At 71.8% G+C, this 113,032-nt stretch carries 108 protein-coding genes and 7 tRNA genes (2 of these 115 cut by a window edge); 30 read left to right on the top strand and 85 right to left on the bottom strand.

Annotation, left to right across the window (positions count from 1 at the left end; translation table 11 throughout):
• The 11 genes from glgX to OG904_RS26275 all read right to left on the bottom strand — a co-directional run.
• Nucleotides 1–1,570: the 5' portion of a glycogen debranching protein GlgX gene (glgX, locus tag OG904_RS26325; protein WP_405495011.1), read on the bottom strand. Its footprint begins 566 nt before the window's first position; 1,570 of the gene's 2,136 nt are visible here — the first part of the coding sequence; its start codon is at nt 1,568–1,570; the stop codon falls past the left edge of the window.
• Complete coding sequence (locus tag OG904_RS26320) at nt 1,567–1,971, bottom strand: STAS domain-containing protein (protein WP_405495009.1); 405 nt, start codon at nt 1,969–1,971, stop codon at nt 1,567–1,569. Before OG904_RS26320 ends, glgX begins: the two co-directional genes overlap by 4 nt.
• Before the next feature lie 35 nt (nt 1,972–2,006).
• The gene (locus OG904_RS26315) at nt 2,007–3,827 is read right to left on the bottom strand and encodes an AGE family epimerase/isomerase (protein WP_405495007.1); all 1,821 of its coding nucleotides are present in this window, start codon (nt 3,825–3,827) and stop codon (nt 2,007–2,009) included.
• Between the two features lies 1 nt (nt 3,828).
• The gene (locus tag OG904_RS26310) at nt 3,829–4,287 is read right to left on the bottom strand and encodes a VOC family protein (protein WP_405495005.1); all 459 of its coding nucleotides are present in this window, start codon (nt 4,285–4,287) and stop codon (nt 3,829–3,831) included.
• 8 nt (nt 4,288–4,295) lie between these two features.
• Nucleotides 4,296–4,919: a DJ-1/PfpI family protein gene (locus tag OG904_RS26305; RefSeq protein WP_405495003.1), complete on the bottom strand. Its 624-nt coding sequence runs from the start codon at nt 4,917–4,919 to the stop codon at nt 4,296–4,298.
• Nucleotides 4,912–6,516 (bottom strand): GMC family oxidoreductase, encoded by a 1,605-nt coding sequence (locus OG904_RS26300; protein WP_405495001.1) that lies wholly within the window; start codon nt 6,514–6,516, stop codon nt 4,912–4,914. The genes OG904_RS26305 and OG904_RS26300 overlap by 8 nt, the downstream gene beginning before the upstream one ends.
• Nucleotides 6,517–6,527: 11 nt before the next feature.
• A complete protein-coding gene (locus OG904_RS26295) occupies nt 6,528–6,908 on the bottom strand; it encodes a nuclear transport factor 2 family protein (RefSeq protein ID WP_405494999.1) in 381 nt (126 codons plus the stop codon).
• Nucleotides 6,909–6,913: 5 nt separating this feature from the next.
• Nucleotides 6,914–7,369 carry a nuclear transport factor 2 family protein gene (locus OG904_RS26290; protein WP_328297609.1) on the bottom strand — a complete coding sequence of 152 codons (456 nt, stop codon included), beginning with the start codon at nt 7,367–7,369 and terminating at the stop codon, nt 6,914–6,916.
• Nucleotides 7,370–7,389: 20 nt separating this feature from the next.
• Nucleotides 7,390–7,821 (bottom strand): nuclear transport factor 2 family protein, encoded by a 432-nt coding sequence (locus OG904_RS26285; RefSeq protein ID WP_405494997.1) that lies wholly within the window; start codon nt 7,819–7,821, stop codon nt 7,390–7,392.
• Nucleotides 7,822–7,906: 85 nt separating this feature from the next.
• Nucleotides 7,907–9,562, bottom strand: a complete 1,656-nt coding sequence (locus OG904_RS26280; protein ID WP_405494995.1) for a thiamine pyrophosphate-binding protein — start codon at nt 9,560–9,562, stop codon at nt 7,907–7,909.
• 34 nt (nt 9,563–9,596) lie between these two features.
• Nucleotides 9,597–10,421: a type 1 glutamine amidotransferase domain-containing protein gene (locus OG904_RS26275; RefSeq protein WP_254387199.1), complete on the bottom strand. Its 825-nt coding sequence runs from the start codon at nt 10,419–10,421 to the stop codon at nt 9,597–9,599.
• Nucleotides 10,422–10,685: 264 nt separating this feature from the next.
• Between OG904_RS26275 and OG904_RS26270 the strand changes: the two genes are divergently transcribed.
• The 5 genes from OG904_RS26270 (at nt 10,686) to OG904_RS26250 (ending at nt 14,221) form a co-directional block, all read left to right on the top strand.
• A complete protein-coding gene (locus tag OG904_RS26270; RefSeq protein ID WP_328297613.1) occupies nt 10,686–10,958 on the top strand; it encodes a UBP-type zinc finger domain-containing protein in 273 nt (90 codons plus the stop codon).
• A 134-nt stretch (nt 10,959–11,092) separates the two neighbouring features.
• The gene (locus OG904_RS26265) at nt 11,093–12,736 is read left to right on the top strand and encodes an FAD-dependent oxidoreductase (RefSeq protein ID WP_405498280.1); all 1,644 of its coding nucleotides are present in this window, start codon (nt 11,093–11,095) and stop codon (nt 12,734–12,736) included.
• Between the two features lie 90 nt (nt 12,737–12,826).
• The gene (locus tag OG904_RS26260) at nt 12,827–13,324 is read left to right on the top strand and encodes a hypothetical protein (protein ID WP_405494994.1); all 498 of its coding nucleotides are present in this window, start codon (nt 12,827–12,829) and stop codon (nt 13,322–13,324) included.
• 91 nt (nt 13,325–13,415) lie between these two features.
• The gene (locus tag OG904_RS26255) at nt 13,416–13,745 is read left to right on the top strand and encodes a putative quinol monooxygenase (protein ID WP_405494993.1); all 330 of its coding nucleotides are present in this window, start codon (nt 13,416–13,418) and stop codon (nt 13,743–13,745) included.
• Nucleotides 13,742–14,221: a group II truncated hemoglobin gene (locus tag OG904_RS26250; RefSeq protein ID WP_405494991.1), complete on the top strand. Its 480-nt coding sequence runs from the start codon at nt 13,742–13,744 to the stop codon at nt 14,219–14,221. Before OG904_RS26255 ends, OG904_RS26250 begins: the two co-directional genes overlap by 4 nt.
• 5 nt (nt 14,222–14,226) lie before the next feature.
• On the opposite strand, the gene OG904_RS26245 is transcribed toward OG904_RS26250, so the two are convergent.
• From OG904_RS26245 to fmt, 7 genes are all read right to left on the bottom strand, one after another.
• On the bottom strand, nt 14,227–14,700 hold the full coding sequence (locus tag OG904_RS26245) for a barstar family protein (protein ID WP_405494989.1): 474 nt from the start codon (nt 14,698–14,700) through the stop codon (nt 14,227–14,229).
• A complete protein-coding gene (locus OG904_RS26240; RefSeq protein WP_405498278.1) occupies nt 14,697–14,972 on the bottom strand; it encodes a ribonuclease domain-containing protein in 276 nt (91 codons plus the stop codon). Before OG904_RS26240 ends, OG904_RS26245 begins: the two co-directional genes overlap by 4 nt.
• Before the next feature lie 259 nt (nt 14,973–15,231).
• Nucleotides 15,232–15,456 (bottom strand): hypothetical protein, encoded by a 225-nt coding sequence (locus tag OG904_RS26235; RefSeq protein WP_112452447.1) that lies wholly within the window; start codon nt 15,454–15,456, stop codon nt 15,232–15,234.
• Nucleotides 15,457–15,592: 136 nt separating this feature from the next.
• The gene (locus tag OG904_RS26230) at nt 15,593–16,606 is read right to left on the bottom strand and encodes a sugar-binding domain-containing protein (RefSeq protein WP_328303578.1); all 1,014 of its coding nucleotides are present in this window, start codon (nt 16,604–16,606) and stop codon (nt 15,593–15,595) included.
• 124 nt (nt 16,607–16,730) lie between these two features.
• On the bottom strand, nt 16,731–17,417 hold the full coding sequence (gene rpe / locus OG904_RS26225; protein ID WP_405494986.1) for a ribulose-phosphate 3-epimerase: 687 nt from the start codon (nt 17,415–17,417) through the stop codon (nt 16,731–16,733).
• A 108-nt stretch (nt 17,418–17,525) separates the two neighbouring features.
• Nucleotides 17,526–18,983, bottom strand: coding sequence for an RsmB/NOP family class I SAM-dependent RNA methyltransferase (locus tag OG904_RS26220; protein ID WP_405494984.1), 1,458 nt, complete (start codon nt 18,981–18,983; stop codon nt 17,526–17,528).
• Between the two features lie 99 nt (nt 18,984–19,082).
• Nucleotides 19,083–20,030, bottom strand: a complete 948-nt coding sequence (gene fmt, locus OG904_RS26215; RefSeq protein ID WP_405494982.1) for a methionyl-tRNA formyltransferase — start codon at nt 20,028–20,030, stop codon at nt 19,083–19,085.
• A 261-nt stretch (nt 20,031–20,291) separates the two neighbouring features.
• Between fmt and OG904_RS26210 the strand changes: the two genes are divergently transcribed.
• Complete coding sequence (locus OG904_RS26210) at nt 20,292–20,807, top strand: hypothetical protein (RefSeq protein WP_388503655.1); 516 nt, start codon at nt 20,292–20,294, stop codon at nt 20,805–20,807.
• A 219-nt stretch (nt 20,808–21,026) separates the two neighbouring features.
• Here OG904_RS26210 and OG904_RS26205 read toward each other — a convergent pair whose 3' ends face one another.
• The 16 genes from OG904_RS26205 to pyrR form a co-directional block, all read right to left on the bottom strand.
• Entirely contained in the window at nt 21,027–23,159 is a 2,133-nt protein-coding gene (locus OG904_RS26205) for a primosomal protein N' (protein ID WP_405494980.1), read from the bottom strand.
• Between the two features lie 308 nt (nt 23,160–23,467).
• The gene (gene metK / locus OG904_RS26200; protein WP_405494978.1) at nt 23,468–24,676 is read right to left on the bottom strand and encodes a methionine adenosyltransferase; all 1,209 of its coding nucleotides are present in this window, start codon (nt 24,674–24,676) and stop codon (nt 23,468–23,470) included.
• Nucleotides 24,677–24,871: 195 nt separating this feature from the next.
• Complete coding sequence (coaBC, locus tag OG904_RS26195) at nt 24,872–26,086, bottom strand: bifunctional phosphopantothenoylcysteine decarboxylase/phosphopantothenate--cysteine ligase CoaBC (RefSeq protein ID WP_405494976.1); 1,215 nt, start codon at nt 26,084–26,086, stop codon at nt 24,872–24,874.
• Nucleotides 26,087–26,212: 126 nt separating this feature from the next.
• The gene (gene rpoZ, locus OG904_RS26190) at nt 26,213–26,485 is read right to left on the bottom strand and encodes a DNA-directed RNA polymerase subunit omega (protein ID WP_004948662.1); all 273 of its coding nucleotides are present in this window, start codon (nt 26,483–26,485) and stop codon (nt 26,213–26,215) included.
• Nucleotides 26,486–26,566: 81 nt separating this feature from the next.
• The gene (gene gmk, locus OG904_RS26185) at nt 26,567–27,130 is read right to left on the bottom strand and encodes a guanylate kinase (protein ID WP_405494973.1); all 564 of its coding nucleotides are present in this window, start codon (nt 27,128–27,130) and stop codon (nt 26,567–26,569) included.
• A 61-nt stretch (nt 27,131–27,191) separates the two neighbouring features.
• Nucleotides 27,192–27,515: an integration host factor, actinobacterial type gene (gene mihF, locus OG904_RS26180; protein ID WP_243334344.1), complete on the bottom strand. Its 324-nt coding sequence runs from the start codon at nt 27,513–27,515 to the stop codon at nt 27,192–27,194.
• Nucleotides 27,516–27,760: 245 nt separating this feature from the next.
• Entirely contained in the window at nt 27,761–28,765 is a 1,005-nt protein-coding gene (locus tag OG904_RS26175) for a dihydroorotate dehydrogenase (RefSeq protein WP_405494969.1), read from the bottom strand.
• Nucleotides 28,762–29,619, bottom strand: a complete 858-nt coding sequence (locus OG904_RS26170) for a dihydroorotate dehydrogenase electron transfer subunit (protein ID WP_405494967.1) — start codon at nt 29,617–29,619, stop codon at nt 28,762–28,764. Before OG904_RS26170 ends, OG904_RS26175 begins: the two co-directional genes overlap by 4 nt.
• Nucleotides 29,620–30,056: 437 nt before the next feature.
• Nucleotides 30,057–30,899 carry an orotidine-5'-phosphate decarboxylase gene (gene pyrF / locus OG904_RS26165; RefSeq protein WP_405494965.1) on the bottom strand — a complete coding sequence of 281 codons (843 nt, stop codon included), beginning with the start codon at nt 30,897–30,899 and terminating at the stop codon, nt 30,057–30,059.
• Nucleotides 30,896–32,005 (bottom strand): quinone-dependent dihydroorotate dehydrogenase, encoded by a 1,110-nt coding sequence (locus OG904_RS26160; RefSeq protein ID WP_405498276.1) that lies wholly within the window; start codon nt 32,003–32,005, stop codon nt 30,896–30,898. The genes pyrF and OG904_RS26160 overlap by 4 nt, the downstream gene beginning before the upstream one ends.
• A gap of 115 nt (nt 32,006–32,120) precedes the next feature.
• Nucleotides 32,121–35,429 carry a carbamoyl-phosphate synthase large subunit gene (gene carB, locus OG904_RS26155; RefSeq protein WP_405494963.1) on the bottom strand — a complete coding sequence of 1,103 codons (3,309 nt, stop codon included), beginning with the start codon at nt 35,427–35,429 and terminating at the stop codon, nt 32,121–32,123.
• Nucleotides 35,422–36,630, bottom strand: a complete 1,209-nt coding sequence (carA, locus tag OG904_RS26150; protein WP_405494961.1) for a glutamine-hydrolyzing carbamoyl-phosphate synthase small subunit — start codon at nt 36,628–36,630, stop codon at nt 35,422–35,424. Before carA ends, carB begins: the two co-directional genes overlap by 8 nt.
• Nucleotides 36,627–37,208 carry a hypothetical protein gene (locus OG904_RS26145; protein ID WP_405494959.1) on the bottom strand — a complete coding sequence of 194 codons (582 nt, stop codon included), beginning with the start codon at nt 37,206–37,208 and terminating at the stop codon, nt 36,627–36,629. Before OG904_RS26145 ends, carA begins: the two co-directional genes overlap by 4 nt.
• The gene (locus OG904_RS26140; RefSeq protein WP_405494957.1) at nt 37,205–38,491 is read right to left on the bottom strand and encodes a dihydroorotase; all 1,287 of its coding nucleotides are present in this window, start codon (nt 38,489–38,491) and stop codon (nt 37,205–37,207) included. The genes OG904_RS26145 and OG904_RS26140 overlap by 4 nt, the downstream gene beginning before the upstream one ends.
• Before the next feature lie 2 nt (nt 38,492–38,493).
• Nucleotides 38,494–39,483: an aspartate carbamoyltransferase catalytic subunit gene (locus OG904_RS26135; RefSeq protein ID WP_328297634.1), complete on the bottom strand. Its 990-nt coding sequence runs from the start codon at nt 39,481–39,483 to the stop codon at nt 38,494–38,496.
• Between the two features lie 100 nt (nt 39,484–39,583).
• Complete coding sequence (pyrR, locus tag OG904_RS26130) at nt 39,584–40,180, bottom strand: bifunctional pyr operon transcriptional regulator/uracil phosphoribosyltransferase PyrR (protein ID WP_405494955.1); 597 nt, start codon at nt 40,178–40,180, stop codon at nt 39,584–39,586.
• A gap of 249 nt (nt 40,181–40,429) precedes the next feature.
• Here pyrR and bldD point away from each other — a divergent pair, with 249 nt between their 5' ends.
• On the top strand, nt 40,430–40,930 hold the full coding sequence (gene bldD / locus OG904_RS26125; protein WP_069929708.1) for a transcriptional regulator BldD: 501 nt from the start codon (nt 40,430–40,432) through the stop codon (nt 40,928–40,930).
• A 163-nt stretch (nt 40,931–41,093) separates the two neighbouring features.
• On the opposite strand, the gene nusB is transcribed toward bldD, so the two are convergent.
• The 13 genes from nusB to OG904_RS26060 all read right to left on the bottom strand — a co-directional run bounded on the left by nusB (nt 41,094) and on the right by OG904_RS26060 (nt 54,019).
• The gene (gene nusB / locus OG904_RS26120; protein WP_405494953.1) at nt 41,094–41,531 is read right to left on the bottom strand and encodes a transcription antitermination factor NusB; all 438 of its coding nucleotides are present in this window, start codon (nt 41,529–41,531) and stop codon (nt 41,094–41,096) included.
• A 2-nt stretch (nt 41,532–41,533) separates the two neighbouring features.
• A complete protein-coding gene (efp, locus tag OG904_RS26115; RefSeq protein WP_328297637.1) occupies nt 41,534–42,100 on the bottom strand; it encodes an elongation factor P in 567 nt (188 codons plus the stop codon).
• Between the two features lie 59 nt (nt 42,101–42,159).
• Nucleotides 42,160–43,269, bottom strand: a complete 1,110-nt coding sequence (locus OG904_RS26110) for a M24 family metallopeptidase (RefSeq protein ID WP_405494950.1) — start codon at nt 43,267–43,269, stop codon at nt 42,160–42,162.
• Nucleotides 43,270–43,377: 108 nt separating this feature from the next.
• Complete coding sequence (locus OG904_RS26105) at nt 43,378–44,241, bottom strand: AAA family ATPase (protein WP_405494948.1); 864 nt, start codon at nt 44,239–44,241, stop codon at nt 43,378–43,380.
• Between the two features lie 96 nt (nt 44,242–44,337).
• Complete coding sequence (gene aroB, locus OG904_RS26100) at nt 44,338–45,429, bottom strand: 3-dehydroquinate synthase (RefSeq protein WP_405494946.1); 1,092 nt, start codon at nt 45,427–45,429, stop codon at nt 44,338–44,340.
• Entirely contained in the window at nt 45,426–45,908 is a 483-nt protein-coding gene (locus OG904_RS26095) for a shikimate kinase (protein ID WP_405498274.1), read from the bottom strand. Before OG904_RS26095 ends, aroB begins: the two co-directional genes overlap by 4 nt.
• Before the next feature lie 44 nt (nt 45,909–45,952).
• Nucleotides 45,953–47,137 (bottom strand): chorismate synthase, encoded by a 1,185-nt coding sequence (gene aroC / locus OG904_RS26090; RefSeq protein ID WP_405494944.1) that lies wholly within the window; start codon nt 47,135–47,137, stop codon nt 45,953–45,955.
• 181 nt (nt 47,138–47,318) lie between these two features.
• Entirely contained in the window at nt 47,319–48,146 is an 828-nt protein-coding gene (locus OG904_RS26085; RefSeq protein ID WP_405494942.1) for a shikimate dehydrogenase, read from the bottom strand.
• Between the two features lie 6 nt (nt 48,147–48,152).
• A complete protein-coding gene (gene mltG / locus OG904_RS26080; protein WP_405494940.1) occupies nt 48,153–49,907 on the bottom strand; it encodes an endolytic transglycosylase MltG in 1,755 nt (584 codons plus the stop codon).
• 128 nt (nt 49,908–50,035) lie between these two features.
• Nucleotides 50,036–50,506, bottom strand: coding sequence for a Holliday junction resolvase RuvX (gene ruvX, locus OG904_RS26075; protein WP_215032993.1), 471 nt, complete (start codon nt 50,504–50,506; stop codon nt 50,036–50,038).
• A gap of 2 nt (nt 50,507–50,508) precedes the next feature.
• Nucleotides 50,509–53,178, bottom strand: coding sequence for an alanine--tRNA ligase (alaS, locus tag OG904_RS26070; RefSeq protein WP_405494938.1), 2,670 nt, complete (start codon nt 53,176–53,178; stop codon nt 50,509–50,511).
• Nucleotides 53,178–53,570: a DUF6167 family protein gene (locus OG904_RS26065; RefSeq protein ID WP_405494936.1), complete on the bottom strand. Its 393-nt coding sequence runs from the start codon at nt 53,568–53,570 to the stop codon at nt 53,178–53,180. Before OG904_RS26065 ends, alaS begins: the two co-directional genes overlap by 1 nt.
• A gap of 8 nt (nt 53,571–53,578) precedes the next feature.
• Nucleotides 53,579–54,019: a DUF948 domain-containing protein gene (locus OG904_RS26060; protein WP_405494934.1), complete on the bottom strand. Its 441-nt coding sequence runs from the start codon at nt 54,017–54,019 to the stop codon at nt 53,579–53,581.
• Between the two features lie 168 nt (nt 54,020–54,187).
• On the opposite strand from OG904_RS26060, the gene OG904_RS26055 reads away from it, so the two are divergent.
• Nucleotides 54,188–56,470: an ATP-binding protein gene (locus OG904_RS26055; RefSeq protein WP_405494932.1), complete on the top strand. Its 2,283-nt coding sequence runs from the start codon at nt 54,188–54,190 to the stop codon at nt 56,468–56,470.
• Nucleotides 56,471–56,505: 35 nt separating this feature from the next.
• Here the strand turns inward: OG904_RS26055 and rpsD are convergent, their stop codons facing one another.
• The gene (gene rpsD, locus OG904_RS26050) at nt 56,506–57,117 is read right to left on the bottom strand and encodes a 30S ribosomal protein S4 (protein ID WP_008740451.1); all 612 of its coding nucleotides are present in this window, start codon (nt 57,115–57,117) and stop codon (nt 56,506–56,508) included.
• A 55-nt stretch (nt 57,118–57,172) separates the two neighbouring features.
• Here rpsD and OG904_RS26045 point away from each other — a divergent pair, with 55 nt between their 5' ends.
• On the top strand, nt 57,173–58,066 hold the full coding sequence (locus tag OG904_RS26045) for a DUF2470 domain-containing protein (protein ID WP_405494930.1): 894 nt from the start codon (nt 57,173–57,175) through the stop codon (nt 58,064–58,066).
• A gap of 14 nt (nt 58,067–58,080) precedes the next feature.
• Here the strand turns inward: OG904_RS26045 and OG904_RS26040 are convergent, their stop codons facing one another.
• From OG904_RS26040 to OG904_RS26030, 3 genes are all read right to left on the bottom strand, one after another.
• The gene (locus OG904_RS26040; protein ID WP_405494928.1) at nt 58,081–58,788 is read right to left on the bottom strand and encodes an HNH endonuclease family protein; all 708 of its coding nucleotides are present in this window, start codon (nt 58,786–58,788) and stop codon (nt 58,081–58,083) included.
• Nucleotides 58,789–58,879: 91 nt separating this feature from the next.
• Nucleotides 58,880–60,235, bottom strand: a complete 1,356-nt coding sequence (locus OG904_RS26035; protein ID WP_405494926.1) for a replication-associated recombination protein A — start codon at nt 60,233–60,235, stop codon at nt 58,880–58,882.
• 53 nt (nt 60,236–60,288) lie between these two features.
• Nucleotides 60,289–60,909: a vitamin K epoxide reductase family protein gene (locus OG904_RS26030; RefSeq protein ID WP_405494924.1), complete on the bottom strand. Its 621-nt coding sequence runs from the start codon at nt 60,907–60,909 to the stop codon at nt 60,289–60,291.
• Nucleotides 60,910–61,046: 137 nt separating this feature from the next.
• Between OG904_RS26030 and OG904_RS26025 the strand changes: the two genes are divergently transcribed.
• From OG904_RS26025 to OG904_RS26010, 4 genes are read left to right on the top strand one after another with little or no spacing between them, the layout of a single operon-like run.
• Nucleotides 61,047–61,964 carry an ABC transporter ATP-binding protein gene (locus OG904_RS26025; RefSeq protein ID WP_405494922.1) on the top strand — a complete coding sequence of 306 codons (918 nt, stop codon included), beginning with the start codon at nt 61,047–61,049 and terminating at the stop codon, nt 61,962–61,964.
• Nucleotides 61,961–62,791, top strand: coding sequence for an ABC transporter permease (locus OG904_RS26020; protein ID WP_405494920.1), 831 nt, complete (start codon nt 61,961–61,963; stop codon nt 62,789–62,791). The genes OG904_RS26025 and OG904_RS26020 overlap by 4 nt, the downstream gene beginning before the upstream one ends.
• The gene (locus OG904_RS26015; RefSeq protein WP_405494918.1) at nt 62,749–63,987 is read left to right on the top strand and encodes a sensor histidine kinase; all 1,239 of its coding nucleotides are present in this window, start codon (nt 62,749–62,751) and stop codon (nt 63,985–63,987) included. Before OG904_RS26020 ends, OG904_RS26015 begins: the two co-directional genes overlap by 43 nt.
• A 13-nt stretch (nt 63,988–64,000) precedes the next feature.
• Nucleotides 64,001–64,627: a response regulator gene (locus OG904_RS26010; RefSeq protein WP_405494916.1), complete on the top strand. Its 627-nt coding sequence runs from the start codon at nt 64,001–64,003 to the stop codon at nt 64,625–64,627.
• A 61-nt stretch (nt 64,628–64,688) separates the two neighbouring features.
• Here OG904_RS26010 and hisS read toward each other — a convergent pair whose 3' ends face one another.
• Nucleotides 64,689–65,948 (bottom strand): histidine--tRNA ligase, encoded by a 1,260-nt coding sequence (gene hisS / locus OG904_RS26005; protein WP_405494914.1) that lies wholly within the window; start codon nt 65,946–65,948, stop codon nt 64,689–64,691.
• A gap of 10 nt (nt 65,949–65,958) precedes the next feature.
• Entirely contained in the window at nt 65,959–66,669 is a 711-nt protein-coding gene (locus OG904_RS26000; protein WP_405494912.1) for an MBL fold metallo-hydrolase, read from the bottom strand.
• Between the two features lie 153 nt (nt 66,670–66,822).
• On the opposite strand from OG904_RS26000, the gene OG904_RS25995 reads away from it, so the two are divergent.
• Nucleotides 66,823–67,605, top strand: a complete 783-nt coding sequence (locus OG904_RS25995; protein ID WP_405494910.1) for a peptidylprolyl isomerase — start codon at nt 66,823–66,825, stop codon at nt 67,603–67,605.
• Between the two features lie 201 nt (nt 67,606–67,806).
• Complete coding sequence (locus tag OG904_RS25990) at nt 67,807–69,036, top strand: DUF349 domain-containing protein (RefSeq protein WP_405494908.1); 1,230 nt, start codon at nt 67,807–67,809, stop codon at nt 69,034–69,036.
• Between the two features lie 100 nt (nt 69,037–69,136).
• Here OG904_RS25990 and OG904_RS25985 read toward each other — a convergent pair whose 3' ends face one another.
• The 15 genes from OG904_RS25985 to pgsA form a co-directional block, all read right to left on the bottom strand.
• Complete coding sequence (locus tag OG904_RS25985; RefSeq protein ID WP_405494906.1) at nt 69,137–71,572, bottom strand: RelA/SpoT family protein; 2,436 nt, start codon at nt 71,570–71,572, stop codon at nt 69,137–69,139.
• Nucleotides 71,573–71,816: 244 nt separating this feature from the next.
• Nucleotides 71,817–72,371, bottom strand: a complete 555-nt coding sequence (locus tag OG904_RS25980) for an adenine phosphoribosyltransferase (RefSeq protein WP_405494904.1) — start codon at nt 72,369–72,371, stop codon at nt 71,817–71,819.
• Nucleotides 72,368–73,423: a protein translocase subunit SecF gene (gene secF / locus OG904_RS25975; RefSeq protein ID WP_405494902.1), complete on the bottom strand. Its 1,056-nt coding sequence runs from the start codon at nt 73,421–73,423 to the stop codon at nt 72,368–72,370. The genes OG904_RS25980 and secF overlap by 4 nt, the downstream gene beginning before the upstream one ends.
• 3 nt (nt 73,424–73,426) lie before the next feature.
• A complete protein-coding gene (gene secD, locus OG904_RS25970; RefSeq protein ID WP_405494900.1) occupies nt 73,427–75,214 on the bottom strand; it encodes a protein translocase subunit SecD in 1,788 nt (595 codons plus the stop codon).
• Between the two features lie 153 nt (nt 75,215–75,367).
• Nucleotides 75,368–75,820: a preprotein translocase subunit YajC gene (gene yajC / locus OG904_RS25965; RefSeq protein ID WP_405494898.1), complete on the bottom strand. Its 453-nt coding sequence runs from the start codon at nt 75,818–75,820 to the stop codon at nt 75,368–75,370.
• Nucleotides 75,821–75,985: 165 nt separating this feature from the next.
• Nucleotides 75,986–77,047: a Holliday junction branch migration DNA helicase RuvB gene (gene ruvB / locus OG904_RS25960; RefSeq protein ID WP_405494896.1), complete on the bottom strand. Its 1,062-nt coding sequence runs from the start codon at nt 77,045–77,047 to the stop codon at nt 75,986–75,988.
• Nucleotides 77,048–77,319: 272 nt separating this feature from the next.
• Complete coding sequence (gene ruvA / locus OG904_RS25955) at nt 77,320–77,952, bottom strand: Holliday junction branch migration protein RuvA (protein ID WP_405494894.1); 633 nt, start codon at nt 77,950–77,952, stop codon at nt 77,320–77,322.
• Nucleotides 77,949–78,485, bottom strand: coding sequence for a crossover junction endodeoxyribonuclease RuvC (gene ruvC / locus OG904_RS25950; RefSeq protein WP_405494892.1), 537 nt, complete (start codon nt 78,483–78,485; stop codon nt 77,949–77,951). The genes ruvA and ruvC overlap by 4 nt, the downstream gene beginning before the upstream one ends.
• Before the next feature lie 125 nt (nt 78,486–78,610).
• Entirely contained in the window at nt 78,611–79,363 is a 753-nt protein-coding gene (locus OG904_RS25945; protein ID WP_328297664.1) for a YebC/PmpR family DNA-binding transcriptional regulator, read from the bottom strand.
• Nucleotides 79,364–79,420: 57 nt separating this feature from the next.
• On the bottom strand, nt 79,421–80,011 hold the full coding sequence (gene pdxT / locus OG904_RS25940; RefSeq protein ID WP_405494890.1) for a pyridoxal 5'-phosphate synthase glutaminase subunit PdxT: 591 nt from the start codon (nt 80,009–80,011) through the stop codon (nt 79,421–79,423).
• 8 nt (nt 80,012–80,019) lie between these two features.
• Nucleotides 80,020–80,937, bottom strand: a complete 918-nt coding sequence (gene pdxS, locus OG904_RS25935) for a pyridoxal 5'-phosphate synthase lyase subunit PdxS (RefSeq protein WP_030294529.1) — start codon at nt 80,935–80,937, stop codon at nt 80,020–80,022.
• Between the two features lie 140 nt (nt 80,938–81,077).
• Entirely contained in the window at nt 81,078–81,617 is a 540-nt protein-coding gene (locus OG904_RS25930; RefSeq protein ID WP_328297666.1) for a hypothetical protein, read from the bottom strand.
• A gap of 221 nt (nt 81,618–81,838) precedes the next feature.
• Nucleotides 81,839–83,011 carry a glycosyltransferase family 4 protein gene (locus OG904_RS25925; protein WP_405494887.1) on the bottom strand — a complete coding sequence of 391 codons (1,173 nt, stop codon included), beginning with the start codon at nt 83,009–83,011 and terminating at the stop codon, nt 81,839–81,841.
• A complete protein-coding gene (locus tag OG904_RS25920) occupies nt 83,008–83,943 on the bottom strand; it encodes a phosphatidylinositol mannoside acyltransferase (RefSeq protein ID WP_405494885.1) in 936 nt (311 codons plus the stop codon). Before OG904_RS25920 ends, OG904_RS25925 begins: the two co-directional genes overlap by 4 nt.
• A complete protein-coding gene (gene pgsA, locus OG904_RS25915) occupies nt 83,943–84,674 on the bottom strand; it encodes a phosphatidylinositol phosphate synthase (RefSeq protein ID WP_405494883.1) in 732 nt (243 codons plus the stop codon). Before pgsA ends, OG904_RS25920 begins: the two co-directional genes overlap by 1 nt.
• Before the next feature lie 244 nt (nt 84,675–84,918).
• Between pgsA and OG904_RS25910 the strand changes: the two genes are divergently transcribed.
• Together OG904_RS25910 and OG904_RS25905 are read left to right on the top strand one after the other, a co-directional pair.
• Nucleotides 84,919–87,141 carry an elongation factor G-like protein EF-G2 gene (locus OG904_RS25910; protein ID WP_405494881.1) on the top strand — a complete coding sequence of 741 codons (2,223 nt, stop codon included), beginning with the start codon at nt 84,919–84,921 and terminating at the stop codon, nt 87,139–87,141.
• A 169-nt stretch (nt 87,142–87,310) separates the two neighbouring features.
• On the top strand, nt 87,311–88,981 hold the full coding sequence (locus tag OG904_RS25905; protein ID WP_405494879.1) for a hypothetical protein: 1,671 nt from the start codon (nt 87,311–87,313) through the stop codon (nt 88,979–88,981).
• 91 nt (nt 88,982–89,072) lie between these two features.
• On the opposite strand, the gene OG904_RS25900 is transcribed toward OG904_RS25905, so the two are convergent.
• Nucleotides 89,073–89,633, bottom strand: coding sequence for an HIT family protein (locus tag OG904_RS25900; protein WP_405494877.1), 561 nt, complete (start codon nt 89,631–89,633; stop codon nt 89,073–89,075).
• A gap of 67 nt (nt 89,634–89,700) precedes the next feature.
• On the opposite strand from OG904_RS25900, the gene OG904_RS25895 reads away from it, so the two are divergent.
• The gene (locus OG904_RS25895) at nt 89,701–90,366 is read left to right on the top strand and encodes a potassium channel family protein (RefSeq protein WP_405494875.1); all 666 of its coding nucleotides are present in this window, start codon (nt 89,701–89,703) and stop codon (nt 90,364–90,366) included.
• Between the two features lie 49 nt (nt 90,367–90,415).
• On the opposite strand, the gene thrS is transcribed toward OG904_RS25895, so the two are convergent.
• From thrS to OG904_RS25880, 3 genes are all read right to left on the bottom strand, one after another.
• Nucleotides 90,416–92,392, bottom strand: coding sequence for a threonine--tRNA ligase (thrS, locus tag OG904_RS25890; protein ID WP_405494873.1), 1,977 nt, complete (start codon nt 92,390–92,392; stop codon nt 90,416–90,418).
• Nucleotides 92,393–92,830: 438 nt separating this feature from the next.
• Nucleotides 92,831–94,060: a hypothetical protein gene (locus OG904_RS25885; RefSeq protein ID WP_405494871.1), complete on the bottom strand. Its 1,230-nt coding sequence runs from the start codon at nt 94,058–94,060 to the stop codon at nt 92,831–92,833.
• Nucleotides 94,060–94,653, bottom strand: a complete 594-nt coding sequence (locus tag OG904_RS25880; protein ID WP_405494869.1) for a DUF4365 domain-containing protein — start codon at nt 94,651–94,653, stop codon at nt 94,060–94,062. Before OG904_RS25880 ends, OG904_RS25885 begins: the two co-directional genes overlap by 1 nt.
• A gap of 243 nt (nt 94,654–94,896) precedes the next feature.
• Between OG904_RS25880 and OG904_RS25875 the strand changes: the two genes are divergently transcribed.
• Nucleotides 94,897–95,622: a 3'-5' exonuclease gene (locus tag OG904_RS25875; protein WP_405494867.1), complete on the top strand. Its 726-nt coding sequence runs from the start codon at nt 94,897–94,899 to the stop codon at nt 95,620–95,622.
• 71 nt (nt 95,623–95,693) lie between these two features.
• On the opposite strand, the gene OG904_RS25870 is transcribed toward OG904_RS25875, so the two are convergent.
• Together OG904_RS25870 and OG904_RS25865 are read right to left on the bottom strand one after the other, a co-directional pair.
• Nucleotides 95,694–95,765, bottom strand: a tRNA-Val gene (locus OG904_RS25870).
• 38 nt (nt 95,766–95,803) lie between these two features.
• Complete coding sequence (locus OG904_RS25865; protein WP_405494865.1) at nt 95,804–96,349, bottom strand: SRPBCC family protein; 546 nt, start codon at nt 96,347–96,349, stop codon at nt 95,804–95,806.
• Nucleotides 96,350–96,463: 114 nt separating this feature from the next.
• Here OG904_RS25865 and OG904_RS25860 point away from each other — a divergent pair, with 114 nt between their 5' ends.
• Nucleotides 96,464–99,139 (top strand): SCO7613 C-terminal domain-containing membrane protein, encoded by a 2,676-nt coding sequence (locus OG904_RS25860; RefSeq protein WP_405494863.1) that lies wholly within the window; start codon nt 96,464–96,466, stop codon nt 99,137–99,139.
• Nucleotides 99,140–99,226: 87 nt separating this feature from the next.
• On the opposite strand, the gene OG904_RS25855 is transcribed toward OG904_RS25860, so the two are convergent.
• Nucleotides 99,227–99,298: transfer RNA gene (locus tag OG904_RS25855), tRNA-Val, on the bottom strand.
• A gap of 106 nt (nt 99,299–99,404) precedes the next feature.
• On the bottom strand, nt 99,405–99,872 hold the full coding sequence (locus OG904_RS25850; RefSeq protein ID WP_405494861.1) for a TIGR02611 family protein: 468 nt from the start codon (nt 99,870–99,872) through the stop codon (nt 99,405–99,407).
• 177 nt (nt 99,873–100,049) lie between these two features.
• On the opposite strand from OG904_RS25850, the gene OG904_RS25845 reads away from it, so the two are divergent.
• Together OG904_RS25845 and OG904_RS25840 are read left to right on the top strand one after the other, a co-directional pair.
• Entirely contained in the window at nt 100,050–100,463 is a 414-nt protein-coding gene (locus OG904_RS25845; protein ID WP_030011909.1) for an SsgA family sporulation/cell division regulator, read from the top strand.
• Nucleotides 100,464–100,691: 228 nt separating this feature from the next.
• Entirely contained in the window at nt 100,692–101,306 is a 615-nt protein-coding gene (locus OG904_RS25840) for a CGNR zinc finger domain-containing protein (RefSeq protein ID WP_405494859.1), read from the top strand.
• A gap of 243 nt (nt 101,307–101,549) precedes the next feature.
• On the opposite strand, the gene OG904_RS25835 is transcribed toward OG904_RS25840, so the two are convergent.
• Nucleotides 101,550–101,993 carry a hypothetical protein gene (locus tag OG904_RS25835; RefSeq protein ID WP_405498272.1) on the bottom strand — a complete coding sequence of 148 codons (444 nt, stop codon included), beginning with the start codon at nt 101,991–101,993 and terminating at the stop codon, nt 101,550–101,552.
• 200 nt (nt 101,994–102,193) lie between these two features.
• Between OG904_RS25835 and OG904_RS25830 the strand changes: the two genes are divergently transcribed.
• On the top strand, nt 102,194–102,688 hold the full coding sequence (locus OG904_RS25830; RefSeq protein WP_405494857.1) for a DsbA family protein: 495 nt from the start codon (nt 102,194–102,196) through the stop codon (nt 102,686–102,688).
• An 11-nt stretch (nt 102,689–102,699) separates the two neighbouring features.
• Here OG904_RS25830 and OG904_RS25825 read toward each other — a convergent pair whose 3' ends face one another.
• From OG904_RS25825 to OG904_RS25815, 3 genes are all read right to left on the bottom strand, one after another.
• Nucleotides 102,700–103,524: a GNAT family N-acetyltransferase gene (locus OG904_RS25825; protein WP_405494855.1), complete on the bottom strand. Its 825-nt coding sequence runs from the start codon at nt 103,522–103,524 to the stop codon at nt 102,700–102,702.
• Nucleotides 103,525–103,645: 121 nt separating this feature from the next.
• The gene (locus OG904_RS25820) at nt 103,646–104,473 is read right to left on the bottom strand and encodes an aminotransferase class IV (RefSeq protein WP_405494853.1); all 828 of its coding nucleotides are present in this window, start codon (nt 104,471–104,473) and stop codon (nt 103,646–103,648) included.
• Nucleotides 104,470–105,570: a chorismate-binding protein gene (locus OG904_RS25815; protein WP_405494851.1), complete on the bottom strand. Its 1,101-nt coding sequence runs from the start codon at nt 105,568–105,570 to the stop codon at nt 104,470–104,472. Before OG904_RS25815 ends, OG904_RS25820 begins: the two co-directional genes overlap by 4 nt.
• A 180-nt stretch (nt 105,571–105,750) precedes the next feature.
• Between OG904_RS25815 and OG904_RS25810 the strand changes: the two genes are divergently transcribed.
• The 5 genes from OG904_RS25810 to OG904_RS25790 all read left to right on the top strand — a co-directional run bounded on the left by OG904_RS25810 (nt 105,751) and on the right by OG904_RS25790 (nt 106,237).
• Nucleotides 105,751–105,823 (top strand) — tRNA-Gly (locus tag OG904_RS25810).
• A gap of 47 nt (nt 105,824–105,870) precedes the next feature.
• Nucleotides 105,871–105,944 (top strand) — tRNA-Cys (locus tag OG904_RS25805).
• Between the two features lies 1 nt (nt 105,945).
• A tRNA-Val gene (locus tag OG904_RS25800) sits at nt 105,946–106,017 on the top strand.
• A 19-nt stretch (nt 106,018–106,036) separates the two neighbouring features.
• Nucleotides 106,037–106,108: transfer RNA gene (locus OG904_RS25795), tRNA-Val, on the top strand.
• 54 nt (nt 106,109–106,162) lie between these two features.
• Nucleotides 106,163–106,237, top strand: a tRNA-Val gene (locus tag OG904_RS25790).
• A 144-nt stretch (nt 106,238–106,381) separates the two neighbouring features.
• On the opposite strand, the gene OG904_RS25785 is transcribed toward OG904_RS25790, so the two are convergent.
• The 4 genes from OG904_RS25785 to OG904_RS25770 all read right to left on the bottom strand — a co-directional run bounded on the left by OG904_RS25785 (nt 106,382) and on the right by OG904_RS25770 (nt 109,536).
• On the bottom strand, nt 106,382–106,696 hold the full coding sequence (locus tag OG904_RS25785) for a zf-TFIIB domain-containing protein (protein WP_328297688.1): 315 nt from the start codon (nt 106,694–106,696) through the stop codon (nt 106,382–106,384).
• Nucleotides 106,697–106,761: 65 nt separating this feature from the next.
• On the bottom strand, nt 106,762–107,655 hold the full coding sequence (locus OG904_RS25780; RefSeq protein ID WP_405494849.1) for a phosphotransferase family protein: 894 nt from the start codon (nt 107,653–107,655) through the stop codon (nt 106,762–106,764).
• Nucleotides 107,656–108,743: 1,088 nt separating this feature from the next.
• Nucleotides 108,744–109,073, bottom strand: a complete 330-nt coding sequence (locus tag OG904_RS25775; RefSeq protein WP_405494847.1) for a hypothetical protein — start codon at nt 109,071–109,073, stop codon at nt 108,744–108,746.
• Between the two features lie 277 nt (nt 109,074–109,350).
• A complete protein-coding gene (locus OG904_RS25770; protein WP_266876567.1) occupies nt 109,351–109,536 on the bottom strand; it encodes a hypothetical protein in 186 nt (61 codons plus the stop codon).
• 552 nt (nt 109,537–110,088) lie between these two features.
• Here OG904_RS25770 and OG904_RS25765 point away from each other — a divergent pair.
• A complete protein-coding gene (locus tag OG904_RS25765; protein WP_405494845.1) occupies nt 110,089–111,354 on the top strand; it encodes a protein kinase domain-containing protein in 1,266 nt (421 codons plus the stop codon).
• Nucleotides 111,355–111,540: 186 nt separating this feature from the next.
• On the top strand, nt 111,541–112,977 hold the full coding sequence (locus OG904_RS25760; RefSeq protein ID WP_405494843.1) for a carotenoid oxygenase family protein: 1,437 nt from the start codon (nt 111,541–111,543) through the stop codon (nt 112,975–112,977).
• Nucleotides 112,978–113,012: 35 nt separating this feature from the next.
• Here OG904_RS25760 and OG904_RS25755 read toward each other — a convergent pair whose 3' ends face one another.
• Nucleotides 113,013–113,032, bottom strand: the end of a protein-coding gene (locus OG904_RS25755) for a TrmH family RNA methyltransferase (protein ID WP_399382086.1). The gene runs 793 nt beyond the window's last position; the window shows 20 of its 813 coding nt (coding positions 794–813); its start codon lies beyond the right edge, outside the window — the gene reads right to left on this strand; it ends in the stop codon at nt 113,013–113,015.

The raw sequence follows: 113,032 nt of genomic DNA, 5'->3' as shown, positions 1-113,032 counted from the left end.
TGGCCAGGGCGTTCTTCATCTGCCGCAGCCGCAGCGCGTTGACCTCGGCGTCGTCGGTCGGCCCTTCCGCCCCGCAGTTCCAGCTGGCGTTGTCGTTGCCGCCGTCGTTGTTGCCCTCGCCGTTGGCCTCGTTGTGCTTCTCGTTGTACGAGACCAGGTCGGCCAGGCTGAAACCGTCGTGCGCGGTCAGGAAGTTGACCGAGGCCGAGGTCCCGCGGGTGGAGTAGAGGTCGGGTGAACCGGCGACCCGGGTGGCGAGCTCCCCGGTGATCCCGGGATCGCCCTTGAGGAAGCTGCGCACGGTGTCGCGGTACTTGCCGTTCCACTCCGCCCAGCGGCCGTACGCCGGGAAGTTGCCGACCTCGTAGAGGCCGCCGGCGTCCCAGGCCTCGGCGATGAGCTTGGTGTGGCGCAGGACCGGGTCGAAGGCGAGCAGTTCCAGCAGCGGCGGATTGGGCAGCGGGGTGCCGTCGGCGGAGCGGCCGAGGATGGCCGCCAGGTCGAAGCGGAAGCCGTCGATGTGGTAGTCGGCGACCCAGTGGCGCAGGCAGTCGAGCACGTAGTTGCGCACGACGGGGTGGTTGCAGTTGACGGTGTTGCCGGTGCCGCTGAAGTTGAAGTAGTACCCCTCGGGCGTGAGCATGTAGTACGTGGCGTTGTCGAGCCCCTTGAAGGAGATGGTGGGGCCCTGCTCGTTGCCCTCGGCGGTGTGGTTGAAGACGACGTCGAGGATGACCTCGATGCCGGCCGCGTGCAGGTCCTTGATCAGGGTGCGGAACTCGTCGCCCTGCATGCCGTAGCGGCCGGTGGCCGCGTAGCCGGCCTTGGGGGCGAAGAAGGAGACGGTGTTGTAGCCCCAGTAGTCGAAGAGCTGCTCGCCCGTCTCCGGGTTGGTGCGCGGGTTGTCGCTCTCGTCGAACTCGAACACCGGGAGCAGTTCTATGCAGTTGATCCCGAGCTCCTTCAGGTACGGGATCTTCTCGCGCAGCCCCGCGAAGGTGCCGGGGGCGGTGACCCCCGAGGAGGGGTGCCGGGTGAACCCGCGCACGTGGGTCTCGTACACGACGAGGTCCTCGGCGGGGATGCCCAGCGGGGTGTCGTCGCCCCAGTCGAAGTCCTGGAGGCAGACGCGGGAGCGGTACTGGTAGCCGCGGCTGCGGTCCGGTTCCACGCCCCACACGTCCCGGCCGGCGATCAGCCGGGCGTAGGGGTCGGAGAGCACCTGCCGGGCGTCGAAGCGGTGGCCGGTGACGGGATCGTAGGGGCCGTCGGCCCGGTACCCGTACTCGATGTTCTCGTGGTCGAGGCCGAAGACCGTCATCGCGAAGACGCTTCCGGTGCGGAATTCCTGGGGGAACTCCAGCTCGGCCATCGGCTCGGGCTCGCCGCGCTTGTAGAGGACCAGGGTCATGGTGGTGGCCTGGTCGGAGAAGACGGAGAAGCTGACCCCGCCGGGGACCACGTTGGCCCCGAAGGGGAACGGCTTGCCGGCCCGCACGCGGTACCCGCCCACCTCGTGGGTCGGGTACGCGTCGACGCGCAGGGTCTGTTCGGGCGCCGGCTCGCTCATCGCGCGGCCCGTGCCGTGGCGGCGGCCTTGGTGGCGGCCGTGGCGGCGGCCCGGGTGGCGGCCGAGGCGGTGGCCTTGGCGGCTGCCGCCTCGGCCTCTCCGGCGGAGAAGAAGTCGAGGAAGCCGGTGGCCGACATGACGAACCGGACTTCCTCGCTCACCCCGTAGAGGGTGACGGCGACCCCGGCGTGCTGGGCCTCGCGGTAGACGACGAGCAGCGTGCGCAGCCCGGCGCTGGAGACGTAGGTGACGGCCGTCAGGTCGATGCGCAGCGGCCTGCCCTCGCGGACCAGCGGCAGCAGCGTCTGCAGCAGCGATCCGGAGGTCTCGCTGTTGATCTCGCCGGTGGCGACGAGCACGGTACCCGTCTTGTTTCGGCGTTCCTTCACGTTCAGGGTCATTGCATTCCCCTCTGAGTGGGGCGCCCCCGTTGGCGCTATTTACCGGTCGGGCGCAGCCGGACCTTGACCTTGACCCGGCCCTGTACGTCGGGCAGGTGGACGGTCAGCTCCTCCGCGTCGAACTCCTCGTACGGCTTCTCGTCGATCTCGACGGACGCGATGCGCACCGAGCCGGCGGGCAGCAGGTCGGGCGAGACGCGCAGCACGCGGTCGGGCAGGTTCGTCGGGTCGGGCTGGAAGTGGAAGTCCATCTCCCGGCCGTTGACGAGCAGGTTGTTGTAGACGGCGGAGAGGTAGCAGAGCTCCGCCGAGTGGTACATGGACATCGAGTGGCTGCCCTTGAGCCGCTCGGTGCCGAGCAGGTACGGAGTACCGCTGGCGAGCACGTTGAAGTAGACGGCGCCCTCGTCGTGGTCGAGGAAGAAGGTGTTGTAGAAGGACTGCGCCTGCCGCGCCTCGCGCAGGAACTCGTCGCCGCCGACGGTGCCGTTCAGGATGAGGTAGGCGAGGATCGCCTGCTCCTGCTGCCACCAGGCCTTGCGGTCGTGCCAGGCGAAACGATACGCCTCCTCGTCCCCGGACTTGACCCGCTCGACCACGTCGTACCAGCCGCCGCGCTGGACGTCGCTGCCGACGGCCGGCATGGTCTCGCCGATCTTGCGGGCGAGCTCCTCGTAGGCCGGCTTGGCCTTCAGCGAGTTCATCCGCATCAGGTTCCAGGCGATCTTGAGGTTGTGGCCGACGACCGCGCGGTTCTGCTGCCAGCTGTGCGCGGTGTCGTGGGACCAGTCGCGGAAGAAGCGTTCCTGGACGAAGGGGCTGTTCTTGTAGTCCGGGAACTTGTCCGCGATGGTGTCGAAGGTGTACTCGAGGAAGTCGGCGTACTTCTGCTCGCCGGTCGCCAGGTACAGGTTGATCAGGTACGCGGGCGCGTGGTCCCCGACCGAGTTCCAGTTCTTGCGCTCCGCGTTCTCCCCGAGGGACTCGTGGTCGGCGCTGAAGAGGATCGGGTCGATGTGGGAGTAGTAGCCGCCCTGCTCCGGGTCCTTGAAGAACTTGTCGAACAGCCGGATGGTGGCGTCCGCGTCGTTCTTGATCCGGACGTCACCGGTGACCCGGTAGGTCTGGATCGGGCCGGCCAGCGCGTAGATCTGCTCGTACATCGGGATCGCGTCGTAGTCGTCGGAGAACTCCGAGGTGAACAGCTTGCGCTCGCTGTCCCCGTCGACGCTGATGCCGTGGTACCAGAAGACCACGTCCTCCTCGCTGTCCACGACGCGCATGTGCTTGCGCAGGTACTCGGTGCCGCGCTCGGCGACCTCCAGGTACTCGTCCTTGCCGGTCAGCAGGTAGGCCGAGGCCATGCCGTAGACCAGCCGGGAGATCGTGTCGGTCTCCTGGACATGACTGGCGGTCTTGTCCCCGCCGAGCCGGATCTCGGTGCGGTACTCGGTGAAGTCCACCGGCCCGTCGCCGAACTGCGCCCGCTTGTAGAAGTCGGCCAGCGATTCGATCTGCTTGACCCACCAGCTGGGCTCCTCGAAGCGGTAGTCCTCGGCCCCGCGGCCCAGGAACACCAGGCGCTTGGCCTCGAAGCGGCCGCCGTGCTCGGGGTAGTGGACCCCGTAGACGTAGAGGAACCGGCCCGGCGAGAGCATCTCGTCAATGTGCCCGGAGGCGTCGATGTACGGCTCGTCGAGGTTGCGGACCAGCTCGGCGCTGGGGTCTCCGGCCAGCGAGACCTCGAACTCGCGGCCGTCCGAGGTCTTCAGCCGCAGCAGCCTGGACCCGGAGTCGAAGCGGCCGACGTAGCCGGCGATCGTGTCGGAGAAGGAGAAGTTCACGGCATCCGCCATGTCATACACCGTCCTTGTCGTCGTGAGAGCCCATCGGCGCGTGGTCGTCCCCGTGCGCCCGCTCGTCCTCGAATCCCTGGCTGACCTCGACGATCACCCCGTCGGGATCGCGGACCCACACGGTCCGCCACCCGCAGATGAAGTCGTCGAAGTCCAGTGGTCCCAGGGTCACTTCGGCCCCGTCCCCGAGCGTGGCGAGGAACGCGTCCACGTCGTCGGTCTGGAAGGCCAGGTGGCGCATCCGGCCCGGCGCCGCCGGACCGTCGTGGAGGGCCGGCCCGGCGGCCGGCTCGGTGCCCGCCGCGAAGAGCTCCAGGTACACGTCCCCCTGGCGGAGGAAGATGATCCGGGCCTCTCCCAGGTCGACCACCCGGGCCCGGGTGAAGCCGAAGTACCGGGTGTAGAACTCCTCGGTGGTCTTCTGGTCGGCGCAGTTCAGGCCCACGTGCGACCAGACCATCGGCCCCATCAGCCGGTGCCCCGCGCGCCCCTGGCGCCCCGCCCGGCGGCGATCAGCTCGATGATCCGGCGGGCGAACAGGTGGTGGTGGGCCCCGGTGCGGCCGGTGACCAGGTCGCCGTCGACCACCACGTCCTCGTCCACGTACTCGCCGCCCATGTTGCGGACGTCGCCGATGAGGTTGTTGTGGCAGACGACCTTGCGGCCGCGGATCTTGCCCGGGATCGAGGCCGCCAGCCACATGCCGTGGCAGATGATCCCCTTGAGGACGGTCGGCTCCTCGAAGGCCCGGCGCAGCAGCTCCGTCGCCGGGGCCAGTACGTCCACGTCCTCCGTGTACCGCAGCCGGTCGGCCACCATCCCCGAGGGGACGATGATCGCCGCGTAGCCGCGCAGGTCCTCGTCGCTCAGCCCCTCCAGCGACTTCTCGGCGGTGAACGGCGCCCGGTACTCGTGCCCGGAGAAGGTGATGGAGTCGTTGCCCCACAGCCGGGTCAGGAAGTCGACCTCGGCGCCCTCCTCCGCGAAGCGGTGCTGGTAGTAGAAGATCTCCGGCTCGTAGAAGTCGCTCTCGACCAGGACCGCGATCCGGGTTCCGGTCAGGGCGCCCTCGCGCAGGACCACGTCAGACACGGGAAGCCCCCTTCAGGAAGTCCGCCGCGCGCTCGGCGATCATCGCGATGGCGGTGTGGCAGTTGCCCGACGGAACGGCGGGCATCACGCTGGCGTCGACGACGCGCAGGTTCCGTACGCCGTGCACGCGCAGTTCGGGGTCGACGACCGAGAGGTCGTCGATGCCCATGCGGCAGGAGCCGGCCTGGTGGTGGTAGCTCTCCGACTTCTGCTTCACGAAGGTGCGCAGGTCCTCGTCGGACGCGTAGCCGGGGCCGGGCTGGAGCTCCTGCTTGTACCAGGGCGAGAAGGCCGAGGTCGCGAAGATCTCCCGGGCGGTCTTCACCCCCTGCACCATCCGCTCCAGGTCCCACCGGTCGCCCAGGTAGTTCGGGTTGATCAGCGGGTGGGCCAGCGGATCGGCGCTCGCGAGCCTGATCCAGCCGCGCGAGACGGGGCGTACGACACCGGGCAGGATGGACACCGTGTTCGGGTGGTCCTGGCCGACGATCACGTCGAACGGCACGTGCACGAAGGCGATCTGCAGGTCCGGCGCGGGCAGTCCGGGCCGGGAGGAGAGGAACAGCGCGCTCTCCGACAGGTTCTGCGCGGGCGGCGGGAGCTCCTGGGTGACCTCGGCCATCAGCCCGGTCAGCACGTGGTTGTGGAAGTTCTCGCCGACCCCGGGCAGGGCCGCGACCGTGGCGATGCCGTGCTCGCGCAGCTGCCCGGGGTGCCCGATCCCGGAGAGCAGCAGCAGCTTGGGCGACTCGATCGCCCCGGCGGCCACGATCACCTCCCGGCGGGCCCGTACGGTGTGCAGCCCCGGCTCCGGCTGGGCGCTGTGGCCGTCCCGCACGGTCCGGCCCGGGATCTGCGCGGGCGGCGCGAGCTGGACGTACTCCACTCCCGTGCAGGTGTCCCCGTCGAAGAGCAGCCGGGTGCTCTGCGCGCTGGTGCGCAGGGTCAGGTTCGAGCGGTCGAGGGCCGGCTCCAGATAGGCGGCGAGAACGCCCTGGCGGCGGCCCTCCGCCACGTCGATGTGGTGCCAGCCGGTGCCGAAGAGCCCGCGCCGCGGGCCGTCGGTGTTGAAGTCGGCGATCTCCTCGTGCCCGAGCTCGACGGCGGCGTCGATGAAGGCGCGGGAGACCGGATTGGGGTTGTGCCGCCCGGCGTTGGTGATCCGCTGCGGGCCGCGGGTGCCGGTGGTCTCCGAGGTGGCGTCCTCCTGGCCCTCCAGCAGGGCGAAGTAGGGCAGTACGTCCTCGTGGGCCCAGCCGGCCGCGCCCTGGTAGGCCCAGTTGTCGAAGTCCGAGGCGTGGCCCCGGATGTGCATCATGATGTAGAGGTTGCTGCTGCCGCCGGGGGCCTTGCCGCGCGGTTCGTAGGTGCGGCGGCCGTCGAGGCCGGGCTGCGGGACGCTGGTGTAACCCCAGTCGACGGGCCCGCCCAGCAGCTTGTACCAGGAGGACGGATCGTCCACCTCGGGAGGGATGCGGCCCGCGCCGGCCTCCAGGACGAGGACGGTGACGTCCGGGTCCTCGGAGAGGCGGTTCGCGAGGACGCTCCCCGCGGTGCCGGATCCCACGACGATGTAGTCGTACTCATCTACGGCCATCACGCGTCCCCTCAGCCCTGGCCGAGCACCTGGAAGGGGACGGTGTCGTGGTAGTTCGCCATGTAGGCGATCTTTCCGTCCACGATCCGGAAGAAGTTCATGACCTCGGCCTCGATGTCCTCCCCGCCGGGAGTGACCGCGGTGAGGTGGGAGACGGCCGCGGCCTTGTCACCGTCGACGAGGAAGTGCACGGGTTCGTTGCGGAACACCCGGTACATCGTCCCCATCCCCTTCATCATCGACCGCAGCAGCTCCAGGCCCTCGATGTGGCCGGCGAGCTGCTCGTCCATGACCTGGTCCTCGGCGAACAGGTCGCACCAGCTGTCCCAGTCACCGGCGTTGGCGTACTCGTAGTACTTCTGCAAGATCTGCCGCGCGTCCATGGCGCTCATCCCCCCTATCGGTCCCTGCGGGTTCCGTCGGGCGCGAAGGGCGCCCAGAACTGGCTGAAGGCCGTGGCCGAGTCGCCGAACAGGCCGTCGTGGCCCTCGACGATCCGGCCGTCCCGCCAGCGCATGAAGTGGAAGACCGGGTAGTCCATCCGCTCGTACGGGGACCGGCTCGACTCGTCGGCCCCGCCGCGCACGGCGACGTTGCGGCAGACGTCCGCGCTGCAGTCCTCGCCGACGAGGACCGCTTCGATGTCCATGCGGAAGGTGCCGCCCGTGAGCTTGTGGGTCTGGCCCATCAGCTCCAGGAAGGCGTCCAGGCTCTCGTACCAGCCGGCCAGCGGGTGGTTGCCGGGGACCTGCCAGCGCAGGTCCTCCGCGTAGTACTCCAGGATCCTGGCCCGGTCGCCGGAACCGAGGGCGCGGTACGCCGCCTCGACCCGCTCCCGTGTCACTTCGGTCATCGTCGCTTCTCCTTCGGCGCTCAGAGGGAGGCGGAACCGGGCATGGGCGCCAGTTCGTTGACGGTGTACTGCCGGATCAGCGGCCCGTCGGGGCCGGCGACCACGGTCCAGGTCTGGTCGGCGTCGAAGCCCAGCCACACGCTGCGGGCGTCCGGCGCGTCCCAGATCTTGGCCTGCCAGTTGACGAGGACCCGGACGATCGCCCGGTCCCCCTCGATGACGGGCTCCACCTTCGTGACCGTGTGCACCTCGTCGAAGAAGCGGTGGGTGACCGCCTCGTACCAGCGGCCGAAGCCCTGGTGGCCGAGGAAGGTGTCCTCGGGGACCTTGAACTCCAGGTCCTCGGTGATCAGGGCCAGCACCTGCTCCGGTGCGACGTGCTGGTCCAGGGCCACGTACCACTTCTCGGCGAAGGCGCGGATCGCGTTCTCGGTCAGCCGCTCGGCGGGCATGCGGTCTCCTCCTGTCTGTCCGTACTGTCCGTGCGGGCGTGGTGCGCGGTGTCTGAGGTGCGCGGTGTCTGAGGTGCGCGGTGCGTCAGATCTGTACGTCGACGAGGAAGGGTCCGGGGTGGGCGAGCATCCGGCCCACGGCGGCGACCGCCTCGTCGGGCTTCTCCACCCGCATCCCGCCGGCTCCGAGCGACCGGGCCAGCGCGGCGAAGTCGATCTCGGGGTGCGAGAGGTCGAAGGAGCCCGGGAAGCCGTGCTCGGGGATCTCCCGCTCCCGCCAGTACTGGGCGATGTTGTCGTCCAGCAGCCGGTACTTGCGGTTGTTGCAGACCACGAACTTGGCCTCGATGCCGTGCCGGGCCGCGGTCCACAGCGCCTGGTAGGTGTACATCGAGCCGCCGTCGCCCGCGAAGCCGACGACGAGCCGGTCCGGGCGGGCGAGCTTGACGCCGACCGCGCCCGGGAAGCCCACCCCGAGCGAACCGCCCCGGGTGAGGTGGTAGTCGCCCGGCCGCTCGGGCGGCAGGTACTTCGTGACCAGCGGGGAGGTGGTCAGCGCCTCGTCGAAGACGATCAGGTCCCCGCCGGTGCGCTCGACCAGGGTCCGCAGGAAGACCGCCATGGGCGAGCCGTCCGCATCCCTGGCGTCCCGCTCCGCCTGCCCCGCCCGCACCCGCTCCCGGGTCCGCGCGTCCAGCCGCCCGGCGGCCGCCGCCCGCTGAGCGGGGGTGAGCACCCGCTCCAGTACGCCGGCCAGTGCGCGCAGCGTCTGCCGGGGATCGGCGGCGAGCCCGAGGTCCACCGGGTGGTTCTTGGCGATCTCGTAGGCGTTCAGGTCGATGTGCACGACCTTCGCGCCCGCCCGGAAGGGGCTCTCCAGCTCCGGGAACACCTCGGGGAAGACGTAGGTGCCGACGATGAGCACCCCGTCGGCGCCCCCGATCAGCTCCTTGCTGTGCGGGCCGAACATGTGGCCCGTCTGGCCGCGGCGCAGCGGGTGCGAGGCCGCGATGTTCACCTCGGAGGAGTCGACCTCGTACACGTCGGCGCCCAGCAGCTCGGCGACGGCGGCGAGTTCGGCCTGCGCCCCGGAGAGGGCGACCCCGTCCCCGACGAGGACGACCGGCCGCTCGGCGGAGGCGAGCAGGGCGGCCGCCCGCCCCACCGAGGCCGGGGAGGGCGCCACGTCGGTGAGCACCGTCGTGGCGGGCAGCACGGGCTCGGAGTTGAGTTCGTCCAGCACGTCCATCGGCAGCGCCACGAACACCGGGCCGCGCGGCGGGGTCAGGGCGATCTTCACCGCCCGGCGGATGGTGCGCAGGACGGAGTGCCGGTCGGTGACCCGGGTCGCGTACTTGGTCACCGGCTTCGCCATCGCCACCAGATCGGAGGCCATCTGCGCGTCCATGGCGTCGTAGCGGACCCCCGCGTCACCGGCGATCACGACGAGCGGGGTGTGGCCGCGCAGCGACTGGTAGAGCATGCCGATGCCGTTGCCCAGCCCCACCCCGGAGTGCAGCTGGAGCAGGGCCGCACCGCCGGTGGCGCGGGCGTAGCCGTCGGCGATGCCGGCGGCCACCGTCTCCTGGAGGGCGAGGACGTAGTGGAAGTCCTCCGCCGCGTCGACGGCGTCGAGGAATCCCTGTTCCACCGTCCCCGGATTTCCGAACATGACGTTCAGGCCGTCGGCCTTGAACTGGTCGATCAGCCTTTCCCGTCCGGGAGTGGCTTCAGAACTCATCGAATTCCCCCTCCTGTTCCCGCAGGTATCGGAATTACCAGCCGTACCTGGTGAGACCGTTCTCCAGCACTTCCACGATCTTCTGCCCCGTGAGATAGGAATCGGGGGTGGAACGGCCGGTCACGAACGGGAAGTCGACGATCACCGAAAGGGGGTGGCCGAAGTTCCCGATGTACGCCCCGCGCGGCCCGGTCGCATCGCGCAGGATGTACTCCAGCGGGTACGGCGGCGGCCCCATGTTGAAATCGGTACCGAGGAATCCGGTGCCGTCCTTGTAGTCGTACTCCTTGCAGTGGCCGGTCACGTGCTTGCCCCAGATGATGCTGCGGCGGTCTCCCCAGTCCCGGGCGAAGGCCAGGCAGGCGACCCCGTAGCACTCGGCCGCCACGACCTTGCCGGCGTTCTTGAAGGCCAGGATCAGGGCGTGCACGCGCTCGTTGTTGGCGAGGTCGACGATCGGACCGCTGCCGCCGACGACGAGCACCGCGTCGAAGCCGGCGATGTCGGCCTGGAGCTTGTCCAGATCACGGTGGTACTGCTCCAGCTTGGGCAGGTAGGCCGGGTCACTCGTGTACGGGCGCTCGGGTGCCCACGCCTCGATGTCGAGGGGGGAGTCGAGCCGGCTCGACTGCTCGAACTCCCGGCCCAGCCGGGCGTTCTCCTCGGTGGTGACGGAGCGTCCCAGCGGAGGATCGATGTAGTTCGCGTCGAGGCTCGGCGGGAGAGCGTGGGCACGCTTCCCGGTCGGCGTGGCGAATACGACTTCATAGCCCTGCTCGTCGAACTGGGATACGGGGCCGATCAGTTCCTCGGCCCAGTAACCGTGTTCCGAGACAATGACCAGAATCTTTCTGCTCACGGATTCCTCCAGGCGCCGCCTGTTGTCGTTGGCGTCCCCCACACTGGCCGTACGGGGGGTTCCCGTCAAAGCGCCCGTATGCGACTTCGTGAGGTAGTCGCCCAGGTCATGGGGGCACCTCAGGAAGTCGTCCGGCGAGGTCATGAAGTAGCTTCCGGACTACCTGACTTCGGCCGAATCACTGAACCGTCGCCAAGGCCCCGCCTTATGGTCTGGACGCCCGTGAATCACGGGTGCGAGCCGCGCGAGAGAGGGACGGGGACGATGACGATGGACCTGTTGTGCACCCACATCGATCGGATACGTCCGGTGAAACCCGGCACCGAGGGCTGCGAGGAATGCCTCGCTTCCGGGGACTCGTGGGTGCACCTGCGGATGTGCCTGAGCTGTGGGCACGTCGGCTGCTGCGACTCCTCGAAGAACCGTCACGCCACCAGGCACTACGGGGTCACCGAGCACCCCATCGCCGCCTCCCACGAGCCCGGCGAGGACTGGGCCTGGTGCTACGCCGACAAGCTGATGCTGGACCCGGCGTGAACGCGGCCCCGGAGCGCGCCGGCGCGCCCACGAGCACCGCCGCCTCGACGGGCACCGCCACGCCGACTGGCGCCACCGCGTCGACGGGCGCCACCGCGGCCGCCGAGCGCGCGGAGAACCGCAAGCCCGTCATCCTGGCCGTGGACGACGACCCCCAGGTGCTGCGCGCCGTCCGCCGCGACCTGCGCAGCGCGTACGGCGACCGCTACCGGGTGCTCGGCGCCTCCTCCGCCGCCGACGCCCTCAAGATCCTGGACTCCCTCGACGAACGCGGCCACGACCCGGCGCTCTTCCTCGTCGACCAGCGGATGCCCGACGTCACGGGAGTGGAGTTCCTCCTCGAGGCCGTCTCCCGGTTCCCGGACGCCCGGCGCGTCCTGCTGACGGCGTACGCCGAGACCGACGCGGCGATCACCGCCATCAACCGGGTGCGCCTGGACTACTACCTGCTCAAGCCGTGGGACCCGCCGCACGAGCGGCTCTTCCCCGTCCTGGACGACCTGCTGTCGGACTGGCTCGCCACCTACCGGCCGGCGTACGACGGGATCATCGTCGCGGGTCACCTGGTCTCCCCCGGCACCCACGCCGTCCGGGACTTCTTCACCCGCAACGGCCAGCCGTTCCGCTTCCTCAACGTCGAGCGGGACCCCGAGGCGCTGACCGTGATCGCCGCCGCCCAGGCCGGCGCCGCGCTCCCCCTGGTCCGTTTCCCGGACGGCTCGGTGCTCTCGGCCCCGACCGACATCCAGCTCGCCCAGCGGCTGGGGCTGGCCACCACCGCCTCGCGCCCGCACTACGAGTGCGTCATCGTCGGCGCGGGCCCGGCGGGCCTCGCGGCCGGCGTCTACTCCGCTTCGGAGGGCCTGTCCACGCTCATGCTGGACTCCCGCGCCCCGGGCGGCCAGGCCGGCACCTCCAGCCTGATCGAGAACTACCTCGGCTTCCCCTCGGGCCTCTCCGGCGGCGACCTGACCCGCCGCGCCACCATCCAGGCCGCCCGCTTCGGTGCCGAGATCCTGCACCCGGTGGAGGTGACCTCCCTGACCCGCGACGACCCGGCGAAGATCCTGACCCTGGCCGACGGTACGGAGATCAGCGCCGAGACCGTGCTCCTGGCGACCGGGGTCTCGTACAACCGCCTGGAGGCCCCCGGCGCGGACCGCTTCGAGGGCGCCGGGCTCTACTACGGCGCGGCGACCACGGAGAGCTCGGCCTGCATCTCGCAGCACGTGTTCATCGTGGGCGGGGCCAACTCGGCCGGCCAGGCCGCGGTGCACTTCGCCAAGTACGCGGCCCGGGTCACGATCCTGGTCCGCGCGGCCTCGCTGGACGACAGCATGTCCCGCTACCTGATCGACGAGATCGAGCGCACCCCCAACGTCGAGGTGCGGGTCCGCACGACGGTCGTCCGCCTGCACGGGGAGGACCACCTCGAACGCCTGACCCTGCACAACGCCGACACCGGCGAGGACAAGGAGGTCCCGGCCAGGTTCATGTTCACCTTCATCGGCGCCCGCCCGCACACGGACTGGCTGGCCGGGGTGGTCGACCGGGACGAGTACGGCTTCGTCCTCACCGGCTCGGACCTGATCTCCAACGGCGGCGAACTCCCGGCGGAGTGGAGCCTGGAGCGCGCCCCGTACCCGCTGGAGACCAGCGTCCCCGGGGTCTTCGCGGCGGGGGACGTACGGGCCCACTCGGTCAAACGGGTCGCCTCGGGCGTGGGCGAGGGAGCCATGGCGGTCTCCCTGATCCACCGCTACCGCTCGATGGGCTGAGCCTTGGCGGGCTGAGCTCCGGTGGGCTGAGAGCGAACACGGCCCCCGGCCACTTGCGATCAAGCCGGGACCGGACGCACCGTTGATTACATGATTACAACCGAGCAGAACGAACAGCTCCGCTCCTGGTTCGCCGAGCGCCTGCCGGTGGACATCTACGAGTCGCTCCTCTCGGTCACGGTGGACCGGGAGGAGATCACGGTCGTCGGCGCGGTCCCGGCGGCCGAGTCGGTCGCGGCCTTCCGCGAGCGCACCCGCGAGCAGCGGATGGAGGTCGCCCGGGAGGCGGAGGAGCTCTACCGCCGCAAGGTCTCCTGGGCAGCCCGCTCGGGCGAGGAGACGACCCTCTTCACCCACCTCGCGGTCCCCGTGATGACCCGCCTGCGCCAGCCCGAGCGGCAGGTCCTGGACACCCTGGTCGCGGGCGGCGTCGCCCGCAGCCGGGCCGACGCCCTGGCCTGGTGCGTCCGCCTGGTCGGACGCAACACCGACACCTGGCTCACGGATCTGCGCGAGTCCCTGGACCGGGTCCAGCAGGTCCGGGCGGAGGGCCCGGACCTCACCGACTCCCAGAAGTCTGAGTCATAACGGGGAAAGATCCCCCAGCGCCCGCAAGATCGCGCAAGCCTGGCACGGACCAGCGGCGATCAACGCCCGACCCCAGGGAGAGGCCCGCACCATGACCACCACCGTCGAATACATCCGCTACCGGATCGCATTGGACGACCAGCCCGCCTTCGAGGACGCCTATGTCAGGGCCGCCGAGGCCCTGGCCGCCTCGCCGGAGTGCGTCGACTACGAACTGGCGCGCTGCGAGGAGGAGTCCGAGCGCTACATCCTCCGCATCCGCTGGACCTCGATCGACGCCCACCTGAACGGATTCCGCAAGGGCGAGCACTTCCCGGCGTTCTTCAGCGCGATCCGCCCGTACGTCACGGCCATCGAGGAAATGCAGCACTACCTCGTCACCAAGGTGGCCGGCCCCGGAAAGGCTTCCACCGCGTCATGAGCAGCACACCCGGTACCACGCCGACCATCTACGAGTGGCTGGGCGGGGCGGAGGCGATGAGCCGCCTCACGGACGCCTTCTACGCCCACGCCCTGCGGGACGAGATCCTGGCCCCGGTCTTCGCCGGCATGGACTCGGAGCACCCCCAGCACGTCGCGGTCTGGCTGTCGGAGGTCTTCGGCGGCCCGAAGGAGTACACCGCGGCCCACGGCGGCCACCAGCACATGGCCACCAAGCACCTGGGCCGCGCCATCACGGAAGGACAGCGCCGCCGCTGGGTGGACCTGCTGATGGACACGGCCGACGAGGTGGGCCTGCCCACCGACCCGGAGTTCCGCGCCGTCTTCGCGTACTACATCGAGTGGGGCACCCGCATGGCCCTGATCTACTCGGGCCCCAACCCGCCCCCGGTCGACGCGGCGGAGATCCCCGTCTGGTCCTGGGGCCATACCCCGCCCTGGATCCCGAAGGGCTGACCGGCTCAGCCCGGCCGGCGTTTGAGGCCCGGGGTCCGGTGCGCGGCTCCGGGCCCCGGCTTCGGCTTCGGCCCGGGCTTCGGCCCGGGCCCGGGCTTCGGCGCGCCCTCGGGCTCCGGATCGGCCAGCAGCACCGTCAGCGGCGTCCCGTCGTCGCCCTCGCGCCAGAAGTCCACGGCCTCCTCCAGCACCTCCCGCAGGATCTCCCAGTCGCCCGGCCGCGCAGCGGCATAACCACGCCACGAGGTCACGGCCACCAGCCGCCCCACCGCGTCCGGCAGCCACGACAGGTCCCGCAGCGCATCGGCCAGCGCGTCCCAGTTCTCCCCGAAGTGCTCCGGCAGCCGCAGCGCGTCCCGGCAGCGCCGCATCAGCTCCGCCTTGCTCCGTACGCCGTCCAGATCGAGCCGTACGGTCGTCCAGCCCGCGGCTTCGGCGGCGGCGACGGCAGGGGCCAGGGGCTGCGGGTCCAGGGTCATCGGAGAACCGCCTTGAAGGTCTTGTAGTGGTCGTCCGTGTAGAAGAACTCCCCGCCCCCACCGGTCACGATCCGCCGGGCCCCGCGGTCCCGCTCACCGGGCGTCTTCACGGTGAACTCGTGGTAGTAACCACGCTTCTGCTGGGGCAGGACCTTCTCGAAATTGCCGAAGACGGTCCCGTCCTGCCGGTACTGGTACGGCCCGCCCTTGTCGATCAGCGCGAGCACTTCCCGGGCCTGCTGCGGCAACGCCACAGCCCGTACGGTCGCCATCCCCTTGGCCCATCCGGGCGTCGGCACGGCGGAACTCGCCGCCCCGCTCGGGGCAACGTCAATGCCGGAGCCGGCGCTCGCGCTCCTGCTGGTGGTCGCGGCAGGCGCGGGATTCTTCCCGCTGCAGCCCGCCGCACCGACCAGCGCCGCGCAGAGGAACACGGCCCCCAGCAAACGCAGCAACGATCGGGGCACGTTCCGAAAGATCATGCACCGATCGTGCCAAATATCCGATTCTCCCGCGAATCGCGAGTTGGCTTCAGAGAGCAGCCATCTTGGTGTACGGACTCAGGATTCGTTTCCGGACCTCCGGCCCGAATTCGACGAGGACAGCGATCCCCTCCTCTACTGCGACGACACGGCCGAGACCGTGCTCGTCGTGAGTAACCCGGTCGCCGACGCTGAAGTGCCTGAGCGGCGCTTCCACGGGGGCCTTGAACGGGCTGGACGGCAAATGGCGGCGAGGTACTGCTGACTTTGTCATTGCACCCAGTATGCGCCCAGCGGGCCCTCGAACGGTCCGCCGTTCGGATCTCAATTACGGCACCATCCGCATCAGCGAACATCCCGCGCCCGTGTTTGACCGCCGTTCGTCCGGCCAATCGGACCAATCCGAACAATCACTCGTCGGGGTCGGCCCGCTCCAGTGCCGGCCGCAGTCCGGGCTGCGATTCGGTCAGCAGATAGTCCGCGACGGCCGTGTCCGTGACCAGGCTCGTCACGAGTCCCGAACGCAGTACCGCGCCGATCGCGGAGGCCTTGCGCAGCCCGCCCGCGATGGCCACGACCTCGGGGATCCGGCGCAGCCGGTCCGCCTCCACGGTGATGCAGCGCTCGCCGAGGTCCCGCCCGACCCGGCGGCCCTCCGCGTCGAAGAGGTGGGCCGACATCTCGGCGGCGACGCCCAGCGAGGCGTAGTGCGCCCGCTCCTCGTCGCTCAGCATGTCGTGGACGGTGGAGATGCCCGGCTCCCAGGACCCGATGGAGACGGCGGCGACCGTCACCTTGTCGAAGTACTCGAAGGCCCGCGCGATCCCCGTCTGGCCGCGCAGCGCGGCCGCCGTGGCCGGATCGGGCAGCAGCATCGGGGCGTAGATGGGGTGGGCGTCGCCGCCCGACACCTGCGCGGCCCTGCGCACGGCCTCCACGGATCCGCGCTCGGCCGTCCCGGCGTCGTAGACGCCCGTCAGCTGGACCACGGTGCAGGGGGGCAGCCGGTGCAGGGAGGCAGCCATGTGGATGGTCGAGCGCCCCCACGCGAGGCCCAGTACGTCGCCCTCGTTGACGAGCTCGCCCAGCAGGTCGGCGGCCACGGCGCCCAGGTTCTCCGGGTCCGGCGCGTCCTCGGTGGCGTCCGCCGGGGACTCCACCACCACCGCGTGCCGCAGCCCGTACCGGGCGCGCAGCGCGTCGGAGCGTTCCGCGTCCAGCTCGGCCGGAACCCGGATCTCGATGCGTACGAGGTCGCGCTCCAGAGCGGTCTCCAGGACCCGGGCCACCTTGAAGCGGCTCACGCCGAACTCCTCGGCGATCTGGATCTTGGACTTCCCCTCCAGATAGAAGCGGCGCGCCATGGCCGCCGCCTGCACCAGCTCCGCGGGTCCCATCCGCAGGGCTGACCGTCCCGCCGACATTGCAGACACCGCGTTCTCCTCACTGCTGTTCACACTCTCGACTCGCCGTTCATCCTGTCAGATCCGACGGCCGTTGATCAGCCTGGACAGCTCCCGTTCACCGAGCTGTTCACCAAGCCTTGCTTCAGTGGTCGCAAGCCCAGGGCGCGGCGGAGATCGCCGCACTCGCCTGCTCACGGAGCGTGCGTACGGCGGCCGCCGGATCGACCGCTCCGTAGACCGCGCTGCCCGCGACGAACACGTCCGCGCCGGCCTCGGCGCACCGCTCGATGGTCGTGGCGGAGACCCCTCCGTCGACCTGCAGCCACAGCTCCAGACCGTGCCTGGAGATCAGCTCACGGGTACGGCGGATCTTGGGCAGCATGATGTCGAGGAAGGGCTGGCCCCCGAAACCGGGCTCCACCGTCATGATCAGGAGCATGTCGAGCTCGGGAAGCATGTCCTCGTACTGCTCGATGGGCGTCGCCGGCTTCAGCGCCATGGACGCGCGCGCCCCCTTGGCCCTGATCTCGCGCGCGAGCCGTACGGGCGCGGCCGCCGCCTCGGCGTGGAAGGTCACGGAGCCCGCACCGGCCTCGATGTACTGCGGGGCCCAGCGGTCGGGGTCCTCGATCATGAGGTGCAGATCGAGCGGGATGTCCGTCGCCCGGCTCAGCGACTCGACGACCGGCACGCCGAGGGTGAGGTTCGGGACGAAGTGGTTGTCCATGACGTCGACGTGCAGCCAGTCGGCCCCCTGGACGGCCTTCGCCTCCTCGGCGAGCCGGGCGAAGTCGGCGGACAAGATGCTGGGATTGATCTGAACGGCCATGCCCCAAGCGTGCCATGCCGCCAACGCGTTCCGGCCACTACCCCGGAACTGGGGACGGGGCGGGGCCGGGGCGGCCTCGTGGCGCCGTCCCGGCCCCGGCCGCCGCCGCTACCCGGTGCGCCGGATCAGCGCCAGGTACATCGCGTCGGTCCCGTGCAGGTGCGGCCACAGCTGGACGTCCGGGCCGTCCCCCAGCGCCGGCACCCCCTGCATGTACGGCCGTGCGTCGACCAGTTCCGCCTCGATGGGGGAAGCGCCCGCGCCGCGCCCCTTCAGTACGTCCTCCACGACCACCCGGGTCTCCGCCAGGTGCGGGGAGCACGTCGCGTAGCCCACGACGCCGCCCACCCGGACCGCCGACAAGGCCTCGCGCAGCAGGCCGCGCTGGAGCGGCGCGAAGCCGTCCAGGTCCTCCGGCCGGCGTCGCCAGCGCGCCTCCGGACGGCGGCGCAGCGCGCCCAGGCCCGAGCAGGGCACGTCCATCAGGACCCGGTCGAACGACCCCGGCAGCCACGGCGGACGGGTCCCGTCCGCCGTGATGACCTGGTACGGGCCGGGGTTGCCGGCCAGCGCCTTGGCCACCAGCCGGGCCCGGTGCGGCTGCTTCTCGGAGGCCAGCAGGAACGCCCCGCGCTGGGCGGCGAGCGCCGCGAGCAGCGCCGCCTTGCCGCCCGGACCCGCGCAGCCGTCCAGCCAGCGCTCGTCCCGGCCCTCGACCGGGACGGCCGCCAGGGCCATCGCCACCAGCTGGCTGCCCTCGTCCTGGACACCGGCGCGACCCTCGCGCACCGCCTCCAGCGCGCCCGGTTCGCCGCCCTCGGCCATCCGGACCGCGTACGGGGACCAGCGGCCCGGCAGCGCCGAGTCCTCGCCGACCGCCTCCAGCAGCTCCTCGGCCGTGGACCGCCCGGGCCGCGCGACCAGGGTGACCTCGGGCCGCTCGTTGTCGGCCTCCAGCAGGTCCTCGATCCCGGCCCGCCCGCCGCCCAGCGAGTCCCACAGGGCGCTGACGACCCACCGCGGGTGCGAGTGGAAGACGGCGAGGTGCTCCTCGGCGTCGTCCTCGTACGGCGGCGCCACCTTCTCCAGCCAGCCGTCCAGATCGTGCGCGGAGATCTTCCGCAGCACCGCGTTGACGAACTTCGCCCGCCCGTCGCCGAGCACCACCCGGGCCAGCTCCACGCTCGCGGACACCGCCGCGTGCGTGGGGATCCGGGTCCCCAGCAGCTGGTGCGCGCCGAGCGAGAGCACGTCGAGCACCGGCGGGTCGACCTCGCGCAGCGGCCGGTCGATGCAGGCCTTGATGACCGCGTCGTACGTGCCCTGGCGGCGCAGCGTCCCGTACACCAGCTCGGTGGCCAGCGCCGCGTCACGTGCCTGGAAGGTCTCGTCCTTGCGGGCCTTCTTCAGCAGCGGCGGCAGCACGAGGTTCGCGTACGCGTCGCGCTCGTCCACCGCCCTCAGCACCTCGAAGGCCAGCATCCGGACGGGGTCCTTCTGGGGCCGCCGGTAGGGCTTGGGCGACTTGGCGGCCTTGGCCGGGCGGCGGGGGGACTGTTCGCTCACGTGAAAGGTGCTCCGGGGTTACGTAACGCTGGGGGATGGAACGAAAAGCTGGGGGGCGCCCGCGGCGCCGCCTGCGACGCCGCGACGGCTGCCGCGGAATCAGCCTACGTCGGCCCCGCCGCCGAGCCGCTCGCCGGGAGCGATCCGCACCCCGCGCGCCCAGTCGGCGGCCTTCATCGGCTTCTTGCCCTGCGGCTGCACCCAGAGCAGCTCCACGGCGTGCGAGCCCGTGCCGACGTGGACGTTGTTCTTGCCCACGGCCAGGTCGCCCGGGGCCAGGTCCGTCCGGTCCGGGGCCAGCCCGACCGAGACCAGCTTGAGCCGCTCCCCGCGGAAGACCGTCCACGCGCCGGGCGCCGGCGTGCAGCCGCGCACCAGCCGGTCGGCGCGCATCGCGGGGGCCGTCCAGTCGACCCGGGCGTCCTCGACGGTGATCTTCGGCGCGAGGGAGATCCCGTCCGCGGGCTGCTCCACGGCGCGCAGGGTGCCGTCCTCGATGCCGTCCATGGTCGCCACCAGCAGCCCCGACCCGGCGAAGGCCAGGCGGGTCAGCAGGTCGCCGCTGGTGTCCGTGGGCCGGATCTCCTCGGTGAGGATCCCGAAGACCGGGCCGGTGTCCAGCCCCTCCTCGATCCGGAACGTGGAGGCACCGGTGACCTGGTCCCCCGCCATGATCGACTGCTGGACGGGCGCGGCACCGCGCCAGGCGGGCAGCAGCGAGAAGTGCAGGTTGACCCAGCCGTGCGCGGGGATGTCCAGGGCGCTCTTGGGAATCAGCGCACCGTACGCGACCACCGGACAGCAGTCCGGGGCGATCTCGCGCAGCCGGGCCTGGAAGCCCGGGTCGCGCGGCCGGACGGGCTTGAGCACCTCGATGCCGGCTTCCTCCGCGCGCTGGGCGACGGGGCTGGCGACGAGGTGCCGGCCGCGGCCGGCCGGCGCGTCGGGCCGGGTGACGACGGCGGCGACCTCGTGGCGCCCGGAGGCGATCAGAGCGTCCAGGGCGGGCACGGCGACCTCGGGGGTGCCTGCGAAGACGAGCTTCACTGGGGTCTACCTCGCTATCTCGGCTGTCAGCAGCGCACCAGTCTATGGGCTGCCCGCCCACCGCCCCACCTGCGCTGCCGCACTCCCGCGAGGGGGCGTACGCACACACGCGCGCTCCTCGCATATGCCGACACGCCCCCCGAGCGTGACCTGCCCGCCCGCTGACGCGTTGGTCAAGAGAGATTGACCGAAACGGGCCGCGAAACAGAACGGTGTCTGCGGCCCGATCCGCTCTTCAGCACCGGTTCGAGAGGCTTCTTCATGGCCGACCACGCCACCCACGACGCCCAAGCACGGGCCAGCCTGCACCTGCTGGTGCGGGACATCGAGCGGGTTCGCCGGCAGGTGGACGCTCTGCGTACGCTCACCGCCCAGCTCGGCAACGTGTACCGCCCGCGCCGCTCGGGCCCGTCCACGGGCTTCGTCGTTTACGGTCGGGCCCCCGCTCCCACCGTCCGCCTCGCGCAGGAACTGCGGGACAGCGTCGAGACGCTGGTCACCGCCGCGGTGGACTTCGACCGCTCGCTCGGCTTCTCGTGGGACGCGGTCGGCTCGGCGCTCGGCGTCACCAAGCAGGCCGTGCACCGGCGCTACGGTGCCCGGCGGGCCCAGAGCGCCGAGTCCGCCGAGCGGGAGCCGCTGGCCGAGGGCACGACGACCCGGACCCTCGGCCCGCTGCCCACGGTCCCGGCGGCCCGCTCGGTGCCGCCGCAGCCGGTGCGCGAGGAGGCGGGCGCGTCCCGCCCCGGAGCCTTCCCCGGCCCCCGCAACGGCTGATCCACACCCGCCGGGACGCCGACCCCCGACGGCCCGCCCCCGGCGGAGCGACCCCCGGTCGCCCACCGGGGGCTTTCGCCGTATTCCAGCCCGTCCGGCGTTTCGGATCATCGGCCCGTCCGGCGTTTGAGGACCGGGTCCGGGCGGAGCCCGGGGAACGGTCGAAGGGCGGGTAGGGGACAGAGCCCCCGCAGGGCCCCCGCCAGGTACCGGCAGGGACTAGCCGATGTCCAGCGGATCGATCCGGATCCGCACCGCCTCCGACACCGGTCCCCCCCGGGTCAGCCGGGCCGCCTGGGCGGCCTTCAGCGCAGCCGCCAGCGCCGCACCACTGCCCGGCGGCACCCTGACCAGCGCCCGCTCCCCCGGCGAAGCCTCCCCCCGCCGCCCCGCCACCGGCACCGGCCCCAGGATCTCCGCGTCCGCAGGCAGCCCGGCCCCCGCCAGGAAGGCCTCGACCGCCTCCCCGCGCCCCGCGACCGCCGCCATCCGCGACACCGGCGGAAACCCCAGCTGCGCCCGCTCCGCGAGCTCCCGCACCGCGTGCCCGACGGGATCCCACCGCACCAGCGCCTGCACCGGCCGCAGCGTCGGCTCCGCGACCACCACGACCTGCCCCTCCCCCCGTACCAGCGAGGCCGCCGCGATCCAGCGCCGCAGCGCGTCCTCACCGGCCCTCAGGTCGGGCCGGGACAGCATCGCCCAGCCGTCCAGCAGCAGCGCCGCCGCGTACCCGGCGCCCGCCGCCACCGGCTCGGCGCCGGGCGTGGACACCACCAGCGCGGGCCGGTCCGGCACCTCGTCCAGGACGTGGTCGCGCCCGGAGGTCCGTACCGGCACCGCCGGAAACGCCCGCCCCAGCTCCTCGGCCGTCCGCCGCGCGCCGACCACCTGGGCCCGCAGCCGGAACGACCCGCACTCCTGGCAGTGCCAGGAGCTCTCCTGCCGCCCGCACCACCCGCAGTGCAGGTCCCGCTCGTCGGGGGCCTCCAGCGGCCCCGCACAGACCGTGCAGCGGGCCGGTGTGCGGCACCGCTCGCACGCCAGCCGGGGCACGTACCCGCGCCGGGGCACCTGGACCAGGACGGGCCCGGTCTTCAGCCCTTCCCGTACGGTCTCCCAGGCCAGGCTCGGCAGCCGCGCGGCCCGCGCCGCGCCGTCCCGGGCCAGCAGTTCGTCGCCGACGGTCCGGATCCGGGGCGCGTACGTCCGTACCGTCTCGCGGTCGGCCACCAGCGGCCGGGCCCAGCCGGACTCCACGAGCTGCGCGGCCTCCACGGTGCAGCTGGTGCTCCCGGCCAGGAAGGCGCAGCCGTCGGTGACCGCGCGCAGCTCCAGTACCTCCCGCACGTGCGGGAAGGGGGCGTGGTCGTCGCTGTGGCTGGAGTCCCCGTCGTCCCAGATCGCGACCAGCCCGAGGTCCCGTACGGGGGCGAACATCGCGGCCCGGGTGCCGACGACGGCCCGCACCGAGCCCCGGCTGACGGCCAGCCACTGGCGGTAGCGCTTCTCCGGCCCGGACTCGGCGGTCAGCAGAGCGTGCCGTCCTTCGCCGAGCAGCGCGGTCAGGGCCGCGTCGACGCGGCCGGCGGTGCGGCCGTCGGGGACCACGGCGAGGGCGCCGCGCCCGGAGGCGAGGGTGGCTGCCATCGCGCGGGCCAGCTCGTCCGCCCAGCCGGGGCCGGGCAGGGCGGTCCACACGGCGCGCGGGGTGCCGCCGGTGGCCAGGGCCCGCAGGAAGGCCGGCCCGGCGCCGTACCGCTCCCAGCCGGCGGGCTCGGGGGCGGCGGGCGGGGGCAGCGGCTCGGGGGACGGCTTGGCCTCGGCGCGGGCGCTGCGCGCGGGCAGCGCGAGCTGGAGCACGTCGGCGAGGCTGCCGGCGTACCGGTCGGCGACGGCGCGGGCGAGGGCGAGCATGCGGGGGCCGAGCACGACCTCGGGCGAGACGACCTGGGCGAGGGCCGCGAGCGCGCCGTTGTAGTCGGAGTCGGCGCGGCGCTCGATGACGAAGCCGTCGATGAGCCCGCCGCCCTCGCGGCGGCCGCCGTGGACGCGGTGGCCCCCGGCGCCGAAGCGGACCCGGACGCGGACGCCGGGCCGGGCGGTCTCGGAGAGTTCGGCGGGGACCGCGTAGTCGAAGAGCCGGTCGAGGTGGAGCACGCCCTTGTTGACCAGGACCCGGGCGACGGGGAGTTCCTCGGCGACGGCGGCTCCGCGCCAGGTGCGGGGTTTCGCCTTGGGCGCCTTGGCCTTCGCCTCGGCGACCATCTCCCGGATCAGGGCGAGCTGCTCCGGCGGGCTGGCGGGACTGTCGTCCCCGAACCGCTGCTCGGACTCGTTCGCGCTGCTCACACCCGCATTCTTACCAAACCCCACCGACAGCGCGGAGCAAGGCGGCGCTCCCGAGATCATCATCGGCGGCGGTGGGGTTCCTTCGACACGGGGACGACTCACCCGCTCCAGATGTATCCGTCGCCTTCGCACCGGGAGGCCTGCGCCAGCCTAGCCGCACCGTTCGCGCGGGGCACCGGCATTTCCGCGGGCGCCGGGCGCAGGAACGGCAGGGGCGCGAACGACGCGAGCGGCAGGCGCGCGAACGGCCCCGGACCGAGGGTCCGGGGCCGTTCGCGTCAGGCGGTGCTGCTCGCGGGCGGTGCTGCTTACAGGCCCGCGGCCGTGCGCAGCGCGTCCACGCGGTCGGTGCGCTCCCAGGTGAAGTCCGGGAGTTCGCGGCCGAAGTGGCCGTAGGCGGCGGTCTGGGCGTAGATGGGGCGCAGCAGGTCGAGGTCGCGGATGATCGCGGCCGGGCGCAGGTCGAAGACCTGGCCGATGGCGTTCTCGATCTTCTCGACGTCGACCTTGTGGGTGCCGAAGGTCTCGACGAACAGACCGACCGGCTCGGCCTTGCCGATCGCGTACGCGACCTGGACCTCGCAGCGCGAGGCCAGTCCGGCGGCGACGACGTTCTTGGCGACCCAGCGCATGGCGTAGGCGGCGGAGCGGTCGACCTTGGACGGGTCCTTGCCCGAGAAGGCGCCGCCGCCGTGGCGGGCCATGCCGCCGTAGGTGTCGATGATGATCTTGCGGCCGGTCAGGCCGGCGTCGCCCATCGGGCCGCCGATCTCGAAGCGGCCGGTCGGGTTGACCAGCAGGCGGTAGCCCTCGGTCTCCAGCTTGATGCCGTCCTCGACCAGCTGGTTCAGCACGTGCTCGACGACGAACTCGCGGATGTCGGGAGCCAGCAGCGAGTCCAGGTCGATGTCCGCCGCGTGCTGCGAGGACACGACGACCGTGTCGAGACGGACGGCCTTGTCGCCGTCGTACTCGATGGTGACCTGGGTCTTGCCGTCCGGGCGCAGGTACGGGATGGTCCCGTTCTTGCGGACCTCGGACAGCCGCTTGGACAGCCGGTGCGCGATGTGGATCGGCAGCGGCATCAGCTCGGGGGTCTCGTCGCAGGCGTACCCGAACATCAGGCCCTGGTCGCCGGCGCCCTGCTTGTCGAGCTCGTCCTCATCGCCCTCGACACGCTTCTCGTAGGCGGTGTCGACACCCTGCGCGATGTCCGGGGACTGCGCGCCGATGGACACCGACACGCCGCAGGAGGCGCCGTCGAAGCCCTTCTTGGAGGAGTCGTAGCCGATCTCGAGGATCTTGTCGCGGACGAGCTGCGCGATCGGCGCGTAGGCCTTCGTCGTCACCTCTCCGGCGATGTGGACGAGACCGGTGGTGATGAGGGTCTCCACGGCGACGCGGGAGGTCGGGTCCTCGGTGAGGAGCGCGTCGAGAATGGTGTCGCTGATCTGGTCAGCGATCTTGTCCGGGTGACCCTCGGTCACAGACTCCGAGGTGAAAAGGCGACGGGACACAACGCTCCCTGGGGTTGCAGCGGCTGCTGGCTGAATTATTGGCGGAACCACATCGGAGGCTGCGCCCGATCACGTTCCGGATGCAGTTTATCGGTCGCCACCGTCCGCTGGACCACCCGTCTCGCCCTATGGGAGCCGTGTGACCTGCGGCACTCCATTCTTACGCACGGATCGCCCTGCGGAAAGAGGCTCCGCTCAGGCGCGTCGCGCTTCCATCAGGAGAGCGACCCGGTCCCAAATCACCTCTGCGAGCGCCTCCTTCGGACCATAGGGGACCGCGGTCTCGCTCCCGTCGGAGCCCAGGACGACCGCCTCGTTCCCCTCGGAACCAAAGGTCTTGGTCTCACCGACCTCGTTCACGACGAGCAGGTCACACCCCTTGCGGAGGAGCTTGCTCCGCCCATTTGCGAGCACGTCGTCCGTCTCCGCGGCGAAGCCCACCACGACCTGGCCCTCCCGGGCGCGGTCGGCGGAAATCTCCGCAAGAACGTCCGGATTCCGTACGAGGACGACCGGCGCGGGCTCCTGGCCGTCCTTCTTCTTGATCTTCCCGGCCGCGTACTCGGCGGGCCGGAAGTCGGCCACGGCCGCGGCCATCACCACCACGTCGGCGTCCGCGGCCGCCTTGAGCACCGCTTCCCGCAGCTGCAGGGCCGTCCCGACCCGTACGAGGTCCACCCCGGCGGGGTCGGCGAGCGCGGCGTTGGCGGAGACCAGGGTGACCCGGGCCCCGCGCGCGACGGCGGTGCGGGCGAGGGCGTAGCCCTGCTTGCCGGAGGAGCGGTTGCCGAGGAAGCGGACCGGGTCCAGGGGTTCGCGCGTACCGCCCGCGCTGATCACCACGTGCCGGCCGGCCAGGTCGGGCCCGGTCACGCCGCGGGCCAGCACGCTCTTGCAGACCTCGAAGATCTCCTCGGGGTCCGGCAGCCGCCCCTTGCCGGTGTCCTTGCCGGTGAGCCGCCCGACGGCCGGCTCGATGACGACGGCTCCGCGCCGGCGCAGCGTGGCGACGTTCTCCTGGGTGGCCGGGTGTTCCCACATCTCGGTGTGCATCGCGGGTGCGAACACCACGGGACAGCGTGCGGTGAGGAGCGTATTGGTGAGCAGGTCGTCGGCGAGCCCGTGGGCGGCCTTGGCCAGCATGTCGGCGGTGGCCGGGGCGACGACCACGAGGTCGGCGGACTGGCCGATGCGCACGTGCGGCACCTCGTGGACGCTCTCCCAGACCTCGGTGGAGGCCGGGTTCCCGGAGAGGGCGGCCCAGGTGGCCTCGCCGACGAAGTTCAGCGAGGCCGCCGTCGGCACCACCCGTACGTCGTGCCCGGACTCGGTCAGCCGGCGCAGCAGCTCGCACGCCTTGTAAGCGGCGATCCCGCCGCTGACTCCGAGCACGACCTTCGGCTTACCCACCACACACGCCCCTTCGGCTGATTTCCGGGCCGGTTCCCTGACACCGGTGACACCTATGACCCCTATGACACACCACAGGCCCGGCAGATGTTCTGCCGGGCCTGTGGTGAAAGGAAAACTCGTGCCTTACTGAGCCGGGGCCTCGATGGCCTCGGAGGTCAGCAGACCCGCGTTGATCTCGCGCAGCGCGATCGAAAGCGGCTTCTCGTGGACGTGGGTGTCCACCAGCGGGCCGACGTACTCGAGCAGGCCCTCACCGAGCTGCGAGTAGTACGCGTTGATCTGACGGGCACGCTTGGCCGCGTAGATCACGAGGCTGTACTTCGAGTCCGTGGCCTCGAGCAGCTCGTCGATCGGCGGGTTGATGATGCCCTCGGGCGCAGTAATGGAAGAGGACACGCTCTACCTTCCGAAGATGGGGAAAAACCTAGACGCTGCCGAATTTCGGACCGCCCGGACCGGCTGAACACCGGTCAACGATCAGACGACATTCATCAAGGCTAGCAGCTCGCGCGCCACGTCCTCGACCGAGGTGTTGACCAGGGTGGTGTCGAACTCGGATTCGGCAGCCAGTTCGATCTTGGCGGCGTCGAGCCTGCGCTCGACGACCACCGCCGATTCGGTGCCGCGGCCGGTGAGCCGGCGGACCAGCTCGTCCCAGCTCGGGGGTGCGAGGAAGACCAGCTGTGCCTCGGACATCGACTCGCGTACGAGTCGGGCGCCCTGGAGATCGATCTCCAGCAGGACCGGCTCGCCGTTCTCCAGGCGTTCCAGCACTGCGCCGCGCGGTGTGCCGTAGCGGTTGCCCGCGAACTCGGCCCACTCCAGCAGCTCGCCATTGGCGATCAGCTTGTCGAACTCGTCGTCGTTGACGAAGAAGTAGTGGACTCCGTGTCGCTCACCGGGCCGCGGCTTGCGGGTGGTGGCCGACACCGAGAGCCAGACCTCGGGGTGAACCTTGCGCATATGCGCGACGACCGTGCTCTTGCCGACCCCCGAAGGGCCGGAGAGCACGGTCAGCCGCGGACGAACCTCTGCTGCCATAGAGCGATTATCCAGCTTCTCGGGACTGCCTGAGAACGCCGGGAGAACTTCGGACGACGCCTTAGGCGGCGTTGCCGCCGAACTCGCGCTCCAGAGAGGCGATCTGGTTGGAACCGAGACCTCGGACACGCCGGGACTCGGAGATGCCGAGGCGCTCCATGAGTTGCTTGGCGCGCACCTTGCCGACGCCAGGCAGGGACTCCAGGAGAGCCGACACCTTCATCTTGCCGATGACGTCGTTCTCCTGACCCAGCTTGATGACGTCATGCAGGGAGGCGCCGGAGTGCTTGAGTCGATTCTTCACCTCGGCCCGCTCCCGGCGAGCCGCGGCGGCCTTTTCGAGCGCTGCTGCGCGCTGTTCAGGGGTAAGGGGCGGAAGAGCCACGCCTACGTCACCTCGGATGTCGAACTGTCGGATACGGACCGACGGGATGCCGGAAGGCATCACGTCAGGGAAGCGTCCGAACAGCGGTGGTGCTCGATCGCTGCTCGTTCACTCTGGTCGGAGACTAGCGTCCACGACCGCTCCAGTCAGCGAGAACGGACGAAAAGTCCTGGTCAGCCTCCACTGAACCGTACATCACGGACAAAACACCCCGGTTTTGTCCGGTGAAAGACGTTCGAATTTCGTCAGACAGTGCGATGAGCCCGCCCGACGGCGTCCTCGAACGCCCCGATCCCGCGTGCGGCGAGGGCCGCGCGCAGCCCGTCGAGGATCCGCAGCGGCGCCGACGGGTCGTTGAACAGTGCGGTCCCGATCGCCACCCCCGAAGCGCCCGCGAGGACGAATTCGAGCGCGTCGCGGGCGGAGGCGATCCCGCCCATGCCCAGGATGGGAACCCGCCGTACGGCGCCGGCGAGCATCGCCCCGTGGACCTGGTGGACGCAGCGGACGGCGACCGGGCGGATCGCGGGCCCGGAGAGGCCTCCGGTGACCCCCGCGAGGGCCGGGCGCATCGTGTCGGTGTCGATGACCATCCCGAGGACGGTGTTGATCATCGAGAGCCCGTCGGCGCCCGCCTCCGCACAGGCGGCCGCGATGTCTGTGATCCGTGTCACGTCGGGGGTCAGCTTGGCGTAGACGGGCAGCTCCGGGCCCGCCGCCGCCCGGACCGCCCCGACCACCTCGAAGGAGGCCTCGGCGTCACAGGCGAAGACGAGGCCGCGGCTCGCGACGTTGGGGCAGGAGATGTTGGCCTCGATGCCGACCACCCCGGGCTGCCCGGTCAGCCGGGCGGCCACCTCGGCGAACTCCTCCGCACGCTCCCCCGCGACCGATACGAGGACCCGTGCCCCGCGCTCGGCCAGCCAGGGCAGTTCGCGCTCGACGAAGCGGTCGACGCCGGAGCCCTGGAGCCCGATGGAGTTCAGCATCCCGCTGGGGGTCTCGGCCATCCGGGGAGTGGCGCGGCCGGAGCGGACGTACGGCATCACCGTCTTGGTGGTGATGGTGCCGAGCTGGTCCAGCGGGGTGAAGCGGTGCAGCTCGCGGCCGTAGCCGGCGCAGCCGGAGGCGGTGGAGACCGGGTTGGGGAGGGTGACGCGGGCGCCGAGCGGCGCCGACATGTCCACGTCCTCGGGCTTGATCGGCGCGCTCGCCGGCACGTTCGTCGGCACGTTCGTGGGTGCGGTCACCGCCGGGCCTCCTGAGGGGTCATCGCGTCGGCACCCTCGAGGTCCTCGGGCAGGGTTCCGGCGTCGTCCCAGCGGACGGTGGAGCCGTCGAAGACGGGGCCGGATGTGCAGGAGCGAAGGAACCGGGTGACGCCGTCGGGGCCGGTGACGGGCAGCACGCAGCTCATGCAGATCCCGATGCCGCAGGCCATGGCCTCTTCCACCGCGGTGTGGCTGGCCGCTCCGGCGGCGGTGGCGATCTCCGTGACGGCCTTGAGCATGGCCATCGGGCCGCAGGAGTGGACCTCGGTGGCGGCGACCGCCGTGATGGCCTCCGCGAGGGGCCCGGTGACCCGGCCCCTTCGGCCGGCCGAGCCGTCGTCGGTGACCACGTACACGTGATCGGCGAGGGCCCTGGCCCGCTCGACTCCGAACAGCCGGTCGGCGGTGGCCGCGCCGAGCACGAAGGCGACCCGGCCGCCACGGCCGAGGATCTCCTCGGCGAGGGCGAACATCGGGGCGCTGCCGTAGCCCCCGGCGACCAGGACCGCGCCGACCGGGCCCGCGGGGAGGGGGAAGGGGGTGCCGAGGGGGGCGATGAGGTCGACGGTGTCGCCGGGGCGGTGACGGGCCAGCGCCCTGGTCCCGCGGCCGGCTTCGGCGAAGACGAACTCGACGGTTCCCTCGCCGGGGTCGGCGCGGTGGATGGAGAACGCGCGGCGCAGCAGGGTGGCGGAGTCGGGGCCGCCGATCGCGAGGGCGCCGAAGTGGCCGGGCCGCACCCCGGCGACCGACGGGGCGTCGAGGACCAGGTGGTGGTAGGCCCCGACGGGGTCGATGCGCCGGATGGTGGCGGTGGTCTGTACGGGGGGCACGCGGGGCGCTCCGTCCGGGGTAGGGGGCGTAACCCCCCACCCCATGATCGCCCGCGTCCAGCCCCGGGGGCACCGGCCGGAAGCCCCGACCCTCCGGGCCGTACGCCCTGTCCCCGGCCCGGCTGCGGGTGTACCGCTGCGCGGCGCGGAGTCCCCTACCCGCCCTTCCACCGTCCCCCGGGCTCCGCCCGGACCCCGCAGGCCCCGGGCTCCGCCCGAGGCCCCTGGGGCTCCGCCCCAGACCCCGCTCCTCAAACGCCGGAGGGGCTGGAATTGCCCGTCGGCCGAAATCCAGCCCCGCCCCGGCGATTGAGGAGCGGGGGTCCGGGGGCTGGCCCCCGGCAACGGCGCCGCACGTGGCAACGGGTCCGGGGCGGAGTCCCGGGGAACGGGCGAAGGGCGGGTAGGGGACCTCGCCCCGCGCAGCGGCAGCCGCGTCAGGCGGAGACGGCCTCGCGGATCTCCTCCGCGAAGGTGCGGGCGGAGGCCCGCAGGGCACCGGCGTCCGGGCCGTGCTTCAGCACGCCCCGCGACACGTTCGGGACGACGTTGCGGACGGCCGCGCCGAAGACCGCCGGCAGGTCCGCCGCCGTCGCCCCCTGCGCCCCGATGCCGGGAGCCAGCAGCGGCCCGTTGATGTCCAGGTCGAAGGAGGACAGGTCCCCGAGCGTCGCGCCGACGACCGCTCCGAAGGAGCCCATCGGGGAGGCACCCGCGTTCTCCGCCGCCAGGTGCGCCAGCATCGTCGCCCCGATGGACCGGCCGTCCGACCGCACCGCCCGCTGGACCTCCGCACCCTCCGGGTTCGAGGTCAGGGCCAGGACGAACAGGCCCGCACCCGACTCGCGCGCCAGATCGACCGCCGGCTTCAGCGAGCCGTAGCCCAGGTACGGGGAGACGGTCAGCGCGTCGGAGAAGAGCGGCGAGGAGGGCGACAGGAAGGTCTCCGCGTACGCGGCCATCGTGGAGCCGATGTCCCCCCGCTTCGCGTCCATGACCACCAGCGTGCCCGCCGCGCGGGCGTCGGCCACGGTCTGCTCGAGCACCGCGATGCCCTTGGAGCCGAACCGCTCGAAGAAGGCGGCCTGCGGCTTGAAGACCGCGACCGAGTCGGCGAGCGCCTCGACGACCGTGCGGGAGAACTTCTCCAGGCCCGCGATGTCGTCGTTCAGGCCCCAGGAGGCCAGCAGCGCCGCGTGCGGGTCGATGCCCACGCACAGCGGCCCGCGGGTGTCCATGGCCTCGCGCAGGCGCGTACCGAACGGAATCACAGAGCTCACAGGGCGGCCTTTCGGGTTTCCGCGCCCACCGCTTCGGCGAGCGTCGCGTACGGGCTGGCGGCCAGGCGGGCGGCCAGGCCCTTGTGGATGGCGCGGGCGTAGAAGGGGCCCTCGTAGATGAAGGCGCTGTAGCCCTGGATCAGGCTCGCGCCGGCCAGGATCCGCTGCCACGCGTCTTCGGCGTTCTCGATGCCGCCGACGCCGACCAGGACCAGCCGGTCGCCCACGCGGGCGTACAGCCGGCGCAGGACCTCCAGGGAGCGTTCCTTGACGGGGGCGCCGGACAGGCCGCCGGTCTCCTTGATCAGCGACGGCGAGGACTTGAGGCCCAGGCCCTCGCGGGCGATCGTCGTGTTCGTCGCGATGATGCCGTCCAGGCCGAGCTCCAGGGCCAGGTCGGCGACCGCGTCCACGTCCTCGTCCGCGAGGTCCGGCGCGATCTTGACGAGCAGCGGGACCCGCCGGTCGGTGACGACGCGGTCCGCGGCCTCGCGCACGGCGCTCAGCAGCGGCCGCAGGGATTCGGTGGCCTGGAGGTTGCGCAGGCCGGGGGTGTTCGGCGAGGAGACGTTGACGACGAGGTAGTCGGCGTGCCGGGCGAGGCGCTCGGTGGAGGCCACGTAGTCCGCGACGGCCTCCTCCTCGGGGACGACCTTCGTCTTGCCGATGTTGACGCCGACGACGGTCTTGAAGACCGGCACGCGGGCCGCCAGGCGCTCGGCCACGGCCGCCGAGCCCTCGTTGTTGAAGCCCATGCGGTTGATCAGCGCGCGGTCCGGGACCAGCCGGAACAGCCGCTTCTTCGGGTTGCCGGGCTGGGCCTCGGCCGTGACGGTGCCGATCTCGATGTGGTCGAAGCCGAGCATCGACATCCCGTCGATGGCGACGGCGTTCTTGTCGAAGCCGGCCGCGAGCCCGAAGGGGCCGTGCATCCGCAGCCCGAGTGCCTCGGTGCGCAGCGATTCGTGGCGGGGGGCCAGCGAGGCGGCGACGAAGGTGCGCAGCACCGGGGTGCGTGCCGCGAGGCGGATCCAGCGGAAAGCCATGTAGTGGGCCTGCTCCGGGTCCATCCGCTTGAAGACCAGGTTGAAGAAGAGTTTGTACATCGTGCAGGAGTTCCCTTGTGCGCTCATGAAGAGGGGGACGACCGTCGCGCATCGCGCTTGACGGTGTCCCCCTCCCCTCTACGGGCCGTACGGGCTGTCAGGTCCTGGTGGGGACCTAGTCGCGGGCCGCGGTCAGCCGCTCCGCGTGCTCCTGGAGCGAGCGGACGCCCACGTCGCCGCGGTTGAGCGCGTCGATGCCCTGGACGGCCGCGGCGAGCGCCTGGACCGTGGTGAGGCACGGGACGCCGCGCGCCACGGCGGCCGTACGGATCTCGTAGCCGTCGAGGCGGCCGCCGGTCCCGTACGGGGTGTTGACGATCAGGTCGACCTGGCCGTCGTGGATGAGCTGGACGACGGTCTTCTCGCCGTCCGGGCCCTCGCCCTCGCTGAGCTTGCGCACGACGGTGGCGTTGATGCCGTTGCGGCGCAGCACCTCCGCGGTGCCCGAGGTCGCCATCAGCTCGAAGCCGTGGGCGACGAGCTCGCGCGCCGGGAAGATCATCGAGCGCTTGTCGCGGTTGGCGACGGAGATGAAGCAACGCCCCTTGGTGGGCAGCGGGCCGTAGGCGCCGGCCTGCGACTTGGCGTACGCCGTGCCGAAGACGGAGTCGATGCCCATGACCTCGCCGGTGGAGCGCATCTCCGGGCCGAGGACGGTGTCGACGCCGCGGCCGTGGATGTCGCGGAAGCGCGACCACGGCATGACGGCCTCCTTGACGGAGATCGGCGCGTCGAGCGGCAGGGTGCCGCCGTCGCCGGTCTTCGGGAGCATGCCCTCTTCGCGGAGCTCGGCGATGGTGGTGCCGAGCGAGATGCGAGCGGCGGCCTTGGCGAGCGGGACCGCGGTGGCCTTCGAGGTGAAGGGGACGGTCCGGGAGGCGCGCGGGTTGGCCTCCAGGACGTAGAGGATGTCACCCGCCATCGCGAACTGGATGTTGATCAGACCGCGTACGCCGACGCCCTTGGCGATGGCCTCGGTGGAGGCGCGCAGCCGCTTGATGTCGTAGCCGCCGAGGGTGATCGGGGGCAGGGCGCAGGCCGAGTCGCCGGAGTGGATGCCGGCTTCCTCGATGTGCTCCATGACGCCGCCGAGGTAGAGCTCGGTGCCGTCGTAGAGGGCGTCGACGTCGATCTCGATCGCGTCGTCGAGGAACCGGTCGACCAGCACGGGGCGGGTCGGGGAGATCTCGGTGGACTCGGCGATGTACGAGGACAGCCGGTCCTCGTCGTAGACGATCTCCATGCCGCGGCCGCCGAGCACGTACGAGGGGCGTACGAGGACGGGGTAGCCGATCTCGTCGGCGATGGCCTTGGCTCCGGCGAAGGTGGTGGCGGTGCCGTGCTTGGGGGCGGGCAGTCCGGCGTCGGCGAGGACCTGGCCGAAGGCGCCGCGGTCCTCGGCGGCGTGGATGGCCTCCGGCGGGGTGCCGACGACGGGGACGCCGTTGTCCTTGAGCGCCTGGGCGAGACCGAGGGGGGTCTGGCCGCCGAGCTGGACGATGACACCGGCGATGGGGCCGGCCAGGGACTCGGCGTGGACGATCTCCAGCACGTCTTCGAGCGTGAGGGGCTCGAAGTACAGGCGGTCGGAGGTGTCGTAGTCCGTGGAGACGGTCTCGGGGTTGCAGTTGACCATCACGGTCTCGTAGCCGGCGTCGCTGAGCGCGAAGGAGGCGTGGACGCAGGAGTAGTCGAACTCGATGCCCTGGCCGATGCGGTTCGGGCCGGAGCCCAGGATGATGACCGCGGGCTTCTCGCGCGGGGCGACCTCGGACTCCTCGTCGTAGGAGGAGTAGAAGTACGGGGTCTTCGCGGCGAACTCGGCGGCGCAGGTGTCGACCGTCTTGTACACCGGGCGGACGCCGAGCGCGTGGCGCACCTCGCGGACGACGTCCTCGCGCAGGCCGCGGATCTCGGCGATCTGGGCGTCGGAGAAGCCGTGCCGCTTGGCTTCGGCGAGCAGCTCGGGGTGGAGCTTGTCGGCGGCGGCCAGCTCGTCCGCGATCTCCTTGATGAGGAAGAGCTGGTCGACGAACCAGGGGTCGATCTTCGTGTACTCGAAGACCTCTTCCTGGGTGGCGCCGGCGCGGATGGCCTGCATGACGGTGTTGATGCGGCCGTCGGTCGGGCGGACCGCGGTGGCGAGGAGCTCTTCCTTGTCGCCGGTGGGGCCGACGAAGGTGAACTGCGAGCCCTTCTTCTCCAGGGAGCGCAGGGCCTTCTGGAGGGCCTCGGTGAAGTTGCGGCCGATGGCCATGGCCTCGCCCACCGACTTCATGGTGGTGGTGAGGGTGGCGTCGGCGAGCGGGAACTTCTCGAAGGCGAAGCGCGGGGCCTTGACGACGACGTAGTCGAGGGACGGCTCGAAGGAGGCCGGGGTCTTCTCGGTGATGTCGTTGGGGACCTCGTCGAGCGTGTAGCCGATGGCCAGCTTGGCGGCGATCTTGGCGATCGGGAAGCCGGTGGCCTTCGACGCGAGCGCCGAGGAGCGCGAGACGCGCGGGTTCATCTCGATGACGATGACGCGGCCGTCGACCGGGTCGATCGCGAACTGGATGTTGCAGCCGCCGGTGTCGACGCCGACCTCGCGGATGATCGCGATGCCGATGTCGCGCAGCCGCTGGTACTCGCGGTCGGTCAGCGTCATCGCCGGGGCGACGGTGATCGAGTCGCCGGTGTGGACGCCCATCGGGTCGAAGTTCTCGATGGAGCAGACGACGACGACGTTGTCCTTGGTGTCGCGCATCAGCTCCAGCTCGTACTCCTTCCAGCCGAGGATGGACTCCTCCAGGAGCACCTCGGTGGTCGGGGAGAGCATCAGGCCCTGGCCGGCGATGCGGCGCAGCTCGTCCTCGTCGTGGGCGAAGCCGGAGCCGGCGCCGCCCATGGTGAAGGAGGGGCGCACGACGACGGGGTAGCCGCCGAGGGTGTCGACGCCCTGGATGATGTCGTCCATCGTGTGGCAGATGACCGAGCGGGCGGACTCGCCGTAGCCGATCTTGGCGCGGACGGCTTCGACGACTCCCTTGAAGAGGTCGCGGTCCTCGCCCTTGTTGATCGCCTCGACGTTGGCGCCGATGAGCTCGACGCCGTACTTCTCCAGCACGCCCTGCTCGTGCATGGAGATGGCGGTGTTCAGTGCGGTCTGGCCGCCGAGGGTCGGGAGCAGCGCGTCGGGGCGCTCCTTCGCGATGATCTTCTCGACGAACTCGGGGGTGATCGGCTCGACGTACGTGGCGTCGGCGATCTCCGGGTCCGTCATGATCGTGGCGGGGTTGGAGTTCACCAGGATGACCCGCAGGCCCTCGGCCTTGAGGATGCGGCAGGCCTGGGTGCCGGAGTAGTCGAACTCGGCGGCCTGGCCGATGACGATCGGGCCGGAGCCGATGACCAGGACGGACTGGATATCGGTGCGCTTAGGCACGCTCGGCCTCCATCTGGGCGGTGTTCATCAAAGACGTGAAACGGTCGAAGAGGTACGCGGCGTCGTGCGGGCCGGCAGCGGCTTCGGGGTGGTACTGGACGGAGAAGGCCGGCTGGTCGAGCAGCTGGAGGCCTTCGACGACCTGGTCGTTCAGGCAGACGTGGGAGACCTCGGCGCGCCCGTAGGCGGTGTCCGAGACCTTGTCGAGGGGCGCGTCCACGGCGAAGCCGTGGTTGTGCGCGGTGATCTCGACCTTGCCGGTGGTGCGGTCCTGCACCGGCTGGTTGATGCCGCGGTGGCCGTACTTCAGCTTGTAGGTGCCGAAGCCGAGCGCGCGGCCCAGGATCTGGTTGCCGAAGCAGATGCCGAAGAGCGGGGTCTTGCGGGCGAGGACGCCCTGCATGACGGAGACCGCGTGGTCGGCGGTGGCCGGGTCGCCCGGGCCGTTGGAGAAGAACACGCCGTCGGGGTTGACCGCGTACACGTCCTCGACGGTGGCGGTGGCGGGGAGCACGTGCACCTCGATGCCGCGCTCGGCCATCCGGTGCGGGGTCATGCCCTTGATGCCGAGGTCCACGGCGGCGACCGTGAACTTCGCGGCGCCGAGCGGGACGGCTTCGCCGTCGGGGCCGATCGCGGGGACGACGTACGTCTCCTTGGTGGCGACCTCGGCGGAGAGGTCGGCGCCCTTCATCTGCGGGGCTTCCAGGACGCGGGCCAGCAGGGCGGCGTCCTCGACGGTGCCCGTGCCGGAGGCGCTGGTGAGCGCGGGGCCGGAGAAGATGCCGACGCGCATGGCGCCGCGCTCGCGCAGGTGGCGGGTCAGGGCGCGGGTGTCGATGCCGGAGATCCCGACGACGCCCTGATTGACGAGCTCCTCGTCCAGCGAGCGCACGGAGCGCCAGTTGGAGGGGACGCGGGCGGGGTCGCGCACGACGTATCCGGCGACCCAGATGCGGGAGGACTCGGGGTCCTCGTCGTTGACTCCGGTGTTGCCCACGTGCGGGGCGGTCATCACGACGACCTGCCGGTGGTACGACGGGTCGGTGAGGGTCTCCTGGTAGCCGGTCATGCCGGTGGAGAACACGGCCTCGCCGAAGGTCTCCCCCACAGCGCCGTAGGCGCGGCCGCGGAAGATCCGACCGTCCTCCAGGACGAGTACGGCGGGAGCTTTGGCTGCTCCCCTGGTGGAGGTCGTCATCGTTCGGCGCCTTCCGTCGTGGTGATTGAGTGGTTCATGAGGTTGATCGCTTCGACCCAGGCGGCGTGTTCGGCCGCGCGGTCGGAGCGGAATCCGGAGTCGATCAGCCTGTCGCCGTGCGCCCATGTGACGACGAGGAGACCGCCCTCGGTGAGTACCTTGCCCGCGATTCCCTTGTCGAGGCGGGCGCCGCGCAGCTGCGCGGCCGGTACGAAGAAGTCGGTGGCACCCGGACGGACCACGTCGAGGCCCGCGTCGGTGAGCGCGAGCTCGACCCGGCTGCGGACGCCCAGACCGTGGGCGACGATCCGGTCGAGCCACTGCCCGGCGGTGGTGGACCCGTGGTACCGGCCGGTCAGGGCCAGCCGGTGCTCGGGAAGACCGCCGGGGGCGGCGGGCAGCTCCGGCAGATCGCTCTGCAGGGTGCCGCGCCATTTCCAGCCCTGCCGCATGAGCCAGTACACGAACGCGATGAAGACGAGCAGACCGGCCACCCACGCGATGCGGGCGCCCCAGTCGGTCACCTCCGCCGACTGCCGTTCGGCCTCGGCGGCCAGTTGGATTACTGCAGGTGTCACGCCAGCGTCCCGTCCACGACCGTTGCCCGGCCCCGCAGGAAGGTGTGAGTGACGCGACCCGGCAGCTCACGGCCCTCGTAAGGCGTGTTGCGGCTGCGGGAGGCGAAGTGTGCGGGGTCCACGACACCACGGTACGAGGTATCGACCAAGGTCAGGTTCGCGGGTTCACCTGCCGAGACGGGCCGTCCGTGGTTCGGAAGGCTGCCGATGCGCGCCGGGGCGAAGGACATCCGCTCGGCGACGCCCGCCCAGTCGAGCAGTCCGGTCTCCACCATCGTCTGCTGGACGACGGAGAGCGCGGTCTCCAGGCCCACCATGCCCATGGCGGCGGCGGCCCACTCGCAGTCCTTGTCCTCGTGCGGGTGCGGGGCGTGGTCGGTGGCGACGATGTCGATCGTGCCGTCGGCCAGCGCCTCGCGCAGGGCCAGTACGTCGGCCTCGGTGCGCAGCGGCGGGTTGACCTTGTAGACCGGGTTGTACGAGCGCACGAGCTCGTCGGTGAGGAGCAGGTGGTGCGGGGTGACCTCGGCGGTGACGTCGATGCCGCGGGACTTGGCCCAGCGGATGATCTCCACGGAGCCGGCGGTGGAGAGGTGGCAGATGTGGACGCGGGAGCCGACGTGCTCGGCGAGCAGGACGTCGCGGGCGATGACCGACTCCTCGGCGACGGCCGGCCAGCCGCCCAGGCCGAGCTCCGCGGAGACGATGCCCTCGTTCATCTGGGCGCCCTCGGTGAGGCGGGGCTCCTGGGCGTGCTGGGCGACGACGCCGCCGAAGGCCTTCACGTACTCCAGGGCGCGGCGCATGATCACCGCGTCGTCCACGCACTTGCCGTCGTCGGAGAAGACGGTGACGCGGGCGGCGGACTCGTGCATGGCGCCCAGCTCGGAGAGCTGCTTGCCCTCCAGGCCCACGGTGACGGCGCCGATGGGCTGCACGTCGCAGTAGCCGGACTCCTTGCCCAGGCGCCACACCTGCTCCACTACGCCGGCGGTGTCGGCGACGGGGAAGGTGTTGGCCATGGCGAAGACGGCGGTGTAGCCGCCGGAGGCGGCGGCGCGGGTGCCGGTGAGGACGGTCTCGGAGTCCTCGCGGCCGGGCTCGCGCAGGTGGGTGTGGAGGTCGACGAGGCCCGGGAGGAGGACCTGGCCGGCGGCCTCGATGACGGTCGCGTCGCCGGCGTCCAGGTCGGCGCCCACGGCGGCGATGGTCTCGCCCTCGATCAGGACGTCCTGGACGTCGCCACCGAGTACCTTCGCCCCACGAATAAGGATCTTGCTCATCGTTACTTGCTCTCCTCGGTGCGGGGCGTGCTGGTGGTGGTGACGGCGGGCTCGGATCCGCCGAGCAGGAGGTACAGGACGGCCATGCGGATCGAGACGCCGTTGGCGACCTGCTCGATGACCGTGCAGCGGTCGGAGTCGGCGACCTCGGCGGTGATCTCCATGCCGCGGACCATCGGGCCGGGGTGCATGACGATGGCGTGCTCGGGCATCCGCGCCATCCGGGCGCCGTCCAGGCCGTAGCGGCGGGAGTACTCGCGCTCGGTCGGGAAGAAGGCCGCGTTCATCCGCTCGCGCTGCACCCGCAGCATCATCACGGCGTCGGACTTCGGCAGGACCGCGTCCAGGCTGTACGAGATCTCGCACGGCCAGGCCTCGACGCCGACCGGCACCAGGGTGGGCGGGGCCACCAGGGTGACCTCGGCGCCGAGGGTGTGCAGCAGGTCCACGTTGGAGCGGGCCACGCGGCTGTGCAGGACGTCGCCGACGATGGTGATCCGGCGGCCGTCGAGGTCCTTGCCGAGCCCGGCGTCCCGGCCGACCAGCCGGCGGCGCATGGTGAACGCGTCGAGCAGCGCCTGGGTGGGGTGCTGGTGGGTGCCGTCGCCCGCGTTGATCACGGGGGCGTCGATCCAGCCGGAGTTCGCGAGCCGGTAGGGGGCGCCGGATGCGCTGTGGCGGATGACCACGGCGTCGACGCCCATGGCCTCCAGCGTCTGGGCGGTGTCCTTGAGGGACTCGCCCTTGGAGACGCTGGAGCCCTTCGCCGCGAAGTTGATCACATCGGCGGAGAGGCGCTTCTCGGCGGCCTCGAAGGAGATCCGGGTACGGGTCGAGTCCTCGAAGAAGAGGTTGCAGATCGTGCGGCCGCGCAGGGTCGGCAGCTTCTTTATCGGCCGGTCCGCGACGCGGGCCATCTCCTCGGCGGTGTCGAGGATGAGGACGGCGTCGTCGCGCGTGAGATCGGCGGCCGAGATGAGGTGACGCTTCATCCGGGTGCTCCGTAAGTCGGGAGGGCAGACAGGCGGGCTTTGAGGTGCGGCAGGGCAGACTTCGGCGCGGACCCCCGAGGGGCCCGCTGACGCGTACGGGCTACTGCCCCGCTGCCCGGGCGGTCCGCTGGCCGAGCAGCACGGCGTCGCGGCCGTCCTCCTCCTGGAGCTGGACCTGGACGTTCTCCCGCAGCGAGGTGGGGAGGTTCTTGCCGACGTAGTCGGCGCGGATCGGCAGCTCGCGGTGGCCGCGGTCGACGAGGACGGCGAGCTGGACGGCGCGGGGCCGCCCGATGTCGCCGAGGGCGTCGAGGGCGGCGCGGATGGTGCGGCCGGAGAAGAGGACGTCGTCGACGAGGACGACCAGGCGGCCGTCGATGTCGTCGCCGGGGATCTCGGTGCGGCCGATCGCGCGGGCCGGCTTCATCCGGAGGTCGTCGCGGTACATGGTGATGTCGAGGGAACCGACCGGGATCTTGGCACCGGTGATCTCTTCGAGCTTGGCGGCCAGCCGGCGGGCGAGGAAAACACCGCGGGTGGGAATGCCGAGGAGCACCACGTCGTCGGCACCCTTGGCGCGTTCGACGATTTCGTGGGCGATGCGGGTGAGGACCCGTGCGATGTCCTGCGCTTCGAGAACGGGGCGCATGGCATCGGCGTCCGCAATGGGCTGAGCCTGGCTGTGCTGAGTGTCCATGAAAAGGACCTCCTTCTCCGCCTCACGGGACGGACCTTAAAGGACGTCTGATCTACGGGCTCCACGGTACCAGGGGGAATCCGGCGGCCGCGCATCGGGGCAGCCCAGGACCCCTCTTAAGTGGGCGATGGAGACCATTCGGCTTGACGCATCCAAGTAACGCTGCGTAACCTCACAGTGAGTTACCAGCCGCGCGGCGGAGCCGTACAGCGTCCATGTCGTCACAGCGTCACAGCGTCCGGGAGCGTTATGTCCAGCGAATACGCCAAACAGCTCGGGGCCAAGCTCCGCGCCATCCGCACCCAGCAGGGCCTTTCCCTCCACGGTGTCGAGGAGAAGTCCCAGGGCCGGTGGAAGGCCGTGGTGGTCGGTTCCTACGAGCGCGGGGACCGTGCCGTGACCGTCCAGCGTCTGGCCGAGCTGGCGGACTTCTACGGGGTGCCGGTGCAGGAACTGCTGCCGGGCACGACCCCCGGCGGAGCGGCCGAGCCGCCGCCGAAGCTGCGCCTCGACCTGGAGCGCCTGGCCCACGTACCCGCTGAGAAGGCCGGCCCGCTGCAGCGTTACGCGGCGACCATCCAGAGCCAGCGCGGCGACTACAACGGCAAGGTGCTCTCGATCCGCCAGGACGACCTGCGCACCCTCGCCGTCATCTACGACCAGTCCCCCTCGGTCCTGACCGAGCAGCTCATCAGCTGGGGCGTGCTGGACGCGGACGCGCGTCGCGCGGTGGCGCACGAGGACATTTAGGACTTCCAGGTCCCAGCAGAAACGTACCGGCGGATGCCGGGAGCCGAGAGGCTCCCGGCATCCGCCGGTTTTTGCGTCCGCGCCCGGTGTCCGTCCGGGCGTACGACGGAGGGCCCGCAGCGCGTGCGCTGCGGGCCCTCCGTTCACGCCTGACCGGCGCGCATCAGCTCTCGCTGCGACGCAGCTTCGGCTTGAGGTCCTTGAAGCGGCCGAGCAGTCCGTTCACGAACGAGGGCGACTCGTCCGTGGAGAACTCCTTGGCCAGCTGAACGGCCTCGTCGATGGCCACGGCGTCCGGGGTCTCGTCGACCCAGATCAGCTCGTAGGCACCGAGGCGCAGGATGTTCCGGTCCACGACCGGCATGCGGTCGAGGTCCCAGTCCACGGCGTAGGTGACGATCAGATCGTCGATGCGGTCCACCTTGTCGGCGTACCCCTCGACGAGTTCCATGGTGAACTCGTTCACCGCGGGCTGGCGGTCGGTGTCCGACCGCGAGTGGCGGATCCAGTCCGCGAGGACCTCGCGCACGGACACCCCGCGCTGGTCGGCCTCGAACAGGATCTGGAAAGCGCGCTTGCGCGCGTTGCTCCGGGCAGCCACGGTTAGCTGTTCACCCGGCCGAGGTAGTCGCTCGTGCGGGTGTCGACCTTGATCTTCTCACCGGTGTTGATGAAGAGCGGGACCTGGATCTCGTGACCGGTCTCCAGCGTCGCCGGCTTGGTGCCACCGGTGGAGCGGTCGCCCTGGACGCCCGGGTCGGTGTGCTGGATGGTCAGCTCGACGGCGGCCGGGAGCTCGACGTAGAGCACCTCGCCCTCGTGGCGGGCCACGGAGGCGGTGAAGCCCTCGATCAGGAAGTTGGCGGCGTCGCCGACGGCCTTCTTGTCGACCATCAGCTGGTCGTAGTCCTCCATGTCCATGAACACGAAGTACTCGCCGTCCATGTAGGAGAACTGCATGTCGCGGCGGTCGATGGTGGCCGTCTCGACCTTGGTGCCGGCGTTGAAGGTCTTGTCGACGACCTTGCCGGACATGACGCTCTTCAGCTTGGTGCGCACGAAGGCCGGGCCCTTGCCGGGCTTGACGTGCTGGAACTCGACGACGGACCAGAGCTGGCCACCGTCGAGCTTGAGCACCATGCCGTTCTTGAGGTCGTTCGTGGAAGCCACGGTTTGGGAATCTCCTGCACTGGAAGACCACGGGTGCGCGCACAGCCCGGCGGTGCGGGCTAGAGCGCGAGCAGCTCCTTGGTCGTAATGGTGAGTAGCTCGGGACCGCCGTCCGCCTCGGGGCGCACGACGAGCGTGTCATCGATCCGGACACCGCCCCGGCCAGGGAGGTGAACCCCCGGCTCGACGGTGACCGGCACGCAAGCGTCCAGTTTACCCATGGCCGTAGGTGCAAGCTGCGGGTCCTCGTCGATTTCGAGACCGACGCCGTGTCCGGTCCACGCGGCGAGGGCCTCGCCGTGACCTGCGGAGTCGAGTACGGAGCGGGCCGCGTGATCCACGTCTCGGTACGCGGCCCCGGGCAGCAGGGCCTCGCGGCCGGCCCGCTGGGCGGTGAAGACCAGGTCGTACAGCTCGATCTGCCAGTCGGCGGGGGTCGTACCGATCACGAAGGTGCGGCCGATCTCGCAGCGGTAGCCCCGGTAGTTGGCGCCGAGGCAGACGGAGAGGAAGTCGCCCTCCTCCACCCTGCGGTCGGACGGCCGGTGCCGGGAGCGTCCGGAGTGCGGGCCCGTGCCGACCGAGGTGGGGAAGGCCGGGCCGTCGGCCCCGTGGTCCACCAGGCGGCGTTCCAGCTCCAGGGCCAGGTGCCGTTCGGTGCGGCCCACCAGGATCGATTCCAGCAGCTCTCCGAGGGCCTGGTCGGCGATCTCGGCGGCGATCCGCAGACAGGCGATCTCCTCCTCGTCCTTGACGAGGCGCTGCTGCTCCACGGCGGTCCCGAGGTCGGCCAGCCGCAGCCCGGGCGCCACGGAGCCCAGGGCCCGGTGCCGGCCGACGGTGAGGTGGTGTTCCTCGACCGCCAGGGAATCCGCGCGGGCGAGCGAGGCCGCGTCGGCCGCCGCGACGGCGGGATCCGCGCCGGGGCCGGCCAGCACGGAGAGCCGCAGGTTCTCGTCGAGCCGTCCCTCGTCGGCCTCCCCGGTGGGCGCTCCGGCGCAGAACAGCATGTCCTCACCACCCGGTCCGACCAGCAGGACGGCGCCCAGCGGCGACGCCCCGGAGAGGTAACGGACGTTCGCCGGACGCGTGATGAGTGCGGCGGCGATTCCGGCGGCCGCACAGCGGTCGCGAAGCAGGCCCCGGCGGGCCGCGTACACGTCTGACATGTTTTCGAGCCTACGAGTGCGGCGCACATCCGGCCTGGTGAGCGCGGCCGTCCGGGGATCCGGCGGGAGCGGCGCACGGGACCCGGCAGGCGGCCAGGCAGGCGGAGCTCAGTGGGCCGGGGCCGAAATGACCCGCGCCAGGGTCTCGTCCAGCGCGCGGGCGGTGCCCTCGACGTCGAGGTGGGAGTTGTCGATGATCGGCAGCCCGGACCCGTACCAGCCGGCCATGCGGCCGTGGATCCGCGCGACCTCCTCGTCGGAGAGCCGCCGGTTGCCGGAGCGGGCGGCATTGCGCTCCAGGACTATCTCGAGGCCGGGCAGCAGGACCACCGGCAGCAGCGCGGGTCCCACATGGCGCTTCCAGCCGCCGAGGCCCACCACCGGCCGGTCCGGGAACACGGCGTCGTCGAGGATGCAGGAGATCCCGTTGGCCAGGAAGTTGCGGGCGGCGAAGCCGCAGGTGCGGCGGGCGAGGCGGTACTGGGCCTCGGAGTGGTCGTTCCAGCCCGCCTGGGGGTCCGCGAAGCCCGAGCACACCCATTCCCGTACGTCGTCCAGGCTGATGTGCGCGGTGGGGACGGGACGGGTGCCGGCCCAGTGGCGGGCCACGGTGGTCTTCCCGGCGCCCGCGGGGCCGATCAGCAGCACCGCGAGGGTGGCGCCGCCGGTGCCGGGGACGGCGGGGGGCAGCGGGAGGTGCCCGGTGGCCCCGTCCGGCACGCCCGGTATCGGCGGGGGCACGGGCGACCCCGGCACGGGCGACCCCGCCGCGGGAAACCCCGGCGCGGGAAACCCCGGCATGCCGGACCCCGGCACGGGAGGCCCCGGCACGGGAGACCCCGGCCCCGGAGGCACGGGCCCCGCAGGCAGGGGCCAGCCCCGCACGGGGGCTGCCTGCGGCCGCTGCGGCGCCGCCGCCGGGTGCTGACTCCCCGGCGGCTCCCAGCCCCCGCCTGCCACTCCCTGGTGCATCCGCGGCTACTCCGTCTCGTTCCAGCACGACTGATGCGAGAACGTTATATGACCCCGGAGGCCCGAAGGGTCATCCGGTCACGCGGTTGGACCGGCTCAGGCCGTGACTTCACCGAACGCCGCCACGAGGACCGCCGGGTCCGGACCCTCCAGGACGGTCGGCTTGGCCAGCCCGTCCAGGACGATGAAGCGCAGCAGGTCACCGCGGGACTTCTTGTCGAGCTTCATGGTCTCCAGCAGCTTGGGCCACTGGTCGCCGCGGTAGGTCAGCGGCAGCCCCACCGAGGCGAGGACGGCCTTGTGCCGGTCGGCCGTGGCGTCGTCGAGCCGGCCCGCCAGCCGGCCGAGCTCCGCGGCGAAGACCATCCCGACCGAGACGGCCGCGCCGTGGCGCCACTTGTAGCGCTCGTTCTTCTCGATGGCGTGCGCGAGGGTGTGCCCGTAGTTGAGGATCTCCCGCAGGCCCGACTCCTTGAGGTCGCTGGAGACCACGTCGGCCTTGACCTGGATGGAGCGGCAGATCAGCTCGGCCGTGTGCGGCCCGGCGGGCGTGCGCGCGGCCTCGGGGTCCGCCTCGATCAGGTCGAGGATCACCGGGTCGGAGATGAATCCGGCCTTGATGATCTCGGCGAGACCGCTGACGTAGTCGTTGACGGGCAGCGACTCCAGCGCCGCCAGGTCGCAGAGCACGCCGGCCGGCGGGTGGAAGGCGCCGACGAGGTTCTTGCCCTCGGCGGTGTTGATGCCGGTCTTGCCGCCGACGGCCGCGTCCACCATCGCCAGGATGGTGGTCGGTACGGCGATCCAGCGCACGCCGCGCAGCCAGGAGGCCGCGACGAAGCCCGCGAGGTCGGTGGAGGCTCCCCCGCCGACGCCGACGATGACGTCGGTGCGGGTGAAGCCGGACTGGCCCAGCGCCTTCCAGCAGTACGCCGCCACCTCGGCCGTCTTGGCCTCCTCGGCGTTCGGCACCTGGATGGCCACGGCCTCGTACCCCTGGGCGGCGAGGTCGTCGCGCAGGGCCTCACCGGTCGAGGCGAGGGCCTCGGGGTGGATGACCGCCACCCGCTGGGCCTTCGTACCGATCAGGGAGCCGAGCTCGCCGAGCAGCTGCCGGCCGACCAGCACCTCGTACGCGTCGTGCCCGGCACTCGCGCCGACCTGGATCCGCGTCACCTGGTCTGTCATGCGTTCTTCAACTCCAGAGCGTCGAGGACCGCCTGGGCGACCTCTTCGGGGGTGCGGTCGTCGGTGGCCACCACGACGCGCGCGACTTCGGTGTACAGGGGGCGCCGGGCCTCCATCAGCTCGCGCCACTGACGGCGCGGGTTGACGGCGAGCAGCGGGCGCGCGGCGCCGAGGCCCACGCGCCGGACCGCTTCCTCGACGTCCATCGAGAGGTAGGCGACCGGCAGCGCGGTCAGCAGCTCGCGCGTCTTCTCGTCGAGGACGGCGCCGCCGCCGAGGGCGAGGACCCCGTCGTGTCCGGCGACGGCGGCGGCGACCGCCTCCCGCTCCAGCTCACGGAAGTACGGTTCGCCCTCGTCCACGAAGATGTCGGAGATCTCCCGGCCCTGGGCCGCGACGATGTCGGCGTCGGTGTCCCGGTAGGAGACGCCGAGCCACCGCGCGATCAGTTCGCCCACGGTGGACTTGCCGGACCCCATGGGGCCGACGAGGACGACCAGGGGGCCGGTGCTCGGGTTCGCGCTCACCGGATCTGCAGGTTGTCGAGGTAGGAGCGGACGTTGCGACGGGTCTCGGGGACCGAGTCGCCGCCGAACTTCTCCACGACGGCGTCGGCCAGCACCAGGGCGACCATGGCCTCGGCCACGATGCCCGCGGCGGGCACGGCACAGACGTCGGAGCGCTGGTGGTGCGCGACGGTGGCCTCGCCGGTGGCCACGTCCACGGTCGCGAGGGCCTTCGGCACGGTCGCGATCGGCTTCATCGCGGCGCGTACGCGCAGCAGCTCACCGGTGGTCAGACCACCCTCGGTGCCACCGGAGCGGCCGGTGGTGCGCTTGATGCCCTCGGGGGTGGAGACGATCTCGTCGTGCGCCTGCGAGCCGGGTACGCGGGCGAGGTCGAAGCCGTCGCCGACCTCCACGCCCTTGATGGCCTGGATGCCCATGAGCGCGGCCGCGAGGCGCGCGTCGAGGCGGCGGTCCCAGTGCACGTGCGAGCCGAGGCCGACGGGCACCCCGTAGGCGAGGACCTCGACGACGCCGCCGAGGGTGTCGCCGTCCTTGTGGGCCTGGTCGATCTCCGCGACCATCGCCTTCGACGCGTCGGCGTCGAGGCAGCGCACCGGGTCGGCGTCGAGCTTCTCGACGTCGGCGGGGGTCGGGTAGACGCCGTACGGGGCCTTCGCGGCGGCCAGCTCCACGACGTGGGAGACGATCTCGATGCCCGCGACCTCCTTGATGAAGGAGCGGGCGATGGCACCGAGGGCGACACGGGCGGCGGTCTCACGGGCGCTGGCGCGCTCCAGGATCGGCCGGGCCTCGTCGAAGCCGTACTTCTGCATGCCGGCGAGGTCGGCGTGGCCGGGACGGGGCCGGGTGAGCGGCGCGTTGCGGCCGGTCTCCTTGAGCTCCGAGGGGTCCACGGGGTCGGCCGACATGACCTTCTCCCACTTCGGCCACTCGGTGTTGCCCACCATCACGGCGACCGGGGAGCCGAGGGACAGACCGTGGCGGACACCGCCGAGGAAGGTCACCTCGTCCTGCTCGAACTTCATCCGGGCACCGCGGCCGTAGCCGAGCCGGCGCCGGGCCAGGTGGTCGGCCACCAGCTCGGTGGTGACCGGAACGCCGGCGGGAAGACCCTCCAGCGTCGCTACCAGAGCCGGGCCGTGAGATTCCCCGGCCGTCAGCCAACGCAACCTGCTCAACGATGCTCCTCATGCTCGCGCCTGATCCAGCGACGGCGCGACCGGGTGCGCGGCCCGGACCCGCCTTCACCCCCGATCCTCCCATGTCCGGGCCGGTGCACCGCCCTCCGGTCCAACTGCCGGACGGCGGCGCACCCGCCCGCACGGCGGCCAGTGGATCAGGAAGGGGTCCGGGTCCCGCTCAGTGACGGGCGCGCAGGGCCGCCTCGCCCGCGGCCCGCATGGCCGCCAGCGGGCCCGGGGTCCGGCCGGTCATCAGCTCGACCTGGAGCACGGCCTGGTGCACGAGGAGGTCGAGGCCGCCGAGGAGATTGCCGCCGCGTTGCGTCCAGGCCGCCGCGAGGGGCGTCGGCCAGGGGTCGTACAGCACGTCGAAGAGGGTGCCCGGGGCCGCGGGCACGGCGCCGGCCAGCCCGTCCGTGGCGCCGGCCGGGGTGGTGGCGATGACCAGCGGCGCGCTCAGTGCCTCGGCCGCCCGCGACCAGTCGGCCGTGCGGACGTCCACACCGAGCCGCTCGCCCCACTCGCGCATCTCGGCGGCCCGGTCGGCGGAGCGTACGTACGCGGTCACCTGGCCGGAGCAGATCCGCGCCAGGGCGGCGAGCGCCGAGGAGGCGGTGGCGCCCGCGCCGAGGACGGCGGCGGACTCCACCTTCTCCACGCCCCGCTCGCTCAGGGCGGCCAGCAGGCCGGGGACGTCGGTGTTGTCCCCGAGCTTGCGGCCGTCCTCGGTGAAGACGACCGTGTTGACCGTCTCCACGGAGGCGGCCGTGTCGCTGATCCCGTCGAGCAGCGGGATGACCGCCCGCTTGAGCGGCATGGTCAGCGACAGCCCGGCCCACTCGGGGCCGAGGCCGGCGATGAACCCGGGGAGCGCGGCCTCGTCGATCTCGAAGCGGTCGTACGACCGGTCGTCGAGGCCGAGCTCCTGGTACGCGGCGCGGTGCAGCACCGGCGAGAGGGAGTGCTCGATGGGCGAACCCAGCACCGCGGCCCGTATCCGTGACATGTCCTGCTACCCGCCGTTCTTCTGCTTCTGCCGTTCCTGGAACTCGGCGACGAGCTTCAGGTGCTCTTCGTAGGTCTTGGTGAAGGTCGTCTTGTTGCCGTCGACCGACACGAAGAACATCCAGCCGCCGTGGTCGGGGTTGAGCGTAGCGGTCAGCGCGTCCAGGCCGGGGTTCCCGATCGGGCCGGGGGGCAGGCCCGTGACGTTGTGCGTGTTGTAGGGGTGGACGAACGCCTTCGCCTCGGTGAGGTTGAAGTTGATCTCGTTCTGACCCTTGGCGTAGTTGTACGTCGAGTCGAACTGGAGCTTCCGGTTCGTGACGTCGTTGGTCTTCTTGAGGCGGTTGTAGACCACCTCCGACATCTTCCGGAAGTCGTCGTGGTTCTTGCCCTCGGCGTTGACGAGGCTGGCGACCGTGATCACCTGGAGCGGGTTCTCCAGACCCAGCTCCTTGGCCTTGCCCTCGACACCGAGCTCCGTGTACTTGTCGGTCGCGTTCTTGACCATCTGCTTGAGCAGGGACTCGGGGGTGCTGTCCTTGGTCAGGTCGTAGCGCATCGGGTACAGGAAGCCCTCGAGCGGGTCCATGATCTTCGGGTCGTTGTTCGCCCACGCCGGCAGGCCGAGGTTCTTGGCCTCGCGGAAGGCGATGTCCTTGGTGGTGCCCTCGGGCTTTTCGAGCTTGCGGTCGATCGCCGCGTAGACCGTGGCGTTGCGCATGCCCTCGGCGATGGTGATCACGTGGAGCTTGGAGGGGTCGGTCATGACCTCGACCACCGAGGCGGCCGACATCTTCTTCTTCAGCGGGTAGATGCCCGGCTGGATCGATTTGCCCTTGGGATTGTTGCCCGCGGCGTCCACGAAGGCCTGCGCGCTCGCGACCACGCCGGCGTCCTTGAGGATGCGGCCCATCTGGCCCAGGCCCGCGCCCTTGGGGATCTCCACGTCGACGGCCTCGTCGACGCCGGAGCCCGCAAAGTCCTCGGCGGCGCCGAACTTGGCCTTCAAGTAGTCGTAGCCGTAGTAACCGCCACCGCCGACCACGCCGACGATGACCACGGCCGCGATGAGGCAGGCCGTGCCGCTGCGCTTCTTCGGTTTGCCGCCGGACCGGCCCGACCGGCGGCCGCCGCGCCCGCCGTCGTCGCCCTCGTCACCGTCGTCGCCACCGCCGCCCGCCGGGAACGAGTCCGCGGGCTCGTCGGTCCTGGCGGCCTCTTCCTGCCACTGCTCCTCCGGCTCCAGGTGCCGCCGGCCCGGGGGCCGCGGCGGCGGGAAGGCCTCGGGGGTGCCGTAGAGGTCGGGAGTCTCACCGGGATAGCCGCTGGTCTGCTGCTGGGCGTACGGATCCGCACCCGCGTACGGGTCGGCCGCCTGCGGGACACCGGCGTAGTGGACCTGACCGGTGTCCCAGACCTGGCCCTGGCCCCCGTACGTCTCCTGGTGCTGCTGGGGGTGCTGCTGTTGCGGGTACTGCTGGGCCTGCGGGTACTGATCGGGGTACTGCTGGGCCTGCGGGTACTGGCTCTGCTGGCCCTGCTGGCCCTGCTGGTACTGGCCGGGCTGCTGCACGTACTGAGGCTGCTGCGCGTACTGCTGCTGGGGGTACGGGAGCTGCGGCTCCTGCTGGTACTGCTGCGGATCGCCGGCGTAAGGCATCTGACCCTGCTGGGCCTCGTGCCCGGTCCACCCCTGGTCCCCGTACTGCGGGTCCTCGGGGTGCCACGGTTCGGAGCCAGGGCCCCGGCCATACTCAGTCATCGATCCCCTAGCGCGACGCAGGGCGTTGGCCGCGACTCCGACTGCCGCGACGCACGGTTCCGCCACTTTCTCATAGGCGACGACTGTTCGAATGCCGTCACATCGCGCGGAACGTTACCGTATCGCGATCAGACAACCACTTCGACGCACTCGCCAGGCGGATTACCTGATACCCGTTCGGTCTCCAGAGCGTTCTGCAGGATCACCACGGCGGCCGCCTGGTCGATGACCGACCGGCCCTTCTTCGCGTTCCGCCCCGCGGCCCGCAGGCCCTGCGCGGCGGTGACCGTCGTCATCCGCTCGTCCACCAGACGCACCGTCACGGGCTTGATGCCCTTGGCGAGTTCCATGGCGAAGGCGCGGCACTTGGCCGCGGCCGGCCCTTCCCGCCCGCTGAGCGAGCGGGGCAGACCGACCACCACCTCGATGGGCTCGTACTCCGCGACGAGCTGCCGCAGCCGCCGGTGGGCGAAGGGGATGTCCCGGCCCGGAACGGTCTCCACCGGTGTGGCCAGCACCCCGTCGGGGTCGCAGGAAGCGACCCCGATCCGGGCGTCCCCGACATCGATGGCCAGTCGGCGGCCGCGGCGCAGCGTCATCTTCAGGCCGTCTCGACGACGAGGCGCTCGACGGCGCTGATGGCGTCCGGGATGGCGGCCGGGTTCTGGCCGCCGCCCTGGGCCACGTCGGGCTTGCCGCCACCGCCGCCACCGAGGGTCTTGGCGGCCGTACGGACCAGGTCGCCGGCCTTGAGGCCGCGCTCGCGGGCGGCCTCGTTGGTGGCGATGACGGTCAGCGGGCGGTCGTTCGCCGTGGTGAACAGGGCCACGACGGCCGGGCGGTCGCCCTGGATGCGACCACGGACGTCGAGGACCAGCTTGCGCAGGTCATCGGCGCCGGTGCCGTCCGGGACGGTGCCCACGACCAGCGCGACACCGCGGATGTCCTGGGCGCCGGCGGCGAGACCGGCGGCGGCCTGGAGGACCTTCTCCGCGCGGAACTTCTCGATCTCCTTCTCGGCGTCCTTCAGCTTGCCGAGCATGGAGGCGATCTTCTCCGGCAGCTCCTCGGGGCGGCCCTTGACCAGCTCCTGGAGCTGGGCGACGACCGTGTGCTCCTTGGCGAGGAAGTTGTACGCGTCCACGCCGACGAGGGCCTCGACGCGGCGCACGCCGGAGCCGATGGAGGACTCGCCCAGCAGCTTCACCAGGCCCAGCTGGGCGGTGTTGCCGACGTGCGTGCCGCCGCACAGCTCCTTGGAGAAGTCGCCGATGGTCACGACGCGCACGCGCTCGCCGTACTTCTCGCCGAACTCGGCGATGGCGCCCTGCTTCTTCGCCTCGTCGATGCTCATGATCTCGGCGGTGACGTCGAGCTCGCGGGAGAGCACGTCGTTGATCTTCTGCTCGACGTCGGTGAGGACCGAGCCGGGGACGGCGTTCGGCGAGCCGAAGTCGAAGCGGAAGCGGCCGGGCGAGTTCTCGGAACCGGCCTGGGCGGCCGTGGGGCCGAGCGCGTCGCGCAGCGCCTGGTGGGTCAGGTGCGTGGCCGAGTGGGCGCGGGCGATGGCCCGGCGGCGGCTGACGTCGATGGCGGCGTACGCGGAGGCGCCCACCGTCACCTCGCCGACCTGGACGGAGCCCTTGTGCACGGAGACGCCCGGGACCGGCTGCTGCACGTCGCGGACGACGATGACGGCGCCCGAGTCGAGCTTGATCCGGCCCTGGTCGGCGAGCTGGCCGCCGCCCTCGGCGTAGAAGGGGGTGCGGTCGAGGACGACCTCGACCTCGTCGCCCTCGGAGGCGGCGGGCGCGGAGACGCCGTTGACCAGGAGGCCGACGATGGTGGACTCGCCCTGGTTGGTGGCGTAGCCGGTGAACTCGGTGGCGCCGGAGCCGTCGGCGATCTCCCGGTAGGCGGACATGTCCGCGTGGCCGGTCTTCTTGGCCTTGGCGTCGGCCTTGGCCTTGTCCCGCTGCTCCTGCATCAGGCGGCGGAAGCCGTCCTGGTCCACGGAGAGGCCCTGTTCGGCGGCCATCTCCAGGGTCAGGTCGATCGGGAAGCCCCAGGTGTCGTGGAGCAGGAACGCCTTGTCGCCGGCCAGGACCGAGCCACCGGTGGCCTTGGTCTCGGTGATGGCGGTGTCGAGGATGTTCGTGCCGCCGCGCAGGGCCTTCACGAAGGCGGCCTCTTCGGCCAGCGCGACGGTCTCGATGCGCTTGCGGTCGGTCACGAGCTCCGGGTACTGCTGCCCCATGGTGTCGATGACCACGTCGACCAGGTCCTGGATGACCGGCCCGGTGGCGCCCATGAGGCGCATGTTGCGGATGGCGCGGCGCATGATGCGGCGCAGCACGTAGCCGCGGCCCTCGTTGCCGGGGGTCACGCCGTCACCGATGAGCATGGCGGAGGTGCGGATGTGGTCGGCGACCACGCGCAGCGAGACGTCCGTGCCCTGGGCGGCGCCGTACTGCACGCCCGTCAGCTCGGTGGCCTTGTCCATGACCACGCGCAGGGTGTCGGTCTCGTACATGTTCTGCACGCCCTGCAGGATCATGGCGAGACGCTCGAGACCCAGACCGGTGTCGATGTTCTTCGACGGCAGGTCGCCGAGGATCGGGAAGTCCTCCTTCCCGTCGCCGGCGCCGCGCTCGTACTGCATGAAGACCAGGTTCCAGATCTCCACGTAGCGCTCGTCGTTGACGGCGGGGCCGCCCTCGACGCCGAACTCGGGGCCTCGGTCGTAGTTGATCTCCGAGCAGGGACCGCAGGGGCCCGGGACGCCCATGGACCAGAAGTTGTCCTTCTTGCCCAGGCGCTGGATGCGCTCGGCCGGAACGCCGATCTTGTCGCGCCAGATGGCTTCGGCCTCGTCGTCGTCGAGGTAGACCGTGATCCAGAGCTTCTCGGGCTCGAGGCCGTAGCCGCCGTCCGCCACGGAGCTGGTGAGCAGCTCCCAGGCGTACTTGATGGCGCCTTCCTTGAAGTAGTCGCCGAAGGAGAAGTTGCCGCACATCTGGAAGAACGTGCCGTGGCGGGTGGTCTTGCCGACCTCTTCGATGTCCGGCGTACGGACGCACTTCTGCACGCTGGTGAGCGTGGGCGCGGGCGGCTTGACCTCGCCGAGGAAGTACGGCTTGAAGGGCACCATGCCCGCGGGCACCAGCAGCAGAGTCGGGTCGTCCGCGATGAGCGACGCCGAAGGGACAACGGTGTGACCGCGCTCCTCGAAGAAGCTCAGCCAGCGGCGGCGGATTTCAGCCGACTCCATCAGTGGTCCTCATTCCGGTTGTACGAACCCGTCGAGCGGTTCTCGCGGTTCGAGTGGTGCGTGGTGGTCTGGTCGTACGTGTCGTACGCGTCCTGCGGGTCGCGCCCGATGGCCCGCAGCCTTCGCGGTCCGGGCAGGGCGGTGACGTTGCCGGGCAGCTCGGGGTCCTGGTGGAGCCCCAGTGCGTCGTTCAGCTCGTCCTCGCGCTGCGACATCCCCGACTTGACGTCGAGGGCGAAGTCCTTGAGGCGGTGGCCCGCCTCCAGTGCCTTGTCGGCGGCCTGGGCGGCGAGGCTCTCCGGCGTCAGCTTCTTGAGCTGCCGGTTGACCTTGGTGGTGGCCCACACGCCGGCGGCTGCGCCGGCGGTGAACCAGAAGGCTCGGCGGAACATCGGAGGTCTCAGCCCTTCTGCTTCCGACGCCGCGGCGCCGGCACGGCGCGGCCGACGATCACGGTACGCCGGGACGTCTTGCGCGGCACGTCTTCGGGCGTCCCGCCGGTCTTGCCCAGCGCCTTGCGGACGCCGTAGCCGAAGGCCGCGACCTTGACGAGCGGGCCGCCGAAGGTGGACGCCACGGTGGAGGACAGCGCGGAGGCGTTGGAGGTGACTTCCTGCACGTCGCTCGTGATCGCGTCGACCCGGTCGAGCTGGGTGCGGGCGGAGCGGACGGTCGTGGAGGCGTCCGCGAGCAGCGGGACGGCCTGGTCGGTGACGTCGGCCACCAGCTTGGTGGTCGCCTTGAGCACCTGGGCCAGCCTCACCAGCACCACGGCGAGGAACGAGACCAGAATGGCCCAGAAGACGGCCACGAGGATCCCGGCCACCTCTCCACCGGACACGTCACACCGCTCTCTACACATTGATCACTAAGCGAAAAAGTCGTCCTCCGACCCTATCGCGCCGGAGATCCGCCGACGTACCGGAATTCGGGTGCGTCACCCGTGCCGGGCAGCCGGACCCGCCCCGCCTTGTACGCAGCGCATCCGGACCAGTACCCTCCGTGTCCCATGCGACAGAGACCCATTCCACGACGGACTCCGGGCAATCTTCCCTCGGACCTGAGCGGCTTCGTCGGGCGGGGTGGCGAACTCGCCGAGCTGGCGAGGCTGCTGGAATCCTCGCGGCTGGTCACGGTCACCGGTGCCGGCGGGGTGGGCAAGACCCGCCTGGTGCTGGCCGCGGCCAGGGCGGCCGCGGACGCGGCGGCGGGTGCGGTCCCCGGCGCGGCCGGCCGCGCCGAGCCGGGCGAGCCCGGCGACCCGGTGCAGGAACGCTACTGCGACGGCGTGTGGCTGGCCGAGCTGGCCTCCGTACGGGACCCGGCGCTGCTGGAGCTGGCCCTGGCCGAGGCTCTCGGGCTGAGCGACCAGACCACCCGGCCGCCCCGGACGGTGCTCGCCGAGCACCTGGCCGAGCGGCGGCTCCTGCTGGTCCTGGACGGCTTCGAACAGCTGGTCGAGGAGACCGCCGACCTGGTACGGGACCTCCTGCGCCGGTGCCCCGGCCTGCGCGTGCTCGCCGCCGGCCGGCGCCCGCTGACCCTGGACGGGGAGCTGTCCTGGCCGCTGGCCCCGCTGGACCCCGAGGACTCCCTGGCCCTGCTGATCGAGCGGGCCGCGGCGGCCGACCCGGCCTTCGCGCTGACGGAACGCAACCGGGCCGACCTGGCCGAGCTGTGCGCCCGGCTCGACGGCCTGCCGCTGGCGCTGGAGCTCGCGGCGGGCCGGCTGCGCACGCTCTCCGCGGCCCAGGTCCTGTCCCGGCTGGAGGACCGCTTCGCCCTGCTGACGGGCGGCTCCCGCGGTGCGCTCCCCCGCCACCGGGCGCTGCGCACGGCGATCGGCTGGAGCCACGAGCTCTGCACGGCCGCGGAGCGGCTGCTCTGGGCGCGGCTCTCGGTGTTCGCCGGTCAGTTCGACCTGGACGCCGCCGAATACGTGTGCGCGGGTCCGGACCTGCCGGTGGACTCGGTGCTGGACCTGGTCGGAGAGCTGCTGGGGCAGTCCCTGCTGGTCCGGGAGGAGACGGCGGCCGGGGTCCGCTACCGGATGCTGGAGACCGTACGGATCTACGGCGCGGGCTGGCTGGAGTCACTGGGCGACGCCGGGCGGCTGCGGCGCAGGCACCGGGACTGGTACATGGGCCTGGCGACCTGGTGCGAGCTGGACTGGTTCAGCCCGCGCCAGGAGGAGGTGGCCGCGCTGGTGGAGGCGGAGCTGCCGAACCTGCGGCTGGCGCTGGAGTGCTGCCTGGACGAGCCCGACGAGCTCCACCTCGGCCAGTACCTGGCGGGCACCCTCTGGTTCTACTGGGCGGGCTGCGGCCGGCTCACCGAGGGCCGGCACTGGCTGGACCGGACCCTGGAGGGCGCCGGGCGCGCGCAGGCGCCGGATGCGGAGCACGAGTACGAGAGCTCCCGGCTGAAGGCGCTGTGGGTGCTCGGGTACGTCGCGGCCCTGCAGGGCGACTCGGTGGCCTCGATGAGTGCGCTGTACGAGTGCCGGGACGGGGCCGCGCGCAGCGGGAACCCGGTGGCGGGCGCGTACGCGGTGCACCGGATGGGCTGCCTGGCACTGATCTCGGACGACATGGTGCGGGCCGGGGAGCTGCTGGGCTCGGCGCTGGGGCGCTACCGGGAGGCCGGCGAGCTGAACAGCAACGTGCTGATGTGCCAGGTGGAGCTGGCGATGGCGATGGCCTTCCAGGGGGATCTGGCGGGCGCGCTGTCGCTGTGCGAGGAGGTCCGGGACATCTGCGAGGAGCGCGGGGAGCGCTGGACCAAGGCGTACGCCCTCTACGTCCTCGCGTACGCGGCGCTGGACGCGGGGGGCACGGCCGAGGCGCGGCGGCTGCTGACCGAGTGCGTGGCCATCAACCACAGGTTCCGCGACCTGGTGGGCCTGGTCCTGGCGGTGGAGCTGCTGGCGCTGGTCACCGTGTCCGAGGGGCATCCGGCGGAGGCGGCGGTGCTCCAGGGCGCGGCGGAGCCGATGTGGGACGGGGTCGGGATGCGGCTGTTCGGCTCGGGGTACTTCAACGCCCCGCGACTGATGTGCCAGGAGCGGGCGGGCGAGCTGCTGGGCGCCGAGCGGTACGCGTCCTGCGCCCGGCACGGGCGGACGCTGCCGGTGGAGGAGCTGGTGGAGCGCGCCCTGCGGGGGCCGGAGCCGGCTCCGGCGGCGCCGGGACCGCTGCCGCGGCCGCGCGGGGCGGCCGACCGGCCGCTGGCGCGCACCGGGGTGAAAAGCAGGAAACCCGCCGGTTCCCCCGAGGGGGAACCGGCGGGCTGACCAGTCTGTTGAGACTGCGTCCGCTGGGCTCTAAATCAGCGGGCGTAGTACTCGACGACGAGCTGCTCGTCGCAGATGACCGGGATTTCCTTGCGGTTCGGGTCGCGGTCCAGGCGGAAGGCCAGGGCCTTCAGGTTGACCTGCAGGTAACGGGGGGTCTCGCCCTCGCCTGCGTAGCCACCCTCACGGGCAACCTGGAACGGAACCTTCTCGCGGCTGCGCTCGCGCACCGTGATGACGTCGTCCGGACGGACGCGGAACGACGGCTTGTCGACCTTGTCGCCGTTGACCTCGATGTGGCCGTGAACGACCATCTGGCGGGCCTGGTAGATGGTGCGGGCGATGCCCGAACGCAGAACCAGGGCGTCGAGACGACGCTCGAGCTCGACGACCAGCGCCTCGCCCGTCTTGCCTTCGGCCTTCTTGGCGCGGTCGTACGCGCGGGCCATCTGACGCTCAGAGATGTCGTACTGAGCGCGCAGACGCTGCTTCTCCAGCAGACGAACCTTGTAGTCCGAGTTCTGCTTGCGGCCACGGCCGTGCTCGCCCGGCGGGTAGGGGCGGGCCTCGAAGTACTTGACGGCCTTCGGGGTCAGCGCAATGCCGAGGGCACGCGACTTCTTGACCTTGGGTCGCTTCTGGTTCACGTGGAACCTACCTCCATGTAAGTTAGGTGAGGCTTACCTTAGCGAGGAGGACGTAATGTCTCGACCACATGGGATCCCCCTGCCCAGTGCGCACCGAAGTTCAGATCCAAACGAAACAGGATCTGCTTTCGGCGACGATAGGCAAGGTCAGCCGCGTCCCAGGGAAGGCGTTCGGCAGCTCACCGGAGCCGAACGCGTACGAACCCTCGTAGAGTCCAACGCCTCAGTATCCCTCACGCTCCCCGGTGCTCTTGACCAGGGGGAGTTCGGAACAGGGGTGCCGGCCGCGAGGACCGTCACACCGGACGGGGACGTGCTTCTCCTGGTATCAGGGGAATCCGCGGCTGCCAGAGCGGCCGCTCACGCCCAGGACGACGACCTCACCGCCGTGATCGAGATCACGGATGTGGCGCCGGTGTCCGTGCCCCATCGTATCCGAGGCCGCGCCTGGCTCGCCGGGTGGCTCACCCCCGTGCGCGGAGAGGCCGACCGGGCCGCCTGCGCACGGCTGCTGGCGGAGCGCCACCCGGTCGGCGAGCTCCTCGGGATGGCGGAGCCGCTGGGCGCCGTGCACTCCGGGCGGCCCGCGTGGATGCTGCTGCGCCTGGAGGTCGGCGAGATCTCGGTGGACGACCTGTGGGGCGCCGAGCACGTGGACCCGGAGCTGCTGGCCGCGGCCGAGCCCGACCCGATGGTGGCGCACGAGACGGAGCTCCTGCAGCACCTGGCCTCCTCGCACGGCGACCGGATGGCTGACCTGCGCGGGCTGCTCGGCACGCGGGAGACGGCGGACCTCACGGCGGTCCCCCTCGCGCTGGACCGGCTGGGCCTGCGGGTGCGGTTCACGGGACCGGGGCCGGGATCGGCCTTCGACGCGCGCTTCGACTTCCCGGAGCCGGTGACCGACGTCTGCGAGCTGCGCCGGGCGATGCGCACCCTGTTCGCGTAGGCCGTCCGGGGCAGCTAGGGGCAGGTGCCGAGCATCTCCTGCAGGGCCTGCTTCTCGGGCGGGGTCACGGACAGCCCGTACTTCGCCTTGATCCCGGTGTAGCGCCGCGCGTACTCGCACCAGTAGCTCTTCTGGGGCGGCTTCCACTTGTCGGCGGTCTTGCTGCTCTTGTCGTAGTTGGTCTGCTTGTCCACGGCGAGCAGCACGTCCAGGTCGTTGGCGTACTCCAGCCGGCGCTGCGGGGTCCAGGCGTACGCGCCCGCGCGCCAGGCGGCGCCGAGGGCCACGACGTGGTCGGTCTGGATCTGCGAGGCGCGGCGGTAGTAATAGGGGAGCTCCTTGCCCGTGTACGGGTCCTTCAGCACCCCGGAGAGCACGACGCACGGGTTGCGGTCCCCCTCGCGCAGTTCCCCCAGGTCCCTGCGCAGGACGTCGTCCCGGGTGTCGCACCCGTTGCGCCCGCCGACGGCGTCGGTCTCGTCGGACCAGTACTTGCCGAAGTTCTCGCGCTCGTACGTCTCCCAGTTCTTGCCCCACTCCACCTTGAGCCCGCCCAGCCGGGTCCTGGCGGTGGCCGCGTCCGGCGGGAACCCCGCGCTCGTGAGCGGCACCTGCGCGAGCAGTGCCGCGGCGCGGGCGTGGGTGATCTCGCCGTCCCCGTGGTGGCACCCGCTGACCAGCAGGGCGGCCGCGAGGGCGATCAGCGGAGCAGGACGTCCCATGGCTCGGAGCCTAGGCCCCGCCCCCGGACCCGGCACCCCGACACGACGCCCGCTGCGCGGACCCCGGCGGCCCCGGGAGCGGCGCCGCAGGTCAGGACCCGCCGCCCCGCAGCCGCTCCCGGACCTTCTCCACCACGTCCGCGTACCGCGCCTCCGCGCCGTACCGCGTCGGTTCGTAGTACTGCTTCCCGTGCACCTCGTCCGGCGCGTACTGCTGCGCGGCAATGCCGCCCGGCACGTCGTGCGGGTACACGTACCCCACCGCGTGTCCCAGCTTCGCCGCCCCCTTGTAGTGCCCGTCCCGCAGGTGCGCCGGGACGGACCCCGCCAGCCCCGCCCGGACGTCCGCCAGCGCCGCACCGATCGCGGTCGTGGCGGTGTTCGACTTCGGGGCCAGCGCCAGCGCGATCGTCGCGTGGGACAGGGTGAGCGCCGCCTCCGGGAAGCCGATCATCGCCACCGCCTGGGCCGCGGCCACCGCGAGCGGCAGGGCCGTCGGATCCGCCAGCCCGATGTCCTCGCTCGCCGAGATCATCAGCCGCCGCGCGATGAACCGGGGGTCCTCCCCCGCCTCGATCATGCGCGCCAGATAGTGCAGCGCCGCGTCCACGTCCGAGCCCCGGATCGATTTGATCAGCGCGCTCGCCACGTCGTAGTGCTGGTCGCCGTCCCGGTCGTACTTGACCGCGGCCCGGTCGACGGCCTCCTCCACCGTCTGGAGGCTGATCTCCGGCTCGCCCTTGGCGATCGCCGAGCCCGCGCCCGCCTCCAGCGCCGTCAGCGCCCGCCGCGCGTCGCCGCCGGCGATCCGCAGCAGGTGCGCCTCCGCGTCCGGCGGCAGGGTGACCGCCCCGCCCAGACCCCGTTCCTCGGTCAGTGCCCGGTGCATCAGCGCACTGAGGTCCTCGTCCGTCAGCGGCTCCAGCGTCAGCAGGAGCGAGCGCGAGAGCAGCGGGGAGATGATCGAGAAGTACGGGTTCTCGGTGGTCGCGGCGATCAGCGTGACCCATCGGTTCTCCACGGCCGGCAGCAGCGAGTCCTGCTGCGCCTTGCTGAAACGGTGGATCTCGTCGAGGAAGAGGACGGTGTCCTTGCCGTACCCGCCGGCCGCGCGCTTGGCGCCCTCGATGACGGCCCGTACCTCTTTCACACCGGCCGTGATCGCGGAGAGCTCCACGAACCGCTTCTTCGTCGCCTGGCTCACCACGTAGGCCAGCGTGGTCTTCCCGATGCCCGGGGGGCCCCAGAGGATCACCGAGGAGGCCCCGGCCGGGCCCCCCGCCCCGTCCCCGACGAGCCGCCGCAGGGGCGAGCCGGGCTTCAGCAGGTGCTGCTGGCCGACGACCTCGTCCAGGGTGCGCGGGCGCATCCGGACGGCGAGCGGAGAACTGGAGGGGTCCTTCGCCTGGCGGTCTTCGGCGGCGGCGGTGAAGAGGTCTGGTTCCACACCGGAAGCCTATGCGAGGCCACCGACAGGCCCGGCCGTCGCGCCCGCCGGGCTCAGGAGGTCCAGAAGTCCCACCAGCGGGTCAGGATCAGCATGCCGATGATCCCGATGTGCAGGACGGGCAGGACCCAGGTGAACTCGTCGAAGAAGGCGCGCAGCCAGCCGGGGGCCCCCAGCAGGCGGTGGCGGACGTTGTGCGCGGTGACGTACCAGAACATGACGATGGTGGCGACCCAGGCCAGGCAGCACCACAGGCACAGCGAGTTGATGTTGTAGAGCGACTGGTACATCAGCCAGGTGCAGAAGCCGACGCCGAAGACCATCCCGGCGTTCAGCGTCAGCCAGTACCAGCGCGGGAACCGCGCCCCGGCGAGCAGGCTCATGCCGACGCAGACGACGATGCCGTAGGCGACGAGGCCCAGCATCGGGTTCGGGAAGCCGAAGGCCGACGCCTGGTCGCTCTTCATGATGTTGCCGCAGGAGACGATCGGGTTCAGGCTGCAGCCCGGCGTGAAGTTGGGGTCTTCCAGCAGCTTGAACTTGTCGATCGTGATGACCCAGGCGGCGAGCAGTCCCGCGGCTCCCGTGATCACCAGCAGCAGGGCCAGCGCCCGGCCGGCGCCGACGGCCGTCCGCGGCCCGGCGGTATCCGTATCGGTCCCTCGTGTCGTCATCCCGCCCGCTCCACATCTGCAAGGTCAACAAGCACGGGCCATTGTGCCGTACGCCACCGGCTGTCCACCGTTCGACGGACATAAGGAGGTACGCACGGGGGGACCGGTGGACGCGCTTCCGGCACACCATGTGAGGCATGACACGGAACGCGGTGGAAGTGCGGGGGCTTCGCAAGCAGTACGGCGACGTCACCGCGGTGGACGGACTCGATCTGACGATCCGGCAGGGCGAGGTCTTCGGCCTCCTCGGGCCCAACGGCGCCGGCAAGAGCACCACGGTGGAGATCCTGCAGGGGCACCGCGCGCGGGACGGCGGTGAGGTATCGGTCCTCGGCGCCGACCCCGCCCGCGGCGGCCGGGCCTGGCGCTCGCGCGTCGGGATCGTCTGGCAGGACGAGTCGGCGCCCGCCGAACTCACCGTACGGGAGACGGTCGAGCACTTCGCCCGTTACTACCCGGCCCCGCGCGATCCGGCGGAGGTCATCGCCCTCGTCGGCCTGGAGCACAAGCGCGACCAGCGGGTCAAGGCACTCTCCGGCGGTCAGCGCCGCCGCCTCGACGTGGCGCTCGGCGTCATCGGCGACCCGGAGCTGCTGCTCCTGGACGAGCCGACCACCGGGTTCGACCCGGCGGCCCGGCGCCAGTTCTGGGATCTGATCCGGCTGCTCGCCGACGGCGGCACGACCATCGTCCTGACCACGCACTACCTGGAGGAGGCCGAGGCGCTCGCCGACCGCCTCGCGGTGATCGCCCGCGGCAAGGTGGTGGCCGAGGGGGAGCCGGCCGGGCTCCGCACCCGCTTCGGTTCCGGCGCCACCGTCGAGTGGACCGACCCCGACGGCACCCCGCGCAGTACCGCCACCGAGACCCCCACCCGCGTCGTCGCGGAGCTGATGGCCCGCTTCGACGGCGAGATCCCCGGTCTGAAGATCGGCCGCCCCACCCTGGAGGACGTGTACCTGCGCCTCACCGGCCAGCTCGACCGGCCCGCACAACCGCCCCTGCCCGCCCAGCCCGGCGTATCCGCCGCCGCACAGCCGGAGGAAGCCCGATGAGCACCGACGTCGCCAAGGCCGCCGCCGCCCTGCCCGGCACCTGGTCACTGGGCCTGAGCCGCGGGGCCCTGGAGCTCAGGCAGTTCTCCCGCCAGCGGGACGCGGTGATCTTCACCTTCGCCTTCCCCATCGTCTTCCTCACCCTCTTCGCCTCCATCTTCAGCGGCACCGTCGAGGGCACCGGGGTCACCGCCTCCCAGCTCTACGCGGCGGGGATGGTCGCCGCCGGGATCATGTCCACGAGCTTCCAGTCGCTCGGGATCTCCATCGCCGTCGAACGGGACGAGAAGGTGCTGCGCCGCCTGCGCGGCACCCCGATGCCCCCGGCCGCGTACTTCCTCGGCAAGGTCTGGATGGTGCTCGTCACCGGGCTCGCCGAGACCGCGATCCTGCTGCTCGTCGGCGCCACCCTGTTCGGCCTCGACCTCCCGTCCACCGCCGGCAAGTGGCTCACCTTCGCCTGGATCTTCGTCCTCGGCCTGGCCGGCTGCGCCCTGCTCGGCATCGCGATCAGCAGTCTGCCCAAGTCCGGCAAGAGCGCGAGCTCGGTGGTCGTCCTGCCCTTCCTGGTCCTCCAGTTCATCTCCGGGGTCTACATCCCGGTCAACCAGATCCCCGACTGGCTGCTGAACATCGGCGCGCTGTTCCCGCTCAAGTGGATGTGCCAGGGTCTGCGCGGGGTGTTCCTGCCCCAGTCGGCGGCCGTACTCGAGCAGAGCGGCGGCTGGGAGTACGGAAAGGTCGCCCTGGTCCTGGGCGCCTGGGTCATCGGAGGGCTGGTGCTGTGCCTGCTGACCTTCAAGTGGAAGAGCCGCCGCGACGGCTGAGGGGCTTCGCCCGGGCGGCCGGAGCGCGCGAGTCCCACGTCTGGGACCGCGCGTTCGGGCCGTGGGACCTCTACTTCGCGGTCGTCTGGCTCGCGACCGCGGCCTTCGTCCTCGGCGCGGACTTCCCCGCGCTGTCGTACCGGGTCCTCGCCGTCGGCCTGCTCGCCCTCCTGGTCCCCTGGTACCCCTGGGCCGGGCGCCCGCTGCTCCTGCTGGCGCCCGGCGCCCGACCCGGGCGCTCCGCCCGCTACCTGGGCGTGGCGCTGGCCCTCTTCCTGCCGGCCGCCTCCCTCGCCGGCGAGACCCGGCTCATCACCTTCGCCCTCGCCCCGCAGTGCTTCATGCTGCTGCCGCTGCGGCGCGCGATCGGCGCGGTGGCGCTGGTGTCCCTGCTGCCGGTGGCCGGCTGGGCGCTGCTGTGGCGGCCGGACGCGAGCGCCGTCTTCGTCAGCGCGATCGGCGCGATCGTCACCTGCGCCTTCTCCGGCTTCTTCGGTGCCTGGATCATCCGGATCATCGAGCAGAGCCAGGACCGGGCCTCGCTCATCGCGGAACTCGACGCCAGCCGGGAGGAGGTGGCCCGGCTGTCCGCCGAACGCGGCGCCCACGCGGAAAGGGAACGCATGTCCCGCGAGATCCACGACACCCTCGCCCAGGGCTTCACGAGCCTGCTGATGCTCGTCCAGGCCGTGCAGTCGGAGCTGGACACCGACCCCGGGCAGGCCCACCGCCATCTGGAGCTGATGGCGGTCACCGCCCGGCAGAACCTGGCCGAGGCCCGCGCCCTGGTCGCGGGCGGCGCCCCCGCCGACCTCGACGGCGGTTCGCTGCCCGACGCGGTACGCCGTCTCGCGGCCCGGCAGGACCCGCCGGCGGCCGTCACGGTCACCGGGGAGGTCCGCCCGCTGGCGGCGGTGCTCGAGGTGGTGGCCCTGCGGTCCTGCCAGGAGTCCCTGGCGAACGCGGCCAGGCACGCGGGGCCCCGGGCCCGCTGCACGCTGTCCCTGTCCTACGGTGGCTCCGAACTGACCGTCACGGTCCGGGACACCGGGCGGGGCTTCGACCCGGCGGCCCCCTCGCCGGGCTACGGCCTGCGGGGCCTGCGCGCCCGGGCGGCGGAGGTCGGCGGCACCGCGGCGATCGGCAGCGCCGCCGGGGCCGGCACCACCGTCACCGTCACCCTCCCGATCCGCTGAGGAGCCGTACGACATGATCCGCATCCTGCTGGCCGACGACCACCCGGTGGTTCGGGAGGGCCTGCGCGGCATGCTCAGCGCCGAGCCGGACCTGGAGGTCGTCGCCGAGGCCGCGAACGGCCCGCAGGCGGAGGCACTGGCGGCCCGGCTGGTCCCGGACCTGGACCTGATCCTGATGGACCTGCGGATGCCGGGCGGGGACGGGGTCGACTCGATCGCCCGCATCACGGCGGCCCGGCTGCCGGTGCGGGTGGTGGTGCTGACGACGTACGAGGAGGACCGGGACATCCTGCGCGCGGTGGAGGCGGGTGCGGCGGGCTACCTGCTCAAGGACATGGCGCGGGCGGAGCTGGCGGACGCGGTGCGGGCGGCCGTGCGCGGCGAGACGGTCCTGGCCCCGACGGTGGCGGGGCGCCTGCTGGACCGGCTGCGCACCCGCCCGGAGCAGCCGCGGCTCTCCGACCGGGAGGTGGCGGTGCTCCGGCTGGTCGCGGAGGGCGCGACGAACGCGGAGATCGGCCGCCGCCTGTTCGTGGCGGAGTCCACGGTCAAGACCCACCTGCTGCGGGTCTTCGCGAAGCTGAAGGTCACGGACCGCACGGCGGCGGTGACCACGGCCATGCGGCACGGCCTGCTGTGAACGGCGGCCGCCGCGCGGGTCCGGGCAGCGCCCGGAAAGCCCCGCGCGGCGACCGCCGCCGTCAGGCCAGCTTCGCCCGGACCGTGTCCACCACATCGGCCAGGGCCACCGGAACCTGCTCCCCGGACTCCATGTCCTTCAGCTGGACCACGCCCTCTTCGAGGTCCCGGTCCCCCGCGACCAGCGCGAACCGCGCCCCGCTGCGGTTGGCGTCCTTCATCGCGCCCTTGAGGCCCTTGCCCCCGTAGGAGATGTCCGCGGCCACACCGGCCCGCCGCAGCTCGGTCACCAGACCGAACAGCACCGGCTTCGCCCCGCCCAGCGCCACCGCGAAGACGGAGGTCGCGGCCGGGATGTCCAGCGCGACGCCCTCGGCTTCGAGCGCCAGCACCGTACGGTCCACACCCAGCGCCCAGCCCACCGAAGGCAGCGCCGGCCCGCCGATCATCTCGGAGAGGCCGTCGTAGCGGCCGCCGCCGCCGACCGCAGACTGGGAGCCCAGACCGTCGTGCACGAACTCGAAGGTGGTGCGCGTGTAGTAGTCCAGACCGCGCACCAGCTTCTCGTCGTCCTCGAACACGACCCCGGCCGCCGTCACCAGCGCCCGCACCTCCTCGTGGTACGCCTTGCAGGCGTCGCAGAGGTAGTCCCGCAGCATCGGCGCGCCGACCAGCTGCTTCTGGACGGACTCCCGCTTGTCGTCGAGGACGCGCAGCGGGTTGATCTCGGCCCGGCGGACGGTGTCCTCGTCCAGGTCCAGCCCGCGCAGGAAGGCCTGGAGGGCCTCCCGGTACACCGGACGGCACTCCTTGTCGCCCAGCGAGTTGAGCAGGATCCGGAAGTTGCGCAGGCCCAGCGAGCGGTACGCCTGGTCGGCCAGGATGATCAGCTCGGCGTCCAGCGCCGGGTCCTCGGCGCCGATCGCCTCGGCGCCGACCTGGGAGAAGTGGCGGTAGCGGCCGGCCTGGGCCCGCTCGTAGCGGTAGTACGAGCCGGAGTACCAGAGCTTGACGGGCAGGCCGCCGAGCTTGTGCAGGTTTCCCTGGAGCGCCGCTCGGAGCACGGAGGCGGTGCCCTCGGGGCGGAGGGCCAGCTGGTCGCCGCCCTTCGTCGTGAGGGTGTACATCTCCTTGCTGACGATGTCGGTGGACTCGCCGACACCGCGGGAGAACAGCTCGACGTTCTCGAAGCCGGGGGTCTCCACGTACCCGTAGCCGGAGTTCTTCAGGGGCGCGGAGATCGCCTCGCGCACCGCCAGGAAGGTGGCGGAGCGGGGCGGCAGCAGGTCGTACGTGCCCTTGGGGGCCTGAAAAGTACTCACGAAACTCTCGTCACATTCCTCGTCGTGGAGACGTGAAACCGTCTCCCAGGCCGGCGGCCACCTGCCGCAGGTAAGGGTTGGTGGCGCGCTCACGGCCAATGGTCGTGTGCTCGTTGTGTCCGGGCAGCACCACGGTCGAGTCGTCGAGCGGCAGGCACACGCGGGCCAGCGACTCGAGCATGTCGGCGTGGCTGCCGCCGGGGAAGTCGGTACGCCCGATGGAGCCGGCGAAGAGCAGGTCGCCCGAGAACAGCAGCGGCGGGACGTCCCCCGCCCCGGGCATCCCGAAGGTCACCGACCCCCTGGTATGGCCGGGGGCGTGCGACACGGTGAGCTCCATGCCCGCGAGGGCGAGCTTCGCCCCGTCGGTCAGTTCCTTCACGTCGGACGGCTCCCCCACCGTGAGCTCACCCATGAGCTGCGCGCCCAGCGAGCGGCCGAGGGCCTTCTCCGGGTCGCTCATCATGAAGCGGTCCTCGGGGTGGATCCAGGCCGGTACGTCGTGTGCTCCGCACACCGGGACCACCGAGGCCACATGATCGATGTGGCCGTGGGTGAGCACGACCGCGACGGGCTTGAGCCGGTGCTTCTTCAGCGTCTCCTCGACACCCTGGGTGGCCTGGTGGCCCGGGTCGATGATGACGCACTCCTCACCGGCGGCGGGGGCGACCACGTAGCAATTGGTCCCCCAGGCCCCGGCGGGGAATCCGGCAATCAGCACGTTCGTCCTCAATCGTCGTCCGGCGGGAGGCTGCAGATCGGAATGCTGCTGCTCAGAGCCTACCGGCGCCGCTCATTACACAGCGAACCCATATACGGTACGGCCTAGCCCAGCCCGGACAGTGGTATCAGACACGCACAAGGAGACGACCCGGTGGTCACGAGCGATCAGCGGCGGCGCCAGCTCGCCAGGGAGAAGTACGAACGCCAGCAGAAGCGGCGTGCCGAGGCACGGCAGAAGACGCGCAGGCGGCTCGCCGTGATCGGCGCGGCGGTGGCCGTGGTCGTCGCGACGCTGGTCGGCCTGGTGGTCGGCGGCGTCTTCGACAAGGACAAGAAGGACGAGGCGGCCGACCCGGCCGCCAACCCCTCGGCCTCGCCCACCCCGCAGCAGTCCCCCTCCCCGGCGATGGCGATCGACGCCAAGGCGAAGTACACCTTCGACCTGAAGACCAGCGCGGGCGACGTCAAGTTCGAGATGGACGCGGCGAAGACCCCGCAGACGGTCAACTCGTTCAAGTCGCTCGCCGACAAGAAGTTCTTCGACAACACCAAGTGCCACCGTCTGACGACGAGCGGCATCTTCGTCCTGCAGTGCGGTGACCCGCAGGGCACCGGCAGTGGCGGCCCCGGCTACACCATCGCCGACGAGAACCTCGACGCCCTCGGCAAGGCCAACGAGCAGGGTCAGGTCGTCTACCCGGCGGGCACGGTGGCGATGGCCAACACCGGCCAGCCCGGTTCCGGCGGCAGCCAGTTCTTCCTGGTCTACAAGGACAGCCCGCTGGCTCCCACGTACACCCCCTTCGGCAAGATCGACGCGGCCGGCCTGAAGGTGCTGGAAGAGGTGGCCAAGGCCGGTACGGCCGACGGCGGCCAGGACGGGGCCCCCAAGACCCCCGTGACCATCGAGAAGGGCACCGTCACCCAGAACTGACCCGGACCAGGCGGCCCGAGCCCGGACCGTGGCCGTGCTGGCCGCGCCCGCACGCCGATATTCCGTCGTGCTGGATGCGGACAGCCGGCCCGGCGGTCGCCTATGTTGGCGTTGTGCAGGGCGGGCGCGGCCCGCCCCAGGAAACTGTGGACGATGCCCAGGGGGTGAACCCCTCGCAGGGCATCAGGTGGAGGAGGCGCTGTGAGCAGCGACCCGTGGGGCCGAGTCGACGAGACCGGCACCGTGTACGTGCGAACTGCCGATGGCGAGAAGGTCGTCGGCTCGTGGCAGGCCGGTACGCCGGAGGAGGCCCTGGCCTACTTCGAGCGCAAGTACGAGGGCCTGGTGGTCGAGATCGGCCTCCTCGAACGACGGGTGCGGACGACCGATCTGCCCGCCAAGGACGCCCAGACGGCCATCGAGCACCTGCGCACGCAGGTGGACGAGCACCACGCCGTCGGCGACCTCGACGCCCTGCGCGTCCGGCTGGACAAGCTGGTGTCGACCGTGGACTCGCGGCGCGAGGAGCGCAAGGTCCAGAAGGCGAAGCAGACGGACGAGGCCCGTACGGCCAAGGACGCGCTGGTCGCCGAGGCCGAGCAACTGGCGCAGAGCGACCAGTGGCGCAGCGCCGGTGAGCGGCTGCGGGCCCTGGTGGACATCTGGAAGGGTCTCCCGCGCCTCGACCGCAAGTCGGACGACGAGCTGTGGCACCGCTTCTCGCACGCCCGTTCCGCCTTCTCCAAGCGCCGCAAGGCCCACTTCGCCTCGCTCGACGCGCAGCGCGAGGACGCCCGCAAGGTCAAGGAGAAGCTGGTCGCGGAGGCCGAGGCGCTGTCGAAGTCGGCCGACTGGGGTCCGACGGCGGCCCGCTACCGCGAGCTGATGGAGAGCTGGAAGGCCGCCGGCCGCGCCCAGCGCGAGTCCGAGGACGATCTGTGGAACCGTTTCCGCGGCGCCCAGGACGTCTTCTTCGCGGCCCGCAGCGACGTATTCGCGGAGCGCGACGCCGAGCAGGTGGAGAACCTGAAGCTGAAGGAGGAGCTGGCCGATGAGGCCGAGAAGCTCGTCCCGATCACGGACCTGAAGGCGGCCCGTGCCGCGTTCCGCTCCCTGAACGAGCGCTGGGAGGCCATCGGCCACGTACCGCGGGACGCGCGTCCCAAGGTCGAGGGCCGGATGCACTCCGTCGAGCGGGCCATCCAGGAGGCCGAGGAAGGCGAGTGGCGCCGTACGAACCCGGAGGCGCGGGCCCGTGCGGCCGGTCTGACGGGTCAGCTGCAGGCGGCGGTCGACAAGCTGCGCACGCAGATCGACGCCGCGCGCGCGACGGGCAACAACTCCAGGGCCGACAAGCTGGCCCGGGAGCTGGAGGGCCGCCAGGCCCTGCTCGACCAGGCGCTGAAGGGCCTGGAGGAGTTCGGCGGCTGATCGGCCGCCGCCCCCGCACGCGGGAGGGCCCCGGTACGGATCTTCCGTACCGGGGCCCTCCCGCGTGTGCGCGGCCCCTACGGGCCCCCGTGCGGGCCGGCTAGGGCCTGCGGGCCGAGGTCACGCGGTAGACGTCGTAGACGCCCTCGACGCCCCGTACGGCCTTCAGGACGTGTCCCAGGTGCTTCGGGTCGCCCATCTCGAAGGTGAACCGGGAGGTGGCCACCCGGTCGCGGGAGGTCTGCACGGCCGCCGAGAGGATGTTCACGTGCTGGTCCGACAGGACCCGGGTGACGTCCGACAGCAGCCGGGACCGGTCCAGCGCCTCGACCTGGATGGCGACCAGGAAGACGGAGGACTGGGTGGGCGCCCACTCGACCTCCAGCATCCGCTCGGGCTGCTGGGAGAGCGAGTCGACGTTGACGCAGTCCGCGCGGTGCACCGAGACGCCGCTGCCGCGCGTGACGAACCCGATGATGGGGTCGCCCGGCACGGGGGTGCAGCAGCGGGCCAGCTTGACCCACACGTCGTCGACGCCCTTGACGACCACGCCGGGGTCGGCGTTGCCGCGCCGCTTGCTGCGGCCGCGGGCCGGCGGAATGCTGTCCTCGATGTCCTCGTTGGCCGCGTCCTCGCCGCCGAGGGCCTGGACCAGCTTCTGCACGACGTTCTGCGCGGTGACGTGGCCTTCGCCGATCGCCGCGTAGAGCGAGGAGATGTCGGGGTAGCGCATCTCGTGCGCGAGGGTGACGAGGGAGTCCCCGGTCAGGATCCGCTGGATCGGCAGGTTCTGCTTGCGCATGGCCCGCGCGATGGCGTCCTTGCCGTGCTCGATCGCCTCGTCCCGGCGTTCCTTGGAGAACCAGGCTCGGATCTTGTTGCGGGCCCTGGGGGACTTGACGAAGCCCAGCCAGTCGCGGGACGGGCCGGCGCCCTCGGCCTTGGAGGTGAAGACCTCGACCAGGTCCCCGTTGTCGAGGGTCGATTCGAGCGGTACGAGCCGCCCGTTGACCCGCGCTCCTATGGTCCGGTGGCCGACCTCGGTGTGGACGGCGTACGCGAAGTCCACGGGGGTGGCTCCGGCCGGCAGCGCTATGACGTCGCCCTTGGGCGTGAAGACGAAGACCTCGTTGCGCGAGAGGTCGAAGCGCAGCGAGTCGAGGAACTCGCTCGGGTCCTCGGTCTCCTTCTGCCAGTCCAGCAGCTGGCGCAGCCAGGCCATGTCGTTGACCGTGTCGTGGCCCGCGCTGCCCTTGGCGGCCTGCGGGACGTCGGTGCGGACCTTGGAGGTGCCGGCGACGGTCTGCTGCTTGTACTTCCAGTGCGCGGCGATGCCGTACTCGGCGCGGCGGTGCATGTCGAAGGTGCGGATCTGGAGCTCGACCGGCTTGCCGCTGGGTCCGATGACCGTCGTGTGGAGCGACTGGTACATGTTGAACTTCGGCATCGCGATGTAGTCCTTGAACCGGCCGGGGACCGGGTTCCATCGCGCGTGCACCGTGCCGAGGGCGGCGTAGCAGTCCCGCACCGTGTCCACCAGGACGCGGATGCCGACCAGGTCGTAGATCTCGGCGAAGTCGCGGCCCCGCACGATCATCTTCTGGTAGACGCTGTAGTAGTGCTTGGGCCTGCCGGTGACGGTGGCCTTGATGCGGGCGGCCCGGAGGTCGGCCTGCACCTCGTCGGTGACGACGGTGAGGTACTCGTCGCGCTTGGGGGCCCGTTCGGCCACCAGCCGCACGATCTCGTCGTACATCTTGGGGTAGAGGATCGCGAAGGCGAGGTCCTCCAGCTCCCACTTGATGGTGTTCATGCCCAGCCGGTGTGCCAGCGGGGCGTAGATCTCGAGGGTCTCGCGGGCCTTCTTCTCCTGCTTCTCCCGCTTGAGGTAGCGCATGGTGCGCATGTTGTGCAGGCGGTCGGCCAGCTTGATGACCAGGACCCGGGGGTCCTTGGCCATGGCCACGACCATCTTGCGGACGGTCTCGGCCTGGGCCGCCTCGCCGAACTTGACCCGGTCGAGCTTGGTGACGCCATCGACGAGCAGGGTCACCGCGTCGCCGAAGTCGCGCCGCAGGTCCTCCAGCCCGTACTCGGTGTCCTCGACGGTGTCGTGCAGCAGACCGGCCATCAGGGTGGCGGGGTCCATGCCCAGCTCGGCGAGGATCGTCGTCACCGCGAGCGGGTGGGTGATGTACGGGTCACCGCTCTTGCGCTTCTGACCGCGGTGCCAGCGCTCGGCCACCTGGTACGCCTGCTCGAGCTGGCGCAGCGTCTCCGTGGAGATCTTCGGGTCGTTGCTGCGGACTATGCGGAGCAGCGGTTCCAGGACCGGGTTGTACGGGTTGGAACGCTGGACGCCGAGCCGGGCCAGTCGCGCGCGCACCCGGTTGGACGACCCGGCCGATTTCGCGGACGCGGGCTTGGCCGGCGGCGCGGGGGCCGGGGCAGGCGGGGGCGTGGCGGGGGCCGCCGCGACCGCCTCGGGCTGCGGATCGGGCTGCGCGGCGGGGATTGGCTGGACCTCGTCTGGCAAGAGCGCTCCTCACGGGGGTCCCCCCGGACGGTGTCTGGGGGAGGATCCGGTGCCCGTGTTCCGGTCCGGACAACCCATCGTAGCGAGGGTTGCGCCACCCCGTTCCCCGAGCCCGCGCCCCGGCCGGCTCCATGACCGGGGCTCCGCCCCGGACCCGGTCTCCTCAGCCCCGCGCAGCGGTCGCACACGCCGAAGCGGGCGTGCCCGGGAGATCCCGTGCACGCCCGCTTCGCGGACAGTGTGGTCAGACCACGATCAGCGCGTCCAGCGGAGCCCCCGCCAGGGGGCCGGCCAGGCGCTCGCGGCCCGGCAGGAACGACAGTTCCATCAGGACCGCGACACCCGCGACCTCCGCACCCGCCCGCCGGATCAGCTCCAGCGAGGCCCCCGCGGTACCGCCGGTGGCCAGCACGTCGTCGATGACCATGACCCGGTCCCCGGCGTCCAGCGCCTCCGCGTGGATCTCGATCTGCGCCGAGCCGTACTCCAGGTCGTAGGACTGCAGGAGCGTCGCCCCGGGCAGCTTTCCGGCCTTGCGGACCGGCACGAAGCCGATGCCCGCCTGCACGGCCACCGGAGCCGCCAGGATGAACCCCCGCGCCTCCAGCCCGACGATCTTCGTCGCTCCGTACCGCCCGGCCAGTTCCACCAGCGCGTCCGTCAGGGCGCCGAACGCCTTCGGGTCGGCCAGCAGCGGGGTGATGTCCTTGAACATCACTCCCGGCTTCGGGTAGTCCGCCACGTCCGTGATCCGGCTGAGCAGCAGCTCCCGTACGTCGGCGGACAGCTCCGTGGTCACCGGCGGCGACCCGAGCGGCCCTGCGCCACGACCTGCGGCGCGTCCTCGCCCTCGAAGCCGTCCTCGGGCGATTCGCCCTTGGCCGCCGCGGACGCCCGCTTCGCGAGCACCCGCTTCTTCAGCGCCTTCATGGCCGGCTCGCGCTCCTTCAGGTCCACGACCAGCGGGGTCGCGATGAAGATCGACGAGTAGGCACCGGCCGCGAGGCCGACGAACAGCGACAGCGAGATGTCGTTCAGCATGCCGGCGCCCAGGAAGCCGCCGCCGATGAAGAGCAGCGCCCCGACCGGGAGCAGGGCGACGACGGTGGTGTTGATCGAGCGGACCAGGGTGCCGTTGATGCTGCGGTTGGCGACCTCGCTGAACGTCCACCGGGTCTGCTTGGTGATGTCCTTCGAGCCCTCCTTGAGACCGTCGAAGACGACGACGGTGTCGTAGAGGGAGTAACCGAGGATCGTCAGCAGGCCGATGACCGTACCCGGGGTGACCTCGAAGCCGACCAGCGCGTACACGCCGACCGTGATCGTGAGGTCGTGGATCAGCGCGATCAGTGCCGCGATCGCCATCCGCCACTCGAAGGCGATGGCCAGGTAGATCACCACGAGGACCATGAAGACGCCGAGGCCGGTCCAGGCCTTGTTGGCGATCTGCTCGCCCCAGCTGGGGCCGACCAGGTCGGCGTTGATCTGGCCCGCGTCGACCTTGAGGTCGGTGGCGAGCTTGGCCTTCACGCCGGCGGCCGCGTCGGTGTCCAGACCCGAGATCTGGATGCGCAGGCCACCGGTGCCGAGCTTCTGGACGATCGCGTCGTGGCCGGAGGCCTTCTCCGCGTCCTCACGGGCCTGGGTCTCCGAGACGGAGGTCTTCGGGGTGGTGAAGACGGCACCGCCCTTGAACTCGATGCCCATGTTGAGGCCAGAGACGGCCAGGGCCACGATCGCCGTGATGGTGATCAGGATGGAAACGCCGTACCAGACGAAGCGCTTGCCGACGAAGTCGTAGCCGACCTCACCTCGGTACAGCTTGGCGCCGAGATCTCCGAGCTTCGACATCCCTCACGCCTCCTTTGCGTCGACGGGGGCGGAGACGGTCGCGGTGGCCGCGCCGGAGCCGGTACGACGCGAGCGTCGCAGCGGCGGCTTCGCGCCCAGTCGCTTCGGGTCCAGCCCGGACCACGGGTGACCGCTGGAGAAGAAGGCCGTACGGGCCAGCAGCGTCATGACGGGCTTGGTGAAGAGGAACACCACGACCACGTCGAGCAGGGTCGTCAGACCCAGGGTGAAGGCGAAGCCCTGCACCTTGCCGACGGTGACGATGAACAGCACCGCGGCCGCCAGGAACGACACGAAGTCGGAGACCAGGATGGTGCGCCGGGCACGCGGCCAGGCGCGCTCGACGGCCGGACGCAGGGTGCGGCCGTCGCGGATCTCGTCCCGGATGCGTTCGAAGTACACGATGAAGGAGTCGGCGGTGATGCCGATCGCGACGATCGCACCGCAGACGGCGGGCAGGTTCAGCGCGAAGCCGATGCCCTTCCCGAGCAGCGCCATGATCGTGTAGGTCAGGATGCCGGAGACGATGAGGCTGATGATGGCGACGAACGCCAGGCCCCGGTAGTAGGCCAGCAGGTAGATCACCACGAGCGCGAGGCCGATGGCACCGGCGATGAGGCCGGCCTTCAGCTGCTCGCCACCGAGCGCGGCGGTGACGGTGGTGACGCTGTCCTCCTGGAAGGACAGCGGCAGGGCGCCGTACGAGAGCATGTTGCCCAGGTCCATCGCGGACTGCTGGGTGAAGCCGCCGGAGATCTCGGCGTTGCCACCGGTCAGCGCCTGGCTGACGGACGGGTCGGAGATGACCTCGCCGTCGAGGACGATCGCGAACTGGTTCTGCGGGGACTGCTTGGCCGCCAGCTCACCGGTGATCTTGGCGAACTTGTCGGCGCCCTTGTCGGTGAACTGCATGGTGACGATCCAGGCACCGCGCTGCGGGTCGATCTGACCCTTGGCGTCCTTCACGTCCTGGCCGTTGACCTGGGCCGGGCCGAGCACCCACTTGCCCCAGGCGGTACCGCGCTTGCCACAGGCGAGCGTCGGGTCCTCGGGCTTGACGTTCTTGCTCACGGCGGCGCGCTGGGCCTCGTTGCTGCAGTCCAGCGCGGCGAACTTCGCCTGCAGGTCGGCGGCGGCGGCCTGGTCGGCGCTGGGCGCCGAGGGCGTCGTGGACGGGGTGGCCTTGTCGTCTGCCTTCTTCGACTCGCTCGCCGACGGCGAGGGAGAGGGGGCGTTCGGGGCCTTGAGGGCCTCACTGAGCGCACGGCCCTGGGAAGTGGCGCTGGACGACGGAGTGGGCGCACTCGCGGACGGAGAACCGGAACCGCTCGTGGACGGGCTCGGGGAGCCGCTCGCGTTGGCCTCGGGGGCGACCGGGGCACCGTCCGCCGTGGCGAGCACCGGGCGGAAGTAGAGCTGGGCGGTGGTACCGACCTGCTCGCGCGCCTGCTGCTCGTTCGTCCCCTTGGGGATGTTCACGATGATGTGGTCTTTGCCCTGCGTCTGGACCTCGGCCTCCGAGACGCCGAGACCGTTGACGCGGCGTTCGATGATGCCGACCGCCGTGTTCATATTGGTCTCGTTGATCGCGTCCGGCTTGCCGGGCTCGCTCTTGGCCTTGAGCGTGATGCTCGTACCGCCGGCGAGGTCGATGCCGAGTCGCGGCGTCGTCTGACCCGTGAGGAACATCCCCGCGGTGAGCGCCACCATCGCGATCAGGATGAGGGCCAGGGCGCGCCCCGGCCTCCCCTGAGCCCCCGTGGGCCTCCGGCCCTTCTTCGGTGCTGCCACCTTGTCGTTTCTCCCTGTCCAACCGTCCCGCGCCGGGTCAGCGCGCGGACGGCCACGAAATGTGTGTGGGGACCCCTGCCCCCCGCAGAAGGGTCGCTGGCGGGAACCGCCGGAGCCGCCGATCAGGCGCCCTGCGCGGTCCCCCGCCCGGCGCTACTTCGCGCCGGCCTCGCCGTCGGCCTTGCCGTCCTTAGGCTCCTCGCCCTTGGGCTCGTCGGCCTTGGGCTCGTCCTTCTTGCCCAGGTCGAGCTTGGGGGTCTCGTCCTCTGTCAGGGAGGACGCGTCGTCCGGGACGACCGGCGTGTCGATCGTCAGATCATCGGTGATGCCGTGGACGATGCGGTTGTACTCCTCGTCCTCCAGGACGGCGCCGATGGCGTTCTTCGCGTACATCGCGTGAACGCCGGGAGCCACCTCGAGGGTGACCGTGTCGTCACCGATCTCCTTCACCGTGGCGTACATGCCGCCGATGGTGCGGACTCCGGTACCGGGCGTCAGCTGGTCGCGCATCTGCACGGCCTGCTGCTGCTTCTTCTTCTGGCTGCGGGTCAGCAGGAAGAACGCCCCGATGATCAGCACGAACGGGAGGAGGGAGATCGGATTCAAGGGACTCAGGTCCTTCGCATCGGCCGCACGAGCGCACGGCCTTTTTACGGGGGGTGGGTACGCCGACCGTAAGGGTCGGCATCGGCGGAGTCTAGGCGAGTCCGCACCGATGGAACAACGCCCAGCATGTCATCGCAGTTCCGGGCGAGGCGAACCTCCGCGCCGTCAGGTCCCGAAGAGGCCCTGTTGTCCGCTTGATCCGTTCCCGCCGTGCTGCGGGGGAACAAGTCCCAGGTGAGCCCATGCGGCCGGGGTCGCGACCCGCCCCCGCGGGGTCCTGGCCAGAAGTCCCTCCCTCACGAGGAACGGCTCGGCCACCTCCTCCACGGTCTCCCGCTCCTCGCCCACGGCGACGGCGAGCGTCGACAGGCCCACGGGTCCCCCGCCGAAGAGCTTCAGCAGCGCCTCCAGGACGGCCCGGTCCAGCCGGTCGAGCCCGCGCCCGTCGACCTCGTACACCTGCAGGGCGGTCCCGGCGACCGCGCGGTTGATCACTCCGTCGGCCCGCACCTGGGCGTAGTCCCGGACGCGGCGCAGCAGCCGGTTGGCGATGCGGGGCGTGCCGCGCGAGCGTCCGGCGATCTCGGCGGCGCCGGCGGTGTCGATCTCCACGTCGAGGAGGCGGGCGGAGCGGTGGATGACTCGTTCCAGCTCCTCGGGGGCGTAGAACTCCATGTGCCCGGTGAAACCGAAGCGGTCGCGCAGCGGCGGCGGGAGCAGACCGGCCCGGGTCGTTGCCCCCACCAGGGTGAACGGGGGCAGCTCCAGGGGGATCGCGGTCGCGCCGGGCCCCTTGCCGACGATCACGTCGACGCGGAAGTCCTCCATCGCCATGTAGAGCATCTCCTCGGCGGGCCGGGACATGCGGTGGATCTCGTCGAGGAAGAGGACCTCCCCCTCCTGGAGGGAGGAGAGGATGGCGGCCAGGTCGCCGGCGTGCTGGATGGCGGGGCCGGAGGTGATCCGGATGGGCGCGCCCATCTCCGCCGCGATGATCATGGACAGGGTGGTCTTGCCCAGCCCCGGGGCGCCCGAGAGCAGGACGTGATCGGCGGTGGCGCCGCGCTGGCGGGCCGCCTTCAGGACGAGGTCCAGCTGCTGGCGGACCTTCTCCTGCCCGACGAACTCGCCGAGGTCCTTGGGCCGCAGGGCCGCCTCGACGGCGGTGTCCTCACCGTCGGCCGCGGCCGCCACGATCCGGTCGTCGCTCTCGTCATCCCAGTTCACGGTGTCAGTCTGCCTTCTCGGTCGTGCGGTGGTGTGCGTGCGGGGCGTCTACTGGGGCTCCGCCCCGGGCCCCGCGCCTCAATCGCCGGCGGGGCTGGAATCGCCCTGCGGGCAATCCAGCGCGCCTCGGCGCACAGTCGCGCTGCGCGCACGTGCAGGCCTACGCCGGCCAGAATCAAGCCCCGCCGGCGATTGAGGCGATCGTTTCAGCCCCTCCGGCGTTTGAGGAACGGGGTCCGGGGTGGAGCCCCGGCGGCGGCGCCGCACCGGCGTCAGCGGGCCCGGTTCAGGGACTGCAGGGCCGCGCGCAGGAGCTGCGGGACCGGCGCCGAACCGCCGGCGGCGATCGCGGCCTCCGCCTGCGGGGTCACGGCCGAGACCGCGTCCTCCGCGTCCCGGGCCGCGTACCCCAGCCCGATCAGCGCGGCGGACAGCTGCTCCGTCCACGGCGCGGGCCCGGACGCCGCGGCCCGCTGCGCGCCGACCATCCCGCTCGACCCCAGCGGCGCGCCCAGCTTGTCCTTCAGGTCCAGCAGGAGCTTCTGCGCGCCCTTCTTCCCGATGCCGGAGACGGCCATCAGCGCCTTCTCGTCCCCCACCGAGACGGCGATGCGCAGCGCGTCCGGGCTGTGCACCGCCAGCATCGCCTGCGCGAGCTTGGGCCCGACCCCGCTCGCGGTCTGCAGCAGCTCGAAGACCTGCCGCTCGTCGTCCTCGGCGAAGCCGTACAGCGTCAGCGAGTCCTCCCGTACGACCAGGGACGTCGCCAGCCGGGCCGGCTCACCGGTCCGCAGGCCGGCGAGGGTGTTCGGCGTGCAGTGCACGGCCATGCCCACTCCCCCGACCTCGATCACGGCCAGGGTGGGGGCGAGCGCGGCGACCGGGCCGCTGACGAAGGCGATCATGTGGTGCGGCCTTTCATGGCGGAGGCGTGCTGGGCGACCGCCTGCTGGAGGCGGTTCTGCGCGGGGGCGCGCCAGATGTGGCAGATGGCGAGGGCCAGGGCGTCCGCCGCGTCGGCGGGCTTGGGCGGCGCCGACAGCCGCAGCAGCCGGGTCACCATGGCCCCGACCTGCGCCTTGTCCGCGCGGCCGCTGCCGGTGACGGCGGCCTTGACCTCGCTGGGGGTGTGCAGGGCGACCGGTATCCCGCGGCGCGCCGCGCACAGCATGGCAACGGCACTCGCCTGGGCGGTGCCCATCACCGTGCTGACGTTGTGCTGGCTGAACACCCGCTCCACCGCGACGACTTCGGGCCGGTGCTCGTCGAGCCACTCCTCGATGCCCTGCTCGATCGCGACGAGCCGCAGGCCCAACTCGGCGTCCGCGGGCGTCCGTACGACCCCCACGCCCAGCATCGTCAGGGGGCGGCCGGCCACCCCCTCGACGACCCCGACACCGCATCGGGTCAGCCCCGGGTCAACGCCGAGTACGCGCACCCCGCCCCCTTCTTCGATCTCCTGTACGTGCAGCTTCGCAGGTTATCGGGTGGCACTGACAAAGCAGCGGGCCGACGGGGTGTGTCCCCGTCGGCCCGCTGCTCGATGCCGTGAGAGCGAAGAGGCTAGGCGTCGACCTTTTCCATGACCTCGTCCGAGACGTCGAAGTTGGCGAAGACGTTCTGCACGTCGTCGCTGTCCTCCAGCGCGTCGATCAGCTTGAAGATCTTGCGCGCGCCCTCTTCGTCCAGCTCGACCTGCATGGTCGGCAGGAAGTTGGAGTCGGCCGAGTCGTAGTCGATGCCCGCCTGCTGGAGCGCGGTGCGGACCGCGACCATGTCGGTGGCCTCGCTGATGATCTCGAAGCTCTCGCCGAGGTCGTTGACCTCTTCGGCGCCCGCCTCGAGCACCGTCTCCAGGACGTCGTCCTCGGAGAGCTCGCCCTTGGGCAGGAGCACGACGCCCTTGCGGTTGAACAGGTACGAGACCGAGCCCGGGTCCGCCATGGAGCCGCCGTTGCGGGTCATGGCGACGCGCACGTCGGACGCGGCACGGTTGCGGTTGTCGGTGAGGCACTCGATGAGCACCGCGACGCCGTTCGGGCCGTAGCCTTCGTACATGATCGTCTCGTAGTCGGCGCCGCCGGCCTCGAGGCCGCCGCCGCGCTTGACCGCGGAGTCGATGTTCTTGTTCGGGACCGAGCTCTTCTTGGCCTTCTGGATGGCGTCGAAGAGGGTCGGGTTGCCATCGATGTCGGCGCCGCCCATACGGGCCGCGACCTCGATGTTCTTGATCAGCTTCGCGAAGAGCTTGCCGCGCTTGGCGTCAACCACGGCCTTCTTGTGCTTCGTCGTAGCCCATTTAGAGTGGCCGGACATCTGCCTGTCTCCTTCGCGTCACCAACAATGTTCGCCTCAGATCCTACCGGGACGCCGTTACAGCCCTGCGCGCACCATGTCGACGAAGTACGCGTGGACCCGGTCGTCACCCGTCAGCTCGGGGTGGAACGAGGTGGCGAGGACGTTGCCCTGGCGTACGGCGACGGTGTGGCCGTCGTACGTGGCGAGCACCTCGGCGGCGGCGCCGACCGACTCGACCCAGGGGGCGCGGATGAACACGCCCTCGACGGGGCCGCCCGCTATGCCCGCGAAGTCGACCTGCGCCTCGAAGGACTCGTTCTGCCGGCCGAAGGCGTTGCGGCGCACGATCATGTCGATGCCGCCCAGGGTCTCCTGGTCCTCACGGCCGTCCAGGAGCTTGTCGGCGAGCATGATCATGCCGGCGCAGGTGCCGTAGACCGGCATCCCGGCCCGTACGCGCTCGCGCAGCGGCTCCAGCATGCCGAACAGCACGGCGAGCTTCGACATCGTCGTGGACTCGCCGCCGGGGATCACCAGGGCGTCGACCTCGGCGAGCTCCTCGGGACGCCGGACCGGCCTGGCCACGGCGTCAGCCGAGGCCAGGGCGATCAGGTGCTCCCGTACGTCGCCCTGGAGTGCCAGGACACCAATCACGGGGGTGGTCATGGTGATGACTACCAGCCGCGGTTGGCGTAGCGCTCGGACTCGGGGAGGGTGTCGCAGTTGATGCCGACCATGGCCTCGCCCAGGTTGCGGGAGGCGTCCGCGATGATCTTCGGGTCGTCGTAGAAGGTGGTGGCCTTCACGATGGCGGCGGCGCGCTTGGCCGGGTCGCCCGACTTGAAGATGCCCGAGCCGACGAAGACGCCCTCGGCACCGAGCTGGCGCATCAGCGCGGCGTCGGCCGGGGTGGCGACGCCACCGGCGGAGAACAGCACGACCGGGAGCTTGCCGAGCTCGGCGACCTCCTTGACCAGCTCGTACGGGGCGCGCAGCTCTTTGGCGGCGGCGAACAGCTCGTTGTTGTCGTAGCCGCGCAGGCGGGCGATCTCGTTCTTGATCTGGCGCAGGTGGCGGACGGCCTCGACCACGTTGCCGGTACCGGCCTCGCCCTTCGAGCGGATCATGGCCGCGCCCTCGGCGATGCGGCGCAGGGCCTCGCCCAGGTTGGTGGCGCCACAGACGAAGGGGGTGGTGAACGCCCACTTGTCGGAGTGGTTGACCTCGTCGGCCGGGGTCAGGACCTCGGACTCGTCGATGTAGTCGACGCCGAGGGACTGCAGCACCTGGGCCTCGACGAAGTGGCCGATGCGGGACTTGGCCATGACCGGGATCGAGACGGCCTCGATGATCTCTTCGATCATGTTCGGGTCGGACATCCGGGCGACGCCGCCGTCCTTGCGGATGTCGGCGGGAACCCGCTCCAGGGCCATGACGGCCACGGCGCCGGCGTCCTCGGCGATCTTCGCCTGCTCGGCGTTGACCACGTCCATGATCACGCCGCCCTTGAGCTGCTCGGCCATGCCGCGCTTGACGCGGGAGGTGCCGATCGCCGACTCAGCGGACTGCGGGGTGGAGGGAAGCGTGCTCACGGATTGACCTCACTCGAAAGGGAAATTCAGGTGGTACTGGCGGTCTGGTGGTACTCGACCGAGGAAACCCTCTCGACCAGTCCACTGCAAGGGCCAATGTGCAGCCGGTGGCTCCTCGCGATTTGGCCATTGGGTACAAGTTACGGCCGTTCCGCCAGATCCACCGGAGGCTCGTCGTCCATCTCGAAGGCCAACGGGAAGGGCGCGTGGCCCGCCAGCCGGAACCAGCGGACCTTGCGGTGGCGGCGCAGGGCCCGGGCCGCGCGCACCGCGTCGTTGAGGAACCGGCGCGCCATCGGAACCCGGCGGACCGCCGCCGCGAGCTCCTCGGTGGCCTCCGCCCCGCCCGGCGCGGCCTTGAGCGCGTCGACCTGCCCGGCATCGGAGAACACCGCGCGCAGCGCCTGGCTGAGCTCGCTCTCGGCGACCTCGCGGTGCTCCTCCTCGGCCTGCCGGGCGGCATGCGCGGCCTCGTACAGCACGATGGCGGAGGCGGGGTCCAGCACCCCGGAGGTCGCGACCTCCAGCACCACGGAGGCGCGGCGCACGAGCTGCGCGTCGAGCGCGGCCCGCGCGGCGTCCATCCGCGAGTGCAGCCGGTCGAGCCGCCCGGCGGTCCAGCTGAGGTAGACCCCGACGAGGCCGAGCGCGAGGGCAATCCAGACAAGGGTTTCGATCACGGGCGGCGACAATACCCCTTGACGCGCCGCTCGCGCGGTGCGGATGGTCTGCCCTGCGGGGCGAGGTCCCCTACCCGCCCTTCGCCCGTTCCCCGGAGCTCCGCCCCGGACCCGTTGCCACGTGCGGCGCCGTTCCCGGGGCCAGCCCCCGGACCCCCGCTCCTCAAACGCCGGAGGGGCCGGAACCGCCCTCCGGGCGATCCAGCCGGCCCCGCCGGGGATCAGGAGGGTTGCGCGTCCCGCGAGAGGCCCAGGCGGGTGCGGAGGGATACCCGCTCGTCGGTGGCCACCGCGGCCGCGCCGTCCGTGACCGTCTCGTAGACCGCCAGGATGTCCGCGGCCACCGTCGACCAGTCGAAGCGGCGTACGTGCGCCGAGCCCCGGGCACTGAGTTCCGCTCGGCGGGCCGGGTCGTGCAGGAGGGCGATCGCCGCGGCCGCCAGGGACTCGGGGTCCTCGTTCGAGAACAGCTCCCCCGCCGCGCCCTGGTCCAGGACCTGGGCGAAGGCGTCCAGGTCGGAGGCCAGGACCGCCGCGCCCGCCGAGAGCGCCTCGACCAGGATGATCCCGAAGCTCTCGCCGCCCGTGTTCGGGGCCACGTACACGTCGACGCTGCGCAGCAGCCGCGCCTTGTCCTCGTCGGAGACCATGCCGAGGAATTCGACCCGGGAGCGGAGCGCGGCCGGCAGGGAGGCGACCGCCTCCTCCTCGTCGCCGCGGCCCGCCACGAGGAGGCGTACGTCCGGGCACTCCTCCACGATGCGGGGGAAGGCCGCCATGAGGACCGGCAGGCCCTTGCGCGGCTCGTCGATCCGGCCGATGAAGCCGAGGGTCTGGCCGGACCACGAGGGGTTCGGGTCGGCCTTGGCGAAGAAGTCCACGTCCACGCCGTTGGGGATGACCACCGCGTCCCCGCCCAGGTGCTCGACCAGCGTGCGCCGCGCGTACTCGCTCACCGCGATCCGCGCGCTGATCTTCTCCAGCGCCGGCTGGAGGATCGGGTACGCCGCCAGCATCGCCCGGGAGCGCGGGTTGGAGGTGTGGAAGGTGGCGACGATCGGCCCCTGCGCCGCCCAGCAGGTCAGCAGTCCCAGCGAGGGGGAGGTCGGTTCGTGGATGTGGACCACGTCGAAGACCCCGTCGTGCAGCCAGCGCCGCACTCGGGCCGCCGACAGGAAGCCGAAGTTGAGCCGGGCGACCGACCCGTTGTACGGCACCGGCACCGCCCGCCCCGCCGAGACCACGTGCGGGGGCAGCGGGGTCTCGTCGTCCGCCGGGGCCAGCACCGACACCTCGTGGCCGAGGCCGATCAGGTGTTCCGCCAGGTCCCGGATGTGGAACTGGACGCCGCCGGGCACGTCCCAGGAGTACGGGCAGACGATGCCGATCTTCACGTGGAGCGCTCCTCGGGCCGGCCGGCGGTCTCGGTGGTCTGTGGCAGGTCCTCCAGCCACAGCCGCTGGAGCATGTGCCAGTCCTGCGGGTGTTCGGCGATGCCCTGTGCGAAGGCGTCGGCGAGGGCCTGCGTCATGGCGGCCGTCTTCTCCTGCCGGGTGCCCTTGCCGGGCACCTCGACCGGGGAGTGGATCCGGCCGTACATCTTCGGCGCGTCCCCGTAGTACAGGGTCGCCGGCAGCAGCACCGCGCCCGTCTGCTGGGCCAGCAGGGCCGGTCCGGCCGGCATCCGCGCCGCCGAACCGAAGAAGTCCACTTCCACCCCGGACGCCGACAGGTCGCGGTCGGCGACCAGGCAGACCAGCCCGCCCGAGCGCAGCCGCCGCGCGAGGGTGCCGAAGGCGGCGCCGCCGTTGTGCGGGAGCACCTCCATGCCCAGGCTCTCGCGGTAGGCGACGAACCGGTCGTAGAGGGTCTCCGGCTTGAGCCGCTCGGCGACGGTGGTGAACGGGACTCCGATGTGGGTGACGGCCCAGGCGCCGGCGAGGTCCCAGTTGGCCAGGTGGGGCAGGGCGACCACGACTCCGCGCCCGGAGGCCAGTGCTTCGCGCAGGATGTGGTCGTCCTTCATCTCCACGTCGGTGCTGAATCGTTCCTTGGCCATCGTCGGCAGCCGGAAGGATTCCATCCAGTACCGCATGTACGAGCGCATGCCCTCGTGCGACAGCTCGCGCAGCCGCTCCGGGGTCGCGTCCGGCACCACCCGGGCCAGGTTCGATTCCAGCCGCAGCACGCTCTTGCCGCGCCGCTTCCACGCGTAGTCCGCGATCCGCCGCCCGAGGGCCGCGGCGGCAGGCTCGGGCAGCTTCTTGACCCCGGCCCAGCCGAGCCCGTAGAGCCCGTCGACCAGCTTGTCCTGAGCCTTGCCCATCAGGCCGTACCGCCTTCGGAAGAGGTCGTGGCGGTACCGGAGGCGGTGCCTGAGCCAGAGCCGGTGCCGGAGCCGGTGCCCGCGTCCACCGCGGCGGCCGCGTCTGCCTCAGCCGACTCGCGGCGCACGGTCACCACGCGCTGGATCAGCGTCACGAGCGAGCCCGCCGCGACCACCCACAGCGCGATCGGCAGCAGTACGCCGATCCACGAGGGCACCCCGAAGGTCTCCAGCCCGGACACACCGGCCGCGACCAGCGTGATCACCAGGCGTTCGGCGCGCTCGATGAGCCCGTTGACGGCGACCGGCAGCCCGATCGACTCGCCGCGCGCCTTGGTGTACGAGACCACCTGCCCGCTGGCCAGGCAGAAGATGGCGACGGCGCAGAGCGCGTTGTTGTTCCCTGAGCCCGCGTACCAGAGCGCGAGCCCGCCGAAGATCGCCGCGTCCGCCACCCGGTCGAGGGTGGAGTCGAGGAACGCGCCCCACCGGCTGGAGACGCCGGCCTGGCGGGCCATGTTCCCGTCCACCAGGTCGGAGAAGACGAAGAGCGTGATGGTGATCGTGCCCCAGAAGAACTCGCCCATGGGGAAGAAGACCAGTGCTCCCGCCACCACTCCGGCCGTGCCGATGAGGGTGACCGCGTCGGGACTCACTCCCAGCCTGAGCAGAAAAGCGGCGAATGGCGTGAGAACACGCGTGAAGAATGCACGCGCGTACTTGTTCAGCATGGCCTTCCCGGAGGGTCGCTGGGCCGCACGGCCACCACGGCCACCGGCTGGCCCATCGTAGCCAGGGCCCCGGCCCGTCAGTGCCGCGCACCCACCGGTTCACACGACGTGAGCCGTTCTCGGGCCGTTCGCCACGTTCCGGACGCCCGCCCGGGCGGCTCCGGTACGACGTATGGACGCAGTGTGACGGCAGTGCAAAGCTCGAAGGAGCCCATTTCCTCTCCAATCGGGAGGCACGAGCGTCATGGGAGCCACATCACACCAATCCGGAGCCGCCGGCAGAGCACCGACGGCCGACCGACCGGCCTCCGTACGGAACGTCGTGCTGGTCGGCCACAGCGGATCCGGCAAGACCACCCTGGTCGAGGCCCTGGCCCTGACCGCCGGCGCGGTGAACCGGGCCGGCCGCGTCGAGGACGGCGCCACCGTCTCCGACTACGACGAGATCGAGCACCGGCGCCAGCGCTCCATCCAGCTCTCCCTGGTCCCCGTCGAGTGGGCCGGAATCAAGATCAACATCCTGGACACCCCCGGGTACGCCGACTTCGTCGGAGAGCTCCGGGCCGGTCTGCGCGCCGCCGACGCGGCCCTCTTCGTCATCTCCGCCGCCGAGGACGGCGACGGGCTCTCCGGGGCCACCCGCATGGTCTGGGACGAATGCGCCGCCGTCGGCATGCCGCGCGCCATCGTCGTCACGCACCTGGAGGCCGCCCGCGCCGACTACACGCAGATGACCTCCGTCTGCGACGACGCCTTCGGCGCCGACGACCCCGACGCCGTCCGCCCGCTCTACCTCCCCCTCCACGGCCCGGCCGGCCCGGACGGCCACGCCCCGGTGGCCGGCCTGCTCGGGCTGCTCTCCCAGCGCGTCTACGACTACACCTCCGGCGACCGTGTCGAACGCGACCCGGACCCCGGCGAGCTCGCCCTCATCACCGACGCCCGGGCCCGCCTGATCGAGGCCGTCATCGCCGAGAGCGAGGACGAGACCCTCATGGACCGGTACCTCGGCGGCGAGGACATCGACCTCAAGACCCTCGTGGACGACCTGGAGCGCGCCGTCGCCCGCGGCACCTTCCACCCCGTCCTGATGGCGGCCCCCGCCGCCGACGGTGCCCGCAAGGGCCTGGGCACCGTGGAACTCCTCGAACTGATCACCGGCGGCTTCCCCACGCCCCTGGAGCGCGCGCCCGTCGCCGTCACCAGCCCCGACGGCGCCGCCCGGCCCGCCGTCACCTGCGATCCCGGCGGCCCGCTGGTCGCCGAAGTGGTCAAAACCTCCTCCGACCCCTACGTCGGCCGCGTCTCCCTCGTCCGCGTCTTCTCCGGCACCCTGCGTCCCGACGAGACCGTGCACGTCAGCGGCCACGGGCTGACCGACCGGGAACACGAGGGCGGCGACCTCCACGAGGCGAACGAGCGCGTCGGCGCCCTGACCTCCCCCTTCGGCAAACTGCAGCGCACCCTCACGCACTGCGTCGCGGGCGATCTGGCCTGCGTGGCCAAACTCACCCGTGCCGAGACCGGCGACACCCTCTCCGCCAAGGACGGCCCCCTCCTCATGGAGGCCTGGTCCATGCCCGACCCACTGCTCCCCCTCGCCATCGAGGCCCACAGCAAGGCCGACGAGGACAAGCTCTCCCAGGGCCTGGCCCGGCTCGTCGCCGAGGACCCCACCATGCGGCTCGAACAGAACCCGCACACCCGCCAGCTGGTCCTGTGGTGCCTCGGCGAGGCCCACCAGGACCTCGCGCTCGAACGGCTGCGCACCCGGTACGGGGTCCAGGTCGACCCCGTGCCCCACAAGGTCAGCCTCCGCGAGACCTTCGGCGCCAAGGCCGCCGGCCGGGGCAGGCACGTCAAACAGTCTGGCGGGCACGGCCAGTTCGCCGTCTGCGAGATCGAGGTCGAGCCGCTGCCGCCCGGCAGCGGCATCGAGTTCGTCGACAAGGTCGTCGGCGGAGCCGTCCCCCGCCAGTTCATCCCGTCCGTGGAGAAGGGGATCCGCGCGCAGGCCGCCCGGGGGGTCGCGGCCGGCTACCCCCTGGTCGACGTGCGCGTCACCCTGCTCGACGGCAAGGCGCATTCGGTGGACTCCTCCGACGCCGCCTTCCAGACCGCCGGCGCCCTCGCCCTGCGCGAAGCCGCCGCCGAGGCCGCGGTCCAGCTCCTCGAACCGGTCGCCGAGCTCGCCGTGGTCGTCCCCGACGAGTTCGTCGGCTCCGTCATGAGCGACCTCGCCGGCCGCCGCGGCCGCGTCGTCGGCACCGACCGGGCCGGCCCCGGCCGCACCCGCGTCCTCGCCGAGATCCCCGAGATCGAGATCGGCCGGTACGCCGTCGAGCTGCGCTCGGTGTCGCACGGCACCGGGCTGTTCAGCCGCACGTACGCGCGCCACGAGCCGATGCCGCCACAGATAGCGGACAAGCTACGCGAACAGTCAGAGAAGGGAAGCCATTTGACATAGCGTCACGCAGGTCGCCCGCCCAACCTGGTTGCGGCGGGCGGCATTTGCCTGTCCCGTGACCACGGGGAGGAATCGGCCGATAGGCTCATCGGCGCGGTGAGGCGGGGAGCCCGAACGGGTAGACCAACCGGACAGAGTACGAGCACGACGCGCAGCGATGGGGGCAGCGGTGGCGGACGACGGATTCGACTTCAGGCCCGGGGCACAGATCCCGCTCCAGGGCGGCGGCGGACAGACGGCGGCGACCAACGCCCTCGCCTCGGCCGCCTACCGGGACGGCGGGCGTGACACCAAGCTGGACACCATCCTCGCCGCCAACAACGAGTACCACGAGTCGGTCGTCAAACCCGGCAAGATCTCCCTGCTCGAACCCAACCTCGGCGAGGCCTTCTGCCGCGCCGTCGAGGCCCGCACCATCCCGCCCACCCGCAAACCCCTCATCCAGTCCTTCGGCGCCGACCCGCAGACCGTCGTCGAGCACTGCCTGGCCGCCTCCCGCATCCGCAAGGAGCGCGACCGCAAACTCCGCCTGATCATGCTCGTCTGCGGAGTCGTGTTCCTCCCCGGTCTGCTGCTGTGGCTCGGCCTCTTCTGGGGCCGCAAGGCGCTGGCCGACTCCGGGGCCAAGCGCGCCTCCTGGCTGGGCACGGTGCTCCTGGTCGGCGTGGGTCTCGTGGTCGCCGTCCTGATGTTCCGGCTCCCGGTGACCGGCGTCCTCGGCCTGTACGTCCGGGCCATGGTCATCGCCCCGGCCCTCGGCTGGTTCTTCGCCCGCCGGCTCTGCGAGGCCACCGCCGAGGACCTGCGCTCGCGCTGGGACGGCCTCCTCGCCGGCGGCGGCGGGGTCGCCGCCAAGATCCCCGAAGCCGTCCCCGGCAACCCCGACGAGAAGGCCCGCGAGGACCTGCGCCACTCCCTGGCCAAGCTCACCGCCGAGGGCCGCAGCAACTCCGTCTTCTACGCCGGGCCCAAGGGCATACTCGGCATGGGCACGCGCTGGGGCAGCTGGCAGCTGGCCGAGGAGCTCGTGCCCAAGAACGAGGGCTCGGAGATCCACCCCTTCCGCAGCTGGGACGTCATACGCGCGATCGACACCCAGCTGCGCAAGCTGGAGCGCGGCCCCCTGCACACCGGCGGCCTACCGCCCGCCTCGATCACGCACTGGATCGTCACCCCGGTCGGCGAGGGCGCCAAGGAAGTGACCCGCCCCACCGGAGCGGACGTGGACACCTTCCTGGTCAAGCCGCACGAGGTCACCCGGATCTGCAACGAGCAGCAGTTCAGCGCCGGCAACCGGCACTACCTCGGCATCCAGTACCCGCTCTGGGACGGCCAGCTCGTCATCACCATGCTGGTCACGGTCACCGTGCTCTACAAGACCCTGCGCGTGGAGGTCACCGGCCACGCGCTCGGCCCGGTGAACGGCCTGTTCACCAGCAAGTCGAAGGCCCCGGTGGACGAGGTCGCCAAGTCCGTGCGGTTCTGGGAGACCGTGGAGCTCAAGCGGCCCCTGGTCGACACGAGCGAGGTCGTACGCCTCGCCGTGCGCGCCCCGTTCACCTGGTACCCCCCGCTCCTGGACTTCCTGGGCGGCAAGCTCGTACTGCCCGAGCCCTTCGGCGTCCGCCACGTCTGGGCCGACCAGCCGTGGCGCCACCGCTTCATGGCGGACGACGCGATGCGCGCCGCGACCCCGGTCCTGCGCGCGGTGCACACCGCCGCGATGCGGGTCCTGGAGGAGAACGGCGTGGACATCGAGCGCTTCACCAACCGCTCGATGATCGTCAGCGGCATGGTCCAGGACGCCGCCCCCCGCAAGGCGGACGCCTACGACGCCTGAGCCGCCCGGAGCGGGCAGCCACGGGCGAGGACCGGACGGGGGTAGGGGCCGTCGCGCGGACGCGGGCGGCCCTCACGGGCCCTGACGGGCCCTAGTCGGTGGGCCAGGCGTCGGCGAGCATCTGGCGGGTGTCGGCGAGGAGTTGGGGCAGCACCTTGGTGTGGCCCACCACCGGCATGAAGTTCGTGTCCCCGCCCCAGCGGGGCACGATGTGCTGGTGCAGGTGCGCGGCGATGCCCGCGCCGGCGGCCTGGCCCTGGTTCATGCCGATGTTGAAACCGTGCGCGCCGGAGGCCTTGCGCAGGGCGGTCATCGCCCGCTTCGTCAGGTCGGCGAGCTCGGCGGTCTCGGCGGCGTCCAGGTCCGTGTAATCGGCGACGTGCCGGTACGGCACGACCATGAGGTGGCCGCCGTTGTACGGGTAGAGGTTCAGCACGGCGTAGACGTGCTTGCCCCTGGCCACGACCAGTCCGTCCTGGTCGGACATGTCCGGAATCCCGCAGAAGGGACAGCCGTCCCCGGCCTCCGGCCCGGTCGGCTTGTTCTCCCCCTGGATGTAGGCCATCCGGTGGGGCGTCCACAGACGCTGGAACGCGTCCTGCGTGCCCACACCGATCTGCTGCTCCGGCTCAATCGTCATGGGATGCAGCATATGACCTTGCCCCGTCGCGGCGTGTCGCCGGGGCGAACACCGGCTGCGGGGCCGCGATGCTGACCCCATGCACGATGCATCCGAGACCCGCGACCAGACCTGGGAACGCCGGACCGAACTGCCGCTGTTCTTCGCTTCCCTGATCTTCCTCACCGGTTTCACGCTCGCCGTCCTGGCCTACGAGGTCCATCCCCTCGTGCGCGCCATCGGCATCGGCCTCGTGGCGCTGACCTGGCTGTGCTTCGTCGTGGACTACACGGTGCGGCTGGCCCTGAGCGGCATGCGGCCCCTGCGCTTCGTGCACCGGCACCTGCTGGACACGCTGATCGTGCTCATGCCGATGCTGCGGCCGCTGCGCATGGTGAAGGTGCACGACGCGGTGCAGGCCCGGTACAACCGCCCGCGCCGGGGGCTGTACGCGCGCGTGATGTCGTACGCCGGCCTGTCGGCCGGGCTGCTCGGCTTCTCGGGCGCCCTCGGGGTCCACCACTTCGAGCGCAGGGCCCCCGGGGCCACGATCCTCACCCTCGGGGACGCGGTGTGGTGGGTGTGCGAGACGCTGACGACGGTGGGCTACGGGGACATGGCCCCGGTGACCCCGGGGGGCCGGATCATCGCGGGGTTCATGATGGCGGGCGGACTGGCGCTGCTGGGCGCGGTGACGGGCTCGTTCTCCTCCTGGATGCTCCAGGCGTTCCGGCGGGAGGACGAGGAGGAGCCCCCGCGGAACTGAGGTTCCCCGGGGGCTCGCGGTCCTGCTCCTGCGGACGCAGGCGACCGGGTCACACCTGGACGCGGCGCTCCACGACGTCGACGAGCTTCGCCAGCGCGGCGTCCCGCGGGACGCCGTTCTCCTGCGAACCGTCGCGGTAGCGGAAGGAGACGGTGCCCGCGGCCATGTCCTCGTCACCGACGATGATCATGAAGGGGACCTTCAGCTTCTGCTGGTTGCGGATCTTCTTCTGCATGCGGTCGGACGAGGCGTCCACCTCGACGCGCAGGCCCTTCTTCTTCGCCTCGGCGGCGAACTCCTGCAGGTACTCGATGTGCGAGTCACCGATCGGGATGCCGACCGCCTGGACCGGGGCGAGCCACGGCGGCATGACGCCCGCGTAGTGCTCCAGCAGGACGGCGAAGAACCGCTCGATGGAACCGAACAGCGCGCGGTGGATCATGACCGGGCGCTGCTTGGTGCCGTCGGGGCCGGTGTACTCCAGGTTGAAGCGCTCCGGGAGGTTGAAGTCGAGCTGGACGGTCGACATCTGCCAGGTGCGGCCGATCGCGTCGCGGCACTGGACCGAGATCTTCGGGCCGTAGAACGCGGCGCCGCCCGGGTCCGGGACCAGCGGGAGGCCCTGCCTCTCGGCCACCTCCTGGAGGGTCGCGGTGGCCTCTTCCCAGGCTTCGTCGCTGCCGACGAACTTCTCCGGGTCCTTGGTCGACAGCTCCAGGTAGAAGTCGGTCAGACCGTAGTCACGGAGCAGGTTCAGCACGAAGGTCAGCGTGCGGTCGAGCTCCTCCGCCATCTGCTCCCTGGTGCAGTAGATGTGCGCGTCGTCCTGGGTGAAGCCGCGCGAGCGGGTCAGGCCGTGGACCACGCCGGACTTCTCGTACCGGTACACGGTGCCGAACTCGAACAGGCGCAGCGGCAGCTCGCGGTAGGAACGGCCGCGCGCGTCGAAGATCAGGTTGTGCATCGGGCAGTTCATGGGCTTGAGGTAGTAGTCGGTACCACCGTCGAGCTGCATGGGGGGGTACATGCCCTCCGCGTACCAGTCCAGGTGGCCGCTCTTCTCGAAGAGGGTGCCCTTGGTGGCGTGCGGGGTGTAGACGAACTCGTAGCCCTCTTCCTCGTGCCGCTTGCGCGAGTAGTCCTCCATGGTGCGGCGGATGACGCCGCCGCGCGGGTGGAAGACGGCCAGTCCGGAGCCGATCTCGTCCTGTACGGAGAACAGGTCGAGCTCGGTGCCGAGCTTGCGGTGGTCGCGCTTCTCGGCCTCGACGAGGAAGTCGAGGTGGGCCTTCAGCTCCTCCTTCGACGGCCACGCGGTGCCGTAGATGCGCTGGAGCATCGGGTTCTTCTCGCTGCCGCGCCAGTAGGCGGCGGCGTTGCGCATGAGCTTGAAGGCGGGGATGTTGCGGGTGGTCGGCAGGTGGGGACCGCGGCAGAGGTCCTTCCAGCACAGGTCGCCGGTCTTCGCGTCGAAGTTGTCGTAGATGGTCAGCTCGCCGCCGCCCACCTCGACGTTCGCACCGTCGTCGGTCGAAGCCGAACCCTTGATGCCGATGAGCTCCAGCTTGTACGGCTCGTCGGCGAGCTCCTCGCGGGCCGCCTCGTCGGTGACGACGCGGCGGGCGAAGCGCTGGCCGCGCTTCTGGATCTCCTGCATCTTCTTCTCGATGGCCTTGAGGTCATCGGGGGTGAAGGGCTTCGCCACGTCGAAGTCGTAGTAGAAGCCGTCCCGGACCGGCGGGCCGATGCCCAGCTTGGCCTCGGGGAACAGCTCCTGCACGGCCTGCGCCATGACGTGCGCGGTCGAGTGGCGCAGGATGTCGAGGCCGTCCGGGGAGGAGATCTCCACGGGCTCCACGGTCTCGCCGTCCCGCACCTCGTACGCGAGGTCCTTCAGCTCGCCCGCGATGCGCGCGGCGACGATGGTGCGCTCGCCGGCGAAGAGCTCCGCCGCCGTAGTGCCCGTGGCCACCACGCGCTCGTCCCGCTCGGAATCGCGTTGGATGAACACACGGACGTCTGACACCGGTCACTCCTGACTCAGGGGGTGCGCGAGCGAACACTGCGCGGCTGAATCGTACCGAGCCGACCGCCTCCCCCGCGAAACGGTTACGGTTCCCCGGCCAGGACCCGCACCCCCGATCGGCGCGCACGCCACCGCCGCGCCCCCGGCCGACCCCTCGGCCGACCCCCGGCCGGCCCTCCGACGCCCTCGCCCGGCCTCCCGAATGAGCCTTTAATGAAATCCACTCGGGGCGAAAACACGCCAAGAGCGGCGGCTTGTTTACCTAAAAGTGCTGGTCACTTGGGTGAAAACCGGAATGGATCGGCCGGAAACGACCTAGGGAGTGTTTCATTAAAAATTGCCTACCGGTCAGGGGATGACGACTATGGGGCCGCAGCCTGAAAAGGGGGGAGCGGGCGGCGGGCCGGGGGTTCACCCCTTCCCACCGCCCGTTTCGGGCTATTCGTCGGACGGCAGGACGTCCCCCGGGTCGAAGGACTCTCCCAGGGACTCCTCCAGCGACTTCATCAGCCGGTCCCGCTCGACCTCGTCCAGCGGGACCGGCCGGACGTCCGTGGCGTCCGTCAGGCGCCGGAAGCCGCCGCGGCGCTGGAGCCGGCCGCTGACCCGGATCGGCATTCCGACCAGGTGCGCGTGGCCCGCCACCCGGTACGACTCCTCGTCGAGCACCACCCGGACGTACGGGATCTCCGCGCCGGCCAGCACCCGCAGCCGCACCGTGCCCCCGCCGCCCGGTGCCGAGCGGCGCATCCGGACCACCGCGCCCGCCACCCGGACCGGGACCGCCGGCTCGTCCCTCGTGTAGCGCGCGGCCGCTTCCCGGAGCACCGGCAGGTCTCCCGGCGAGAACTCCACCGGCTCCGGCCGGGCCGCGCACCCCGCCGGGACCCCCGCCGCCGGGGCCCACGCCAGTGCGATCCCGGCCCCCTCCGTGCCGTGCACCAGCGCGATCAGCGCCTCGGCCAGCTCCCGGCTCACCCCGGCCTCCACCGCCGCGTCGAAGGCCTCCATGCCGCCGGTGGCCCGCCGGTAGTCCACCGCCTCGCGGGCGGCGTGCAGCGCGTGGTGCAGCCGGATCACGGTGCCGCGGCCCCCGTCGACGGGGACGTACGCGGTCAGCCGCCGCCCGCCCGGAGCCGGCCCCACCAGGACCCCGTCCAGCGCCCGCTCCGCCTGGCCGCGGTGCCGGGCGCCGTAGTACCCGGCCCGCGCCCGGTCGGCCAGCGCCCCGGCGAGCAGCAGCTGGCGGGCGGCCGAGCGGAGCTGCTCCTGGACCGTCCAGTCGGCCTCGCCCTGGAATCCGTACGCCTGCGGGATCTCGCGGTCCCAGCGGATCTCGTCGCTCGGCACGCTGAGTCCGTAGAGCACCTCGCGGGCCGACGGCAGCGCGCTGCGCGAGAGCGCGGTGAGCGCCTCTTCGAGCAGGTCGGCGCAGTCGGGGAAGGCCCGGCTCTCCGGGACGAGCAGGCTGGTGGCGCCGCTGCCCGTCGCGTACGGGGCCGGCGGCGTCCAGCGCCCGTACCGTCCGGCGGCGCCACCGCGGCGCAGCCAGCCGTGCCGGTGCAGCAGCGCGCCGAGCACGAGCGGATCGACCTGCGCGGGGTCCGGGACGCCGGAGGCGAGATCCGGTGACGGGAGCGGCTCCAGGTGCGGTGACTGCCAGTTCATCAAGGTGTCCCTCCCGACCCGACCCGGGTCATGATCTCGCAGAGCGCCCGGTCGTCGAAGATCCGCGCGGTCGGGATCCGTACGGTGGTCCGGCGCCGGCCGGTCACGGGTTGTCCGGCGAGATTGGTCCAGTAGCAGCAGTGCCGCAGGTCGAGCCGGTCGTGTCCGGCGCTCAGCCACTGATCGCGCTCCCGCGGGACGAGCATCACGACGAGGATCTTGTGCACGGCGACCGGGGAGCGGGCGAGCTTCACCAGGTGCTCGTTGTCGAGGGTGAAGCCGAAGGTGGGCCCGGCCGGTCTGGGCGGTATCTGGTAGGTCGCCTTGAGCTGCACCTTGATGGTCACCTCGTCGTCGACGACGTGCTCGGGGGCCCCGTGGCTGACGTGCCAGTCGATGCCGTTGTCCGGAAAGGGCTGGGACAGCGAGCAGCCGGCCGCGGCGGCGACCGCGTGCAGGTATCCCACCTGGAGGGTCTCCATGCAGGCGGTGGTGGCGAGTGTGCCGCGCAGCGGGTCGCTCCGCGGGTCGTCGCTCCGCGGATCGATCTGCAGCGCCGGCACCCCGCCCGGTTCGGGCTGCGCGAGCGCCATGGCCGGCTCCCCATGCCTTCCGGGCTCGGCCGTGTCAGGCCGGATCAGGTCCGTGTCAGGGTGTCGGGGTTGACGACCGGTCATGTGTGCGGTCCCCCACTGGAGTTGTCTCCGCAGTCGGCGTGCCGCAAACGGCGTACGGGGCAAAGAGCCCGGGTATCACCGATTCGGGCAAGGGTGGCGGGGCCTGGGGCGCGGTGCCCGGGTGCGCCCCATCTGCCGACGGGTGACGAGGAGTTCGCCATGACACGCTGGTACGAGGGCCCGCTGGCCGCATTCGACACGGAGACGACCGGGGTGGACGTGGAACGGGACCGGATCGTGTCCGCCGCGCTCATCGTGCAGGAGTGCGCGGGCGGCCGGGTCCGCTCGACGCGCTGGCTGGTCAATCCCGGCATCCCGGTACCTCCGGGGGCCACGGAAGTGCACGGTCTGACCGATGAGCACCTCCAGCGCAACGGGCGGTGGCCCGCGCCGGTGGTGGAGGAGATAGCCCGCGCGCTCGGGGAGCAGCAGGTGGCGGGCCGGCCGGTGGTGGTGATGAACGCGCCGTTCGATCTGACGCTGCTGGACCGGGAGTTGCGCCGGCACCGGGCGTCCTCGCTGGCGCGCTACCTGGACAACCGGCCGCTGACGGTGCTGGATCCGCGGGTGCTGGACAAGCATCTGGACCGCTACCGCAAGGGGCGGCGCACGCTGACGGACCTGTGCGCGCACTACGGGATAGAACTGGAGGCGGCCCATGACGCGGGCGCGGACGCGCTGGCCTCGCTGGAGCTCGTACGGGCGGTGGGGCGCCGGTTCGCGGGCCGCCTGGAGCGGCTGACCCCGGCCGAGCTGCACACGCTCCAGCAGGTGTGGCACGCGGCGCAGGCGCGGGGACTGCAGGCGTGGTTCGCGCGGCAGGGGACGCCGGAGCCGGTGGATCCGCACTGGCCGCTGCGGCCGGAACTGCCCGCGGCGGCCTGAGCGGACCCCGCGCGAAGGTCCCCGTACATGCGGAAGGCCGGTCCGTCAGAAGACGGACCGGCCTGTCCCGGTGGGCGATACTGGGATCGAACCAGTGACCCCTTCGGTGTGAACGAAGTGCTCTCCCGCTGAGCTAATCGCCCGGGAACGGACTGAACAATACAGAAGGCTCGGGGCTGGTTCAAACCGCTTCCGGTCCGGCCGCCAGATGCGCGGCGAGCCCGCGCCGGCCGGCCCGCATCATCAGGGCGTGGTTGAGCCGGAACACCGGCCTGCCGGGGAGCGCGAGCCACCGCATGAGCGGGCGGTGCACCTCGACCTCCTGCTCGTACAGGGCCCGCGCGCCGCCGGGCCGCGGACGTACGGTCCATCGCGCCCAACCCTCCAGGTCCCCGCGCAGGGCGACCTCCAGGATCCCGCGCACGGGGTCGCGCAGGAGTTCCTCGGCGGTCACGCGCAAGGTGTACGGGAGGGCGGAGCGGATGAGGGCGGTGCCGCTGCGGCCGTCGCCGACGGGGGCGACCGCGCGGATCTGGGGCCACCACAGGGGGTACGACTCGGGGCGCGCCAGGGTGGCGTAGACGCGGGCGGGCGTGGCGTCGAGGTCCCACACCTCGCGGAAGCGGTAGCGGGTCCAGCGGTCGTGGGAGCTGCCGGAGCCTGCCGTGCCTGGGCTCGTCTTACGGGTGCCGGTGCCGGGGCCTGCGCTGCGGCTGGTTCGGTCCATGCCTCCAGTCTTGCGCGCGGCGGGGGCGCGCATCCGGTACTCAGGCGGATCCCACCCCGAGATGAGTACGCGCACCCATGTTCCGGGGGCGTGACCGGCACCACACTGCCAACCATGGAGAACCCCCTGCCGCCGGGCGAAGAGCTGCTGCTCATCGACCGCGAACTGCTTCAACTCGATGCCCGGCGCCACTATTTGCTGAGCCGCCGGGAGTGGCTGCTGCGCGGCCGGGCCCCCTTGGCCTGGGGCGTGCAGGCCCAACCGCCCCGGCCCGGGCGGGTACCGGGGCCGGGCCCGGAGGCCTCGGCGCCCGGCGCGCAGAACGTGCTGCTGATCCTCGGCGCGGTGCTGCTGGCGGTCGCGGCGCTGGCGTTCACGCTGGTCAGCTGGGGTTCCCTGGGCATCGCCGGGCGCAGCGCGGTGCTCGCCGCGGTGACGGCGGCGGCCCTGGGCCTCCCCGCGGTCCTGCTGCGCCGGGGGCTGAGATCGACCGCCGAGGCGGTGGCCGCGGTCGGTCTGCTGCTGACGGTGCTGGACGCGTACGCGCTGTACGCCGTCGGCATGCCGGGGACGGACGGCACGGCGTACGCGGCGGGGGCGGCGGCGGTGCTGGCCGCGGTGTGGGCGGCCTACGGGCGGGGCCTGGCGGCGCTGCGGATCCCGCTGCCCGCGGCGTTGCTGGCGGCGCAGCTCCCGTTGCCGCTGGCGGCGGTGGCCGCCGGGGCGGCGGGTCCGGACCTGGGCTGGGCGCTGCTGGGGACGGCCGCGCTGGACGCGGGGCTCACGCTGTTCAGGCCGGGGCGCCTGTCCCGCTGGGCGGGGCCGGTGGGCTCGGTGGCGGGCGCCGCGGCGCTGCTGACGGGCCTGGCGGAGTCGGTGGCCGCGGGATCGACGGGCGCGGCGCTGGGCTCCTCGGCGCTGCTGGCGGCGGTGGCCGTGCTGGCCGTGGCGGTGGCGTGGCGGGCGGCCGGAGCGGCGTCGGTGTGCGCGGCGGCCGGGGCCCTGGCGGCGGTGGCGGCGCTGGGCGGGCCGGCGGCGCAGCAGCTGCGCCCGGCGTGGGCGGCGGTGGCCTACCTGGTGGTGGCGCTGCCCCTGCTGGGGGCCCTACGGGTGCCGGCGCTCCCGGCTGCGGTGCGCCACGGGCTCGCGTGGGCCGGTGCGGGGGTGGCCGCCCTCCAGGCGGTGTCGGCCGCGGCCTGGGTGGCGACGGTGCTGGTGGGCCGGCTGCGGGTGCTGGAGGAGGTGTGGTCGGCGACGGCGCCCGCCCCGGCGGCCGGGACCGCGCTGGGGGCGGCTCCGCTGGTGGTGCTGCTGCTGACGGCCGGGGCCGCCTGGTGGCTGGTCCGGGTGCTGCCGGGCCGCCCGGAGCCGGGGGTGGCCGCGGTGCTCCTGGGCTGGGCGGCACTGTTCACGGCCCCGGCGGTCCTCTGCCCGGCGACGCCGGGGGCGGTCTTCGCGGCCCAGCTCCTGGTGACCCTGGCGGCGGGTGCACTCGCACTCCGACCCACGGGCCCGGCTGCGGCTCCGGCCGCGGGCACGGCTGCGGCGGCGGGCACGGGCACGGCGGCGGCGGGCACTGCCGTGGGCACGCACACGGCCGCGAATACGGCCGCGGCTGCGCGCACGGCCACAGCTGCAGGTACGGCTGCGGCCGCAGGCACTACCGCGGGCACCACCGCGGCCGCGGACACGGCTGCGGCTGCGGCTGCGGCTGCGGCTGCGGGCACGGCTCCGGCCGCGGGCACGGCCGGCGGCTCCGGTGGTGGCCTTGCGGCGGGACACCGGCCCGCGGCAGGCCGCGGTCCCGCGGCCGGAGCCCGTGTCGCGGCCGGACCCCGTTTCGCGGCGGGCGGCTGCGCGCTGACGGGGGCCGGGAGCGTGTCCGTGGCGGCCCTGGACGGCCGGCTGGCCACCTTCCTGGTGTTGGGGCTGCTGGGAGCGGCCTGCGCGGCGGGAGCGGCGTACCGGCGCGGCCCGGCGTGGGCCCGTACCGGGGCGGCGGCGCTCGCCGTCGGGTACGCCGCGCTCATCGCGGTGGCGCTGGGCGCGCTGCTGGAGCTGCCGGTGGCCCGGTGGGCCCTCCCGGTACTGGTGGTCCCGGCGGCGGTGGCGGCGCTCGGGCCCCGGCTCGGTGGCGTACGGGCCCCGGCGGAAGCCGCCGCGGCCGCCACGGGACTCCTCGCGGTGGCCCTGGCCGCCACGGACGCGCCGGTGCTCTCGCTGGTCCTGGCGCTGGCCGGGGTGGTGTGCGCGGGGGCGGCGGTCCGGCCCGAGCGGCGCTCGGCCGCGGGCTGGCCGGCCGGGGCGCTGTTCCTGGCGGCGAGCTGGGTGCGGCTCGCCGCGTCGGGGGTCACGGTGCCCGAGGCGTACACCCTGCCGGTGACGGCGGCGGCGCTGGCGGTGGGCTTCGTACGGCGGCGGCGGGATCCGCTGGCCCCGTCCTGGACGGCGTACGGACCCGGTCTGGCGGCAACCCTGCTGCCGAGCACCCTCGCGGTGTGGGGCGACCCGCACTGGCTGCGGCCGCTGCTGCTGGGGGCGGGCGCGCTCGCGGTGACCCTGGCCGGGGCCCGCGGCCGGCTCCGGGCCCCGCTGCTGCTGGGCGGGGCGACGCTGGCGGCGGTGGCGCTGCACGAGCTGACCCCGTACGTGATCCAGGTGGTGGACGCGCTGCCCCGCTGGCTGCCGCCGGCGCTGGCGGGGGTCCTGCTGCTCGCGGTGGGGGCCACGTACGAGAAGCGGCTGCGCGACGCCCGGCGGCTGCGGGAGGCGATCGGTCGGCTGAGGTGACCCGGACGGAGTCCCCGGGGGTGGGCCGGACGGGTGAAAACGCCAGAGGCCCGGAGACTGTGAAAGTCTCCGGGCCTCTGGTCCGGGTGGGCGATACTGGGTTCGAACCAGTGACCCCTTCGGTGTGAACGAAGTGCTCTCCCACTGAGCTAATCGCCCGGACGCACCGCAAACATTACCGCATGTCAGCGGTGCTCTTCGCCATGGGCGGGCACGCGGGCAGGCACGTGGCCGGGCGCATGGACGGGCGCATGGACGGGCGGGCTCACTGGTCCTTGATGTTCCAGGGCAGGACGAGCCCGTACTTCCACAGGTAGAAGCCGATCAGGGCGCCCGCGATGACGAGCCCGACGCTGGTCAGGATGATGTTGCGGCGGCGCACCCTGGGGTCCAGTGCCTTCTGCGCGGCCTCGCTGACCTTGCGCTTTGTCCAGCGCAGGGCGAGGTGGGCCCAGGCGAATTCGGTGGCCCAGATCGCCAGGCCGGCGAAGATCGCGACCCAGCCCGGGCCGGGCAGGACCAGCATCGCGATGCCCGCACCAATGACGGCGAGGCCGACGACGAAGACGCCGACCTGCCAGCTCAGGTGCAGCCCCCGGCGGGCCTTGATGAAGGCGGGCGCCTTCGAGACGTGCGGCGCCTCCTCCGCCGCGGCGGAAGAGGCGCCGGCTGCGGAATCGGCTGCGGATTCGGTCGCGGACTCGTTGGTCTCGCGGTCACTCCCCGTGTTCATGGGGTCGAATCTACCGGAGCCCGCAGCACACGTGAATGGCTGTTTGGATCCGCCGTCCGAGGGACCCAGAGGTCCGCAAAACGGTCAGAGGGGTTTACAACGGCACCGTAGGTGGCATGTCGATTTCGCCGACGTGCGAATCCCCGAGCGCACACTGAGCGAAAGGCCCTGGCGCTTATGAACACCACGGTCAGCTGCGAGCTGCACCTGCGCCTCGTTGTGTCGAGCGAGTCCTCACTGCCTGTTCCCGCGGGCCTGCGGTATGACACGGCCGATCCCTACGCCGTGCACGCCACCTTCCACACCGGCGCCGAGGAGACGGTCGAATGGGTATTCGCCCGCGACCTCCTCGCCGAGGGCCTTCACCGGCCCACCGGTACCGGCGACGTCCGCGTATGGCCGTCCCGCAGTCACGGTCAGGGAGTCGTCTGCATCGCCCTGAGCTCACCGGAGGGAGAAGCACTGCTCGAAGCACCCGCCCGAGCACTGGAGTCGTTCCTCAAGCGGACGGACGCCGCGGTTCCACCAGGAACCGAACACCGGCACTTCGACCTCGACAAGGAGCTCTCCCACATCCTGGCCGAATCCTGAGCCAGGCCTACAGAGGGAACCCTCTCCCGGCCCCGGCCGGGGGCCGCACGACACCGTCCGACTCGGGGCGACGGTGCACGGCGGACAACCACATACGGAAGTGCCGGCGCTGTTCACGCGGGAGCCACCCGCGCGGACGGCGCCGGTGCGCTTGGGGGCGACCCGCTAGAGTCGGCCAGCGGCGGCGGCAGACCCGTCACCGCAGGCCCGGCCCTCCAGGGAGAACCCGTGCAGATCCCCCACGACACCCGTCGCGCGCTCGACGTCGTCGTCGCGCTGGTGAACACCACGGCCGAGACGGAGCATTCCGACGGGCTCGCGGACGTGAACGCGCTGCGCACCTTCGTCCACGAGTACGCGATCAGCGACGTCGGCGAGCTCAGCGCCCGCGATCTCGCGGGCGTACGGACGGTGCGCGGCAAATTCGCCCAGATCTTCGCGACGCCGAGCTCGCGCGTGGCCGCCGCACTGATCAACGAGCTGGTCGCGACGGCCGGCACCACCCCGCAGCTGACCAACCACGACGGCTACGACTGGCACGTGCACTACTTCGCGCCGGGCGCCTCGGTGGGCGACCACCTGGCGGCCGACGGCGGCATGGCGCTGGCGTTCATCGTGGTTTCGGGCGAGCAGGAGCGGCTGCGCCGCTGCGAGGCCCCCGACTGCCGACGGGCCTTCGTCGACCTGTCCCGCAACCGCTCCCGGCGCTACTGCGACAGCCGTACCTGCGGGAACCGGCTGCACGTGGCGGCGTACCGGGCCCGCCGCAAGTCCGGGGCGGGCTCAGAGCAGGAAGAGATCGTGTACGGCGGCGAGCAGCAGCAAGCTCCCGATCGCACCTAGGAAGATCATCAGGGGCGGCTGGGAGAGCGCGAAGAGGCAGCCTCTCGGCTCCTCGGCAACGGGGACGGTGACCGGGGCGGGAACGGCCGGCTCACCCTGCGGTGTGTCGAGCATGTCGGGGCGATGATGGCGCAGCGGAGCAGCGCGCACCGCTCAACACGCCAGATGTCACGCCTGAGTTCACCGGATCCCGTCAGATCAGGTGGTTCCCGGCCCGAATCCTTGCGGCAACGGGTGCCGATGTCATATGCCGTGCTTCTTGAGGATCGCCTCGATGTCGGAGAAGTCCTCGCCCGGGGCGGCGGCCGGGGTCGCTCCCGGGCGGGCGCCGGTCCCCGGGGCGGGCGCGGAGGCGGCCGGGGCGACGGCCTCGCGGGCCGGGCGGCCCTTGGCGGCCTTCGGCCGCTCCGCCGGCTCCTCGCCCGAGCCGAGCCCGCGCCGCTCTATCGCGCGGGTGGTCATGAAGAGCAGCCAGGCCAGTCCCAGTACGCCGAAGCCGACCCAGACGGTCGGTTTGAAGACGATCCCGGTCAGCCACCCCACGACGCCCGTCATGACCAGACCTACGGGCACCAGCGAGTAGGCCGCGATCCGGGTGGCCGCGAGGAATCGCTTGCGGTAGGCGGTCACCGCGGCGAGGCCCAGGCCTGCCGCGGACACCGCGGAGCAGATGGTCTCGGCGAGCATGCGGGCCTCCAGGAGCAGTGCGGTCGGTCGGACCCGGCCGGGCGGGCCGGGCGTTCTGTCCCTGTCCATCCTGCACCGGTGACCACGGCCCTGGCCACGGCCCGAGCCCGCCTCGGGCGGATCTCCGGGACATCTCCGGGTCCCGTCTCCTCCCGAGGTCCCGGTCGGTGCCCGTCCGCGGGGGCTGGGAGACTGTCCGCATGACCGATTCCGTGATCCTCGACGTCTGGTGCGAACTTCAGTGCCCGGACTGCCACAGCGCCCTGGACGACGTACGCGCCCTGCGGGCCCGCTACGGCGACCGGCTGGACATCCGGCTGCGTCACTTCCCGCTGGAGAAGCACAAGCACGCCTTCGCCGCCGCGCAGGCCGCGGAGGAGGCCGCCGAGCAGGGGCAGGGCTGGCCGTACGTGGAGGCCGTGCTGGCCCGCACCGCGGAGCTGGGCAAGGCGGGCGAATCCGTACTCGTCGACGTGGCGCGTGAACTCGGCCTGGACGCCGAGGAGTTCGACACCGCCCTGATCGACGGCCGGCACATCCTGATCGTGGACGCCGACCAGGCCGAGGGCAAGGCGATCGGCGTGACCGGCACGCCGACCTACGTGATCGACGGGCAGCGCCTCGACGGCGGCAAGAGCCAGGAGGGCCTGCGCGGCCGCATCGAGGAGATCACGGACCGGCTGCTGGCCCCGTAGGCCGCCAGCGCCTAGATCAGGTCCTTGGCGTGGTTGAAGTCGGTGGTCCGGTAGCCCAGGGACTCGTAGAGCCGCAGGGCCGGGACGTTGTCGGTGAAGACGTGCAGTGCCAGCACCCGGTGGCCGGCGACGAGGGCGGTGCGTTCCGCGAGGAGCATCAGGTCCCGGCCGTGGCCGCGACCCCGGTGCTCCTCGGCCACCGCCACGTCGAAGACGTACGAGTCCTCCCCGTTCGGCGCGACCCAGACGGTGCCGACGGGCACGCCGGCCGCCTCCAGGACCGAGAGGCTGACACCTTCCGTGGCCAGGCCCCGGGGCAGCATGGACGCGTGGTCGTTCGCCGACTTCGTGTGCGCGGCTTCGGCCGGCATGCCGCGGCTGATCCAGCTCTGCGCGTAGCTCTCCAGCGCGGCGGCGAGCCAGGCCTCGAACTCGGCCTCCGTCATCGGGCGGCCGCTGACCCCCGAGGACAGGGCGGGCGGCCCGGCCGGGAGCTCCTTGGCCATGTTGCGGCTGTACTCGGAGTACCCGAGGGAGGCGGCCAGGCGCAGGCCGCCCGCCGAGCCGGCCGGGACCGAGACGCGGACCCGCCGACAGCCCCAGCCTCGGAGCACTTCCTCGGCGGCGAGCGCGGCGACCGTGGCGCGGCCGCGGCGCCGGTCGGGCTCGTCCACGGCGAGGTCGCGGATCTCCGCGACCGTCGGCCCGAAGGGCGTGTCGGCGGCCAGCAGCAGGGCGCCGACGCGCCTGCTGTTGACGCGGATCTCGTACGGGCGCGAGCGCGCCCCGCCGGTGCTCTGCTGAAGCGGCCCGCTCGGCCGCAGGGTGGTGGTCATCACTCGAGTTCTACCCGCCCCGCGGTCCGAATGACAGCGGGTTGTTCCGGCCGCCCGGTCCGGATGTCCGGTCCGGACACCCGGTACGGCCAACCAGTTCAGCCGCCTAGTCCGGCCGCGATCAGGACCGGGGGTCGGGGTCCCCGGCGGAGCGGGCGTCGAAGATCCGCATGGCCTCGGCCGTGACGGGGCCGGGGGCGGAGCCCAGCTCGCGCCCGTCGATCCGTACGACGGCCTGGACATCGCGCAGCGAGGAGGTCAGGAAGACCTCCTCGGCCCGCTCCAGCGCCTCGAGGGGCAGATCGGTCTCCTTGGCCCCGCACCACTCGGTGACCAGGGCGCGGGTGATGCCGGCGAGGCAGCCGGAGCCCAGCGGCGGGGTGTGCAGCTGCCCGTCGAGGACGACGAACACATTGGAGCCGGTGCCCTCGCAGAGCTGCCCGGTGGTGTTGGCGAAGAGCGCCTCGGAGGCGCCCTCCCGGTGGGCGGCGGCGAGCGCGACGACGTTCTCGGCGTACGAGGTGGTCTTCAGGCCCATCACGGCGGAGCGCTCGTTGCGGACCCACGGCACGGTGACGACGGCGGTGGTGTCCGGGCGGCGGGTGGCCCCGGCGAGGGCGACGATCAGCGTGGGGCCGGCCTCGCCCCGGTCGGAGCCGAGCGGGGAGACTCCCCCGGTGTAGGTGACGCGCAGCCGGCCCAGCGGCAGCGGGTTGGCCGCCAGCACGGCGGCGCAGGCGCGGCGCACCTCGTCCAGGTCGGGGTCCGGCAGCCCGAGGCCGCGGGCGGAGCGGGTCAGCCGCTCCAGGTGCCTGGTGAGCGCGAAGGTCGCGCCGCGTTCCGCCTTGAGCGTCTCGAAGACCCCGTCCCCGACGGTGAGGCCGTGGTCGAACACGGACACCTTCGCGTCGTCGGCGTCCCGCAGTGCTCCGTCGAGCCAGATCCTCACCGTACGGTCCTCCCGCTCTCGTATCCGTCCGTCCCGGCCGGGTCCGTTGCGGCCCGGTCCGGTCCGGTGGTCCCTGACGCTACCCGCAGCAGGCGGGCGGCCTTCAGTTCGGTTTCCGCCCACTCCCGGTCGGGGTCGGATCCCCAGGTGATCCCGGCTCCGGTGCCGAAGAGCAGCCGGGCGCCGCCGGGAACCTCGCGGTCGATCCAGAAGGTCCGGATCCCGACGGCGAGCTCCGCGGTGCCGCGGTCGGCGTCGACCCAGCCGATGCCGCCGCAGTAGGGGCCGCGCGGGGCGGTCTCCAGGGCTTCGATGATCCGCAGGGCGGAGGACTTGGGGGCGCCGGTGACGGAGCCGGGCGGGAAGGTGGCCGCGAACAGCTCGGGCCAGCCGGCGCCCTCGGCGAGCTCACCGGCCACGGTGGAGACGAGGTGGACCAGGCCCGGGTGCTCCTCGAGCGCGCACAGCTCGGGGACGGTGACGGAGCCGGTGGCGCAGACCCGGCCCAGGTCGTTGCGCACGAGGTCCACGATCATCACGTTCTCGGCGTGGTCCTTTGGCAGGAGGTCGGCGGCGGTGCGGCCGGTGCCCTTGATCGGGCCGGACTCGACGCGGCGGCCGGTGCGGCGCAGGTAGAGCTCGGGGGACGCGGTGGCGACCTCCACGCCGTGGGCCGGCAGCCGAATCGTTCCTGCATACGGGGCCGGGTTGCCGCGCGCGAGCAGCGCGGTCAGGGCGTCCACGTCGGCTCCGGCCGGATCGGGAAGGGGCGCGGACATCACGCGGCAGAGGTTGGCCTGGTAGACCTCGCCCGCCTCGATGTGCTCGCGGATGCGCCTCACACCGGCGATGTACGCCGTCCGGTCGAGCGAGGAGGTCCACTGGTCGGCGTCGGGGCCGCGCCAGGCACCGGGGACGGGTGCGGGCACCGGGTCGGGGCGTATGTCCCCGAAGCGCGCGCAGACCAATCGGCCTTCGAAATCGGCGGTCACCGCCCAGAAGCCGGTGGAGTCCAGGGCGGCGGGATCACTGGTGACATCCCGGAGATCGGTCGCGAGAAGGCCGCCGAAGCGGGCGAGGGGAGGCAGGTCGTGCACGGCTGCGAGTCTATGACCGGTGACGCGCGGGCGCCGGAGCGGCGTCCGCCGGGTGACCGGCGGTGATCGAGCGGCAGCACGCTGCGGAAACGCGTTTTTGAGCTGGCCCGGGAATCCGCTAGAGTTCAACTCGTCGCCAGGGAGCGAAGGGGGAAAACCCCGGAGCGAACACGGTGACCTGCGGACGTAGCTCAGTTGGTAGAGCACCACCTTGCCAAGGTGGATGTCGCGAGTTCGAGTCTCGTCGTCCGCTCTGAGGTGGGGGATCATCTTCCCGAGGACCCCCTGCCCTTGCTCCATGGTGGAGTGGCCGAGAGGCGAGGCAACGGCCTGCAAAGCCGTCTACACGGGTTCAAATCCCGTCTCCACCTCCAAGGACGATTAGCTCAGCGGGAGAGCGCTTCCCTGACACGGAAGAGGTCACTGGTTCAATCCCAGTATCGTCCACTGATCCGCAAGGATCCCCGCGCGATTAGCTCAGCGGGAGAGCGCTTCCCTGACACGGAAGAGGTCACTGGTTCAATCCCAGTATCGCGCACGCAGTACGCTAGACCCTTACCACCTGCGGTGTTCGCACCGTGAACGTGGTCCCGCGCGATTAGCTCAGCGGGAGAGCGCTTCCCTGACACGGAAGAGGTCACTGGTTCAATCCCAGTATCGCGCACCAGAATCCGAAAGCCCCGGCCGTTCCCACGGCCGGGGCTTTCGCGTGTGCGGTGCAGTGCGTTGCTCGGTGCGTGCGGTGCCTGCGATGTGCCGTAGGGGGCGGGTGCGGGGTCCCGGTCGGTCCCGGGGCCCCGTCCCGGTGGCCTCAGGAGGAGAAGAGCATCCGGCCGAAGCCGCCCTTCTTGTGGTGGCCGTGGTGGCCGTGGCCGTAGCCGCCGTGCTGCGGGGCGCCCCAGGCGGGCGCGGGGGCCGCGTGCTGCTGCGGGTACGGAGCGGGGGCCGGCGGTGCGGCGGGCGGGGGGACCTGGCCGTACTGGGAGGTGTACTGGGACTCCAGACGGGTCAGCGCCTCGAGCTCGCCGTAGTCGAGGAAGATGCCGCGGCAGCCGCTGCACTGCTCTATCTGGACACCGTTGCGGTTGTAGGTGTGCATCATCGCGTGACACTTCGGACACTGCATGACCGGATCAACTCCTCGCCGTTCGCGTCGACACCGGATGCGTACCCGGTGGCGTGAGGCTCACCCTACGACGGAGCCCGCCGCTCCAAGTCGGGCGGGAGGGAGGCAATTCGGACACAGGCCTCCACCATCAGCCGTTCCACCCCGTCGAGTCGGCGCCGCTCGCGGTCCGCCTTGGCGAGGGCCAGCGCGGCCGTCTGGACGGTGAGCGCGCGGGCGGCGAGGTCGAGTTCCGGCCAGGGGTCGCTGCCCGGTGGCCCGGCCGCCGGGCCGCCGGCGGCCCGGTAGGCGTCGAGGAAGCGCAGCCAGGTCTCCGTGTCGAGCAGCCCGGCGGCGTACCAGGCCGCGGGCCGGGCGAGGTCCCAGGCGGGCGTGCCGAGTCCCAGGTCGTCGACGTCGATGAGCCGCCACTGCCCGTCCGGGCCCCGGACCAGCTGCCCGAGGTGCAGGTCGCCGTGGCAGAGCACCCCGCCGGGCGGCGGCGGCCCCTCCCCCCGGACCCATCCGGGGAGGGTCGCCGCGGCGGCCCGGACGAGCCGGGCCAGGGCAGGGGCGTCGTCGGGATCGGCGTTGGGGACGGGGACGGGGATGGAGATCCGGTCGCCCCGGCGATTGCCTTCCGCGACGGCCCCCCGCCCGGCAGCGGCCCTCCCGCCCCCGGGAGCATGCACGGAACCCCCCGGGTGCACGAACCCCCCACCCACCGGCGGGGCCACGGACCCCCCTGAGCCGGCACCGCCCGCGGCACCCCCGACCACGCGAGGCTGCCCGGAATCCCCCACCGCGGGAGCGCGGCCAGGATCCCCCACCGCGGGAGCGTGCGCGGCAGCCCCGACCACAGGCAGGTGCGCGGGATCCCCCGCCACGGGCAGGTACGCGGAAGCCCCTGCCGCAGATGGGTGCACGGGAGCCCCGGGGGCGGGCGGGTGCGCCGGAGCACCCACGCCGGGCGGGCGCACAAGACCCCCACCCGCGGGCGGGGCTACGGGACCCCCCGGGTCGGAACCGTGCAGTGCAGCACCGACCACGCGAGGGTGCCCGGGAGCCCCTACCGCAGGCGGGTGCACGGGACCCCCACCCACGGGCGGGAGTACAGGACCCCCTGAGCCGGAACCGTGCGCGGGAAACCCGGCCACACGAGAGTGCCCGGCATCCCCCGCCACGGGAGCGTGCGCAGGATCCCCCGCCGCGGGCAGGTGTGCAAGATCCCCTGGCGCAGGCGGGAGCGCGGGAGCCCCGACCGCGGGAGCATGCCCGGCGACCCCGGCCAGGGGAGGGTGCACAGCAACCCCCACCGCGGACGGATGCGCGGGCCCCCCAGTCGTGGGAACGTGCGCGGGATCCCCCGCCACGGGAGCGTGCGCAGGATCCGCCGGCGCAGACGGATACTCGGCAGCCCCGGCCGCAGGCGGGTGCGCGGCAGTCCCCGCCGCAGACGCACACGCCGCAGCCCCGCCCACGGGTGGGTGCGTGAGAGCCCCCGCCGCAGGAGCGTGCGCGGCAGCCCCGACCACAGGCACGTGCGCAGGATTCCCCACCGCGGAAGCTTCCGCGGGAGCCCCGACCACGGGCGGGTGCGCGGCAGCACCCGCCGCGGGCAGGTGTGCGGGGGGCCCGTCATCCGGTGGGTGGGCCGTGGCGAGGCGGTGGAGGGCGCGGGCGAGTTTGGCCGGGCCGCGCATCGGGGGGAGCGGGGTCGGGAGGAGGTGGAGCGGGGTGCGGTGCAGGGCGGCCAGGAGCTCGGCGGCGGCCTCCCAGGGGGCGTCCTCGGGGTGGTCGGGGTCGACCGGAGCCCCGTAGGGCCAGAGGGAGACGGGCCGGCCCCCGACCCGGCCGAGCCCGGTCCGCAGCGGGGGCAGCAGCACCCCGGCCAGCGCGCCGTCCCCGGCGATGCGGATCCGTACCGCCAGGTCACCGGGGTCGCTGTCCGGCGCGTGCGCCTTGGCCACGGTGTCCCCGCAGCGGACGACGGTGCCGTCGTCGCGGTCCGCGAGGAGTACGTACTGCCGCGGGCCGGCGCCCGCGTACGCGGCGAGCGCGGCCGCGCTCACCCGCTCCAGCGGAACCACGCCCCGGCGCCGTCGATGTGGAGCAGGAACTCCGCCACGGGTGCACTGGCGGGTGAGAGGAAGGTCAGCTCCTCGGCGATCGGGGCGTACGCCGCGTCGAAGCGCTCGCCGAAGGATTCGTCGTCGATCTCCGCCGCCCTCGTTGCCTGCACGGCCTCGAACCTGGTTCCGACCGGCTCGAAGGCTGGTTCCGGTGCGAAACGGCCGTGCAGCCACGGGAAATCGGCGGACTCCACGGTGACCGCGCCCGGCGGCTCGCCCTGGCGCAGCGGCCGCCGGACGGTTCCCTCCGGCCCCGACCGCTCCATGGTCACTCCCCCGCGCCCCGCACCCGGGCGGGTGCTCTTCCGGATGAGGGTACGCAGCACCGGGAGCAGCGGGCACGCGGGGACCACCGGGAGCACGGGCCGGGCGGAGCGGGTCGCGGGCAGGAGGGCGGATATGAAAAAGGGTGCTGCGCGTCCGGCTCCCCAGCCGTACGCGCAGCACCCTTCACCTGCCGTCCGTCGGCCGAGCCCCCGTCCCCACGGGGTTCGGCCGGTGACAGTCCCGGCCCAGGCCGCTCTCCTGGGCCCGGGGCGCCGCTCAGCGCCCCAGCATCACGCTTACGGACGACGCCTGTGCCACCACCTGGTCGAAGCCTCCGAAGAGGAAGAGCAGGAGGGCGGCCAGGGGGAGCACCATGGCCGCGGCCACCAGCGGGTGGCGACGGCCGGACTCATGGCTGTTGAACGCGAATGCCTTGCGTCCCTGCCGTGCGATGTCCGCCATGGTCCTCTCCCTGTCGTTTGGCAGCGGCGGGCCTATGACCTCGGGGGACGAGTGCACCACCCGCCGCTTGTCTTCAACACTAGGTGCGCGAACGGCTCCTGGCCTCATGCCTTCGTACCCATTGGCGGGCCTCCAGGAGGATGACGCCGCCACCTCGCGCGTACTCCCCTGGGTGGAGACCGCTCCCCCGCTCTGAGGGTCATCCCGGAGGGGATGACCGGAGGGTGGTGACTTCGCTCACTTCCGTCACCGCCCGTACACACCCCGCCGCCGACCAGGTGCTCCCAAGATCAACCGGCCGCGATCGGCCCCCACGGCGGGCACCCCCACTCGCGCTCCCCCTCGGGTACCCCAATTCCCGTGGCCCCGCCCCGGCTTGGCCGGTCCGCACGTTCCCGTACATGCGTCCGACCGGTGGTCCCGGGATCGCCCAAGTGGACTGCCCCGTACTGACTATCGAATCCCCCGGCGAGGGCGCGGCCTCTGAGCGCGCATGCCGGATGGTCCGTAAGCTGTGCCACGTCAACAGGACGACCGGTCAGCGGGGTGGACATGGCGATGATGCGGCTCCGGCGCGAGGACCCGCGTGTCGTCGGCTCGTTCAGGCTGCACCGGCGCCTCGGCGCCGGCGGCATGGGCGTCGTCTACCTGGGATCCGACCGGCGCGGCCAGCGCGTCGCGCTCAAGGTGATCCGGCCGGATCTGGCCGAGGACCAGGAGTTCCGCTCGCGCTTCGCCCGCGAGGTGTCCGCCGCCCGGCGGATCCGCGGCGGGTGCACCGCGCGCCTGGTCGCCGCGGACCTCGAGGCGGAGCGCCCCTGGTTCGCCACGCAGTACGTGCCCGGCCCCTCCCTGCACGACAAGGTGGCCGAGGAGGGCCCGCTGACGGCCGCGCAGATCGCCGCCATCGGCGCCGCGCTCTCCGAGGGACTGGTCGCCGTGCACGAGGCGGGGGTCGTCCACCGCGACCTCAAGCCCTCGAACATTCTTCTGTCTCCCAAGGGCCCGCGCATCATCGACTTCGGGATCGCCTGGGCCACCGGCGCGAGCACCCTCACCCATGTGGGAACGGCCGTCGGCTCCCCGGGATTCCTGGCGCCCGAGCAGGTGCGCGGGGCCGCCGTCACCCCCGCCACCGACGTCTTCTCCCTCGGCGCCACCCTGGCCTACGCGGCCACCGCCGACTCGCCCTTCGGGCACGGCAGTTCCGAGGTCATGCTGTACCGCGTGGTGCACGAGGAGCCGCACCTGGTGGGCGTCCCGGACGCGCTCGCGCCCCTCGTACGGGCCTGCCTGGCCAAGGACCCCGAGGAGCGGCCGAGCACGCTCCAGCTGTCGATGCGGCTCAAGGAGATCGCGGCCCGCGAGGCGCACGGGCTGGGCGAGAGCCGTCCGCCGGCGCAGCGGGCCCGGACCGAGCGGCCGACCGGGCGGCTGCCCGAGCACACCGACGCGTACGGCGAGGGGTACGCCGGCCACACCGAGCAGCGTACGGAGCGCCGTACCGCGGGCACTCCCGTACCGGGGCACCTGGGGGCGGGACCGGCCCAGGCGCAGGGGAACTCCCAGGGGCAGGGACCGGCCGGCGGGCCGCACTCGCGGCCCCCGTCGGCACGGGGCACCGGCTCGCGCGGGACCGGCTCGCGGGGCCCCGGCTCCACCGCCGGGCGTACGGGCGGCCGCCCGGCTCCCCGTACGACGGGCACGGGGCGGCGGCCGTCGCGGCCGGACCCGAAGCTGATGCGCCAGCGCCTGATCGTCTTCGTCGTCGTGACGTTGCTCGTGGCGCTGGGCATCGCGCTCGCCCAGAAGCTCTAGTGCTGTGGCCGGGAAGGCCGCGGCACCGGGCCTTCCCTCTCGGATCTTGCTGAGCGCGCGACGAGCCGGGCCCGCGACGCGCCGGGGACGCGACGAGCCGGCCCCGCGACGACTGGCACCGGCCCGGCCGCGGCGTTTCACTGGGAAGTGCGGGTGAGACCGAAGCCAGCCGCCCCGGGAGGTCCCGTGAACACGCACACGCCGCCGCGCTTCGACCCGACCCGGGTTCCCCATCTGCTGGGCTCGTTCGCACCGGTGAGCGAGGAGGTCGACGTCGCCGACCTCGAGGTGACCGGTGAGATCCCGCCGGAGCTGGACGGTCTGTACCTGCGCAACGGCCCCAATCCCCGGTTCACCCCGATCGGCTCGTACCTGTACCCCATCGACGGGGACGGCATGCTGCACGGGGTCTGGCTCTCGCAGGGCCGCGCACGCTACCGCAACCGCTTCGTGAGCACCCCCGCGCTGCGGGCCGAGGAACGGGCCGGCCGGGCCCTGTGGGGCGGCGTGGAATCGATGATCATGCCGGACGCCGACCAGGTCGGGCCCGAACTCGCGGGCACTTTCCGGGACATGCCCGATATCAACGTCGTACGGCACGGCGGCCGGCTGCTGGCGCTCGCCGAGTCCGAGTGCCCCTACCGGATCGGCGCCGGCTTGGAGACGCTCGGCCGCGAGGACTTCGACGGCGCCCTGCCGATGGGCATCACCGCCCACCCCAAGATCGATCCGCTCACCGGCGAGATGGTCGTCTTCTGTTACGGCCTGGAGGCGCCGTACCTGACCTGGTCGGTCATCGGCCGCGATGGTGCGGTCACGCGGGGGCCCACGCCGGTCGACGGCGTGGACGAGCCGATGATGATCCACGACATGGCCCTGACCGAGCGCTACGCGGTCATCGTCCTCGCGCCCGCGTTCTTCGACTTCGCCGCGGCCATGGCGGGCGGCTCGGTCCTCTCCTGGCGGCCCGAGCGCGGGACCCGCGTGGTCCTCGTCCCGCGCGACGGCGGACCGCCGCGCTGGGCCGCCGACGAGGCGTTCTGGCTCTGGCACACGGTGAACGCGTACGACGACGGACCGGGCCCGGATGCCCCGGTGGTCCTGGACTACGTGCAGTGGAGCCGGCTGACCGTCGGCGCGGAACCGGAGCCCGGCGCGGCCCCCGCGACAGGTGGACTCGTACGGGCGCGCATCGACCCGGTGGCGGGCACCATGGCCCGGACCCTGCTGGACGACGCCCGGGTGGAGTTCCCGCGCATCGACGACCGGCTCATCGGCCGGCGCCACCGGCACGCCGCGCTGGCCGCCGAGACCGGCCGGACGGACCTGCTGCCCGGTGAGTACGACGCCGTGCGCTTCCACGACACCGAGACCGGCACCGCCCGCGTCTGGGATGCCGGGGACCTGTCGGTCGGGGAGCCGGTCTTCGCACCGGTGCCGGGGCGGGACTCCGAGGAGCACGGCTACTGGCTGACCTTCGCCACCGACCGCACCGACGGGTCCGCGTGGTTCCTGGTCGTCCCGGCCCAGGACCCTGCCTCCGGCCCCGTGGCCCGCGCCCGCGTCCCGGTCCGGGTCCCGCTCGGCCTGCACGGCTGCTGGCTGCCGACGGGCGGCGGCTGAGCGACGCGGGCCCGGCAAGATCCGAAAGGGACGGCCTACGGCCGGCCGCTCGCCA

Origin of the sequence: Streptomyces sp. NBC_00096 (genome assembly GCF_045041305.1) — a bacterium.
GTDB lineage: Bacteria > Actinomycetota > Actinomycetes > Streptomycetales > Streptomycetaceae > Streptomyces.
This window is presented reverse-complemented; position numbering and strand designations above follow the sequence as displayed.

Excerpts from the sequence above, each read along its gene's own strand:
- OG904_RS26320 (WP_405495009.1), bottom strand. The coding sequence starts at position 1,971 with ATGACCCTGAACGTGAAGGAACGCCGAAACAAGACGGGTACCGTGCTC.
- OG904_RS26315 (WP_405495007.1), bottom strand. The coding sequence starts at position 3,827 with ATGGCGGATGCCGTGAACTTCTCCTTCTCCGACACGATCGCCGGCTAC.
- OG904_RS26310 (WP_405495005.1), bottom strand. The coding sequence starts at position 4,287 with ATGGTCTGGTCGCACGTGGGCCTGAACTGCGCCGACCAGAAGACCACC.
- OG904_RS26300 (WP_405495001.1), bottom strand. The coding sequence starts at position 6,516 with ATGGCCGTAGATGAGTACGACTACATCGTCGTGGGATCCGGCACCGCG.
- OG904_RS26295 (WP_405494999.1), bottom strand. The coding sequence starts at position 6,908 with ATGAGCGCCATGGACGCGCGGCAGATCTTGCAGAAGTACTACGAGTAC.
- OG904_RS26290 (WP_328297609.1), bottom strand. The coding sequence starts at position 7,369 with ATGACCGAAGTGACACGGGAGCGGGTCGAGGCGGCGTACCGCGCCCTC.
- OG904_RS26285 (WP_405494997.1), bottom strand. The coding sequence starts at position 7,821 with ATGCCCGCCGAGCGGCTGACCGAGAACGCGATCCGCGCCTTCGCCGAG.
- OG904_RS26280 (WP_405494995.1), bottom strand. The coding sequence starts at position 9,562 with ATGAGTTCTGAAGCCACTCCCGGACGGGAAAGGCTGATCGACCAGTTC.
- OG904_RS26270 (WP_328297613.1), top strand. The coding sequence starts at position 10,686 with ATGACGATGGACCTGTTGTGCACCCACATCGATCGGATACGTCCGGTG.
- OG904_RS26260 (WP_405494994.1), top strand. The coding sequence starts at position 12,827 with ATGATTACAACCGAGCAGAACGAACAGCTCCGCTCCTGGTTCGCCGAG.
- OG904_RS26255 (WP_405494993.1), top strand. The coding sequence starts at position 13,416 with ATGACCACCACCGTCGAATACATCCGCTACCGGATCGCATTGGACGAC.
- OG904_RS26250 (WP_405494991.1), top strand. The coding sequence starts at position 13,742 with ATGAGCAGCACACCCGGTACCACGCCGACCATCTACGAGTGGCTGGGC.
- OG904_RS26245 (WP_405494989.1), bottom strand. The coding sequence starts at position 14,700 with ATGACCCTGGACCCGCAGCCCCTGGCCCCTGCCGTCGCCGCCGCCGAA.
- OG904_RS26240 (WP_405498278.1), bottom strand. The coding sequence starts at position 14,972 with ATGGCGACCGTACGGGCTGTGGCGTTGCCGCAGCAGGCCCGGGAAGTG.
- OG904_RS26235 (WP_112452447.1), bottom strand. The coding sequence starts at position 15,456 with ATGACAAAGTCAGCAGTACCTCGCCGCCATTTGCCGTCCAGCCCGTTC.
- OG904_RS26230 (WP_328303578.1), bottom strand. The coding sequence starts at position 16,606 with ATGTCGGCGGGACGGTCAGCCCTGCGGATGGGACCCGCGGAGCTGGTG.
- rpe (WP_405494986.1), bottom strand. The coding sequence starts at position 17,417 with ATGGCCGTTCAGATCAATCCCAGCATCTTGTCCGCCGACTTCGCCCGG.
- OG904_RS26210 (WP_388503655.1), top strand. The coding sequence starts at position 20,292 with ATGGCCGACCACGCCACCCACGACGCCCAAGCACGGGCCAGCCTGCAC.
- gmk (WP_405494973.1), bottom strand. The coding sequence starts at position 27,130 with ATGGCAGCAGAGGTTCGTCCGCGGCTGACCGTGCTCTCCGGCCCTTCG.
- OG904_RS26160 (WP_405498276.1), bottom strand. The coding sequence starts at position 32,005 with ATGTACAAACTCTTCTTCAACCTGGTCTTCAAGCGGATGGACCCGGAG.
- carA (WP_405494961.1), bottom strand. The coding sequence starts at position 36,630 with ATGACGACCTCCACCAGGGGAGCAGCCAAAGCTCCCGCCGTACTCGTC.
- OG904_RS26140 (WP_405494957.1), bottom strand. The coding sequence starts at position 38,491 with ATGAGCAAGATCCTTATTCGTGGGGCGAAGGTACTCGGTGGCGACGTC.
- OG904_RS26135 (WP_328297634.1), bottom strand. The coding sequence starts at position 39,483 with ATGAAGCGTCACCTCATCTCGGCCGCCGATCTCACGCGCGACGACGCC.
- pyrR (WP_405494955.1), bottom strand. The coding sequence starts at position 40,180 with ATGGACACTCAGCACAGCCAGGCTCAGCCCATTGCGGACGCCGATGCC.
- bldD (WP_069929708.1), top strand. The coding sequence starts at position 40,430 with ATGTCCAGCGAATACGCCAAACAGCTCGGGGCCAAGCTCCGCGCCATC.
- OG904_RS26110 (WP_405494950.1), bottom strand. The coding sequence starts at position 43,269 with ATGTCAGACGTGTACGCGGCCCGCCGGGGCCTGCTTCGCGACCGCTGT.
- OG904_RS26105 (WP_405494948.1), bottom strand. The coding sequence starts at position 44,241 with ATGCACCAGGGAGTGGCAGGCGGGGGCTGGGAGCCGCCGGGGAGTCAG.
- aroB (WP_405494946.1), bottom strand. The coding sequence starts at position 45,429 with ATGACAGACCAGGTGACGCGGATCCAGGTCGGCGCGAGTGCCGGGCAC.
- OG904_RS26095 (WP_405498274.1), bottom strand. The coding sequence starts at position 45,908 with ATGGGGTCCGGCAAGTCCACCGTGGGCGAACTGATCGCGCGGTGGCTC.
- OG904_RS26085 (WP_405494942.1), bottom strand. The coding sequence starts at position 48,146 with ATGTCACGGATACGGGCCGCGGTGCTGGGTTCGCCCATCGAGCACTCC.
- mltG (WP_405494940.1), bottom strand. The coding sequence starts at position 49,907 with ATGACTGAGTATGGCCGGGGCCCTGGCTCCGAACCGTGGCACCCCGAG.
- ruvX (WP_215032993.1), bottom strand. The coding sequence starts at position 50,506 with ATGACGCTGCGCCGCGGCCGCCGACTGGCCATCGATGTCGGGGACGCC.
- alaS (WP_405494938.1), bottom strand. The coding sequence starts at position 53,178 with ATGGAGTCGGCTGAAATCCGCCGCCGCTGGCTGAGCTTCTTCGAGGAG.
- OG904_RS26065 (WP_405494936.1), bottom strand. The coding sequence starts at position 53,570 with ATGTTCCGCCGAGCCTTCTGGTTCACCGCCGGCGCAGCCGCCGGCGTG.
- OG904_RS26055 (WP_405494932.1), top strand. The coding sequence starts at position 54,188 with ATGCGACAGAGACCCATTCCACGACGGACTCCGGGCAATCTTCCCTCG.
- OG904_RS26045 (WP_405494930.1), top strand. The coding sequence starts at position 57,173 with ATGTCTCGACCACATGGGATCCCCCTGCCCAGTGCGCACCGAAGTTCA.
- OG904_RS26040 (WP_405494928.1), bottom strand. The coding sequence starts at position 58,788 with ATGGGACGTCCTGCTCCGCTGATCGCCCTCGCGGCCGCCCTGCTGGTC.
- OG904_RS26030 (WP_405494924.1), bottom strand. The coding sequence starts at position 60,909 with ATGACGACACGAGGGACCGATACGGATACCGCCGGGCCGCGGACGGCC.
- OG904_RS26025 (WP_405494922.1), top strand. The coding sequence starts at position 61,047 with ATGACACGGAACGCGGTGGAAGTGCGGGGGCTTCGCAAGCAGTACGGC.
- OG904_RS26020 (WP_405494920.1), top strand. The coding sequence starts at position 61,961 with ATGAGCACCGACGTCGCCAAGGCCGCCGCCGCCCTGCCCGGCACCTGG.
- OG904_RS26010 (WP_405494916.1), top strand. The coding sequence starts at position 64,001 with ATGATCCGCATCCTGCTGGCCGACGACCACCCGGTGGTTCGGGAGGGC.
- secF (WP_405494902.1), bottom strand. The coding sequence starts at position 73,423 with ATGTCGAAGCTCGGAGATCTCGGCGCCAAGCTGTACCGAGGTGAGGTC.
- ruvA (WP_405494894.1), bottom strand. The coding sequence starts at position 77,952 with ATGATCGCCTTCGTCAGCGGCCCGGTCGCCGCGCTCGCCCCCACCCTG.
- OG904_RS25945 (WP_328297664.1), bottom strand. The coding sequence starts at position 79,363 with ATGTCCGGCCACTCTAAATGGGCTACGACGAAGCACAAGAAGGCCGTG.
- pdxT (WP_405494890.1), bottom strand. The coding sequence starts at position 80,011 with ATGACCACCCCCGTGATTGGTGTCCTGGCACTCCAGGGCGACGTACGG.
- OG904_RS25920 (WP_405494885.1), bottom strand. The coding sequence starts at position 83,943 with ATGGGCAAGGCTCAGGACAAGCTGGTCGACGGGCTCTACGGGCTCGGC.
- pgsA (WP_405494883.1), bottom strand. The coding sequence starts at position 84,674 with ATGCTGAACAAGTACGCGCGTGCATTCTTCACGCGTGTTCTCACGCCA.
- OG904_RS25910 (WP_405494881.1), top strand. The coding sequence starts at position 84,919 with ATGGGAGCCACATCACACCAATCCGGAGCCGCCGGCAGAGCACCGACG.
- OG904_RS25900 (WP_405494877.1), bottom strand. The coding sequence starts at position 89,633 with ATGCTGCATCCCATGACGATTGAGCCGGAGCAGCAGATCGGTGTGGGC.
- OG904_RS25895 (WP_405494875.1), top strand. The coding sequence starts at position 89,701 with ATGCACGATGCATCCGAGACCCGCGACCAGACCTGGGAACGCCGGACC.
- OG904_RS25885 (WP_405494871.1), bottom strand. The coding sequence starts at position 94,060 with ATGAACTGGCAGTCACCGCACCTGGAGCCGCTCCCGTCACCGGATCTC.
- OG904_RS25880 (WP_405494869.1), bottom strand. The coding sequence starts at position 94,653 with ATGGCGCTCGCGCAGCCCGAACCGGGCGGGGTGCCGGCGCTGCAGATC.
- OG904_RS25875 (WP_405494867.1), top strand. The coding sequence starts at position 94,897 with ATGACACGCTGGTACGAGGGCCCGCTGGCCGCATTCGACACGGAGACG.
- OG904_RS25865 (WP_405494865.1), bottom strand. The coding sequence starts at position 96,349 with ATGGACCGAACCAGCCGCAGCGCAGGCCCCGGCACCGGCACCCGTAAG.
- OG904_RS25860 (WP_405494863.1), top strand. The coding sequence starts at position 96,464 with ATGGAGAACCCCCTGCCGCCGGGCGAAGAGCTGCTGCTCATCGACCGC.
- OG904_RS25850 (WP_405494861.1), bottom strand. The coding sequence starts at position 99,872 with ATGAACACGGGGAGTGACCGCGAGACCAACGAGTCCGCGACCGAATCC.
- OG904_RS25845 (WP_030011909.1), top strand. The coding sequence starts at position 100,050 with ATGAACACCACGGTCAGCTGCGAGCTGCACCTGCGCCTCGTTGTGTCG.
- OG904_RS25835 (WP_405498272.1), bottom strand. The coding sequence starts at position 101,993 with ATGCTCGCCGAGACCATCTGCTCCGCGGTGTCCGCGGCAGGCCTGGGC.
- OG904_RS25830 (WP_405494857.1), top strand. The coding sequence starts at position 102,194 with ATGACCGATTCCGTGATCCTCGACGTCTGGTGCGAACTTCAGTGCCCG.
- OG904_RS25825 (WP_405494855.1), bottom strand. The coding sequence starts at position 103,524 with ATGACCACCACCCTGCGGCCGAGCGGGCCGCTTCAGCAGAGCACCGGC.
- OG904_RS25785 (WP_328297688.1), bottom strand. The coding sequence starts at position 106,696 with ATGCAGTGTCCGAAGTGTCACGCGATGATGCACACCTACAACCGCAAC.
- OG904_RS25775 (WP_405494847.1), bottom strand. The coding sequence starts at position 109,073 with ATGGAGCGGTCGGGGCCGGAGGGAACCGTCCGGCGGCCGCTGCGCCAG.
- OG904_RS25770 (WP_266876567.1), bottom strand. The coding sequence starts at position 109,536 with ATGGCGGACATCGCACGGCAGGGACGCAAGGCATTCGCGTTCAACAGC.
- OG904_RS25765 (WP_405494845.1), top strand. The coding sequence starts at position 110,089 with ATGGCGATGATGCGGCTCCGGCGCGAGGACCCGCGTGTCGTCGGCTCG.